This is a genomic window from Micrococcus sp. 2A (genome assembly GCF_039519235.1).
Classification (GTDB): Bacteria; Actinomycetota; Actinomycetes; order Actinomycetales; family Micrococcaceae; genus Micrococcus.
This window is the reverse complement of sequence record NZ_CP154351.1, coordinates 112366-222329: the sequence shown is the minus strand read 5'-3', so window position 1 is coordinate 222329 and position 109964 is coordinate 112366. Positions and strand designations below refer to the sequence as shown.

The window sequence follows — 109964 nt, the reverse complement described above, 5'->3', positions numbered from 1 at the left end:
GAACCGTTCCCAGCCAAACCACAGGCGGCTCCCCTGGATTACCCACCCTCGGCTCCTACGCTGAAGGCACCTCATCAAGGTGCGAGTGATGACGGTGCGAGTGATGACGGACCAAGGCCCCGAGGGCCGGCGCGATGCCGGGCCTCGGGGCCTTGGTTCCGTCCGGCGGTCCTCCGACCGCCCGTGCCGGGCGTGCACGGGAGGACCGCCGTCGTGGGTCAGCGACGCGCGGAGGTGAGCCCCGCCCAGACGCCGCCGATCAGGCCGCCCAGCGGAAGCAGCCAGAAGACGTGGAAGCCGATGGACTCGACCGCCGTGTTCGAGAAGACCATCAGGAGGAGCGCGGCGGCGATCAGGCCGCCGATCACGCCGCCGATCACGTAGCGGGCCGCGGAGCGGGCCGCGCCGCCCATCATGAGGACGATCCCGTAGCCGAACGCGGCGGTGAGGGCGCCGCCCACGAGGCCGAACATGACGGACTGCAGGGTGACGACCCACCCGCGGCCGGTCTCCCCGGTGGACGGGAGGAAGCCGTTCTGCTCCAGGTTCAGGTCCCGCACCGGGGCGGTGCCGGCCTCGGGGAAGAGCACCACGCGGGCGATCATGAAGGCGGTGGTCAGCACCGCCGCGGCGATCATCACGCGGTTGGCGAAGCCCCAGCCGTCCACGGGACGGGTCGGCTCGATCATGGTCTCGTCCACGGTGGCGTGGCGGACCGGGCGCACGGGCTCCGTGCGGCCGGCGCGGGCTTCGACGGCGGTGGCGCCGTGGGCGGGGTTCTGGGCGGTGTTCATGTGGATACTCCCGTTCCTCCCCGTCGCACGGGGCGCGTTCCGAGCGCCGGGGAGGCGCCCGCGTGGATGCACGTCTGAGCTGATTTTAGGCGTGCTCCCAGGCAAAGGGGTAACGCGGACCGTCAGAGGACGTCCGCGCGTCGATTGGCGAGCACAGGGAGGAACTGCCGCACCTGGTCGATCCGTTCGCGGGTCACATCGGCGGTGGCCACGGCCTCGGGCTCGTCGGTCAAGGCCGCCACGGTGAGCGCGAGCGGATCGATCACCGCCGAGTGGCCCACGGTGCCACCGCTCGCGGACGAGTCCGGGGCGCACGTGTCCGCCGCCGCCACCCACACCGTGTTCTCCACGGCACGCGCCTTCAGGAGCATCTGCCAGTGGTCCACCTTGTGCTCGCCGGAGAACCACGCGGCGGGGGTCGCGATCACGTCCGCTCCCGCGAGCGCGAGGGCCCGTGACACCTCGGGGAAGCGCAGGTCATAGCAGGTCTGCAGGCCCACCCGCAGGCCGGCCAGCTGGACGACGGCGGTTCCGCCGTCACCCGGGGTGATGCGGTCCGACTCGCGGTGCGCGAAGGCGTCGTAGAGGTGCAGCTTGCGGTAGGAGCCGGCCAAGGCACCCGCCGCGTCCACGGCGAGGAGGGTGTTGTACGGGCGGTCGGATCCGCTCGGCTCGTAGCCGCCCGCGATGACCGCCAGACCGTGCTCGCGGGCCAGCCCCGCCAGCCCCTCGGCGAAGGGCCCCCACGCAGCCGCGACGGCGCCGGGGAAGTCCGCCTCCGACGTCGCCCGGGCGGCGAGCATGGCCTCCTCCGGGAGCACGAGCAGCCCCGCGCCCTCCGCGGCGGCGCGCTCGGCGAGCCGTCCGGCGGCGGCCAGGTTCTGCTCGACCCGGGCCCCCGGCCCGAACTGTCCCACGCTGATCCTCATGCACCCAGCCTGCCATGACTGGTCAGCACCCACAGGGGGGGTCCACGCTAGGAGGGCAGACCTCGCCCGCGCGCAGCCGCGCGGGCCCGTCGACACGGAAGGCAACGATCATGACCTCGAAGCAGCCCCCCATTCCCGGCACCCCCGGGCCTCTCACACCCGAGCTGATGGAGCCGACGGCGCAGGCCTCGCCGGACGCCCCCGTCGCAGTCCCCGCCCCGGACCAGAAGGGCCCCGCCACGGTGTCCCCCACCGGCCAGGCCACCGGCGCCGATCCGGCCGCCGTCGCCCCGGGCGGCCAGTTCCTGACCACCGCGCACGGCGCCCGCCTGCAGGACTCTGACCACTCCCTCAAGGCAGGCCGCCGCGGCCCCACCCTCCTGCAGGACCACCACCTGCGCGAGAAGATCAGCCACTTCGACCACGAGCGCATCCCCGAGCGCGTGGTGCACGCCCGCGGCGCCGGCGCCCACGGCGTGTTCCGCGGCTACGGCACCGCCGCCAAGATCTCCCAGGCGGGTCTGTTCGCGAAGGACAAGGAGACCGAGGTCTTCGTCCGCTTCTCCACCGTGCTCGGCTCGCGCGGGTCCTCCGACCTGGCCCGCGACACCCGCGGCTTCGCCGTGAAGTTCTACACGGACGAGGGCACCTGGGACCTGGTGGGCAACAACATGCCTGTCTTCTTCATCCAGGACGCCATCAAGTTCCCGGACGTCGTCCACGCCGCCAAGCCCCACCCGGACCGGGAGATCCCCCAGGCCCAGTCCGCGCACGACACCTTCTGGGACTTCGTGTCCCTGCACACCGAGGCGCAGCACCACACCATCTGGAACATGTCCGACCGCGGCATCCCGCGCTCGTACCGCACCATGGAGGGCTTCGGCATCCACACCTTCCGCCTCATCGCGGCGGACGGCTCCACCGTGCTGGTGAAGTTCCACTGGAAGCCCAAGCTCGGCGCGCACTCCGTGACGTGGGAGGAGGCGCTCATCACCAACGGCACCGACCCGGACTACCACCGCCGCGACCTCGCCGACGCCATCGAGGCCGGCGCGTTCCCGGAGTGGGAGCTCGGCGTGCAGGTGTTCGAGGACAACGAGGAGCAGATGTTCGAGGGCATCGACCTGCTCGATCCCACGAAGATCGTGCCCGAGGAGCTCGTCCCGGTGCAGCCGCTGGGCCTGATGACCCTCAACGCGAACCCCTCGAACTACTTCGCGGAGACCGAACAGGTGGCCTTCAACCCGGCCAACCTGGTCCCGGGCATCGACGTCACCAACGACCCGCTGCTGCAGGGCCGCCTCTTCTCCTACCTGGACACCCAGATCACCCGCCTCGGCGGCCCGAACTGGACCCAGCTGCCCATCAACCGCCCGCACGCCGCGGTCAACGACATGCTGCGCGACGGCATGCACCAGAGCGCCGTGCACCGCGGCGTGGCCCCGTACCGCCCGAACACCCTCGACGGCGGCCTGCCGTTCGAGACCCCGGCGGACGAGCGCCCGTTCATCGACGCCCCGGCCCCGATCGAGGCCGGTGTGAAGGAGCGCGCGGTGGCCGCCTCGTTCGAGGACCACTTCTCGCAGGCCCGCCTGTTCTTCCTCTCCCTCTCGGAGGTGGAGCGCGAGCACGTGGCGCAGGCCTACACCTTCGAGCTGGGCAAGTGCTACGAGCAGACCATCCGCGAGCGCCAGCTGGCGCACCTGGGCGCGATCGACGAGCGCCTCGCGGCGCAGGTCGCCGCCGGCCTCGGCATGGAGGTCCCGGCCCCGACTCAGGCCCCCGCGGACGTCACGCCGTCGCCGGCGCTGTCGCAGGTGGGCAAGGAGTGGCCGCTGGACGGCCGCCAGGTGGGCATCGTGGTGGGCGCCGACGTCGACGCCAAGGAGCTCGACGCGCTCGTGCAGGGCGTGCACGGGGAGGGCATGACCCCACTGGTGATCGCCCCGACCGGCGGCCCCGTGGCCGGCGGCATCGTCGCGCAGCGCACCTACCTGACCGCGGCCTCGGTCGAGCTCGACGCCGTGGTGGTGGCCGGGCCCGTCCCGCCCGCCGCGGACGCGCAGCTCGGCCTGGACGCCAAGGCCGGTGCGGACGACGCCGCGCAGGTCGACCCGCGCGTCGCCAAGCTCCTGCAGGAGATGTGGCGCCACTCCAAGGCCGTCGTGGCCCTCGAGGCCGGCGCGCCCGTGCTCGAGACGACCGGCGTGGCCGGCAAGGGCGTGGAGACCGTCGCCGACGGCGCGTCCGCCGTCGCGAAGCTCCAGGAGCTCATGCCGGCGCACCGCGTCTGGGACCGCTTCCCGACGACGGGCCGCCTCGCCGACTGACCCCTCCCCCAGGGGAACTTTCGCTAGGGAAAACGTCGCCTCCATCCCAGAACGTTGGGATGGAGGCGACGTTTTCCCTAGCGAAAGTGTGGGGGTGGGCGAGTGGCCGCCCGCAGACCGGGCTCGCCCTGGCCGGGTGCGGCCCGGAGGCTCAGTCCTCGATGAGGTCCCGCACCTGGACCACCTGATCGCGGCCTGGGCCGACGCCGATCGCCGAGATGCGGCAGCCGGAGAGCTTCTCCAGGGCGAGCACATAGGCCCGAGCGTTCTCCGGCAGGTCCTCGAGCATCCGCGCGCTCGAGATGTCCTCGGTCCAGCCGTCGAAGTGCTCGAAGATCGGCTTCGCGTGGTGGAACTGGGTCTGCGTCATGGGCATGCGGTCGTGGCGCACGCCGTCGACGTCGTAGGCCACGCACACCGGGATCTTCTCGATGCCCGTGAGCACGTCCAGCTTGGTGAGGAAGTAGTCCGTGAACCCGTTGACGCGCGCGGCGTAGTGGGCCAGGACGGCGTCGTACCAGCCGGTGCGGCGCGGGCGCCCGGTGTTCACGCCGAACTCGCCGCCGGTGGTGCGCAGCTGCTCGCCCATCTCGTCGAAGAGCTCGGTGGGGAACGGGCCGGCGCCCACGCGCGTGGTGTACGCCTTCACGATCCCGATGGTCCGCGAGAAGCGGGTCGGCCCGATGCCCGCGCCCACGGACGCGCCGCCCGCCGTCGGGTTGGAGGAGGTGACGAACGGGTAGGTGCCGTGGTCCACGTCCAGGAAGGTGGCCTGGCCGCCCTCCATCAGCACGACCTTGCCCTCGTCCAGGGCGTCGTTGAGCAGGTTCACGGAGTCCACCACCATGGGGCGCAGGCGCTCCGCGTAGCCCAGGAAGTACTCGGCGATCTCGTCCACGGTCACGTCGCGGCGGTTGTAGAGCTTCACCAGGAGCTCGTTCTTCTGCCGCAGGGCGCCCTCGATCTTCTGGCGCAGGATGGACTCGTCGAAGATGTCCTGCACGCGGATGCCGAGGCGGGCCACCTTGTCCATATAGGCCGGGCCGATGCCGCGTCCCGTGGTGCCGATGGCGCGCTTGCCGAGGAAGCGCTCGGTGACCTTGTCCATCGTCTGGTGGTACGGCGCCACGAGGTGCGCGTTCGCCGAGATCAGCAGGTGGTCGCACGAGTGGCCGCGGGCCTCGAGCCCGTCGATCTCCTCGAACAGCGCTTCCAGGTTCACCACCACGCCGTTGCCGATCACGGGCACCGCGTTGGGCGAGAGGATGCCGGCGGGAAGGAGCTTGAGCTCGAACTTCTCGCCGTTCACCACCACCGTGTGGCCGGCGTTGTTGCCGCCGTTGGGCTTGACCACGTAGTCCACGCGGCCGCCCAGCAGATCCGTGGCCTTGCCCTTGCCCTCGTCGCCCCACTGGGCGCCGACGATCGCGATGGCTGGCATTTCTCACTCACTTCTGGCTCGCGGGCAGATACCCCCGGAGTCTAACAGTGGGCCAGGACACGGCCCCGGGGGCGACCGCGCCTCAGCGGCACCTCCGCTGAACGGCACCGCTGTCATGTCGCTGGAGCGCGGACGGTTCAGGCGTTCGCCGGGGCGTCCGTGCCTGCACCGCGGCGGCGCAGCTCGGGCTTGGGCGCGGCAGGGCCGCCCGCCGCCGGGTCCGCGATGTCCGGCGTCGGCTCGTCCGGGATCACGACGTCGGCGCCCGCCTCCGCGGTCGGCTCGCCCTCTCCTCCGCACCCGCCGGAGCCGCAGCAGCCGCCGGAGGAGGAGGCGGCGGCGTCGTCCGCCCCCGGGGCCGCGGCCGTGTCTGCGCCGAGCACGGTGTAGCCGGCGTCGGCGATCATGGCGAGGTCCGCCTCGGCGTCCTGGCCCTCGGAGGTGAGGTAGTCGCCGAGGAAGATCGAGTTCGCCACCTGCAGGCCGACCGGCTGCAGGGAACGCAGGTGCATCTCGCGGCCGCCGGCGATCCGCAGCTCCTTGTCCGGGCAGGCCAGGCGGACCATGGCCAGGATGCGGAGGCACTCGAGCGGCGTGAGCTGCTGGTGGCCCTGCAGCGGGGTGCCGTCGAAGGGCATGAGGAAGTTGACAGGGATGGAGTCGGAATCCAGGTCGCGGAGCGCGAGGACGGCCTCGACGAGCTGCTCGTGCGTCTCTCCCATGCCCGCGATCAGGCCGCTGCAGGAGGACAGGCCGGCGGCGCCGGCACGCTGCACGGTGTCCACGCGCTGCTCGTAGGTGTGGGAGGTGCAGATGGACTCGTAGTGGGACTCGGCCGTGTTGAGGTTGTGGTTGTAGGCGTCGACGCCGGCGGCCTTGAGCCTCTCGGCCTGGCCGTCCCTGAGGAAGCCCAGGCACGCGCACACCTCGACGTCCGGGTGCTGGGCCTTGAGGTCGCCGACCATGCCGGCCACGCGGTCGACGTCGCGGTCCGTGGGGCCGGTGCCGGAGGCGACCATGCACACGCGCGAGGCGCCGCCGGCGATGCCCAGGCCCGCCTGGCGGACGGCCTCCTCCGGCTTGAGCCACGTGTAGCGCAGGATCTCGGCCTCGGTGCCGAGCCGCTGGGAGCAGTAGGTGCAGTTCTCCGGGCAGAGGCCGGTCTTGAGGCTGACCAGGTAGTTGACCTTGACCGTGCGGCCGAAGTGCTTCTCGCGCAGGCGCGAGGCCGCCGCGACGATGCGGAACGTGTCCGCGTCCGGGGCGTCCAGCACAGCGACGGCCTCCTCCGCGGTGAGGCGGTGGCCGGCGTCGACGCGGGCGACGAGCGCGTCGTAGTCGAGCGGGGCGGCGGGAGCGGCGCCAGACGGGGAGCCGTGGATGGCCCCGGCGACGTCGGCGGCGGTGGGGGCGTCCTGCGTGGCGGTCATGCGGGCCTCATTCGATGGGCGGGGCGGGGCCCCGTCGGTGGGAGTGACGGCCAGCACTATAACAGTGTTCAGTGAACGGTGTTCAGTACCCACTCCTGCCCGCCCGGAACGGGCGCCGCCCGCGCGCCTTCCGGCGCGAGACGGGAGGGCGCTGAGAACGACGTCGCGACCAGGACGGGGCGATCGTCACCGCGCGCGGGCGTCGCGCACGGCCGCAGCCCGCTCGATCCTCGCCTGCTCCACCGCGTCCAGGGCGGCACGATAGGCCGCGCCCTTCTCGCAGCAGCCCCCGAGGCAGCAGTCCTCATCGAGGTCGAAGTCCGCCGGGTCCGGGAGCGCGGGCTCCGGAGGCAGGCCGTTGACGTCGGTGGGGTCCGGTGCGGCGGTCATGGGGCGGTCCTCACGGGGTTCGGTCGGGTCGGGCGCACCCGAGCAACGGCGGGTGCCACCGGAGGCGACGACGCCGCCGAGCTCAGCCTGCCATCAACGTGGCGGGTGCGGGGGCGGCGCCGGCACTCCACCCCGGGCGATGCGTCACCGCCCCTCCGTGAGCCCCCGCCGCCAGAGCTGCCTCCAGAGCGCCGGCCGCCTCCGCCAGGCGGCCCTCAGGAGACGAGTGCAGGATGACCACTCGAAGGATTCGCACGACACCGGCCGTCGACCGTCAGACGACGCGCGCCGTTCACGTTCCCACCCCGGCCCCTCTCTAAGCTGACCCCGTGTCGACCGACGTCGAGCTCCAGCGCCCCCGCCCTCCCGCTCCTCGGCGACCCTGGTGGAGGTGGCCCGAGCGCGCGGGCGAGCGTGTCTCGTACCCACCCGCGCCGCCGTCGTCCCCCACCGGCGCGCCCCGCCGCGGCCAGCTCCTCTCCCGCCCCTCCCAGCCCGGCCTGACCCTCTACTGGGCGGCCGTGCTCGGGCAGGAGTGGACGGGCGAGCGGATCGAGGCCATCCAGCGGGCGGTGCGCGAGGACTACCGGCCGCGGTGACGGGGTCGCCCGCCCCGCCAGGCTCCAACGTCAGCCCAGTCGGCCGCCCGACTCGTCCAGGTAGCACGCCGCGCACAGCGACTCGTAGGTGACCTCGACGCCGTCGATGGCCACCTGGTCCCCCTCGAACACGAAGCGCCCGGCGCCCGTGGCGGCGTCCACCACCTTGCGGGTGTTGAAGACGGCCTTGCGCCCGCAGCGGCAGATGGTCTTGAGCTCCTCGAGGGAGTGCGCCACCTCCAGCAGGCGGGCGGAGCCGGGGAACGAGTGCGTGCGGAAGTCCGTGCGGATGCCGTAGGCCATCACCGGCACGCCCTCCAGCACCGCGATGCGCAGGAGGTCGTCCACCTGGCGCGGCTCGAGGAACTGCGCCTCGTCCACGAGCAGGCACGCCACGGGCGCCGCGTCCACGTGGTCCAGGAGCGCGTCCGGGTCGTCGCCGGCGGCGTGCCGGCGGAACAGCTCCACGACGTCGGCGCCCGACGGGATCACGAAGTCCACCGGGCTCGAGACGCCCAGGCGGGAGAGGATCCGCGCGTCGCCCTTCGTGTCGACCGCCGGCTTCGCCAGCAGCACGCGCTGGCCGCGCTCCTGGTAGTTGAAGGCCGCCTGCAGCAGTCCCGTGGACTTGCCGGAGTTCATCGCCCCGTAGCGGAAGTAGAGCTTGGCCACGTCGTCGTCGGCGTCCCTGGAGTGCCTCGCGCCGGCCTCAGGCCCGCGCGGCCCCGCCCTGCTGGGAGGCCTCGATCTGCTCGGCGGCCGTGGGGTCCGAGTCGCGCAGGAAGGTGCGGATGCGCTCGACCTCCTCGGACTCGCCGATGCCGGCGGCCGCGCGGCCGAGGGAGTACAGGCTCAGGAGGAAGCCGCGGTTCGGCTCATGGCTCCACGGCACGGGGCCCGCGCCGCGCCAGCCGGCCTTGCGCAGAGCGTCCAGGCCGCGGTGGTAGCCCACGCGGGCATACGCGTAGGAGTCCACGGCACGGCCCTCGCTCCAGGCATCCTCGGCCATGAGCGCCCACACGAGGGAGGAGGTGGGGGCCACGGGCACGATGTCCTCCGGGAGGTCGCCCGCCTCGAGCCGGGCGAGCACCTCCGGCTCCTCCGGCAGCCGCGTGGCCGCGGGCTCCATCAGGTTGCGGCCGATCAGGGACTCGGACATGCGGTGCTCCTCTTCCTCGGGTGCCTCGGTCGTTCCGCGTGGGGTCACCGCGCGGAGCGGTCTCGCCCGCGAGTCTATCCAGCGGTCCGGTACCGTAGGGCGAGCATCCGGCCGGGAGGCATCTCTCCGCGCGCCCGGCCCGCGATGCCGTCGAAGGAGCCCACGCCATGTCCTACCCCGAGTCCCCGCGTCGCCGCGCCGCCGCGGCCGCCGGCACCGCCGCCCTCGCGCTCGTCCTGGCCGGCTGTGCCGCGGGCGGAGAGTCGGGCGGCACCACCCCGTCGCCCAGCCCCACGGCGTCCGCGTCCGCCACAGGCGCCGCCTCCACCGCGGACCCCACCCCCACGGACCCGGCCGCCGCCGCCGCGTCCCGCGTGGCCGCCGCCAGGGCTTCGGCCGCCGCGGAGGGGACGCGCCGCCCCGAGCCCCGCGAGGCCCTGCAGACCGTGGGCCCCGGCATCAAGGACGGCGCCGCCTCCGGCGGCTGGCAGTCTGTGGCCGCCGCGAAGAACAACACCGTCTCCGTCATGAACTGCACGCGGGACGTGCTGGACCAGCGGACCATGGACGCCGTCGCCACCCACATCCCGAATCCGTCGGCCATCGGCTTCGTGGACCAGTACGCCTCGCGCGACGCCACCCACGAGTTCCTGTCCTGCGTCTACCAGGGCGACTCGAAGCGCAGCACCGGCATGCCCGTGGTCACCGTGAGCTACCAGCACAACCTCGACGGCGAGCGCCTCGACTGGTGCCGGCCCGAGCCCGCCGCCGTGGCCGACGAGTACTCCTTCGACGAGGCCTCAGGCAAGGGCCTGCTCGCGCTGCTGCGCCCGGGCATGGTGGGCGGCCAGGACGGCGCACCCCTGCTTCCCCAGCGCACCGGGTGGGCCTGCACCGAGGACGGCACCGAGATGGTCTCCGTCATCTTCGGCGCCATGGAGGGCTACGGCGACGCCAACGACGGCCTCACCCAGGTGGAGGACTCCCCCGTCGCCCAGAGCACGACCGTGGTCACCCAGGCCCGCGACCACCTCGCGGACACCGTGCTGAAGGACCCCTCGCACTACCGCGAGATCATCCAGAAGAGCTCCCCGTTCTTCCTGGACGCGCAGATGGACGAGGAGTCCCTCCAGGCGGCCCGCGCGCTGCCCACCGGGCGGATCCCCGAGGACCAGCTCACGGACCAGTCCACGATCGACCGCCCCGAGGGCGCCCCGGGCCCCGTGGCCCCGGGCCAGCCGCCCCGCCCGTTCCAGGGTGCGGCGGCCGCCGCCGCGGCCTCCTCGAGTGCGGCCGCCGCCGCGGAGAGCGCCGCCTCGCCCTCGGCCACCCCCGCTGAGGGGACGGGGGATCCCTCCGCGGAGCCCGCCGCCTCCACGGCCGCCTCGCCGGCGCAGTCCCCCAGCATCCCGGACTGAGCCTGAGACCCGGGGGCACCCCGCCCCGGTTGCCCCGCCCTCACCGACGACGCCGGCCGACCGCCTCCTTCGGGAGGCGGCCGGCCGGCGTCGTCGGCGGCGGTGCGGGTCAGCCGATGGTGCGGCCCGCGGCGCCGAGGTTCTGCGCGGCCAGGGCCACGCGCTCGGCCATGGCGGTCTCGGCCTTGGCGCCCCACACGCGGGGGTCGTACATCTTCTTGTCGCCCACCTCGCCGTCCACCTTGAGCACGCCGGCGTAGTTCTCGAGCATGTGGCCCACCACGGGGCGGGTGAACGCGTACTGGGTGTCCGTGTCCACGTTCATCTTCACCACGCCGAAGGAGACGGCGTCCGCGATCTCCTGCTCGGAGGAGCCGGAGCCGCCGTGGAACACGAGGTCGAACGGGCGCTGCTTCCCGAACTTCTCGCCCACCGCGGTCTGGATCTCCTCGAGGATCTCCGGGCGCAGCTTCACGCCGCCCGGCTTGTACACGCCGTGCACGTTGCCGAAGGTCAGCGCGGTGAGGTAGCGGCCGTCCTCCCCGGTGCCGAGGGCCTCCACCGTCGCGATGCCGTCCTCGATGGTGGTGTAGAGCTTGTCGTTGATCTCATGGGCCACGCCGTCCTCCTCGCCGCCCACGACGCCGATCTCGACCTCGAGGATCTGACGGTTGGCGCGGGTGCGGGCCAGGAGCTCCTTCGCGATGCGCAGGTTCTCCTCGAGGGTCTCGGCGGAGCCGTCCCACATGTGGGAGTTGAAGAGCGGGTCCCGGCCGGCCTTGACCTCGGCCTCGGAGGCGTCCAGGAGCGGGCGGACGAAGCCGTCCAGCTTGTCCTTGGGGCAGTGGTCCGTGTGCAGCGCGATGTTCACGCTGTACTTCTTGGCAACCTCGCGGGCGAACGCGGCCATGGCGAGCGAGCCGGTGACCATGTCCTTCACGGAGGAGCCGGAGAAGTAGGCGGCGCCGCCGGTGGAGACCTGGATGATGCCGTCCGACTCGGCCTCGGCGAAGCCGCGGATGGCGGCGTTGAGGGTCTGGGAGCTGGTGACGTTGATGGCCGGGTAGGCGAAGGGGCCGTTCTTGGCGGCGTCGATCATCTCGGCGTACTTGTCCGGGGAGGCGATGGGCATGCTTCTCAAGCTCCTCATGTCGCGGGGCGGCGGATCGTTCTGCTCGTCATCGTAACGGGGCGGGTGCAGGCGCGGTCAGGGCTGGACGACGATGCCCTGCGCCCCGGTAGCGTCGGCGGCGGACCACCCGTCACCCCGCCGCCACGAAGGAGCCGCCATGCGCGCCGAACAGGTCACCGATCCCCTCTGCTACCACGGCGAGGGCCCCGTGTGGGCCGAGAGCTGGGGCACCGCCTCCGAGGGCCTGGCCGCCGGCGGTGGGCTGCGCTGGGTGGACATGCTCGCGGGGGACGTGCTGTCCCTGCGAGCGGACGGCGGCGTGGAGCGCACCCACGTGGGCGACGTCGCCGCGGCCCTGCGCCCGCGCGTCGGGGGCGGCGCCGTGATCGGCGTGGAGCGGGGCTTCGCCCTCATGTCTCCGGACGGGGAGCTGACCACGCTGCCCGAGCTGTGGCCCGAGGCCGACGGGATCCGCATGAACGAGGGCGGCTGCGATCCGGACGGCCGCTTCCACTGCGGCACCATGGCCTACGCCAAGACCCCCGGTGCCGCGACCCTCTACCGACTCTCCCCCGGCCCCGGGGGCGGCGCGGGCGACGTGGACGCGGTGCTCACCGGCGCGACGACGTCGAACGGCCTGGAGTGGAGCCCGGACGGCTCGCTCGCCTACTACGACGACACGCCCACCCGGCAGGTGGCGGTGTTCGACTACTCCCGCGAGGAAGGCCTGACGAACCGTCGCGTGCTCACCGACGTGCTGGACGGCGAGGGCAAGCCGGACGGTCTCACCGTGGACGCCGAGGGCGGGATCTGGGTGGCCGTGATCAGCCACGGGCAGATCCACCGCTACACGCCCGAGGGGAGGCTCGACGAGGTGGTGGAGGTGCCCGTGCAGAAGACCACGGCGTGCACCTTCGGCGGCGAGGACCTGGGCACCCTCTACATCACCACGTCGTGGGAGAACATGGAGCCGGGCGAGGACCCGCTCGCCGGTGCAGTGTTCGCGGTGCGCCCGGGCGTGAGCGGGCTGCCGGTCCGCCCCTTCGCCGGCTGACTCCCCCGCACCGCGCCGTCGTGCACGAGACGGGAGCCATTCGCCCCGCCGTCGTGCACGAGACGGGACGCGACCCCCATCACGGCGACGGCGCCGGGCCCCCGTGCTGGCGGATCCAGCCGTGCATCGCGATGCCGGCGGCCACGCCCGCGTTGATCGAGCGGGTGGAGCCGTACTGGGCGATCGAGAGGACCGCCTCGCTCGCCGCCCGCACCTCCTCCGAGAGCCCGGGGCCCTCCTGGCCGAACACGAGCACGCACGATCGCGGGAAGTCGAACGTCTCGAGCGGCACGGACTCCGGGAAGAGGTCCACCCCGATCACGGGCAGCCCCTGACCCGCGGCCCACCCCGTGAACTCCTCCACGGACGCGTGGTGGTGCACGTGGAGGTACCGGTCCGTCACCATGGCCCCGCGCCGGTTCCAGCGGCGCCGGCCGATGACGTGCACGCCCGCGGCGTTGAACGCGTTCGCGGTGCGCACCACCGTGCCGATGTTCAGGTCGTGCTGCCAGTTCTCGATGGCCACGTGGAACGGATGCCGCCGGGCATCCAGCTCGGCCACGATCGCCTCGAGCCGCCAGTACCGGTAGCGGTCCAGGACGTTGCGGCGGTCGCCGCCGGCCAGCAGCTCCGGGTCGAGGCGCGCGTCGTCGGGCCACGGCCCCTCCCACGGGGGCACGCCCACGGCGCGCTCGGCATCCGGTCCCTCTCCGTCCCGGCCCCCGTCCCCGGGAACGGCGGAGGAGACCGGCGCACCCGAGGAGACGGGCGCGCCGGGGCGAGCGCCGCCGTCGTCATGCTGCCGGGGCGCGCTCAGCGGCGGCCGGCCTTGCGGTCCACGAGGGCCCACGAGCCGAGCGCGGACGCTCCGGCCACGGAGAGCACCGCGGGCCACGCGCCGATCCTCTTCGCGAGCGGGTGGGAGGCGCCGAAGCCGCCGAGGTACAGCGCGGAGAGGGCGCCGGCGACGACGGGGCCGCCCTTGGCCAGCCAGGTGCGGCCCGCGTAGCCGCCGGCCGCGGCGAGCACCACGCCGCCGAGCGGTCGGATGCCGGTCTCGCGGGCGGTCAGGTAGCCGCCGACCAGCCCGAGGGCCGCGATCGGGGCGGTGGTGACGGCGTCGGCGGGGAGGAGGGTCTTGCCGTCGCGGACGACGGGACGGCTCTGCTGCTTGCTCATGGCTCCACCGTACGCCGCCGCGCCCCGCTCGCCGGGGCAGAATGTCCCGGTGACCACCATCGACAACGCCGTCTACGTGGACGGCAAGCGCGTCCACACGCCGACCAGCCTCGACGACACCTGGGAGTCCTGCGAGCGGGAGGGGGGCATGGCGTGGCTCGGGCTCTACCGGCCGAGCGAGGCCGAGCTGCAGGCGGTGGCGACCGAGCTGCACCTCCATGAGCTGGCGGTCGAGGACGCCGTCAACGGCGGCGAGCGGGCGAAGCTCGACCACTACGGGGACGGCTGGTTCATGGTCCTGCACCCCGCGCGCTACGACGACCAGAAGGAGCTCGTGGTCATCGGCGAGCTCTCGGTCTTCACCGGGGAGAACTTCGTGGTGACCGTCCGCCACTCGGACGAGCCCGACCTGGCGGGCATCCGCGCTGCCCTGGAGGAGCACCCGGACCGGCTGGCCCTCGGGCCCTGGCAGGTCTCCTTCGAGATCCTGGACCGCGTGGTGGACGACTACTTCCCGGTGATGGACGGCCTCGAGACGGACGTGGACCAGATCGAGGACCAGCTCTTCCGCCGGAACAGGGGCGTGTCACGGCGCATCTACAAGCTCTCGCGCCAGGTGATCCACGTGCAGCGCGCCATCAAGGAGCTGCCCGCCATGGTGCAGCAGATGCAGCGGTCCGTGGAGAGCGCCACGGGCGCGAAGCTGGACGGCTCCCACGCCGCCCACGTGGATGACGACGCGGCCGTGGAGACCCTGCGCCGCCTGCGCGACGTGCACGACCACGTGGTCCACCTCAACGACAAGGCCGCGTCCCTGCGCACCGTCCTGGAGAACGCGCTCGCCCTGGACTCGACCCTCGCGAGCAAACGGCTGGCGGAGCAGTCGATCGCGCAGAACGAGCAGACGAAGAAGATCTCCTCGTGGGCGGCCATCATCTTCGCCCCGCAGCTCATCGGGTCCATCTACGGCATGAACTTCGACCACATGCCGGAGCTGCACTGGTTCTGGGGCTACCCCTTCGCCCTCGCGCTCATGCTGGCGGTGGCGGTCACGCTCTACGTGCTGTTCAAGCGCAACGACTGGCTCTGACCCCCGCGTTTCGCTAGGGAAATCGTCGCCTCCAGGCCAACCTGCTGGGATGGAGGCGACGATTTCCCTCACGAAAGTGACGGGGTCAGTGGAGGCCGAGCTCGTCCTTGTCGAAGGCGTACAGGTAGGGGACCCCGGCTTCCTCGGCCACGCGCTCGGCGGCACCGGTGGCGCGGTCCACGATCACGGCCACGGCCTGCACGTCACCGCCGGCGCGGCGCACGCCCTCCACCGCGGTGAGCGCGGAGCCGCCGGTGGTGGAGGTGTCCTCCAGCACGACGACGCGGCGCCCGTCCACGCCCGGGCCCTCGACCTGGCGGCCCATGCCGTAGGACTTCTGCGCCTTGCGGACCACGAACGCGTCGAGCGCGCGGCCCTGGGCCCCGGCGGCGTGCATCATCGCGGTGGCCACGGGATCGGCGCCCATGGTGAGGCCGCCCATCGTCTCGTACTCGATCCCGGCGTCCTCGAGCAGGCGCAGCATCACGCGGCCGATCAGCGGGGCCGCCTCGTGGTGCAGCGTGACGCGGCGCAGGTCCACGTAGTAGTCCGCCTCCTTGCCGGAGGAGAGCGTCACCCGGCCGTGCACCACGGCGAGCTCGGTGATGAGCTGCTTGAGTCGCTCGCGATCCTGCTCGGGGGTGGGGTCGGCGGTCTGGGTCTGCGCGTCGGTCATGCGCCCAGCCTAATCGCGGCCGATCGCGCCCATCTCGGCCGACCGGCCCCGGCCGGGCACAGTTCTGCCAGGCAGCCCCCGTGGTTGCCTGGCAGAACTGTGCCCGGCCGCGGCAGGGGGCGCCGCCCCCTGCCGCTCCCGCGCCCCGCTGGCTACGCTCGGGGCCATGACGGACCAGGCGAACGACACGACCCACCAGCACCCCTCCGGCCTCCCCCTCTCCCACTGGCTCACGGTGACGGAGGCCCTGATCGCGGCCCAGGTGGCCCAGTCCCTCGAGGAGCACGGGCTCACCCGCGCGCAGTGGCAGGTCCTCAACGTCCTCTCCACCGCACCGCGGACCACTGCCGAGCTCACGGGTGGGTTCGAGGAGGAGCAGCGCGCCGCCGTCGCCGGCCAGCTCGAGGAGCTCGTGGAGTCCGGATGGGTGGTGTACGAGGGCGAGCTGTACTCCCTCACCCAGACCGGCCGGTCCGCGGGCGACCGGGTGGCGGCCGCCGTGACCGCCCTGCGCGAGCGCGCGACGGAGGGCCTGCCCGCCGAGCACTACGACGTCACCCTGCGCACGCTGCGGCAGGTGGCCCGCAACCTCGGCCACCCGGAGGCCTGAGCCGAGGCCTCCCCGGGGACGCCAGGGCCGGGACGCACCCGGGGACGCCGCCGTAGGGTGTCCCGCATGCGTGAACTCCAGCAGCAGATCATCGACGAGATGGGCGTGAAGCCCGCGATCGACCCGGCCGCCGAGGTCGAGGCCCGCGTGCAGTTCCTCGTGGACTACCTCGAGGCCACCGGCGCGTCCGGCTACGTGCTGGGCATCTCCGGCGGCGTGGACTCCACGGCCGCCGGCCGACTGGCCCAGCTCGCGGTGGAGCGCCGCCGCGCGCAGCTGGGCGTCGCGGACGCCGTCGTGGAGGGCCGCGAGCAGCCCGCCCTCGGGGCCCCGACCCGCGAGGCGCCCCAGTTCACCGGCGTGCGCCTGCCCCACAAGGTGCAGCACGACGAGGCCGACGCCCAGGCCGCCCTGGACTTCGTGGACGCCGACCGCGAGGTGACGATCAACATCGGCGACGCCACCGACGGCCTCGCGGCGGCCTTCGCCGCGGGCGTCGGCGAGGAGATCTCCGACTTCGACAAGGGCAACGTGAAGGCCCGCCTGCGCATGACCGCGCAGTACGCCGTGGCCGGCGCGCACGGGCAGCTGGTGATCGGCACGGACCAGGGCGCGGAGTCCACCACGGGCTTCTTCACCAAGTTCGGCGACGGCGGTGCGGACATCCTGCCGCTGTTCGGCCTCGACAAGCGCCAGGTGCGGGCCCTCGCGAAGGAGATGGGCGCCCCCGAGCACCTGTGGGACAAGGTCCCCACCGCGGACCTGCTGGACGGCAAACCGGGCCAGACGGACGAGACCGAGCTGGGCATGAGCTACGAGCACATCGACGACTACCTCGAGGGACGGGAGATCCCCGAGGAGGTCGCCGAGCGGCTCGAGGGCATCTGGCTGCGCTCCCGCCACAAGCGGACGACGCCGGTGACCATTCACGACGACTGGTGGCGCTGACCCCTTCGTTAGGCTGGCCGGGTGAAGATCGCGACCTGGAACGTCAACTCCCTCCGTGCCCGCGCCGACCGCGTCGAGGCCTTCCTCGAGCGCCAGGACATCGACGTCCTGGCGATCCAGGAGACCAAGTGCAAGGACGAGAACTTCCCGTGGGAGCTCTTCGAGCGTGCCGGCTACGAGGTGGCCCACAACGGGATCTCGCAGTGGAACGGCGTGGCCATCGCCTCCCGCGTGGGCCTCACGGACGTGCAGCGCGGCTTCCCCGGCCAGCCGCACTTCGGCAAGGGGGGCAAGGACCCGGCCGAGGAGTCCCGCGCGATCGGCGCGACGGTGGGCACCGAGGCGCGCGACGGCGTCGCACCCGTCCGCCTGTGGAGCCTCTACGTCCCCAACGGGCGCGGCCTGCAGGACGAGCACATGCCCTACAAGCTGGAGTGGCTGCGGGTGCTGCGCGAGCACGCCGCCGAGCGCCTCGCCGCGGACCCCCAGACGCGCCTGGCCCTCACCGGCGACTGGAACATCGCCCCGCAGGACGAGGACGTGTGGGACATCGACCTGTTCGTGGACGAGGGCTACACGCACGTCTCCCCGCCCGAGCGCGCCGCGTTCCACGCGTTCGAGGAGGCCGGCCTCCAGGACGTGGTGCGTCCGCGCCACCCCGGACCCGGGGTGTACACCTACTGGGACTACACGGGCCTGGCCTTCCCCAAGAAGAAGGGCATGCGCATCGACTTCCAGCTGTGCTCCCCCGCGCTCGCCGAGACGGTCACGGACGCCTTCATCGACCGTGAGGAGCGCAAGGGCAAGGGTGCCTCGGACCACGCGCCCGTCGTCGTCGAGCTGGGCTGAGCCGCCGGCATGCCGCACCGTGGCACCGCGCACCTGCGCGTCTTCCAGCCGCTCACCGCGTACCCGGACGCGGTGCAGGCACGGCTGATCGCCGGGACGCACCGCTCCCGCGTCGAGGTCGAGGCCGAGGCGGACGAGCGGGCGCGGCAGCGCCTGGTGCGCCGCGCCGCGGACCCGTTCCCCGAGCCCGGCGAGGACGAGCTCGTGCGCGTGGTGACGGACTCCCACGGCTCCGCGTTCTACTGCCCGGACGAGCTCGGACTGCGCGCGGAGATGGCGGCCGCCCTGCTCGAGGGCGCCATGACGCCGTCCGCGTTCGAGGCCGCGATCCCGGCGGCGGCCCGCGCCATGAACCGCGGCCGCGCGCTCGTGCAGCTCGAGGACGAGTGGGGGCTCTCCCCGGACCCGGACGAGCCGCACGGCGAGGGCGGCCACCACCGCGTGCAGACGCGCACCGCCACGTGGGGCGTGCCGCACGGCTGGCTCGCGGCGTTCGACCCGGAGGAGCCCGTGCAGCGGCTCGTGGACGGGGAGACGGTGGCCTGCCGGCGGGCGCGCGTGACGGTCGCCCGGGAGCGGTGCGCGCACGCGGCCGCGGTGCTCGCCCGGCACGCCCCGGAGTCCGAGCTCCTCGGCGAGCTGACGGTGATGGGCGAGTGGCTGGGCTCCTTCCACCCGGACTCCGTGCTCGAGCTGGACTACGGAGCACTCACGTCGCACGTCTGGCCGGACGACTCCGTGTACGACCTCTGGACGCTGCTCGACGCGCTCGAGGAGGGCGACGCCGCGACCGGCGGCGTGGCCCAGGAGCGGCTCAACCGGCGTTGGGCGGCCGTCGGGATGCTGGCCCGGGCGAACTGAGCACTCAGGGCCCTGGAACGAGGTGTCATGAATTGTTGGTATCCGGGCCGGATACCAACATTTCGTGACACCTCGACGGCGTGAGGGGGGCGGGCGTGGGTGTCGCGGCGGGCAGCTCAGCCCCGCGGCATGCGGGAGAGGAACGGCGCGGGGTCCAGCGGCGGGCGGTGCGAGGAGGCGAGCCTCGCCGCGAAGGCCGGGTCGACGTCCCCCACGTACAGCCAGCCCAGGAGCAGCTCGCCCTCGCCCAGGCCGTGCGCCGCGCGCACCTCGCCGGCGTTCGTGTGCGGGCCGGAGCGCCACATCACGCCCCACCCGGCCTGCCACAGCGCGAGCTCGAGCAGGTGCGCGGCGCCCGCGGCCGTGGCGTCCTGCTCCCACGGCGGCACCGCCGGGTGCTCCGTCCGGCTCGCGACGACGGCGATCAGCAGCTCCGCCCGGAACGGCTTGGGGTTCACCTCGCCCGTCGCGCGGGTGACGCCCGCGGCGGCGTCGAGGGCGTCGGCGAGCACGCGCCGGTCCTCCCCGCGCAGCAGGATCAGGCGCCAGGGCCGCAGCGCCTTGTGGTCCGCCACCGGGGTGACGGTGGCCAGCAGGCGGGCGACCTCCTCGTCGGACGGGGTCTGCGGGCCCACCTTGGAGACGGACCGGCGCGAGGCCATGGCCTGCAGGACGGGGTCGTCGAAGAGCTTCATCCGCCCATTGTGGCCGCTAGCGTGGACGCAGTGAGCACCACGGAGAGGATCTACTCGTGCCTGGTCACCCGCAGCCCCGAGGCCGAGGCGAGGCTCCCGGAGCAGGTCCGCCGCGACGTCCCGGCCAACGGCCTGCGCCTCGTGGGCGCGAACACCCTGCAGTCCTCGGGCGACCAGATCGTCAACGCCTCCACCGTCCTGCCGTGGCTGTTCGCGGCGCTCGGCGTCCCGCCCGCGCTCACGGGCCTGCTCAAGCCGATCCGCGAGTCCCTCTCCATGCTCCCGCAGGCGTTCCTCACCCCGCTCGTGCTGCGCGCGCGGCGGCGCAAGCGCGTCTTCGCCCTCGGCGCGCTCGTGCAGGCGGGATCCGTCGCCGCAATGGCCGCCACCGCCGCACTCGGGACGGGTCTGGCGGCCGGCGTGCTGATCCTGGCGGCCCTGGCCGTCTTCTCCCTGGGGCGCTGCCTGTGCTCGATCTCCTCCAAGGACGTGCAGGGCCGCGTGGTGCCCCCGGGCGAGCGCGGGCAGATCACCGGGCTGGCGACGACGGCGTCCGGGCTGGTGGCGATCACCCTCGGGCTGGGCATCCGCGGGCTCGGCGGAGGCTCCCTCGACGCCGGGGCCCTCGCGGGGCTCCTGACGGTCGGGGCGGCACTGTGGGTCGCGGTCGCGGGGGTCTCCCTGACCCTGCGCGAGCCCGCCGAGGATCCCGAGGAGGGTGGCAAGGAGGCCGACGACGACGGCGGGGATGACGGACCCCTCGCCCGCCGCTCCTGGGCCCTGCTGCGCGAGGACCGGGACTTCCGCCAGTTCGTCACCGTGCGCTCCCTGCTGCTGGTCTCCTCGCTGAGCCCGCCGTTCATCGTGATGCTGGCCCTCGACGCCGGCACGGACGCGCTCGCCGGCCTCGGCGGCTTCGTGATCGCCTCGGGGGTGGCCTCGCTGGTCGGCGGCCGCCTCTTCGGCCGGTTCGCGGACCGCTCCAGCCGGCTGCTCATGGCGGTGACGGCGGCGATAGCGTCGGCGGTGATCGTCGCCGTCGTGGTGCTGGCGGCCCTGCCGGCGTTCCGGGGCGGGAGCGGGGCGGGCGGCGTGCTGCTGGTGAGCGCCTACTTCCTGCTCACGCTCGCGCACACGGGCGTGCGCGTCGGCCGCAAGACGTACCTCATGGACATGGCCTCCGGGGACACGCGCACCGTCTACACGGCGGTGTCCAACACCGCGATGGGCGTGATCCTGCTGGTGGTGGGCGCCATCAGCGCCGCCCTGGCCGCCGCGAGCGCGACGTGGGCGCTCCTCCTCCTCGCCGCGCTCGGGGCCGCGGGCGTCGTCGCGGGCCTGCGCCTGCCGGAGGTCTCGAGGGGCTGAGACCGACCCGCCGACCGTCGCCGGCTCTAGGCTGGAGCCCATGACCACGCCATCCCCCGCCATGCGCCTGACCACCCCGCCGTCGGAAGCCCGCAACCGCCCGACCACGCCGTGGTGGGTGGACGCCGTGATCTACCAGGTGTACCCGCGCAGCTTCGCGGACGGCAACGGCGACGGCATGGGCGACCTGCCCGGCGTCACCGCGCGCATGGACTACCTGCAGACCCTGGGCGTGGACGCGATCTGGCTCTCGCCCTTCTACCTCTCCCCGCAGCACGACGCCGGCTACGACGTGGCGGACTACCGCGCCGTCGACCCGCGGTTCGGCACGCTGGAGGACGCGGATGCGATGATCGACGCCGCCCACGCGGCGGGGATCCGCGTGATCGTGGACCTCGTGCCCAATCACACCTCCTCCGAGCACGCGTGGTTCCAGGCGGCGTTGGCGACCCCGCCCGGCTCCCCCGAGCGCGCCCGCTACCACTTCGCCGAGGGCCGCGGCGAGCACGGGGAGCTGCCGCCCAGCAACTGGCTCTCGACCTTCGGCGGCGGCGCGTGGTCCCGCGTGACCGAGGCGGACGGGACGCCGGGCCAGTGGTACCTGCACCTCTTCGACACCACGCAGCCGGACCTGAACTGGGAGAACCCGGAGGTCCGCGAGGAGTTCGAGGGCATCCTGCGGTTCTGGCTGGACCGCGGCGTGGACGGCTTCCGCGTGGACGTGGCGCACGGGCTCATCAAGAAGCCCGGCTACCCCGACTCCGAGCACACCCGCATGGGCATGGTGGTGGACGCCGGCGAGGACGACGACCCCACGTTCGACCCGGACACCTTCGAGCCCCTCATGCCGTTCATCGACCAGGACCGCGTGCACGAGGTGTACCGGCAGTGGCGCCGGGTGCTGGACTCCTACGACCACGAGCCCATGATGGTGGCCGAGGCCTGGGTGGCCCCGCTCTCCCGCACGTTCCGCTACGTGCGCCCGGGGGAGATGCACCAGGCCTTCAACTTCACCTACCTCGTGGCCGGCTGGGACGCGCAGTCCCTGTCCTCCGCGATCGAGCGCTCCTTCACGGCGGCCGAGCGGGTGGGGGCGCCCAACACGTGGGTGCTCTCCAACCACGACACCGTGCGGCACACCTCCCGCTACGGCCTCACGGATCCGAGCTCCTACCCCGCCGGGATCACCGCCGACGACGAGCAGCCGGATGAGGAGCTGGGCCGCCGTCGCGCCCGAGCCGCCGCCCTGATCGAGCTGGGCCTGCCCGGCTCGGCGTACATCTACCAGGGCGACGAGCTAGGCCTGCCCGAGCACACCACGCTCGCGGCCGAGCACCGCCAGGACCCGTACTTCTTCCGCACGGACGGGGAGGAGCCCGGCCGGGACGGCTGCCGCATCCCGCTGCCCTGGGAGGCGGACGCCCCCGCGTACGGCTTCTCGGCCACCGCCGACGACGACGGCGCGTCCACCGCGCCCGCCTCCCCCTGGCTGCCCCAGCCGGACTCCTTCCGGGCGCTGGCCGCGGACCGCCAGGTCGGCGTCGAGGGGTCCGTGTTCGAGCTGTACCGCCGGCTGCTGGAGATCCGCGGCGAGCTGGACCTGGGCACCGGCACGTTCGCGTGGTCCGAGCACCACGACCCGGAGCGCGGCGTGCTCGCGTTCACCGTGACCAACGGCGGGGGCCACCACCTCGGCTCGGGCGAGCCGATCCCGGCCCGGACGGTGCTCGTGATCGCCAACCTCGGCGCCGAGCCCCTGGACCTGCCCGCCGGCCATGCGAAGGCCCTGTCCTCCCTCGAGGACCCGGACGCACTCGCCGACGGCCGCCTGGCCCCCGACTCGGCGGCCTGGCTGCTGCAGGCCTGACCAGCGCAGATCCGGGGGTTGCCGAGGAGTGGCAGACATTTGCCACTTCACTGTGGAGTGAGTCACCATGGCATGTCATCTCATTCACGCCCTGAGCGGAGACCCTTCTCGTGAACGCAACCCCCTCCGGCGTGCATGCCGCAGGCGCCGCCCCGGCCGGCGGCGGTGAGAGCCAGCTGCACCGCGGGCTGAGCCAGCGCCACATCATGTTCATCGCCCTCGGCACGGCGATCGGCACCGGGCTGTTCTACGGCTCGGCCGGCGGCATCCAGACCGCGGGCCCCGGCGTCATCCTTGCCTTCCTCATCGCGGGCTCCGCCGTGTACCTCGTGATGCGCGCTCTCGGCGAGATGACGCTGCGGGAGCCGGTCTCCGGCTCGTTCGCGGCGTACGCCTCCCGCTACCTCGGCCCCTTCGCGGGCTACGTGACCGGCTGGACCTTCGTGTTCGAGCTGGCCGTCGTGATCGTGGCGGACACCGCCGCCATCACCACGTACATGGCGTTCTGGTTCCCGGACGTGCCCGGCTGGGCGTGGGTCGCGGCCACCATCCTCGTGATCGGACTGGTCAACCTCACCCACGTCGGCAGCTTCGGCGAGACCGAGTTCTGGCTGACGCTCATCAAGGTCGGCGCCATCGTGGCGATGATCTTCGGCGGCCTCATCCTCATGTTCACGGGCGCCTCCTTCACGGACGGCACCCCGGCGGGCCTGAACAACCTCGTGGACCACGGCGGCTTCCTGCCGATGGGCTTCGGCGGCGTCCTGCTGGCGCTGACGATCGTGACCTTCTCCTTCGGCGGCATCGAGACCCTCGGCGTGGCCGCGGGCGAGGCGAAGAACCCGGAGAAGGTGCTCCCGAAGGCCATCAACACCGTGCCCGTCCGCATCCTGCTCTTCTACGTGCTGACCATGGTGGTCATCATGTCGCTCATGCCGTGGACCGCCGTGGACGGCAAGACCAGCCCGTTCGTGCAGATCTTCGAGGGGCTCGGCGTGCCGTTCGCCCCGCATCTGCTGAACTTCGTGGTCCTGACCGCCGCGATCTCCGCCATCAACGCGTGCATCTACGCCGCGGGCCGCCTGCTCTACGCGATGGCGCACGACGGCCAGGCGCCGCGGGCCTTCACCCGCGTCAACCGCGGCGGCGTGCCGTGGCTGAGCATCGTGGTGATGCTCGGGGTCATGGTGCTGGGCGCGATCCTCATCACCGTGAACCCGGACGCGTTCGTCCTCGTGGCCGGCGTCGCCTCCTTCGCCGTGGTCTTCACGTGGGCCATGATCTTCCTCTCGCACCGCGCCATGCAGGCCCGCGTGAAGGAGCAGGGCGCGGCCCCCTCGGTGTACCCGATGCCGCTCGGCGCCCTCGGCACATGGCTCGGCCTGGCCTTCGTGGCCACGGTGGTCATCACCATGGCCACCGTCCCGGAGTCCCGCCAGGCCCTGCTGATCGGCCTCGTGTGGGTCGCGTGCCTCACCGCCGCATGGTTCCTCACCGGCGTCCGCACGTCCGCCGCCGTGCACGACCGCACGGGCACCCTGCCGGTGGTCCGCCAGCACGACTGACCGCCGCGCGGAGCGGCACAGACACAGGAGCCGCACAGACACAGACGAGCCCTGCGCCGCCGTCCTCATTCCTTCCGGATGAGGGCGACGACGCAGGGCTCGCCTGCGTGCGGGGTCGGGTCTGCCGCGGGGTCAGCCCGCGGCGGTCGAGCCGCCGGGGGCGCCCGCCGAGGGTCCCCGTGACGGCGCCAACGGCGTGCTGCCGGCCGGCGTGCCGTCGGCGAGTCGGATCTCGTGGTCCGCACCCGGCGAGGCCACCTGCGCGATCCTGTGCTGGCGGTCGCGGCTCAGCGAGGCCCACCACTGCGAGGCGGCCACGGGGCCGCCGTCGACGACGTCCGGATCGTCCGTCTCGAGGCCGAGACGGTCCTTGATGGAGGCCAGCATGGCCGCGCGGCGCACGGCCTCCACGCGGGCCACGGAGTAGCTGAGGATGCGGAACGTGGACAGGCACATCACGAGCATCATGATGCTGAACGGCAGGCCGATCGTGATGGCGAGCGTCTGGATGGCGCTCAGGCCGCCGGCCATGAGCAGCGCGGCCGCCATGAACGCGGTGGCGATCGCGAAGAAGATCCGGATCATCACCTTGGGGTTCACGTCGCCGCCCGTGGCGAGCATGCCCATCACGAGCGAGCCGGAGTCCGAGGAGGTCACGAAGAACACGGCCGAGAGGAGGATGAAGCCGACCATCATGACGCTGCCGGCCGGCAGCTGCTCCACGACCTGGAACAGGGCGGTGTTCGCATCGATCGAGCCGTCCGCGCCGACCACGGACTCATAGCCCGCGGGGCGGACGGTCTCCATGTAGATGGCGGTGCCGCCGAGGATGCCGAACCACAGGATCGAGATCAGGGTGGGCACGAGCATCACGCCGGCGATGAACTCACGCACGGTGCGCCCGCGGGAGATGCGGGCGATGAAGATGCCGACGAAGGGGGTCCAGGACATCCACCAGCCCCAGTAGTAGGCCGTCCAGCCGGCCTGCCACGCATCGCCCTCCGCGCCGAAGAACGCGGAGACGTTGAGGGAGTTGGCGAAGTAGTTCTGCAGGTACGCGCCGGTGGACTGCACCATCTCCTTGAAGAGGAAGGAGGTGGGTCCCACGATCAGCAGGAAGAGGAGCAGGCCCGCGGCGAGGATGAGGTTGAAGTTGGAGAGCCACTTCATGCCGCGCTCCACTCCCGAGACCACCGTGTAGAGGACGACGCAGGTCACGAGAGCGATCATCACGTACTCGAGCCACGCGCTGTCCTCAGGGACGAACCCGAGGGCACGCAGCCCGGCGGCCATCTGGGTCACGCCGAGGCCGAGCGAGGTGGCGACGCCGAACACGGTGCCCACGAGGGCCAGGGTGTCGATGAGGTGGCCCCATCCGCCGCGGGTGCGCTTCTCGCCGAGGATCGACTCGAAGGCCCAGCGCAGGGAGAGGGGACGGCCGCGGCGGTGGATGGCAAGGCCCACGGCCACGCCCACGACGGCGTAGATCGCCCAGGGCTGCAGGCCCCAGTGCAGGAACGTGGTCGCCAGGGCGTTCTGCGAGGCCTGGCCCTGGGTGGGGTTGGTCGCCGCGATGTCCGGACGCGGCGAGACGAAGTGCATGAGCGGCTCGGTCATGCCGTAGAACACGAGGCCGATGCCCATGCCGGCGGCGAAGAGCAGGGAGAACCAGGACAGGGTGGAGAACTCGGGCTTCTCGTCCGGCTTGCCCATCGTGATGGCGCCCTTGCGGGAGAACGCGAGGTAGACGCAGAAGAGGACGAAGAACAGCGCGACGGCGGCGTACCACCACGAGAAGTTCGAGATGATGGCGCCCTGGACGGCCGAGATGGCGGTGGTCATCTGGTCCGGGAAGAACAGCGTGGCGAGCACGAATGCCAGGACGATGACAGCGGTGGGCCAGAAGACACCCGGCACGAGGGCGCGCCCCGCGCTGGTGGAGGCGTCGGCGGCGGTGGTGGGAACGGGGTCGTCGGATCGGGAGGCGGTGGGGGCGGACACGCCCGGCGGCGTGCCCCTGGTCGCGGGCGGAGTGTCGTCGATCATGCCGTCCACCCTACGGGGGAGCCGGCGGCTGGGCGCGGAGAGGGACGGAGGATCGTGTCCGCTCTCATGGCAGCTCGTGACGGCGCACACACGGCGGCGGGCCTCGCCCCTGGGCTCGAGCGGGCGCCGACCCTACGCTGGAGGGGAGGGAGTCCCGGAGCACCCGGGCCCCCTCGATCCGGCTCCGCACCGGGACCGGGGATCCCCTCACAGGAGGTCAGCCCATGAAGGCCATCGTCTACCACGGTCCCGGCAAGCGCGTGTGGGAAGAGGTCCCGGACGCCACGATCATCGACTCGACGGACGCATCCTCCGCCACGAGGGCGTCGGCGTCGTGACTGAGGCGGGCGCGGAGGTGAAGGACGTCAAGGTCGGCGACCGCGTCATCATCTCCTGCGTCTCCACGTGCATGGACTGCTCGTACTGCCGCGAGGGCCTGACCTCCCACTGCCAGGCCATGGGCGGCATCGGCTGGGTCTTCGGCCACCTGATCGACGGCACGCAGGCCGAGCTGGTCCGCGTCCCGTTCGCGGACAACGGCCTCATCCCGCTGCCCGAGGGCGACACCGTGCTCGTGGTGGGCGCCGGCCCCGTCGGCCTGTCCGCCATCATGACGGCGGCCGCGAAGGGCGCCTCGACGATCATCGCCGTGGACGGCAACGAGTTCCGCCTCGAGTCCGCGCGGAAGTTCGGCGCCACGCACATCTTCACCCCCGGGGAGGACACCACGGCGAAGGTCAAGGAGCTCACGGCGGACGGTCTCGGCGTGGACGTGGCCATGGAGGCCGTGGGCATCCCCGCGACGTTCTCCGCGTGCCTCGACGCGATCCGCCCGGGCGGCCACGTGGTCAACCTCGGCGTGCACGGCAAGCCGGTGGAGTTCCCCATCGACCGCGAGTGGATCAACAACATCACCATCACCACGGGCCTCGTGAACGCCACCACGGCCCCCGAGCTGCTGGGCCGCATCCAGGACGGCTCCATCAAGCCCGAGGAGTTCGTGACCCACCGCTTCACGTTCGACCAGTGGGACGAGGCCTATGAGATGTTCGCCCACGCGGCGGACGAGAAGGCGCTCAAGGTCATCGTCACCGCCCCGTGACGGGCACCGCCCTCAGACCCCCGAGAGAAGGAGAGCACCATGACCACGGATCCGAACGAGATCGAGCTGGAGGCCGACCTCCTGGCCGATCCCAACGCCGCCGGCGACCCCGACCCGCTGGACGGCCGCGACGGTCAGCCGGCCCCGGGCAGCTCGGACGACCCGCAGGACTGGCCCCTGGACGGCCGCACGCCGGACGACCTCCGCGGCGCCGAGTCCGAGGCGATGCACGTCCTGGACCCGGCCGAGGAGGCCGAGGACCTCTCCTGAGGCCCGTTCAGCCGGTGGAGGCCCCCGCCACGGCGGGGGCCTCCGTCATGTCTCGGCCCTCTCGGATGCCGGCGTGGTGCTGATGGGCGAACGCCTGGATGGCGGTCTGCACGACGCAGAAGGCCCCCCGCTGCTGCGGGGGGCCTTCTCCACGTGGTGGCTCCGACCGGCGTCGATCCGGTGACCTTACGATTTTCAGTCGTACGCTCTACCAACTGAGCTACAGAGCCCGGCGGGGGTTCCACCGCCTGGACCATGTGTCACCGGACTCCGTTGCCGAATACCGGTGATCGGATGATCCGAGCGACCCTGACGAGACTTGAACTCGCGACCTCCGCCGTGACAGGGCGGCGCGCTAACCAACTGCGCTACAGGGCCTTGCTGTGCTGCTTTCCTTCTCTGCAACGAGTTGAAACTCTATCAGAGCCTCGCGTCGCCGCGCAAATCGGGTGGAGCGTGAGCCTGAGCACACGCCGCGTGGCCGATCCTGCGTACCCCCAACGGGATTCGAACCCGTGTCGCCGCCGTGAAAGGGCGGTGTCCTAGGCCACTAGACGATGGGGGCAGGTCCGGGTCGAGATTCCCGAGGTGGACCCACGAAGTCTAGAGTGGCCCCACACCGCCCGGCAAATTCCTCCCAGGAGCCTCCGTGACCGAGCAGGACCCCGCTGACTGGATGTCCGAGGACGAGTTCGACGCCGCCGTGTCCGCCGCGCTCACCCGTGTCCCGGACGAGCTGGCGCGCCTGCTGACCAACGTCGTCGTGGTGGTGGAGGAGGAGTACGAGCCCCAGCACTGGGAGGACCCGGACACCGAGCTCTTCGGCCTCTACGAGGGCGTGCCCCTCGGGGAGCGGGCCGAGGTGGCGTGGCAGATGCCGGACCGGATCGTGGTGTTCCGCGGCCCCCTCATGCGGCACTGCCGGGACCGCGCCGAGCTCGAGGAGCAGATCACCGTGACGGTCCTCCACGAGGTGGGGCACTTCTTCGGGATCAGCGAGGAGCGGCTCCACGAGCTCGGCTGGGGCTGAGCGGGGACCGGCGGCTCAGGCCTGCGGCTGCTCCCGCACCGGGCCGTGGTCCGCGCGGCGGCTCAGCCGGACGTCCTCCCGGAACGGGACCACCATGACCGGTCCGCGCGCGTGGTGGGCCACGCCCTGGCTCGTGGAGCCGAGGAGGGAGCCGGCGAACCCGCCGAGACCGCGCGTGCCGAGGACCGTCAGGCGCGCCGTGCCGGTCTGCTCCACCATGACGTCCACGGGGCTGCCGTCCACGAGCTCGCCCGTGACCTCGAGGCCCGGGTACTCGGAGGAGAGCCAGCGGGCGCCGGCGTCCACGAGCTCCTGCATGTCCTTGGCCCGTGCCTCCTCGTCCAGGCTCACGGCGAGCCACGCCGCGTTGGCGCTCACGGGCGGCACGGCGACCACGAGATTCAGGGGCGCGCCGCGCAGGCGGGCCTCCTCGGCAGCCACGAGGGCGGCGGCGCGGCCCTGCTCGGAGCCGTCCACGCCCACGACGACGGGTACCCCCGCCGCGGCGCGGGAGGCCTCCACCCCGGCGGGGATGATGGCCACGGGGCAGTGCGCGTGGCCCGGCAGCGCCGAGGACACGGAGCCCAGCAGGCGGCCGAGGAAGCCCCCGCGGCCGCGGCTGCCCGAGACGAGCAGGGACGCCTGCTTCGAGAGGTCCACCAGCACCCCGGCGGCGTCCCCGACCTCGACCCGCAGGGTGGGCTGCACGCCGTCGGCGTCCAGCTGGCCCGCCACGTCCCGCAGGAGGGCTTCGACGCCCTCGCGCAGGCGGTCGTCGTCGGGGTAGGCCGCACCCGCCTCCGCCCCGTACCCCCAGAAGGTGGGCATGGTGTAGGCCGTGACGAGGGTCAGGGGCTCGCCGCGCAGGGACGCCTCGCGCTGGGCCCAGCGGGCGGCGGAGACGGACTGCTCCGAGCCGTCCACGCCCACCAGGACGCCGAGCGGGGCGGCACCCGTGCCGGGATCGGTGTGCTGGGATGCGGTGGGCATGCGAACCTCCTGGAGTCGCTCCCCGACCCCCGGACGGGGCCGGTTCGATGCCACCAGTCTAGTCCTCGGGGGTCGCCCGGAGCGGGGTCCGGCCGGCGGGGAGCCCGGCGGTGAAGGCCTGCGGATCCTCGGCGAGGCGCGCCGGGAAGGCGTCCATCCGGAGGTCCCGGGCGAGGCCGTCCCGGGGATCGGCGCCGGCATGGGCGGCCGCGGCGGGGCGGGCGATCGGGGCGTCCGAGGCCGCCACGATCACGTTGCCGCGCCGGCGTCCCTTGAGCATGGGCGGGTCCGCGATCACCTCGACGTGGTCGAAGGCCCCGACGACGGCGGCCACCTCTGCGCGCACGGCGGCCAGGTCCGGGCCTCCGCCCACGTTGAGCACGTACAGCCCGCCCGGGGCGAGCACGCGCGCGGCGGCCTCCGCGGACGCGGCGCCGGTGAGATTCGGCGGCGTGATGTGGCGGGCGCCCGTGGGGTCGTCCGGGTCCGGGGCGAAGACGTCGCGGATGAGGAGGTCGCGGGAGGCCGGGTGGGCCTCGGCGAGGACGTCGGCGGCGTCGGCCACGCGGATCTTCAGCGCGGGGGCGCGCGGCAGGCCGAAGTGCTCGCGGGCGAGGGTGGCGAGGCCGGCGTCGATCTCCACCGCGGTCTGGTGCGAGCCGGGGAAGGCGCGGTCCACCCAGCGGGCGAGCGCGCAGCCGGCGCCGCCGAGGTGCAGGGCGCGCAGCGGGACGGGATCGGGCCAGTGCGCCTCGACGGCCGCGGCCGCCCAGCGCATGTACTCGAAGCCCATCCGCTCCGGATGCTCGGGGTCCAGCGGCGAGGACTCCACCCCGTTGACGAGCAGGGTGAACGCACCCGGCGCGAAGGGGTCCTCGACGATCTCGGCCGTCCCCGAGGAGATCGCGTGGACGCCCGGGACGACGCCGGCGTCGACGGCGGCCGTGGCGGGTCCGCGGCGTCGCGGCGCCTGCCCGCGCCTAGCCACGGCGCACCATCAGCTGCTCGTGCAGCCCGGCCCACGCGCCCTCCATGGGCTGGGGGGCGCCGTCCTCCACGTAGCCGTGCTTGCGGTAGAACGCGATCGCGCGGGGGTTCTCCGCCAGGACGCGCAGGACGGCCGGGCCGTCACCGGCAGCGGCGCGCATCAGGCGCGCGCCCACACCGGTGCCGTACGTCTCGGCGAGGATGTAGAGGACCATGAGCTCGCGTCCAGGCATGCTCGGGCTCGCGGAGCCGTCGTCGGGGGCGTCCGAGGCGTCGGAGGCGTGCGAGGCCTCCGGTTCCCCGCACGCCGGACGCTCGATGCGCGACGGCCCGGCGAGGGCGACGCCCACGAGCCGGCCGCCGTCGGCCTCGGCGACCCACAGGTCCTTGTCGGATCCGATGAGCGCGGCCCAGGCGGGGACGTCCTCGGGCACGCGCGCGTCCACGCGGTCGAACACCTCGGCGGCCAGGAGCGAGCCGTACGCCTCGCGCCAGGACCGCGCCTTGACGCGCAGGAGCGCCTCGACGTCCTCGGGGCGGGCGGGGCGGATCACGGCGGCCACGGCGGGCCTCCTCTCGGGGTCGTCGGTTCCCGCTTCGTCCACGAGAGCGGTGGGGGGAGCGCCCGTCTCGTCCACGGAACCGGGGGTCAGCGGCCGTCGTCGTCCGCGGTGGCGCGGGCCGAGGCCGCGGTGCCGAGCCCGAGGTCGCCCGCGGCCGCGCCCTCCGGCCCGCCCTGCTCGGCGAGGGCGGCCTCGAGGCGATCGAGCTTGCCGTCCAGCTCGCCGACGTGGCCCGGGCGGATGTCCGCCTTGAGCACCAGCGAGACGCGGGAGCCGTACGGCTCGACCGCCTCGACCGCGGCCTTCACCACGGCCATGACCTCGTCCCACTCCCCCTCGACCTCGGTGAACATCGAGGAGGTGCGGTGCGGCAGCCCGGAGGCCCGCACCACGGCGACGGCGGCCGCGACGGCGCGGTGCACGGAGGCGGTGTCCCCCTCACCGGGGACGTGGGCGGCGTCGGCGGGCTGGCCGGAGGGGGCGACGGAGAAGGCGACGATCATGGCACCAGTGTGCCGTGCCGTCGCCCTCTCGGGCACCGGCCCGCCGGGTCAGCCGAACAGCGGCTGCAGCGCCTTGACCAGCTCGTTGACGCCGATCGCCACGAACACCAGCGCCGTCAGGCCGAGCAGCGCGTTGCGCAGCCACCCGTTGCGGAACTGCGGGGGCACGTGACGCGCGTTGTTGAGGAACAGCAGCGTGATGGCCAGGAAGGGCATGAAGAGGGCACCGAGCGTGCCGTAGAGCAGGATCAGGAAGATCGGGCGGTCCAGGAACAGCAGGGACATGGGCAGGATGGTCAGCCACAGCAGGAAGAAGCGGCCGGGCTTCGAGGCGAGCGACGGCGCGTCGTCCTGGTCGATCTCGGCCGCGGGGCGGCGGAAGTTGGTCCAGAAGTCCGCGAACATCAGCGACACGCCGTGCCACACGCCCAGGAGCGAGGAGAAGGACGCCGCGAAGAAGCCCACGAGGAACACCACCGAGTACGTCTCGCCGTAGCGCTCGGCCAGGACGTTGCCCACGTCGAGCAGGCCCGCGTCGCCCTTGGAGATGGCCAGGCCGGCCGAGTGCAGCAGCTCGACGCCCATGATCATCGTGGCGATCACGAAGATGCCGGTGAGGATGTAGGAGGTGGCGTTGTCGAACTTCATGACCCGCATGTACCTGGGGACGTTCCAGCCCTTCTCGCGCAGCCAGTAGCCGTACGCGCCGAGGGTGATGGTGCCGCCCACGCCGCCGGCCAGGCCGAGCACGTAGAACATGGCGTCCGGGTCGTTGCCGGGCAGGCGCGGCACGAGGCCGGAGAGGATCTCGCCGAGGTTCGGGGCGGTCAGGGCGGCGGAGAGCAGCACGGTGACGAACATGATGCCGATCAGCACGGTCATGATCGTCTCGATGAGGCGGTACTTGTTCAGCCACACGAGGCCCAGGCCCACGAGCCCCGCCCCGATCGCGAAGACCTTGCTGTCCACGCCCGGGAAGAGCGCGGCGAGCGGCAGCGCGGTGGAGGACATCGCCGTCGCGCCGTAGACGAAGCCCCAGATGAGGATGTACGGGCCGAAGTACCAGGACGTCCACGAGCCGAGCGAGCGCCAGCCCTGGAAGATCGTCTTGCCGGTGGAGAGGTAGTAGCGGCCCACTCCCTCCACGAGCACGATCTTGAAGATCACGCCGAGGACCACGGCCCACAGCAGCATGTAGCCGTAGCGCGAGCCGGCGGTCAGGGTGGCCACGAGGTCGGCGGCGCCCACGCCCGTCGCGGCGGCCACGATGCCCGGGCCGAGGGAGTTCCACTTGGGACGGATCGGCGTCTCGTTGAGCTCGGCCTCCGTGAAGCCGACCACCGCCGGGTTGTGCACGGGATGGCGGGGATCCGGGGCGTGCCCGGCGGCGGCGGTGGTGTGGGACATGGTGCCTCATCGGGGGTCGGCGCGCGGGAGGCGACGGCGACGGCCGCCCCGGGTGCACGGGCTTCGGTGCAGTGTGAGTGCGCTCACTATAGCGCGGAGGCCCCCGCCTGCCGCCGCCCAGACCGCGCCGTGGACGGGACGCATCGGTACGGTGGAGGGGACCGCTTGCACGCACGCGAACCGCCACGCGAAAGGGCCCCATGCCGCAGGGAATCTTCGTCTCCACCACCTCGACGGGCGCGGGCAAGTCGCTCGTCAGCCTCGGCCTCGCCGACTCCCTCTACAAGCGCTCCGGCGCCGTGGGCTACTACCGGCCCATCGTCCCGGGGAACGACGTCGAGACCGACCCGATGGTGCTGCTGATGCGGGAGCAGTTCGGCCTGGGCCCCGAGCAGGCCCGCGGCGGCCTCACGGCGGCCGAGGCGCGCACGCTCATGGCCGAGGGCCGCGGCGACGAGGTGCAGGAGCGCTGCGTCGAGCACTTCGACGCGATGTCGCAGGACGCCGTCGTGGTGGTGGAGGGGACCGACCTGATCAGCGCGGACCCGTCCGTGGACCTCGACCTGAACGCCCACCTGGCCCGCAACCTGGGCACCCCCGTGATCGCGGTGGCCTCGGGCGCGGGCCTGACCCCGGCCCAGGCCGCGGACGCCGTGGACCTGGCCCGCCGCTCCCTGGACGAGTCCGGCGTCGACCTGCTGGCCGTCATCGTCAACCGGGCCGGCGCGGGCCTCGCCGAGCAGATCCGTGCCGCGGTGCGCCCGGGCCGCCACGCGTGGCCGGTCTACGTGATCCCGGAGCTCCCCGAGCTCACGCACCCCTCCGTGGCGGAGGTGGCGGACCTGCTCGGGCTGGAGCAGGTGGCCGGCGCCCAGACCCTGGACCGCGACGTCGCCGAGGTCAAGGCCGTCTCCATGGAGGGCGGCAACTTCCTCGAGATCCTCGAGGAGGGGGCCCTCGTGATCGTCTCGGGGGACCGCTCCGACGCGATCCTGGCCACCGTGGCCTCCTCGCTCACCCCGGACTTCCCCACGCCGTCGGGCATGATCCTCACGAACGGGATCCTGCCGAACCGCCAGCTGCAGCGCCTCTACCTGGACGCCTCCTTCCCCGTGCTCGCCACCCACGACGACACGTTCACCACCGCGGCCAAGGTCTCCCGCGTGCGCGGCGAGCTCTCCAGCGCGCAGCCCCGCAAGACCGCCGCGGCGCTCGGCGCCTGGCACCAGAGGGTGGACGGCGACGAGCTGCTGCAGCGCTTCGACCTCCCCCGCTCCTCCACGGTGACGCCCCTGCGCTTCCTGCACGAGCTGATCTCGCGCGCCCGCGCCGACCGGCAGCGGATCGTCCTCCCCGAGGGCGAGGACGCCCGCGTGCTGCGGGCCGCCGAGATCCTGCACCGCCGCGACGTGTGCGACCTCGTGGTCCTCGGCCCCTCCGCCGCGGTGAGGGAGCTCGCCTCCCGCGAGGGCATCGACCTCACGGGCATCGAGCTCGTGGACCCCGCCGAGTCCCCCGACCTGGAGCGCTACGCCGAGGAGTACGCGCGGCTGCGCGCCCACAAGGGCGTGGACGTGGAGCGGGCCCGCGAGGTCATGCAGGAGGGCGCGTACTTCGGCACGATGATGGTCCACCTCGGCGACGTGGACGGCATGGTCTCCGGCGCCGCGCACACCACGGCCAACACCATCCGCCCCGCGCTCGAGTTCGTGAAGACCAAGCCGGGCGTGTCCATCGTGTCCTCCGTGTTCTTCATGCTCCTGCCGGACCGCGCGCTCGTGTACGGCGACTGCGCCGTGAACCCCGAGCCGAACGCCGAGCAGCTCGCGGATATCGCCGTGGCCTCGGCGGCGACGGCGGCCCAGTTCGGCGTGGACCCGCGCGTCGCGATGCTCTCCTACTCCACGGGCGCCTCCGGCTCCGGCGAGGCCGTGGACAAGGTGCGGACGGCCACCGGGCTGGTCCGCGAGCGCGCACCCGAGCTGAAGGTGGAGGGCCCGCTGCAGTACGACGCCGCCGTGAACGCCGCCGTGGCCGCGTCCAAGATGCCGGGATCCGAGGTGGCCGGCCAGGCCACGGTGTTCGTGTTCCCGGACCTGAACACCGGCAACAACACGTACAAGGCGGTGCAGCAGTCCTCGGGCGCGGTCGCCGTCGGGCCGGTGCTGCAGGGCCTGAACAAGCCCGTGAACGACCTCTCCCGCGGCACCACGGTGGAGGACATCGTCAACACGGTGGCCATCACCGCCATCCAGGCGCAGGGCTGAAAGGAATCCCCATGACCGACGCGATGAGCTCCGCTCCCGTCACCACCGCGATCCCCACCGTCTCCGCCCGCGAGCTGCCCGAGGAGACCCTCCTGGTGCTCGTGGTGAACTCGGGCTCCTCGTCCCTGAAGTACCAGGTGCGCGAGCTCACCCTCGACGGCGAGGACGCCCCCGATCCCGTGGTGACGAAGGGCCTCGTCGAGCGCATCGGCGTGCCGGGCTCGGGCGTCGCGGACCACGCGGCCGCCCTCGCCCAGGTGGAGGAGGAGATCGCCGCGGTGATCGGGGACCGCCGCCTGGCCGCGGCCGGGCACCGCGTGGTGCACGGCGGGGAGCGCTTCCACGCGCCGGCCCTCGTGACCAACGAGGTCATCCGCGCGATCGAGCGCCTGGCTCCCCTGGCTCCGCTGCACAACCCGGCCGCGGCGCAGGGGCTGCGCGCCGTCGCCCAGCGCTGGCCGGACCTGCCGCAGGTGGTGGTGTTCGACACCTCGTTCCACCAGTCGATGCCGCGGGAGGCCTGGCAGTACGCCCTCCCGGACGAGCTCTACACGGAGCACGGCATCCGCCGGTACGGCTTCCACGGCACCTCGCACGACCTGGTCACGGGGCTCGCGGCGCGGCACCTGGGCATGGAGCGCCGGGCGTTTGACGGCGTCATCCTCCACCTGGGCAACGGCGCGTCGGCGACGGCGATCCGGCACGGCCGCTCGATCGACACGTCCATGGGCTACACGCCGCTGGCCGGGCTCGTGATGGGCACCCGCTCGGGCGACGTCGACCCCTCGATCATCACCCATCTGATCACCACCCACGGCTACACGGCCGAGCAGGTGGACACCCTCCTCAACAAGGAGTCCGGCCTGCTGGGGCTCTCCGGCAACGCGGACATGCGCCAGGTGCTCGAGGCCGCGGAGGCGGGCCACCGCGCGTCCCGGCAGGCTCTGAAGATCGCGTCCTACCGCCTGGCCAAGTACATCGGCGCCTACCACGTGGCCGTGGGCGGGGCGAAGGCGATCGTGTTCACCGCCGGCATCGGGGAGAACGCGGCGCCGTTCCGCGCCCGCGTGCTGGACCGCCTCGAGCCGCTCGGCGTGACGTACGACCCCGCGCGGAACATGGAGCGCGGCGACGACCCCCGGGTGATCTCCGCCGACGCCTCCGCGATCCCCGTGCTCGTGGTCCCCACGGACGAGGAGATGGCGATCGCCCAGCTGGCCCACACCGTGGTGGAGCGCGAGCAGGCCTGGCCGCTGCAGGACTGACCCGGAGCGCGGCAGGTCAGGCGACGTCGCCGATCTGCAGCTCGTTGCCGGGGATCGAGGCCAGCAGCCTCCGCGTGTACGGATGGCGCGCGTTGGTGAAGACCTCCTCGGAGGAGGCGGCCTCGACCAGCTCGCCGTCCTTCATCACGCACACGTAGTCCGAGATGAGCCGCACCACCGCGAGGTCGTGGGAGATGAAGAGGTAGCTCAGCCCCAGCTCCGCCTGCAGGTCCTTGAGCAGGTCCAGGATCTGCGCCTGCACGAGGACGTCGAGGGCGGAGACCGGCTCGTCGCACACGATCAGGTCCGGGTTCAGCGCGAGCGCACGGGCGATCGCCACCCGCTGACGCTGACCGCCCGAGAGCTCCGCGGGGTAGCGTCGGTGGAAGTGCGCCGGCAGGGCCACCTGCTCCATGAGCTCCAGGGTGCGCGCCCGCCGCTGCTTCGCCCCGCCGCGGCGGTAGGCCTGCAGCGGCTCCTCGATGATCCGCCCCACCGTGAAGGAGGGGTTGAGGGAGGAGAAGGGGTCCTGGAAGACGGCCTGCACCCGCTGACGGAAGTCCTTCAGGTCGGCGCCCTTGAGGGTCAGGACGTCCTTGCCCTCGAAGGTGATGGATCCCGACGTCGGCTCGATGAGCTTGAGCAGCATGCGTGCCGTGGTCGTCTTGCCGGAGCCGGACTCGCCCACGACGGAGACCGTCTTGCCCCGCGGGATCTTGAGCGAGACCTCCTTGGCGGCGTAGAAGTCGTCCTGGCCACGGCTCGCGTACACCTTGGTCAGGTCGGTGATCTCGACCAGCGGGGTGAGGGCGGACTTGTCCAGGGCCACGGTGGTCAGGGCACCGGTGGCGTCCTCGGCCAGGGGCGCCGGCGCGGCCGCGTAGGACTCGGGGAGGAGGCGTGCGGCGGCCACCGACGGCGCCGCCTGCACGAGCGAGCGCGTGTAGGCGTGCTGGGGGTCCTCGAGGATCCGCTGGGCGTCCCCGTGCTCCACCACCGTGCCGCGGTGCATGACCACGAGGTGCTGGGCGCGCTCGGCGGCGAGCCCCAGGTCGTGCGTGATGAGCAGGACGGAGCTTCCCACCTCCCGGGTCATCTCGTCGATCTGGTCCAGGATCACCTGCTGCACGGTCACATCCAGGGCCGAGGTGGGCTCGTCCGCGATCAACAGCTGCGGCCGGCAGGCCAGGCCGATCGCGATCAGCACGCGCTGGCGCAGCCCGCCCGAGAGCTCGTGGGGGTACTGCCTCGCCCGCTTGCGCGGGTCCGGGATCCCCGCCCGCTCCATCACCGCGAGGACCTTCTCCTCCACGTCCTTGCGCGTGGCCAGCCCGTGGGTCAGGAGGGTCTCCCCGATCTGCTGCCCCACGCGCGTCACCGGGTTCAGGTTGGACATCGGGTCCTGCGGCACCAGGCCGATGCTGCGGCCCCGGATGCGGCGCATCTTCGCGTCCGGCATGCCCACCAGCTCCTGGCCCGCGAAGCGGATGGAGCCGCCGGTCACGCGTCCGTTCTGCGGCAGCAGGCCGATGGCCGCCATCGCGGTGGTGGACTTGCCCGAGCCGGACTCGCCCACGATGGCCAGCGTGCCGCCGGCGGGCAGGGTGAACGAGGCGCCCTCCACGGCCTTCACCGTGCCCTGCTGCGTGGAGAACTCCACGTCCAGGCCGCGGATCTCGAGCAGCGGCCCGCCGACGGCGGGCGCGGGCGAAGGTGCCGCGGGCGCGGCAGAGGGTGCCGAGGCCGCGGGGACGGGGCCCTCCGCTCCGGCCACGTGGGAGCCGGAGCCGCGGGCGACGTCGTCGTGCTGGGGGTCCATGGTCAGCGCCTCCGGGAGGTGGGGTCGAGGGCCTCGCGCAGGGACTCTCCCAGCAGGGTGAACCCGAGCGCGGTGACGGCGATGCACAGGCCCGGCAGGAAGGCGAGCCACGGGTTGATGCCCAGCTCGGCCTGGGCGTAGGTGAGCATGCGGCCCCACTCGGCGGTCTCGGGCCGGCCGCCGCCGAGGCCCAGGAAGGAGAGGGCGGCGGCGTCGATCACGGCGGTGGCCAGGGTGAGGGTGGCCTGCACGATCACGGGGCCCAGCGAGTTGGGCAGGATGTGGGACATGGTGATGGTGCGCCGCGAGAGCCCGAGGGTCTGCGCGGCCAGCACGTAGTCCGAGCCCTTCTGCGAGAGCATCGAGGAGCGCAGCAGGCGGGCGAACACGGGGACCTGGGCCACGCCGATCGCGATCATCACGGCGGAGGGCGTCTGTCCCAGGATGGCCGCGATGGACACCGCCAGCAGCAGGTGCGGCACGGAGAGCAGGATGTCCACGAGGCGCATCACCACGCTGTCCACCCAGCCGCCGAACCCTCCCGCGAGCAGGCCGAGGATCATGCCGCCCGCGAGGCCGAGCGCGGTGGAGACCACGCCGATCAGCAGGGACGCCTGGGCGCCCCACAGCAGCTTGGAGAGCACGTCGCCGCCGAAGCGGTCCAGGCCGAGCGGGTAGCCGGCCACCTCGCCGGGCCCGGGCACGCTCGTCGGGCGGATCTCCCGCATGCCCGGCGTCTCCGTGCCCCCGTACGGGGCCAGGAGCGGGGCGAGGACCGCCACGAGCAGGAAGAGCGCCACGATCACGGCGCCCGCGATGGCCGCGGGGTTGCGGCGCAGCCGCTGGAAGGCGGCCCCCCACACGGAGGTGCCGCGCGCCTCCGCGCCCGGCTCGGTGGTGGCCTGTGTCGGGCCGGGGGCGACGCCGACGGCCTCGACCCCGGGGGTGTCGACGGCCAGCGGGGTGACCGCTCCGTCCGTGGCCGGGTACAGCTCGTCCTCGGCGCCGCGCGCCGCGGGGCCGCCGGAGGCGGGGGGCAGGTTCGCCGTCACTGGACACGCACCCTCGGGTCGATGAGGCCGTAGGAGACGTCCACGACCAGGTTGATGAGCGAATACAACAGTGCGATGAGGATGATGAAGCCCTGCAGCACCGGGAAGTCGAGGTTGAAGATCGCGTCGCGCAGGAACCGGCCGATGCCGTTGAAGGCGAACACCGTCTCGGTGAGCACCGCCCCCGAGATCAGCAGGCCCAGCTGCAGGCCCAGCGTGGTGAGCACGGGGAGCATCGCGTTGCGGAGGATGAAGCGGTTCCGGATGAGCCCCGGGGCCAGACCCTTGGCGCGCGCGGTGCGCACGTAGTCGGCGTTCTGCACGTCCAGGACGGCCGCCCGCGTGATGCGGGCGATGATGGCCAGCGGGATGGTGCCCAGGGCGATGCCGGGCAGCACGAGGTGCGTCAGCGCATTCAGGGCGGCGTCCCACTCCCCCGTGCTGATGCCGTCCCACACGTAGAGGTTCGTGTAGTGCGTCGCGTCGATCCGCGGGTCCTGGCGGCCGTCCGTGGGGAGCCAGCCGAGCCGCACGGCGAAGACCCACTTCAGCAGGAAGGCCAGGAAGAACACCGGCACCACCACGCCCAGCAGGGAGAGCACGACGGCGAGGTTGTCCTGCCACCGGCCCACGTTGCGGGCCGCCCAGTAGCCCAGCGGGATGCCGAGCACGACCGCGAAGAGGATGGCGAACACGGACAGCTCGATCGTGGCGGGGAAGCGCTCGGCGAACTCCTCCAGGACGGGCCGGTTGGTCATGAGCGAGTTGCCGAAGTCACCCCGGACCAGCCGCCCCATGTAGGTGAGGTACTGCTCCAGGATCGGCTTGTCGAAGCCGTACGCGGCGTTCACGCGGGCCACCGCCTCGGGGGTGGCACGGTCGCCGAGCAGGGCCGTGGCCGGCCCGCCGGGGAGGCTGCGCACCCACGCGAAGAGCAGGATCGAGAGGCCGAGCAGGGTGGGGATCAGCAGCAGCAGGCGCTTGCCGATGAGTCTGAGCACGGGGAGTCCTTCATCCCAGGCCCGTGGGCCCGTCAGGTCAGGGGACGGCGGCGGCGCAGCGGGTGCGCCGCCGCCGTCGGGTCAGCGAGGGGGCCGGTCAGCCGCGGGGGCGCCGGTTCACTCCGTGAGGTCGACCTGGTTGAAGACCTCGTCGTTGACCGGGCTGGCCGGGTAGGAGGCCACGCGCTTGTCGAAGGCGAGCGACGGCGCCGGGTGCGCCAGCGGGACGGCCGGGACGAACTCGGAGATCTGCTGGTTGATCGCCTCGTACTCGGGCGTCTGCTCCTCGATCGTGGGGATCTGGCGCGCCTTCTCGAGGGCGGTGAAGAGCTCCTCGTTCTCGAAGCCGAACTCGGGCTTCTCCTGGCCGAAGAACACGCCCACGAAGTTGTCGGTGTCGTTGTAGTCGCCGGTCCAGCCGAGCAGGTGGATGCCGTGGTCGGCGGTGCCCTGCACCTGGTTCAGGTAGTCCGGGCTCCACTTGGCGGGCTTGGCGTTGACCTTGATGCCCACCTCCGCGAGCTGGTTGGAGATGTTGGAGAAGGCCTGCTCCGGGGTCGGCATGTAGGGGCGGGAGACGCCCGTCGGGTAGTTGAAGTCGATCGTGAAGCCGTCGGGGTAGCCCGCCTCGGTCAGCAGCTGCTTCGCCTTCTCCGGGTCGTAGTCGTAGGTGGTGACGTCGTCGCTGTAGCCGTTGACCGAGTCCGGGATGAACTGGGTCGCGGCCTTGGTGCCCTCCGGCAGGGTCTGCTGGATGAGCGCGTCCTTGTCGATCGCGTGGGCGATCGCCTGGCGGACCTTCACGTCCTTGAGCTCCTCCTGCTCCTGGTTCATGCCCAGGTAGAGGATGGTGAACGGATCGCGCTGGATCACGTTGAACCCGGCGTCGGCGAGGGCCTTGGTGTCCGCGGGGGCCACGAGGTCGTAGCCGTCCACGTCCCCGGCCTCAAGGGCCTGGCGGCGGGCCACCGGGTCGTCGATCACGCGGAAGGTCACGTCCGTGACCTCGCCCTTGTCCCCCCAGTAGTCCTCGAAGGCGGAGAGCTTGATGTCCGAGCCGACGCTCCACGAGTCGAACTTGTACGGGCCCGTGCCCGTGGGGTGCTCGCGGGCGTACTCGGACATCTCCGGGGATTCGGCGGTGCCGCCGATCTCGTCCGCCTTGTACTCCTCCATGGCCGTGGGGGACTGCATGCCGAAGGCGGGAAGCGAGAGGGAGGGGATGAACCCGGCGAAGGGCTGGGCCAGGGTGACGGTGGCCTTGAGGTCCTCGGTGGCGTCGCACGACTTGTACACGGCCTTCTCCGGGGAGTCCGCGAAGCCGCGGAACAGCTTGCCGTAGTAGTAGGAGACGGTCTCGGCCTGCTGAATGCCCTCGAAGTTGTACCAGCGGTCGAAGTTGGCGCACACGGCCTCGGCGTTGAACTCCGTGCCGTCGTGGAACTTCACCCCGTCCTTGAGCTGGAACGTGTGGGTCAGCCCGTCCTCACTCGACTCCCACGACTCGGCCAGGAGGGGGGCCGGGTCCGCCGTGCCGGGCTTGGTGCCCACGAGGCCCTCGAAGATCTGCCGGGACACCCGGAAGGACTCGCCGTCCGAGGCGAAGGCCGGGTCGAGGGTCTTCGGGTCCGAGGAGGCGGCGAAGATGAACGAGCCGTCCACCTGCTGCGCGTCGGAGCCGGCCGCGGAGCTGTCCGCGCCGGTGTCCGAGCGCTGGCTCTGGGCGCATCCGCTGATCAGGAGGGCGCCTGCTGCGGTGAGGGCGGCCGCGGACAGGAAGCGTCGCTGAAGGGGGGAAGCCATGGGGTCCTCCTGGGGAGAGATCGAGGAAGGTCTCACGTGCGAGTGAGGCACCTCACAGGGGAGGCGTTGATCGGGAGTGTAACCCTGATCACAGACGGATGCGGCATCGACACGGCGTCCCGTCATCTCCGGGACGCCGGCGGCCTCAGACCCCCGCGCGGTCCCGCCGACTCCGCCGCTCGACGACGGCGTCGGCCGCCCAGCGCAGCACGTCCTCCGGCCGGTTGGTGGTCAGCTCCTGCACACCCTGGGCCAGGAGGAATTCGACGTCCGCGCGCGCGTCCACGGTCCACACGCGCAGCCGGCGCCCGGCCGCGAGCCACGCCTTCACGTCAGCGAGGTGGGTGCGCACGTACTCCACGGACGGGCCGGCAAGGCTCGCCCGGCCGCGCCACACCATGGCCTCGGAGTTCGCGAGGGTCTGGCGCACCGTGGCGCGCACGGCGGCCCGGGAGAGCGGACCGCGGGCGATGCGGGAGGGGATCTCGGCCGGCATCACGTCCACGAGCGGGCACAGCGCGTCCGGGCCCGTCAGCGGCGCCACGTACTGCAGCGCTCCGGGGTGGAAGCTCATGAGGGAGACGCTCACCTGCCCGAGCAGGCCCGTCTCCGGGTCCCAGCCAGAGGTGAGCAGCTCGCGCAGCACGCGCTCCTCGAGCTCGTGGCCGTACGGCGAGGGGTGCTTGAGCTCCACCGCGAGGCGCAGCGGACGGTCCGCCGCCGTCGCGATCTCGAAGAGCTCCCGCAGGGTGAGCACCTGGTCCTCCGGCGCGCCGTACACCGGGGGGATCTGGCCCGCCTGCGCTCCCGGCCGCGCCCCGTCGCCCGCGCGAGGCCCGCGCGTCGCGTGCCACGAGGTGACGTCGAGGCCGCGCAGCCGCTCCAGGGTGTGGTCCGCGAGCGCGCCGGAGCCGTTCGAGGTGCGGTCCACGGTGGGGTCGTGCCAGCAGACGACCTCGCGGTCCTTCGTGAGCTGCACGTCGCACTCCAGGCCGTCCGCGCCCACGGCGAGGGCGTGCAGCATGGCGGCGCGGGTGTGTTCGGGGAAGGCGGCGGACGCACCGCGGTGGGCGATCACGAGGGGGAGCACGCCCAGAGCGTAGGAGCGGCGGGTGCCCGGAGCCCCGACGCCAGGCGGCGGACTGGTTAACTGGAGGGGACCATTCGGTTCACCCCGGCGTCCTCTCCGCCCGGTCCTCCGTTCCGCCCGCTCCAGGAGCCGCACGTGTCCCTCTCCGCCGCCTCGGACCAGCAGGTCCTCAGCGCCGCCTCCCTCGAGCGCGCCGCCGGGCTGCGCCGCATGAAGTCGGTGGCCACCGGCCTGCTCGTGGCGCTGGCCGTCGTGTTCGTCATCGCGTTCCCACTCCAGGAGGTCCATCCCGCGTGGGGCTTCGTGCGCGCCGCGGCGGAGGGCGGCATGGTGGGCGCGCTCGCCGACTGGTTTGCCGTCACCGCGCTGTTCCGCCACCCCGCCGGCATCCCCGTGCCCCACACCGCCCTGATCCCTCGGAAGAAGGACCAGCTCGGGGCGGCGCTGCGCGAGTTCGTGCAGGAGAACTTCCTGGACTCGGACGTCGCGCGGGAGAAGGTGGCCGGGCTGCAGGTCGCGCACGCGGCCGGCGGCTGGCTGCGCCAGGACGCGAACGCCCGGCGCGTGGCCGGGGAGGTCGCGACGGCGGCACGGCACACCATGGCCGCCACCGACGATGAGGCCGTGCAGCGCCTGCTGCAGCAGCTGATGCAGAAGCACATGGTGGAGCCGGACTGGTCCCCCACGCTCGCCGGCGTGCTGGACTCCGTGCTGGCCGGCCGGCACCACGACAAGGTGGTCGAGCTCGTGGTGAACCACACGGGCGACTGGGTGGCCGCCCACCCGGAGATGTTCATCGAGACGGTGCGCCGCCGCTCCCCCGAGTGGAGCCCGGACATGGTGGACCGCCTCCTGGCGGAGCGCCTCCACGCCGAGACCCTGAAGTACCTCGCCGGCATCCGCTCCGACCCGGACCACGAGGCCCGCCGCTCGGTGGATGACTGGCTGGACCGCCTCGTCCGTGACATGCGCGAGGACCCGGACACGCGCGCCTCCGTGGAGCGCTTCAAGGCGAGCCTCTTCGCGGACGAGCGCCTGCGCGGCTGGGCCTCCCGCGCCTGGACCACCCTGCGCGACTCCCTGCTGGACGCCCTCGCCGACCCCGCCTCCGACCTGCACCGCGCCCTCGTGGCCGCCCTGCAGGACCTCGGCGGGCGCCTCCAGGACGACGCCGAGGTGCGCGAGCGCGTGGACGGCTACGCGCAGCGCGCCGCCGCCTACGCACTCAGCTCCTACGGCCCGCAGCTGACCGGCGTGATCGAGGAGACCGTGGAGCGGTGGGACGGCGAGCAGACCTCCCGCACCCTCGAGCTCCTCGTGGGCCGGGACCTGCAGTTCATCCGCATCAACGGCTCCGTGGTCGGTGCGCTCGCCGGCCTGGCCATCCACACGCTGGCCACACTGCTGTTCTGATCTCCCCCGCCCACGACGACGGCGACGCACCCCGCGTGGGGGAGCGTCGCCGCCGCGGGCCGGCAGGAGAGGACGTCAGGACCTCGTCGAGTCCTTGTCCTTGCCGCCCGGAAGGGCGCGCAGCAGGCCGCCGAGGAAGCCGCCGTCGTCGTCCTTCTCCGCCTGCACGGACTCGCCGCGCAGCTCGCCGGGAATCACGGCGGGCAGCGGGCCGAAGAGCTGACGCGCGTTCTCTACCACGGCCTTGCCCATGGCGCGGTTGCCCACGCCGCCGATCACGGCTCCGATGCCGAACGGCACGGCACGGCCGATCATGCCCGCGCCCTGACGCACGAGGAGGCGATTGAAGAAGCGCCGCTTGAGCTGGTCCATCATCATCGCGCCCACCCCGGCGCCACCGGCCGCGCTCGAGGTTCCCATCAGGGCGTTCAGGCCCGCCATGGAGTCCTGCTTCGCCCCGGCCTTGCCGGCGGCCTCGCGCAGCAGCTCCTTGGCGTCGTCGCCGAGCATGAGCGTCATCACGACGGCCCGGGAGCGCTGGGGGTCCGCGGTGCTGATGCCGTGCAGCTCGGCGAGGGACTGCCCGTAGAGCGCGGTGGCCTCGAGGAAGCCCACGACGGCGGCGGCCGACAGGCCCAGCGCGGCCACGGTGCCGACGCCCGGGATGATCGCGGTGCCGCCGACGGCGGCGCCAGCGCCGGTCACGGCGTTGAGGTACTGCTCGCTCAGGCGCTCCGCGAGCTGGTCCGGGGTGTCGCCGGGGTGCTTCTCCCGGAGACGCTGGATGTTCTTCAGCACCAGCGGACGCTGGATGTCCAGCGTCTTGAAGACCACCTTCTCGAACGCCTCAGTGGGGTTGCCGTCCTCGTCGAGCGCGGACTTGAGGGCCAGGTTCGTCGCCTTGTCCGACGCGAAGCGGCCGATCGTCGAGTTCTTTGCCATGCGGACCACCGTAGTGGCTGCGCACGGTGTGCGTCAGGATCCCGGCGGCGCGGCGGCGAGGGTGTAATCGAGGAAGATCCGCACGTCCCGCACCTCGTCCGGGTGGGTGGCGTGCAGCATGCCGGGGTAGGAGCGCACAGTGAGCAGGGTGTGCGCCTCGGCCCACCCGCGGGTGTGCGCAACGGCGTCCGGGTTGATCACGGGGTCCTCGACGTCCCGGCCCCAGAAGAAGGGGCGGGGGCCGGGGCCTTCGACGGGCGAGTCGAGCATCGCCAGCAGCTCGTTGTCCACGGCGAAGCCACTGAGGCCCACCCCGCACGTGAAGGCCTCGGGGCGCAGCCGGATGACCGTCGTCGCCATGGCCATGCCCTGGGAGAAGCCGAGCACGGAGACGGAGCGGAAGCCCGCGTCGGCCACCTCGGGCGAGCCGAGGACGTCGAAGACGCGGTGGGCGGCGGCGAGCACCTGGGCGAAGTCGGACTGCAGCAGCAGGTCCAGCAGGAACCAGCCGTGCGCGCCCGGGTCTCCCTCGCCCTCCGTGGCGGACGCGTCGATCTCGAAGCCGCCGCGCACGGCCAGGCCGGTGCAGCGCTCCGGGAGCATGGGGAAGAAGGTGCGGGCGGCCCGGCGCTCGTTGGAGCCGTAGCCGTGCAGCACGAGGACGAGGTCCGTGCCGGAGCGCTCGCCCACCGGACGGGACCACGCCACGGCATTTCCTGAGCTGAGCGTCTCGATGTCTGGCGTGGAGGCGGAGGCCATGGTTCCATCCTAGGTGGGAAGCCCGTCTCCCCGCCGCCGGCGCCCCCGTTCGAGCGCTACGCCGCCGCGCTCGCCGCCCTGCCGGCGGACGAGCGCTCCCGACCCCTGGGCCTCCTGGACCTCGACGCCTTCCGGGCCAACGCCGCCGCTCTGCACGCCCGCGCAGGCGCCGTGCCCGTCCGCGTGGCCACCAAGTCCGTGCGCATCCGCCGCGCGATCACCGAGGCGCTCGACCAGCCCGGCTTCACGGGGATCATGGCGTACTCGCTCACGGAGGCCCTGTGGTGGGTCGAGTCCGGGCGGACGGACGTCCTGGTCGCCTACCCCACCACGGACGAGGCGGCGCTCACCGCGTGGCTGCCGCTGCGCCGCCTGCGCGTGGGGGCCCTGCGCTCGGCCGTGCGCACCCCGGAGCAGGCGCGCGCGCTCGCCGAGCGGATCACGCGCACCCCGGGGCTGCGCCTCTCCGGCCTCCTGGCGTACGAGGGACAGGTGGCCGGCGTGCCCGGAGGGAGCGGCCCGCGCGCCGCCGCGATCCGCCTGGTCAAGTCCCGCTCCATCCGGGACCTCTCGTCCCGCCGACCGGCCATCGTGGCGGCCGTGCGCGCGGCGGCCCGTGCCGCGGGCGCGGACCTGGACTTCGTCAACGGCGGCGGCACCGGCTCCGTGGAGTCCACGGTGGCCGAGGGTGCGGTCACGGAGATCGGGGCGGGCTCCGGGCTCATGGGGCCGGCCAGCTTCGACGGGTTCCGCGGCCTCGGGCTGCGGCCGGCGAGCTGCTTCACGCGCCCCGTGGTGCGACGCCCCGCGGCCGATGTGGTCACGGTGGCCGGCGGCGGCTGGATCGCCTCGGGCGTGCCCGGCGCGGACCGCTCCCCCATGGTCGCGTGGCCGGCCGGGCTCTCCTACTCCAGCCAGGAGGGCGCCGGCGAGGTGCAGACGCCCCTGCGCGGACGCGCCGCCGCGGGCCTGCGCCTCGGCGACCCCGTGTTCTTCCGCCATGCCAAGGCCGGGGAGCCCGCCGAGCACCTGCACGCCGTCGCGGTGTACTCGCGGGGTGAGGACGCCATCGTGGACCTCTGGCTCACGTACCGGGGCGAGGGCAGGATGTTGTCATGACGCGCCCCCTCGCCCTCCGCCGCCCCCGCTCGGGGCGCCCGGGCCTCCCCGCCCGCCGCACGTGGTCCGGCGGCCACGCCTGGAGCCCCGCGCGCGAGGCGCGCCCGGAGTCCGTGCCGGAGCTGGCCGACGTCGTGGGCGCCGCCGCGCAGGCGGGCCTGCGAGTCAAGCCGATCGGGGCGGGGCACTCCTTCTCTCCCATCGCCGCCACCGACGGCGTCCAGCTGGACCTCTCCGCGCTGTCCGGGCTGAGCGCCGTGGATCGGGAGGGCGGACGGGTGCGCGTGCTCGCCGGCACGCCGCTGCACCAGCTCGGCCCCCTGCTGGGTGCGCACGGGCTGGCCCTGGCCAACATGGGCGACATCGACCGGCAGAGCGTGGGCGGGGCCTTGAGCACCGCGACCCACGGGACGGGGCTGGGCTTCACGGGCTACGGGGGCATGGTCAGGGGACTGCGCCTCGTGACGGCCGACGGCGCCGTCCGCTGGGCCGACGCCGACCACGAGCCCGACCTGTTCCAGGCCGCCCGGGTGGGCCTCGGCGCCCTGGGCATCATCACGGAGGTGGAGCTGCGGACGGTCCCGGCGTTCCTCCTGCACGCCCGGGAGCGCAGCGAGCCGCTGGACGCCGTCGTCGAGTCCTTCGTGGAGCGCTCCCGCGCCGCGGAGCACCTGGAGTTCTCCTGGTTCCCCGGCACGGACCTCGCGCTCACCAAGGAGAACACCCGGCTGCCGCTCACGGCAGGGATCGACCCTGTGGACCCCGTGCGCACCGCGGTGATGGACGAGTTCCTCTCCCACGGGGTCTTCGGGGGGATGTGCCGCCTCGGGGCGCGCGCTCCCCGTCTTGTGCCCCTGCTGAACCAGGTGTCCGCGCGCGGCGTGGATCAGCGCACCTACACGGACGTCTCCTACCGGGTGTTCGTGGCCGAGCGCGCCGTGCGGTTCCGCGAGATGGAGTACGCGGTGCCGCTCGAGCGGTTCGAGGAGGCCTTCGCGGGCCTGCGGCGCATCGCGGCCGAGCGGGCCGCGGCCGGGGACGCCGTCTCCTTCCCCGTGGAGGTCCGCACCGTGGCCGCCGACGACGTCTGGCTCTCCACCGCGCACGGGCGCGAGTCTGCGTACCTCGCGGTGCACCGCTACCACCGGGAGGACCCCACCGCGTACTTCGCGGCGGCGGAGGAGCTCCTCGTCTCCCTGGGCGGGCGCCCCCACTGGGGCAAAGAGCACGACCGGCACGCGGAGTGGGCCGCCCGCGCTTACCCGCGGTTCGCGGACTTCACCGCCCAGCGCGACGCCGTGGACCCGGGACGCGTGTTCGCCAACCCCTACCTGGAGCGCGTGCTGGGGGCGTGAGGAGGGCCCGGACCCTCCACGGACGCGCCGGGCCCCGTAGACTCGCCCCGCACGCCCACCCGCACGCGCGACGCACCAGCATGGAGGACGCCCCATGGCCATCATCATCTCCGGAGGTCGAGGACGCCGCAGCGGCTGTGGCTGCCTCGGCTGCCTCGGCCTGATCGGCCTCGCGCTCTTCCTCCTGTCCGTGCTCGGCGTGTTCGCCGGCGGCATCAGCACCGTCCCGGCGAACACCCCGCCGGACCCGTCGCCCCGCTCGCAGAGCGGTCCGCCGAACCCGTTCACCGCCACGCCGACGCCGAGCGCCACGCCCACCGCCCAGCCGGGCTCCGGGTCCGCGGCGCCGACATCGGGTGCCGGGTCCGCGGCACCGACGTCGGGCTCCCCGGCGTCGGGCTCCCCGGCCTCCTCCTCGGCCTCCGCCACCTCCGGCCCGGCCACGTTCGACCCGTTCCCCACCGAGACGGCGGGCTCCCCCACCCCGTCGGGCACACGGTCCTGGAGCCTGTCCACGCCGTGATCCGCGGGGGCCCGCACCCCTAGACTGACGGCATGAAGCGCCTGCCCCCCACGCTCGTCGCTCGTGTCCGCACCGCCTCCAACCGCGTCCGCAGCCGCGCCACCGGCGCGGACATCCACCCCACGGCCTGGGTGAAGGCCGGCGCATGGATCGAGAAGGGCGCGGTCATCGGCGCCTACACGTTCGTCAACCGCCGCGTGGAGATCGACAACGGGACGACCGTCGGCGAGCACGTGGCCATCGCGCCGGGCGTGCGGATCGTCACGGCCTCGCACGAGCTCGGGCCGGCCCGCCAGCGGGCGGGGAAGTTCAGCATGACGCCCGTGACCATCGGCGACGGCTGCTGGCTCGGCGCGGGCTGCACGATCCTGCCCGGCGTGGACGTGGCCCCCGGCTGTGTGGTGGCCGCGGGCGCCGTGGTCACCAAGAGCACCGAGCCGAATGGCGTGTACGCGGGCATCCCCGCCCAGCGCATCCGCGACCTGGGCTGACGGGCTCCGCTGCCCTGAGGGGTCACGGCACGCCGCGTCCCGTGACGGCGAGACGGCGTGCCGTGACCACCCCGGGCGAAGCGAGGCGGGACTGCGCGTCCGGTGGGCCCCGCGGGGATCGAACCCGCGACCGGCGGATTAAAAGTCCGATGCTCTGCCAGCTGAGCTAGAGGCCCTCACCCGCTCGTCCCCTGGGCGGCACACGGCCGTCGTCGGCGACCCTCGCGGGTGCCCTGCCATGGTAGCCGAGGCCTCGCGGGTCTACCGTGGCGTGCGTCCCGCCGCCGTCTGCACCGGAAGGAGCAGCACACCCATGCCCCATCACCGCTCCCCTGCCGGACGCGGCGCCAGCTCGAGCGCCTCCGGCCTCACGCGGCACCATCGCCCCCGCGTGTCCCGGCCCGACGAGCTCGCGCACTTCGCCGGGGGCGAGGACCCGCAGGAGGTGGCCGCCGCGGCCTCGCGCCTGGCCCACGCCCTCGTGACGGGCGGGCGGGCGGAGGAGGACCCCGCCGTCGTCGGCCGCCTCGTGGGGCTCGTGGGCGAGCTGGGCGTGGAGACCCTCGCCGAGCTCTGGTCGGACGCGCCCGCCGTCTCCCTGGCCGGGGCCCTGTGGCGCCTCTACGCGCTCCAGGAGGCCACGGCCCGCGACGGCGAGCGCTGGGCGGCCTGGTACCGCGCCGGGCACGGGGCCCACGCCGCGCGCGCCGTGGCCGGCGCCGTGGAGCCGCCCGGGCCGGAGGAGCTGCGGCGCCTCACCGACACCATCCTCACGGGGGCCTACCGCTCCGATCTGGATGTGGCGTTCGAGCGGGCGGCCGCCTACGCGCGGGTGGCGGCTCTGGGTCAGGTCAACCACGCGGAGGCCGCCGAGGCGGCGGACCCCGCGCACGCGGCGCGGCTCACGGCGCGTGCCGCCCGCCTGGTGTCCACCGCCGATGCCCTGGAGGCGGCCGCTCGAGGCTGGCGCGACGGCTCGTTAGACTAGGAGGCGACGGCGTCGGGCCGCTGGTAACCCCGGGCTCCAACACATAGCCGCCACGAGCGGCCTTCCGCCGAGAGGCGTTCCCGGTCCGGCGTCGTCGTGACACCTCCCCCGACCTCCGATCCCGGCGGCCGCGCCGCCCGCCACACCGCCGGACCGCCGCTCCCGCGCGCAGAAAGCACGGTGCCCGATGTCCCCCCGCCTGCCCTGGCTCACGACCCGGGACACCCCCGCCCTGCGCCACATGGCGGACCTCACCCTCGCGCTCGGCAAGGCCGTGCAGACCGTGGCCCAGGTGCCGGGGGCGAAGGGCGAGGAGCTGGACCGCATGGAGCGGGACCTCATGGAGCTCGACGCGTCCTCCTCCGCCTCGCTCATGGCCTTCCTCACCGCCCTGCGCAGCGCGTACGTGACCCCGCTCCCCCGCCAGGACCTGTACCTGCTCGCCGGCGGCGTGCACACGGCGATCCAGCGCGTGGTGGGCGCCGGCCTGCTCATCCAGCGCGCCGGCCTCGACGAGCTGCCGCCCCACGCCCTGGACGTCCTGGAGACCGTGGGGCGCCACTCGGACCTGCTGCGGCGCGCCACGGGCGAGCTGCGCGACCTGGATGCCCTCGAGGACACGTGGATGCAGCTGCTGCGCGCCTCCCGTCGCACCGACCGGATCATGGTCAGCTGGCTCGCCGACCTCGGCCGCGACCTCCTGCAGCGCGACTTCCACCGCCAGCGCGAGGTGGCCTGGGCGCTGCAGTCCGCCCTGGAGGCCCTTGCCCGCGTCAACACCGACCTCGGCGTGGTGCTCGTCCGTGAGTCCTGAGGCGGGAGCGGCCCGATGACGGCGGGTCTCGGCTTCGTCTTCGCCCTCCTCTGCCTCCTCGGCGTGGTCATGGGCTTCCGCGACGCACCCAACTCCGTGGCCCTGCCCGTGCGATTCCGCGCCCTGACGCCGCGACTGGCCCTCGTCATGGCCGCCCTGCTGAACGGGATCGGCGTGGTGCTGGGCATGGGCCTGATCACCCTCAGCGTCTCCTTCTTCACCCCCCACGTGATGTCCGGGGTTGTGGGGCACATCACCGTGGCCACGGCTGTCCTCGTGGCGGTCGCGTGGGGACTGCTGCTGTGGTGGCGGCGCATTCCCGGCTCCACCACCCATGCCCTGCTCGCCGCGCTGGCCGGGGCCCACCTCGCCGCCCACCTCGAGCTGGGGCACGAGCTCGAGCCGGTGGTCATGGACCGGGTGGGATGGGAGGTCGCCGTGGGTCTGCTCCTCTCACCCCTCCTGGCGTGGGGGCTCGCCCGCGTCCTCACCCCGCCGCTCGTGCGGCTCGGCACCACGGGCTCCACGGTGAACGTGCAGCACCGCGCCCGGATCGCCCTCGCCGTCTCCGGGGGCGCGACGGCGGTGGGCCACGGCGTGCAGGGCGGGCAGCGCCTGGGGCTGCTCTGGGCCATCTGCCTCATGGGCGCAGGCGTGCCGCCGGGCGCCCCCGCGGCGTCCTGGGTGTTCGGGCTGAGCGCCGCGGTCTTCGCCCTCGCGATGGCCGTGGGGACGCTGGGCGGGGCATGGCGGATCGCCTGGACCCTCACGGAGCGCCTCGTGGCCCTGGACCCGCTGCGCGCGGCCGTGGCGGCCGCCGTGCCCGCGGGCCTGCTCTTCGTGGGCTCCCTCGTCCTCCACCTGCCGCTGTCCTCCACCCACACCCTCACCGCCGGCATCGTCGGCGCCAGGCAGACGCAGACCTACGCGTCCGTGCGCTGGCCCCAGGTGCTGCGCGTGGTCGCGTGGTGGCTGCTCACGCCGCTGGCATGCCTCGGCGCCGCTCTGCTTCTCGGCCTGGCACTCCTCCTGCTGGTCTGAGACCGCACACGGAGACGACGAGACCCCGCCCGGGTGGCCCGGGCGGGGTCTCGACGCAGCGGGAGCGACTCAGCCGAAGCGGCCGGAGACGTAGTCCTCGGTCTGCTGGTTCGAGGGGCTGTTGAAGATGACGTTCGTGTCGTCGTACTCGATCAGCTTGCCGGGCTTGCCGATGCCCTGGATGTTGAAGAACGCGGTCTTGTCCGCCACGCGAGCGGCCTGCTGCATGTTGTGCGTGACGATGATGACCGTGTACTGCTCCTTCATCTCGTTGATGAGGTCCTCCACCGCGAGGGTGGAGATCGGGTCGAGCGCGGAGCAGGGCTCGTCCATGAGGATCACGTCCGGGGACACGGCCACGGAGCGGGCGATGCACAGGCGCTGCTGCTGGCCGCCGGAGAGGCCCGAGCCCGGCTTGTCCAGGCGGTCCTTCACCTCGTTCCAGAGGTTGGCGCCGCGCAGGGACTTCTCCACGATGGCGTCCGAGTCGGCGCGGTTGAGCTTGGTGCCGTTGAGCTTGTAGCCGGCCAGCACGTTGTCGCGGATGGACATCGTGGGGAACGGGTTCGGGCGCTGGAACACCATTCCGATCTGCGAGCGGATGGACACGGGGTCCACGCCGGAGCCGTACACGTTCTCGCCGTCGAGGAGCAGCTCGCCCTCGACGTGGGCGCCGGGGAGCACCTCGTGCATGCGGTTGATGGCGCGCAGGAACGTGGTCTTGCCGCAGCCGGAGGGACCGATGAACGCCGTCACCGTGCGGGGGGCGATGTCGATGTTGACCTCCTCCACCGCCTTGAACTTGCCGTAGTAGACGTCGACGTCTTTGGCCTGGATGCGCTTGGACATGAGAGCTGGTCTTCCTTTACGAGGATCGCTGGGGAGCGGAGGTCTGGGTGGGCCGTTCGGCCGCCCCGGCACGGATGTCCGGGGCGGCCGAGGTTCAGCGGCCCGTCTTGGGGGCGAACGCCTTGGCGATCATGCGCGCGATGAGGTTCAGCGCCATCACGATGATGATCAGGACCAGGGCCGCGGCCCAGGCACGGTCGGTGGACACGTCGTACGCGGTCGGCGACGTCGGCGAGACGAGCTGGCGGTAGATGTACACCGGCAGGGCCGTCATCCAGTTGTCCATCGGGTTCCAGTTCATGGTGGTCGCGAAGCCGGCCGTCACGAGGATCGGCGCGGTCTCACCCGTGACGCGGGCGATGGCCAGGGTGATGCCCGAGAGGATGCCCGAGATCGCGGTGGGGATGACCACCTTGGAGATGGTGCGCCACTTGCGCACGCCCAGGGCGTAGGAGCCCTCGCGCAGCTCGTTCGGGACGACGCGGAGCATCTCCTCGGTGGAACGGACCACCACGGGGATCATCAGCACAGTGAGGGCGACGGCGGCCGTGAGGCCCATCTTCACCGACTGCAGCGCCTTGGGGCCCTCGCCCATCACCAGCTCGAGGAGCAGGGACATGGCCGCGAAGGCGAAGAGGCCGGCCACGATCGAGGGGATGCCGGTCATCACGTCCACGAAGAAGATGATGGACCGCGAGAGCCAGCCGTCCCGCCCGTACTCCACGAGGTAGATGGAGGTCAGGAGGCCGATCGGCACCGCGATCAGGGTCGCAATGAGCGTGATCATCAGCGTTCCGACGAGGGCGTGGGCGAAGCCGCCGGGCAGGCCGCCGAGGGGCTGGCCGTCGTTGAGGTAGGCGGCGTCCGTGGTGCCCGTGACGCCGTCCATGTCGTTCCACAGCACCTGCGGGTTGCCGAACAGCGTCGGAGCGCCGTCCGAGATCACCGACCAGATGACGGAGACCAGCGGAACGAGGGCGATGAGGAACGCCGCCCACACGAGGTTGCGCCACAGGCCGTCCGTGGCCTTGCGGCCGTTCTCCAGCAGACGCGTCACGATGTACATGCCCACCACGTACGAGATGAGGGTCATCACGGCGAGGCGGGCGACCCGGAACTCCTCGCCCTTGATGAGGAGCTCGAGGCCCAGGGCCACGAGAAGGGCGGCTGCGGCCACCACTGCCCACACCCAGCGGGGCATCTGCCCGGCGGTGAGGGAGTTCTGCGTGTGCTTCGACGACGGGATGTTCTCCCGCGTCGGCGAGTCGTTGAGTGCGGTGCTCATCAGTTGGCTCCCGAGAATTCCTTGTGCTTGTTCACGATCCACCGGGCGACCATGTTGACCACCAGCGTGATGATGAACAGCATGAGGCCGGCGGCGATCAGTTCGTTCAGTCGGATGCCGTAGGCCTCCGGGAAGTTCAGGGCGATCTCCGAGGGGATCGTCTTGTTGCGACCCTCCTCGATCAGGGACGAGCTGAACTTGCCGGGCGAGAGCACCATGGTCACGGCCATGGTCTCACCCAGCGCGCGGCCGAGGCCGAGCATGATGGAGGAGATGATGCCGGCGCGGGCGAACGGGAAGACGGTCATCTTGATCATCTCCCAGCGCGTGGCGCCGAGCCCGAGCGCCGCCTCCTCGTGGAGCTTCGGCGTCTGGGTGAAGATCTCGCGGCACAGGGCCGTGATGATGGGGAGCACCATGACGGCCAGGACCACGCCCGAGGTCATGATGACGCGGCCCGTGCCGGTCACCGGACCGCCGAAGAAGGGCAGCCAGCCCAGGTACTGGTTCAGCCACTCGTAGATCGGCACCATGAGCGGGGCGAGCGTGAGCCAGCCCCAGATGCCGTAGATCACGGAGGGGATGGCGGCCAGGAGGTCGATGACGTAGGCCACCGGCTGGGCGATCCTCGGCGGGGCGTAGTGGGAGATGAAGAGGGCGACGCCCACGGCGACCGGCGTGGCCAGGATCAGCGCGACGATCGCCGCCATGAGGGTGCCGGCCATGAGCGGCCCGACGTACCCGAAGAAGGAGTCGGCCGACTTGAGCTCTTCGCCGTAGGCCTCAGGGAAGAGCGCCGGGAGAGACTCCGTCACCAGGAAGATCGCCACGAAGGCCAGGATGAGCAGGATCAGGATGCCTGCGGCCAGGGAGAGGCCGGAGAAGACCTTGTCTCCGGCGGCGCCGCCCCGGGCGGACTTCTTGACGGAGGTGCTGGGCGCAGCCTCGGTTGCGGATGTTGACACGATGCCTTCCCTCAGGACTGGGGTGATGGTGGCCGGGTTCACCGCCCGGCCGGGATGCCGTCATGGGCACACACACCGGCCGCCGCCCCCGTGGGAGCCAGCGGCCGGTGTGCGGATGACTGCTCACGCGTCAGTGGACGGTGATCAGCCCGCCACAGTGATGGCGTCGATGCGCTCCTTGGCGGAGGTCGCCATCTCGGCGTCGATCGGGGCGGAGCCGGCGGCGTCCTGGGCGGCCTTCTGGCCGTCCTCGGAGATCACGTACGAAGCGAAGGACTTCACCTGGTCGACGGTGTCCTGATCGGGGTACTGGTTGCAGTAGATGTGGTAGGAGACCAGCACGATCGGGTAGGTGTTCTCGCCGGTCTTGGTCCGGTCCAGCTTGACGGAGCCGTCCTCGTTCTGCTCGGACTCGGCCACGATCTTGGCGGCGGCCTCCGGGGAGAGCTCGGAGAACGCGCCGTCCGCGCCGATCTTGGCGGTCTTCAGCGAGCCGACGCCGGAGGCATCGGTGTAGGTGATCGCGCCGTCGGTCTGAGCGGCCTGGGAGACGACGCCCTTGGTGCCCTGAGCGGACTCGGCGGTGATCTCGGAGGGCCACTTCTTGTCGGCCTCCCAGGTCCAGGACTCAGGAGCGGCCTCGGCGAGGTAGTCGGTGAAGTTCTCGGTGGTGCCGGACTCGTCCGAGCGGTGCACCACGGTGATCGCGGTGTCGGGCAGCTCGGCACCCTCGTTGAGGGCGGCGATGGCGGGGTCGTTCCAGGTGGTGATCTCCTTGGAGAAGATCTTGGCGACCGTGTCGGCGTCCAGGTTCAGCTCGTCGATGCCCTCGACGTTGTAGGCCACGGCGACCGGGGAGACGTAGGCCGGGACGTGGAAGGCGCCCTTGTCGCCGCAGACCTCCTTGGCCTGCTCCTTCTCGTCGTCCTTGAGGGCGGCGTCGGAGCCGGCGAAGCTGGAGGAGCCGGCCAGGAAGGCCTCGCGACCCGCGCCGGAGCCGTCCGGGGAGTACTGGACCTGGAGGTCCGGGGAGACGGTCTTGACGCCATCAGTCCAGGAGGTCATGGCGGCCTCCTGCGAGGAGGCGCCGGAGCCGATCAGGGTGCCGGAGGCGGTGGGGACGTCGATGGCGGCCGGGGCGGCAGCGGCCGAGGAGGACTCGGAGGCGGAGCCGGAGGCCGACGTCGAGGTGGAGGCCGACGTCGAGGTGGAGGCCGACGCAGAGGTGGAGGCGGCAGCCGAGGTGGTCGCGGCGGCGGAGGTGGCGGAGGTGGCGGAGGACGCGGCGCTGTCGCCGCCGTTGCCACAGGCGGTCAGGGCCAGGGCGGCCACGGAGAGGACGGCGGCGGGGCGGCCGATGCGGAGAGCCTTCATGGAAGTGCCTCTTTCATTCTGGATGACGATGCCGGCAGGAGCCGGAGTTCCGGGACCTGCACCGTCGCTGACGTTAGGGGCCCGAAGTGAATCCACAGCCCGCCGGAGGTGAACACGGGGTGAACGCATGCGTCCGAGCGCGCCCCGGGGCGTGTCGTCGGTCACTCCGCGACCCGCGCGGCCCCCCTGCGGGTCGCGCGGCATAGGGTGTGCGGCATGACGGAGCGCTTCGCCACCGCGACGGGAACCCTGCCCGCCGTGCCTCCGGCGACCCGGCGGGGACGGGTCGGGGTGTTCGTGCGCCGCCGCGCCCGGTCGGGCTGGGCCCGCGTGCGCTCCTCGGCCTCGCACGCCGCTCTCATCGCGCTGTGCGCCGTGGGCGCGTACGCGTTCGCCGAGACCGTGCTCGGCCATGACCAGCCCCTCTTCGCCTCCACCGCCCTGCTCATCGCGCTCGGCTTCAACCGCGAGCCGAAGGTGCGGAAGGTGGCCGAGGTGGCGGTCGGCTGCACGCTGGGCATCCTCATCGGGGACCTCCTCATGCTCGGGCTGGGCCGCGGGCTGTGGCAGGCCGCCGTCGTGGTGTTCGTCTCCGTGATGGTGGCCCGCTTCCTCGACTCCGGCTCCACCTTCACCATGCAGATGTCCCTGCAGTCCGTCCTGGTGGTGCTCCTGCCCATCGGCGAGGGCGGCCCCTTCGCCCGCAGCGGGGACGCACTCGTGGGCGGCGCGCTGGCGCTCGTGGTCACGTTCCTCTCCCCGCAGGACGCGCGCCGCGGCACCGTGCATCAGCTCCAGGGGCTCTTCGACGCCGTGGCCACGGTGCTGCGCGACCTCTCGAGGAGCCTGCGGGAGGAGGACTCCCGGGCGGCGTGGATGGCGCTCGTGGCATGCCGCGGCACGCACTCCACCCTGGAGGAGGTCCGCAAGGAGCTGAAGGTGGCCGAGGAGCAGGCCACCTTCAATCCCCTGCAGCGCTCCTCCCGCTCGTTCGTGGAGGACGTCTCCAACGCCGCGGACCGCTCCGACCTCGCGGTGCGCTCCCTGCGGATCGTCGCGCGGCGCGTGGTGACCGCGCTGGACTCGGGCTCGTTCGACGACGAGCACCGCGAGCGGCTGGCGGCGTGGTTCGACGAGGCGGCGGACGCCGTCGACGTGCTGCACCGCTCCCTCGTGGAGCCGCAGGAAGAGGGCCGCCATCGCTCTCTCTCGGGCGCCCGGGACGCGCTCGGTGCCGCGGCCGCCCGCCTCGACCCGGCGCAGCTCGGCGGGGGCTCGATCCACGGCGAGGCCCTCGTGATGCTGCTGCGCCCGATGATGGTGGACCTCATCGAGGCCACGGGGGCGTCGCACCAGGCGGCCGTGGGGTACCTGCCCCGGGTCTGAGCGCCGGCGGGGCCAAGCGCGTCCGGGGGCCGTCCTAGAGTGATCGGCATGGCCACGAAGACCCCCGCCAAGCGCGCCCCCGGATACCGCTGCACCGAGTGCGGCTGGACCAGCGTGACGTGGGTGGGCCGCTGCGGGGAGTGCCAGGCGTGGGGCACGGTCGAGGAGGCCGGGGGCGCCTCGACGACGGGCCGCACCCGCGCGTCCACGGTCGCCTCCCCCGCCCCGCGGATCGCAGAGGTGGACGCCTCCGCGGCGTCGTTCCGCTCCACCGGGGTGCGCGAACTGGACCGCGTGCTCGGCGGCGGGCTCGTGCCGGGTGCGGTGATCCTCCTGGCCGGCGAGCCGGGGATCGGCAAGTCCACGCTCCTGCTGGACGTGGCGGCGCAGACGGCCCGGGGTGCGGACGCGGGCGGCGAGGGGGGCGGTGCGGCCGAGCCCCGCACCGTGCTGTACCTGACGGGCGAGGAGTCCGCGGCGCAGGTGCGCATGCGGGGAGACCGGATCGGGGCCCTCGCCGAGACCCTGCACCTCGCCGCGGAGACCGACCTCGGCCGCGCGCTCGGGCAGATCGAGCGGATCAGGCCCTCCCTCGTGATCGTGGACTCGGTGCAGACCCTGCAGTCCGCGGAGGTGGACGGCGTGGCCGGCGGCGTCACCCAGGTGCGGGAGGTGGCCGCGAGCCTCATCCGCACGGCCAAGGAGGAGGGCATCACCACCATCCTCGTGGGGCATGTGACCAAGGACGGCACGATCGCCGGGCCCCGCCTCCTGGAGCACCTCGTGGACGTGGTGTGCCAGTTCGAGGGGGACCGCCACTCGCGGCTGCGGCTGGTGCGCGCCGTGAAGAACCGCTTCGGCCCCACGGACGAGGTGGGCTGCTTCGACCTGCGCGAGGACGGGATCGAGTCCCTCGACGACCCCTCGGGCCTCTTCCTCTCGGGCGTCTCTGACCCCGTGGAGGGCACGTGCGTCACGGTCACCCTCGAGGGGAGGCGCCCACTCGTGGCCGAGGTGCAGTCCCTCCTCACCCCCTCGGCCGGCGGGAGCCCCCGGCGCACCGTGTCCGGCGTGGACGCCGCACGCGTGAACATGCTCCTGGCCGTGCTGCAGCGCCGGGCCCGCTTCGCCCTCGCCCAGGACGACTGCTACGTGGCGACCGTGGGCGGCGTGCGCCTCTCCGAGCCGGCCTCGGACCTCGCGGTGGCCGTGGCCGTGGCCTCGGCCAAGCTGGGAGCACCCGTGCCCCAGGGGATGATCGCCGTCGGCGAGCTCGGCCTCGCCGGCGAGGTCCGTCCCGTGCCCGGCGTGGGCCGGCGCGTGCGCGAGGCCGCCCGCCTCGGCTTCACCCGCGCGCTCGTGCCCCGCTCACCCGAGCCGCTCGGGGAGATCCCCGCCGGGTTCACGGTGGCCGAGGTCAGCTCCCTCAGCGAGGCCCTCGGCACCATCCCCTCGTGGACGGGCGGGGCCCCCGCGCGGCAGGACTGAGCCGGACCGCGCGGCTCGGGACTCAGCGCGACGGCGTGGCGGTCGCCGAGGACGTGGCTCCCGCCGAGGACGCGGCCGGGCGCCCCGAGGCCGGCGGCGAAGGAGGACGCGTGGTCGGCGTCGGGCGCGCCGACGTCGTGGGCGAGCTCGCCGGAGCCCGGCCGGACGGGGAGGAGACCGTGCCGGAGGGTGCCGCGGACGGCGCCGGGAGCGGAGTGCTCGAGTCCGACGGGGAGGGCGAGGCCGAGGCGGAGGTGCTTGGCCGCACCTGGAACGAGACCGGTCGGGACGTCAGGTCGCCCAGCGCCACCGTGAGGAAGTGCTCCCCCGGGGCGGAGTCCGCGCCGGGCGTCCCGCAGGCCGACGGCGAGCGCCGCACGTCCCAGCGGTACACCGCCGACTGCTCCTCGTGGGGGTCGAGCAGCATGTCCTGATGCGTCGGCTCCTGCTGGCACACGCGCGTGCTGAAGACGTCCGCTCCTGCGGCGTCGCGCACCGTGAACTCCTGCTGGGCCGTGCCCACGTCCAGCTTGCAGGGCGTGGAGGAGAGGTTGGTGATGCCCAGGCGCAGCTGCGCCTCGTCGCCGGGGTGGTAGCGCCCCTCGTCCACCGCCGCCGCGAGCCGCAGGTCCGAGGGCTCGCAGGCGGTGGCGCTCGCGAGGGCCGGATCGGGCGTGGGGGACGCGCTCGCAGCGTCGGACGGCGGTGCCGAGCTCGCCTCCGTGGGCGAGGCGGCGGCGGAGCTGGACTCGGCCGGCGCGGACGACGACGGCGCCGGGCTCTGCGACGAGGATGCGGCGTCCGACGCGGCGGGCTCGCCGCCTCCCTCCCCGGAGCCGCGTCCGATCAGCGCGCCCACGGCCACCGCCGCCATCAGGAGGGTGAGCAGCAGGGCCGCCCCCACCACGAGGCGCCGGCGGCGGTACACGGCGGCGGACGGCTTCGGTCGCGGGGCGTCGGAGGGGTGGGAGGGCATGCGTTCCAGGGTAGGCCGCGGCGCCGTCCTAGAGTGGACGCCATGCCCAGCCACACCCCGCAGACCGCGCCGGTCGCCGACCCGGCAGGGCTCCATGCGGCCGTGCTGGACTGGTTCGCGCAGCATGCCCGGGACCTGCCGTGGCGGGACCCGGACTGCCCGCCGTGGGGCGTGCTCGTCTCCGAGATCATGCTCCAGCAGACACCCGTGGTGCGCGTGCTCCCGCGGTGGCGGGCGTGGATGGAGCGCTGGCCCACGCCGGCAGACCTCGCCGCCGCCCCCACCGCGGACGTGCTCACCGCGTGGGACCGGCTCGGCTACCCGCGGCGGGCGCTGCGGCTGCAGGAGGCGGCGCGCGCCGTCGTCGAGCGCCACGGCGGCGGCGTGCCCGCGGACCCCGTCGCGCTCCGGGCCCTGCCCGGTGTGGGCGAGTACACGGCCGCGGCGGTCTCCAGCTTCGCGTTCGGCATCCCGGAGACCGTGGTGGACACCAACGTGCGGCGGGTGTTCGCCCGCGCGGTGGGCGGCACCGCCCTGCCGCCGAAGGCCCTGACCCGCGCCGAGATGCGCCTGGCAGGCGCCCTCATGCCCGCCGATCCCGACGACGCGAACCGGTGGAACGCCGCCGTCATGGAGCTGGGCGCCCTCGTGTGCACGGCCCGCTCGCCCGCATGTGAGCGCTGCCCACTGCTGGAGCGGTGCGCGTGGGTGACCGCCGGCTCGCCCGCGCCGCAGATCGCGCCGAAGGGGCAGGCGTGGGCGGGCACGGACCGCCAGGTGCGGGGCGCCGTGATGGCCGCCCTGCGCGCCGACGGGCGGCTCCCCCGGGACGCGGTGCGCGAGCGGGCCGCCGCCGTCGGACGCCTGGGCGCACACGCGCCCACGGACGAGCAGTGGGAGCGGTGCGTCGCCGGGCTCGTGCGGGACGGGCTCGCCGTGGCGGACGACGACGGCGCCCTCCGGTTCCCCTAGGGCGCCCGCCCGGGCCGAGACCCCTCAGAGCGCGCGGATCATGCGCGTGTTGCCGAGCGTGTTCGGCTTCACGCGGGCCAGGTCGAGGAACTCGGCCACGCCCTCGTCCGTGGAGCGCAGCAGCTCGGCGTACACCTCGGGGTCCACCGCGCTCTGGTCAGCCATGACCTCGAAGCCGTGCCGAAGGAAGAACTCCACCTCGAAGGTGAGGCAGAAGACCCGGGACACGCCGATCCCCCGCGCCCGCTCGAGGAGGGCGCCGAGCAGGCGGTGGCCCACGCCCGCGCCGCGGAAGCCGTCCGCGACCGCGAGGGTGCGCACCTCGGCCAGGTCCTGCCACATCACGTGCAGGGCCCCGAACCCGGCGAGGGCTCCCGCCTCGTCCTCGACCACCAGGAACTCCTGGATGGCCTCGTAGTACGCCACCGCCTCCTTCTGCAGGAGGACGCGCTCCTCCGCGAGGGGCTGCACCAGGGCCTGGATGGCGGGCACGTCCTGCGTGCGCGCGGGGCGCAGGGTCAGCTGGGGGTCTGCGGGCATGGGGTCCAGTCTAGGACGCACGTCGGCCCCCGCCCGGGAGTCCCGGGTGGAGGCCGACGCGGAGCGGAGGAGCTCAGGCGGGGGTGCCGCCGGACTGCTCCTCGGAGTCGTTCAGGAACTTCTCCTGGGCGCCGTCGACGCCCTTGTTCACCAGGCCCGCGTGCTCGCCGAGCTTGTCGGCGTGCTGCTCCTGGGCGCCGTCCACGGCGCTGTTGACCTTGTCGGAGTGCTGGTTGGCGAGGTCGCCGATCTTGTTCATGTCCATGGTGTTCTCCTTCGGGGATGAGCCCGACGGGCGAGTGCCCGTCAGTGATCTGTCGTGGCCGAGTCAGAGGTCGCCGTCGGTCTGCACGGTGGCGGCGCCCTGGCTCAGCACCTGCTCCTGCACGGCGTCGATCGTCGAATCGGTGTCGGAGTGCGGCGCGGACAGGCTGACCGCCGGATCGCGTCAGCGACCGTCGGTCAGGCCGTCCTTGATGCCCTGGGCGGCACCCTTGAGCTTGTCGCCCGCATCCTGCACGGCACCCTTGGCGTCGGCGGCGGTGGACTGCGTGGTGCCCTCGGCGCGCATCTCGTCGTCACCGGAGACCTTGCCGAGGCCCTCCTTGGCCTTGCCCGCCACCTTGTCCATCGAGTTCTGGATGTCAGCCATGTGTCTGCTCCTCCTGGTCATCCTGCCGGCCGCCTCATGCGACGCGCCCTGTGATCAGCCAGTCAACGGGGTGGCACAGAACGGGTCAAGAGGTCCCGACCGACTCTCCGGAAGCCCACAGGAAGGACCGCCGCGGTCCGAGGCGGCGCCGGCGGCCCCGTCCGAGCCCCCGCACGACGACGGCCGCTCCCGCGCGTGCGAGGGCGGCCGTCGTCGTGGCGCCCGCGGACGGCGCCGGAGGACCGGGTCAGTCCGTGCCGGTGGAGCCGAGGCCGGCCTCGAGCGCGGCCAGCTCCTCGCCGTCGAGCGCGGCGCGGCCGCCGGTGAACTCGAAGGTCAGCTCGGCGGACTCCCCCTCGCCGGTCACCCCCACGTGGATCGTGGAGCCGGCCGGGATCTCGCCGAAGAGGATCTTCTCCGAGAGCTGGTCCTCCACCATCTGCTGGATGGTGCGGCGCAGCGGGCGGGCACCCATGGCCGGGTCGTAGCCTCGCTCGGCGAGCAGGTCCTTCGCCGCCTGGGAGAGCTCCACGGTGAGGCCCTTCTCGTCCAGGCGCTTCTGCAGCCGGGCCACGAAGAGGTCCACGATCTGGACGATCTCCTCCTTCTTCAGCTGCGGGAAGACGATGACGTCGTCCACCCGGTTGAGGAACTCGGGGCGGAAGTGCTGGCGCAGCTCCTCGCGGACCTTGCCCTTCATCCGCTCGTAGCCGGTGGAGGTGTCCGCGCTGGACTGGAAGCCCGTCATGACGCCCTTGGAGATGTCCCGGGTGCCCAGGTTGGTGGTCATGATGATCACGGTGTTCTTGAAGTCCACCACACGGCCCTGCGAGTCGGTCAGGCGGCCGTCCTCGAGGATCTGCAGCAGCGAGTTGAAGAGGTCCGCGTGGGCCTTCTCCACCTCGTCGAACAGCACCACGGAGAACGGACGGCGCCGCACCTTCTCGGTCAGCTGGCCGCCCTCCTCGTAGCCCACGTAGCCGGGAGGGGCGCCGAAGAGGCGCGAGACGGTGTGCTTCTCCTGGAACTCGGACATGTCCAGGGTGATGAGCGCGTCCTCGTCCCCGAAGAGGAACTCGGCGAGGGACTTGGCCAGCTCCGTCTTGCCCACGCCCGTGGGGCCGGCGAAGATGAACGACCCCGAGGGGCGGTTCGGGTCCTTCAGGCCGGCGCGGGTACGGCGGATCGCGCGGGACAGGGACTTGATGGCCTCGTCCTGGCCGATGACGCGCTGGTGGAGCTCGGCCTCCATGTTCTTGAGGCGGTCGGTCTCCTCCTCGGTCAGCTTGAACACGGGGATGCCGGTGGACTTGGAGAGCACCTCGGCGATGAGGTCCTCGTCCACCGTGGCGACGTCGGCGTCGGCGCCGGTGCGCCACGCCTCCTCCTTCTGCCTCCGCTCGTCCTCGAGCTGCTGCTCCTGGTCCCGCAGGCGGGCCGCGCCCTCGAAGTCCTGGCCGTCGATGGCGGCCTCCTTCTGGGTGCGCACCTCCGCGATCCGGGACTCGTAGGCCTTGATCTCCGGCGGCACGGTCATGCGGCGGATGCGCAGGCGCGCGCCGGCCTCGTCGATCAGGTCGATCGCCTTGTCCGGCAGATGGCGGTCCGAGACGTAGCGGTCCGCGAGGGTGGCGGCGGCCGAGAGCGCGCCGTCGGTGATCGAGACCTTGTGGTGCGCCTCGTAGCGGTCCCGCAGTCCGCGCAGGATCTCGGTGGCGTCCGCGACGGACGGCTCGGGGACCTGGATGGGCTGGAAGCGGCGCTCGAGCGCGGCGTCCTTCTCGATGTGCTTGCGGTACTCGTCCAGCGTGGTGGCGCCGATGGTCTGCAGCTCGCCGCGGGCCAGCATCGGCTTGAGGATGCTGGCGGCGTCGATCGCGCCCTCCGCGGCGCCCGCGCCGACGAGGGTGTGGATCTCGTCGATGAACAGGATGATGTCGCCGCGGGTGCGGATCTCCTTGAGCACCTTCTTGAGGCGCTCCTCGAAGTCGCCGCGGTAGCGCGAGCCCGCCACGAGGGAGCCGAGGTCCAGCGAGTAGAGCTGCTTGCCCTTGAGGGTCTCCGGGACGTCGCCGCGCTCGATCGCCTGGGCCAGGCCCTCGACGACGGCGGTCTTGCCGACGCCGGGCTCGCCGATCAGCACCGGGTTGTTCTTGGTGCGGCGGGAGAGCACCTGCATGACCCGCTCCATCTCGCCGGCGCGGCCGATCACCGGGTCCAGCTTGCCGTCGTGCGCGGCGGCGGTGAGGTTGCGGCCGAACTGGTCCAGCACGACGGAGCCGGCGTTCTGGCCGGCGTCGCTGCCCGCGCCCACGCCGGCGCCCGCGGTCTCCTTGCCGCCCTGGGCGCCGCCCTGGTAGCCGGAGAGGAGCTGGATGACGGTCTGGCGCACGCGGTTGAGGTCCGCGCCGAGCTTCACGAGGACCTGGGCGGCGACGCCCTCGCCCTCGCGGATCAGGCCGAGCAGGATGTGCTCCGTGCCGATGTAGTTGTGGCCCAGCTGCAGGGCCTCGCGCAGCGACAGCTCGAGCACCTTCTTGGCGCGCGGGGTGAAGGGGATGTGGCCGGGCGGGTTCTGCTGCCCCTGGCCGATGTCCTCCTGGACCTTCTCGCGGACGGCGCCCAGGGAGATGTCCATGGACTCCAGCGCCTTGGCGGCGACGCCCTCACCCTCGTGGATGAGCCCGAGCAGGATGTGCTCGGTGCCGATGTAGCTGTGGTTCAGCATGCGCGCCTCTTCCTGGGCGAGCACCACGACGCGCCGGGCGCGGTCGGTGAATCTCTCGAACATGGGGCACACTCCTCGTCTGGTCGAGCACGACACTACGCACCGCGGGAACGCCGACGGGCGGCTGTTCGCCCCTGGGAGAAGCGAGACGGCCGCCCGTCGTCGTCGGGTCCGGCGCCGCGTGCGCGGGGCCGGGTCGCGGTTCACCGCGGGATGCGGATCACTTGCGCTTCGAGTTGCGGTAGGCCTCCACGACGTCGCGGTGGAGGCGACCGCGGCTGGAGACCTCGTAGCCGTTGTCCGCAGCCCACTTGCGGATCTCCGCGGCCTCGACCTTGGGCGACGGCGGGGCCACCGCCCGGCCCTTCTTCATGTAGGGCTTCAGGAAGTCGCGCAGCTCGCGAGCGTGCTCCTCCGAGAGGTCCACCTCGTAGTTGCGCCCGTCCAGGGCGAAGTTCACGGTCTCCACTGCGGCCGAACCATCGAGATCATCCACGAGAACTACTTCTACCTTCTGTGCCATTGTCGATTCCCACTTCCTGATCGCTTGCTCTCGTGCATCCGACACCGGATTCAGCCATCCGCCGGGATGTTCCGCCGACGATGGGGACACGCCTCCGGGCACGCGAGATGGCAATAACAATAGCCCAAGCCGACGGGTCGGCCTCGCCCATTGTCCGGATTCATGGCGGACGCCCAGGGAGTGGGATTCTCGGGCAGGAAATGCCGATGCGCGGTGGTGGGAGCCACGGCCGGCGCCGCGCTCAGCGCGGCGGGTCGGAGCGCCGGTGGGCGGCCCACTCGGCGGCCTCCTGCTCCTCGCGCGCCGCACGGGCGTCACGTCCGGTCACACGCCGGGCCATGGTCTCGCGCTCCGCGGAGTCGGCCCGCAGGAGCGAGCGCATGACGAGCCAGAAGATGAGCGCGAGCCCCACCGACGGGGCGAGGACCGAGAAATACTCCCAGAAGACCTCCACGGGTCAGGCCTCCGGCTTCAGCAGCGGGAAGAGGATGGTCTCCCGGATTCCCGCGTCCGTGAAGAGCATCACCAGACGGTCGATTCCCAGACCGATTCCGCCCATCGGCGGAGCGCCGTATTCGAGGGCCCGGAGGAAGTCCTCGTCCAGCTGCATGGCCTCGTCGTCGCCGGCGGCGGCCTTGAGGGACTGCGCGGTGAGGCGCTCCCGCTGGACCACGGGGTCGATCAGCTCGGAGAACGCGGTGCCGCGCTCCATGCCGCCGATGATCAGGTCCCACGCCTCGATCACACGGTCGTCGTCCCGGTGGGGCCGGGCCAGCGGCTGGGCTGCCGGCGGATAGTCGTACACGAACGTGGGGTTCATCAGGGTGGGCTCCACGATCTCGCCGAAGAGCTCGATCACCAGCTTCTGGGCGTCCCACTTCGGGTCCACCTTGACCGCGTGCTCCGCGGCGATCGCGCGCAGGGTCTCGGCGTCGGTCTCCGGGGTGACCTCCCGGCCCACGGCCTCGGACAGGCCCGGGTACACGGAGACCCACGCCCACTCGCCGTCGAGGTCGATGACGCCCTTGGCGGTCTCGAGGCGCCGACCGGCGCCCACGGCGTCCGCGGCGTTGAGGATGATCTCCTGCATGCGCTCGGCCATCACGTGCATGTCCGCCCACGCCTCATAGGACTCGAGGGTGGTGAACTCAGGGGAGTGCGTGGAGTCCACGCCCTCGTTGCGGAACACCCGGCCGATCTCGTAGACGCGCTCGATCCCGCCGACCACGGCGCGCTTGAGGTAGAGCTCGGTGGCGATGCGCAGCGTCATCGGCTGGTCGAACGCGTTGAGGTGCGTCTCGAACGGGCGGGCCTGGGCGCCGCCGTGGACGAGCTGGAGCATGGGGGTCTCCACCTCCACGTAGCCGTGGCCCTCGAGCGTGCGGCGCACGGCGGCCGTGACCTTGGCGCGCCGGTAGACCATCTCGCGGGCCTCGTCGCGCACGATCAGGTCCGCGTAGCGCTGGCGCACGCGGGTCTCCTCGTTGAGGTCGGCGTGCAGCACGGGCAGCGGACGCAGCGCCTTCGAGGCCATCTCCCATGCGGTGGCCTGGATGGACAGCTCGCCGCGGCGCGAGACGATCACGCGCCCGGTGACGGAGAGGAAGTCGCCGAGGTCCACGGCCTTCTTCCACTCGGCCAGGGACTCCTCGCCCACCTCGGCCAGGGACACCATGACCTGCAGGCGCACGGCCGCGCCGGTCTCCCCGGCCTCCTGCAGCGTGGCGAAGCACAGCTTGCCCGTGTTGCGCAGGAACACCACGCGGCCGGTGACGGAGACCTCGGGTCCCTCCTCCCACCCGGCCTCGTGCTTGCCGTCGAACTCGGCCCGGACGGCGGCGAGGGAGTGCGTGCGGGGCACCTGGACCGGGTAGGCCTCGCGGCCCGCGGCCAGCAGCTGCTCGCGCTTGGCGGCGCGGACGGCCTGCTGGTCGTGGTGGTCGACGGCGGCGGGCTGCGAGGGCGTGGAGTTCTGGGAGGTCACAGTCGTCCAGTCTACTGTCGCTCAGCGGCGCGCCTCCGGGTTCACGAGCGCCGGGATCTCACCGCCCGTGGCCATGCCGATGGCGTTGCGCGCGGTCAGCTCCGCCATCGCGGCGCGCGTGCCCCGCGTGGCGGACCCCAGGTGGGGCAGGAGCATGACGTTGCTCAGGTCCGCGAGGCCCTCGGCCATGGCCGGCTCCTCCTCGTACACGTCGAACCCGGCGCCGAAGAGCCGGCCCTCGCGCAGGGCCGCCACGAGCGCCGCCTCGTCCACCACGGGGCCGCGGGCGGTGTTGATCAGCACCGCGTCGTCCTTCATCCGCCGCAGCACGTCCGCGTCCACGAGGTGCCGGGTGTCCTCGGTCAGGGGGACGTGCAGGGAGAGGTAGTCGGAGCGCTCCACGAGCTCCTCCCAGCGGACCTGCTCCACCTTCCCGGCGAACTCCCCGAGCTCGGCGAAGGAGACCTCGCGATGAGCCGGGGGGCGCGGCGCGAAGACCACGTCCATGCCGAGGGCCAGGCCGCGGCGCGCGACGGCGCGGCCGATCCGGCCGAAGCCGGCCAGGCCGAGGGTCGCTCCGGCCACGTCCTTGCCCACGAGCAGGTCGGCACGCCAGCCCTCGAACCGGCCGCCGCGCATCATGGCCTCACCCTCCACGGCGCGGCGGGCCACGCCCAGGAGCAGGAGCAGGGCGATGTCCGCCGTCGCCTCGGTGAGCACATCCGGGGTGTTCCCGACGGCGATCCCCGCCTCGGTGGCGGCGGCGACGTCGATGTTGTTGTGCCCGACGGCGTAGTTGGCGATGCCCTTGACCTTCGCGTCGGCGAGCACCTCCGCCGTGAACTTCTGGTCGAGCGCGGCCACGACCACGTCGTAGTCCCCGGAGGCGCACAGCCGGGCGAGGGCCTCGTCCCCGCCGACGTCGGCGCCGTCCACCACCTCGCCGACGTCGCGGAGCATGCCCAGTCCGGGCTCGGGCAGGGCGGTCATCATCAGGAAGCGGGGGCTCATGGGGTGCTCACTCTCGACTCGGGGGACGTGACCAGGCTAACCCCGCGAGGAGGCCCGCGCCCGGCGCCCGGTCTCTATAGTTGACACAAGTCAATCATTGTCATCGGTCAACCATCGAAGGATCCCATGACCTCCACCTCCGTCTCGTCCCCCGAGGCCGCGCCGACCACGGGTGGCCCCTCCCTGGGCCAGGCCGCGGCCGACGCCGCCCGGCACCGCGTCGTCCTGCGGGCCCTCACCGGCCTGCTCCTCGGCATGTTCGTCTCCATGATCGCCAACACGGTGGTCTCCACGTCGATGCCGGTGATCATCAGCGACATCGGCGGCGACCAGAACGCCTACACGTGGGTGATCACCTCGGCCCTGCTGGCCACCGCGATCGCCACCCCCATCTGGGGCAAGCTCGCCGACCTCGTGAACCGCAAGGTCCTCTTCCAGCTCGCCCTCGTCATCTTCGTCGCCGCCTCCGCGGCGGCGGGCTTCACCACCGACCCCGCGTTCCTGATCGCCTGCCGCGTGGTCCAGGGCCTGGGCGGCGGCGGCCTGGCCGCCCTCAGCCACGTCATCATGGCGGACATCATCAGCCCGCGTGAGCGCGGCAAGTACATGGGCCTGTTCGGCGCGGTGATGGCCGTGGCCACCGTCGGCGGCCCGCTCGCCGGCGGCCTCATCACCGATGCGTGGGGCTGGCGCTGGAACTTCTTCGTGGCCGTGCCCTTCGCCGTCCTCGCGCTCGTCATGGTCCAGCGCACCCTGCACCTGCCGCCCCGCGAGCGGCGCACGGTCTCGATCGACTACCTGGGCATCGTGTTCCTCTCCGTCGCCACCGCGCTGCTGCTGATCTGGGTCACCAACGCGGGCCACCAGTTCGAATGGGCGAGCGCCACCACCGCGTGGATGCTGGCCGGCGCCGCCGTCGCCACGGCCCTGTTCGTGGCGACAGAGCTGAAGGTGTCCGAGCCGCTCATCCCGCTCACGCTCTTCCGCGACCGCACCTTCACCCTCGCGACGGTCGCCTCGATCGCCACGGGCCTCGCCATGTTCGGGGCCTCGGTCTACCTGGCGCAGTACATGCAGCTGGCCCGCGGCGCCACCCCCACGCAGGCCGGCCTCATGACGATCCCCATGATCGCGGGCCTGCTGGTCTCCTCGACCGTCATCGGCGGCCTCATCACCCGCACCGGCGTGTGGAAGCGCTGGCTCATCGTCGGCGCGGTCCTGCTCATCGCCGGCACCGCGCTGCTGGGCACGCTCCACTACGACACCCCGTTCTGGCTGGTGTCGGTCTACATGTTCCTGCTCGGCGCCGGCGTCGGCATGACGATGCAGAACCTGGTGCTCGTCGTGCAGAACACCACCGACCCCCGCCAGATGGGCGTCGCCAGCTCCGGCGTCACCTTCTTCCGCTCCCTGGGCGGCAGCATCGGCGTCGCCGTCATGGGCGCCGTGGTGGCCAACGTGGTGCCCACGCAGCTCGACGAGCGCCGCGCGGACATCGGCGCGGCCCTGCAGGGCCTCGGTCCGGCGGGCGCCGAGTGGGCCCAGCGCCTGCAGTCCGGCGGCCTGCCGCGAGTTGCGGAGATGCCGGACGCGCTGCGCGTCATCGTCGAGGACGTCTACGCCACCGGCATCTCCCAGGCCTTCCTCGTGGGCGTGCCGCTCGCGGTGGTGGCGCTGGCCGCGATCCTGTTCCTCCCCGACATCCCGCTGGGCCGCATGACGACGACGGAGCGCCTCGACGCCTCCCGCGCCGACCTGGCCACCGTCAGCACCGCCACGGGCATGCAGGATCTCCCCGCCACCGGCGGCATCCCCGTGGTGCCCGCGGCGCCCGCCACGACGCCGTCCGCCGCGGCCCCGGAGCGGGGCGTCACCGCTGCGGCACCGACCGCACGTCGACACGCGGCGAGGAGCTCCCGGCGCCCCGCCGCCTCCGCGCGCCGGGTGTGGCAGACGGCCGGCGGCGCGATCGCCGCGGCGGTCCTGACCGGCCTCGGCATGGCCGCGGCCCGGCGGGTCCGCCGTGGCTGAGCCCCACGCGCCCGCCGACCAGGGGCCCGAGGGCTTCGAGGACGCCGTCCAGGAGCTGGAGGGGGCGTTCACCCACCTCGTCCGGCAGCACCGCAGGATCCTGGCCCGACAGGCCGAGGCCCTCAGCCCCGGCATGTCGCCGGGGGCGATGAAGGCGTTCGCGGCCATCTGCCACACGGGTCCGCTGACGCCGTCGGCGCTGGCCGAGCACATGCTCCTGGACCGCGCACAGGTCTCTCGCCTCACGCGAGAGCTGGAGGCGGAGGGGCTCGTGCGGCGCGAACCGGATCCGCAGGACCGGCGATCGGCCCTGCTGAGCGCCACGGACGAGGGACGCGCCCGCCTCGACGAGGTCCGCGGCGGGCCGGCCGGGGGCGGGATCCGGCAGGACCTGCGGCGGTGGGACCTCGAGGAGATCCACACCCTCACCTCCCTGCTCCTGCGCTTCGTGGACGAGCGCGAGACCCGCTGAACGGCGCGGCGCCCCCCCGCCCCCCCGAGCAGGGGGGCGGAGGGCGCCGTCATGAGTGGGCGGCCCCGACACGCGGGGCCGGGCCTCACCAGATGAGGACGCGGTCCTCCGGGTCCAGCCACATGGGATCGCCCTCCCGTGTGCCGAAGGCCGCGTGGAACGCGTCGATGTTCCGGGCCACCTGGTTGCAGCGGAACTCGTTGGGCGAATGCGGGTCCGAGGCGATGCGGGTGACCATGGTCTCCGGTCGGGTGAGCTGGCGCCACACGGCGGCCCACGCCGCGAAGAACTCCCGGTCGCCCGCCGCGGCGTCCTGGGAGGCGCCGTCCCGTTCATCGCGCCAGATCTCCAGCGCCCGGTGGGCGATGCCCAGCCCGCCGAGGTCGCCGATGTTCTCCCCGAGGGTGAACTCGCCGTTCACGGAGCGGTCCGGCGCCTCAGCAGGGCTGAGGGCGCTGTACTGCTGCACGAGCCGGGCGGTGAGGTCCGCGAAGGCCTCGCGGTCCTCGGGCGTCCACCAGTCGTGCAGGCGCCCGGCGCCGTCGTACTGCGATCCCTGGTCGTCGAAGCCGTGGCCGATCTCGTGCCCGATCACGGCGCCGATCGCGCCGAGATTGGCGGCCATCGAGCGCTCGGGGTCGAAGAACGGGGGCTGCAGGATGGCGGCCGGGAAGACGATCGCGTTCTCGAGAGGCGAGTAGTACGCGTTCACGGTCTGCGGGGTCATGTGCCACTCGCGGGGATCGGGCCCCTCCTCGATCTTGGCGAGGTCGTGCTCCCAGCCGAACGCGGCGAGGGCGCGGCTGTTGCCCACCAGGTCCCCCGCGTCGACCTCGAGGGCGGAGTAGTCCACCCACGTCTCCGGGAAGCCCACCATGGGCCGGAACATCGCGAGCTTCTCGAGGGCCCGCTGGCGGGTCTCCTCCCCCATCCACTCCAGCCCGGAGATGGAGCGACGGTACGCCTCCATCAGCAGCTCCACGAGCTCGTCCATGGCCTCGCGGTGGCCGGCGGGGAAGTGACGCGCCACGTAGAGGCGGCCGACGTCGTCGCCGACACCCCCGTTGACGAAGGCCACGGCGCGCTTCCAGCGGGGGCGGACCTCCTCGCTGCCCGCCAGCCGCCGGCCGTAGAAGGCGAAGCTCTCCTGCACGAACGGGTCCGGCAGGACGGCCGCGAAGGATCGCAGCACCTGCAGCTCCAGCCAGTGCTTCCAGTCCTCCAGGTCCGCGGCGTCCTCACCCGCCAGGAGGCCCTGGACGCCGGAGAGGAAGTCCGGCTGCCACACCACCACCTCGTCCGCGCGGACACCGTGGGCGCCCACGCCCTCGAGCCACGCGGCGCCGAGCGGGAAGAGCTCCAGGAGCTGCTCGCGGGTCATGAGGTTGTAGCGGGCCACCGCGTCCCGGCTGCGCACCACGTCCCAGTGCAGGGCGGCGATGCGCGCCTCGAGGGCCACCACGCGCTCGCCCACGGCCACCGCCTCGGCCTCGTCGCCGCCGATGCCCGCGAGCGCGAACAGGGTGCCGACGTGCGCCGTGTACTGGGCGAGGATCTCCGCGTAGGCCTCCTCACGGTAGTAGGACTCGTCCGGCAGGCCGAGCCCACCCTGCAGCAGGTGCAGGAGCATGCGCTCCGGCGCGCCCGCGTCGTTCAGGGCGCCGGTGTTCACGAGCCCGGAGACGCCCTGACGCTGCAGCAGGCCGGAGAGGGTGAGGAGCTCCTCCGCGGTGGAGACCGTCTCGATGGCGGCCAGGTCTCCCACGATCGGCTCGAGGCCCCGCGCCTCCACGGTCTCCTCGTCCATGAACGAGGCGTAGAGCGCCGCGATCCGGCGCCTGCGGGGGGCGTCCTCCTCGGAACCGGACGAGGTGGGGCCATCCGCCCCCGTCTCCCGCACGGCGTCCTCGCACAGATGGCGCACCGCGAGCTCGGCGGCCTCCCGCAGCTCCAGGAACGCGCCGAACGCGCCCTGGTCGGCGGGGATCTCGTGGGTGGCCAGCCACTCCCCGTTCACATGGCGGTAGAGGTCCTCGCGCGGCGAGGGGGCGGTGGCGGGGTCTGCGGTCACGGCGGCGTCTCCTGGGTCCAGAACGAGCAGCGGCCCGGGCGGGCAGCTGGCGGATCTGCTCCGCACTCTAGCCGCCGGCCCGGGCCGCACGTCGGGGAAGGGGGTCTCAGGCGACGACCGAGGCCAGCTTCGCGAGGGACTCCTCCAGCTGCTCCTCGGAGACCATCGGGAAGAGGTTCTTCTCCAGCAGCTCCGGGTCGGTCACGGCGGTCCAGTCGTAGGTGAGGGACACGTCCGTGCTGCCGGAGCCGTTGTCCTCGAGCCGGTAGACCCACTGCCAGCCCTTGGGCTCGGTGCCGGCGGGGGCGGTCTTCCAGCCCACGAGCTTGTTCTGGTCGTAGGCCACCACGTGGTTGTCGGTCTGGTAGTCCCCGCCCATGTGCTCGGCGTGCATGTTCATGGTGAACACGTCGCCCACCTTCTGGATGCGCTGGGACTTGTCATCCGCGCGCACCATGCCGGAGCCGTCGAACGTCGAGTGGTTCGACGGCAGCGTCAGCACGTCGAAGATGTCCTTGGCGGAGGCGTCGATGGTGCGGGTGACGGTGATCTGCTTCTCGCCCTGGGGCGTCTCGTTCTTGTTCATGCCCTCACCGTAGGCGCTGACGCGGGGCGGGCGGCAAGGCCTGCCCGCCCCGCGTCAGTTCCCCGCCCCCCGTCAGTTCCCCGCGGACGGCGCGGACGGCGCGGACGGCCCGGCGGGCGGCACGTTCCGGCCGGCCCGGTAGGCCGACACGCTGGCCTCGCCCGCGAGGTGGAAGCGCCACGGGAAGCGCACGGACCCGCCCTCCCCGGACACCCCGACGCGCGGACCGCGCCGCACCTCGGCGCGGCTCTGCCCCGGCGGCGGGGGCGCGAGGAGGAAGCGGGCCGGACGCACGGCGTCGGCGGGCGCGCCCGGGGCCGCGATCGTCTGGTCTGCGGCCGGTCCCTCGGCGAGGGAGACCGAGTCGGCGGGCGGGGCGTCGTCGACAAGCTCCACGGGCGCGTGGCCCATCGCGAGCGTGATGCCCAGCCCCTGGCCCAGGTTGCCGGGGCCGGAGAGGAGCTTCACGGCGGTGTCCCGGCCGCGGCGTCCGACGGCGAGCCCCCGCCCGTCCACGACCTCCCCGGCACGCAGCAGGACGCCGCCGGCCTGGTCCGCGGGGTGGCCCACCAAGTTCAGGCACTTGTGGATGCCGTAGTTCAGGTACACGTAGGTGTGACGCACGGGCCCGAACAGCGCCGCGTTGCGCTCGGTGCGCCCGCGGAACGAGTGGGCGCCCGGGTCGACGCCGGCGTCCCCGTAGGCCTCCGTCTCCGTGAGGCGCACGGTCACCGCGCCGTCCGCTGCGGCCACGGTGAGGCGGCAGCCGAGCAGGCCCTCGGCCAGCGCGGTGGGGTGGGCCTCGAACAGGGCGGACAGCTCGGCGCGGTTCATGCGGCCGGCGAGGCGCCCGGGGCGGACAGCACCATGTTGTCGATCAGGCGCACGGGGCCCACCTGCGCGGCCACGAGCGCGAGGGCGTCCCGGCGCAGCGGCTGGCACAGCAGCTCCGCACCGAGCTCCTCGAGGGTCCCCCGGTCCACCACCACGAGGTGGTCGAGGGTGACTCCGGGCTCGTCCCGGACCATCTGGCGCGCCGCCTCCACGTCGATCACCGTCTCCTCGTCCGCAGCCTCCGCGAGGGAGCGCAGCGCCCGGCTGAGCACGAGGGCGGAGACGCGCTCCTCGTCCGAGAGGCGGGCGTTGCGGCTCGAGAGCGCCAGCCCCTCCGCGGAGCGGACGATCGGGACGGCCCGCACCTCCACGGGGACGTCGAGGTCGTGGGCGAGACGCCGCAGCACGGCGACCTGCTGGGCGTCCTTCTGGCCGAAGTAGCTGCGCAGCACGCCCCCACGCGGCGGGCGGGCGAGGTTCCAGAGCGTGGCCACCACGGTGCACACGCCGTCGAAGTGCCCCGGGCGGGACGCGCCCTCGAGGACGGTCCCCATCCGGCCCGCCGTCACCCGGACGAGGGGGGCGTCCGGGAAGCCGGGGTACATCTCCGCCGTGCTGGGCGCGAAGACCACGTCCGCTCCAGCCTCGGCGAGCAGCTCCAGGTCCGCCTCGAGCGTGCGGGGGTAGTGCTCCAGGTCCGCCGGGTCCCCGAACTGCAGGGGGTTCACGAAGATGCTGACGGCGACCACGTCGTTCTCGGCGCGGGCGCGGCGCACGAGGGCGGCGTGCCCGTCGTGGAGGGCGCCCATCGTGGGCACCAGACCCACGGTCGCCGCGGCGGCTCCGGCGTCCTCGGCGCGATCGACGGCGGCGGCCAGCCCGGCGCGGAAGGCGTGCTTCGTCGTCGTGAGCGCGGAGGCGCCGGACGGTGCAGAGGCGGGCAGCGCGGAGGCGGTCGGTGCGGAGGGGCGAGACGCGGCGTTCACGCAGGCGAGTCTAGGGGCGCGAGCGGCGGGGCTGGAGGCCGGACAGCCCGCCCGCCCGGCGCGGACGCGCAGAGGCCCCCGCCGACATGTGGTCGACGGAGGCCTCTGCGCGGGGTGGTGTGGAACGCGACTCAGGCGTTCTTGGCGGTCCCCTTGACCTGCTGGGCAGCGTCGGCGGTCTCCGCCTTCAGGCCCTGGGCCTTGTCGGCGCCCTCGGCCTTCACGTGGTCGGCGGCGTCGGCGGCGGCATCCTTGACGGACTGCGCGGCGTCCTGGGCCAGGGGCTTGAGGTCCTCGCCCATCTCCTGCGCGACGTGCTTGGCCTGGTCCACCAGCGGGGCGGCATGGTCCTTCACGCGCTCGGCGGCGCGCTGCTCGACCTCGGAGGCCGGGATGAGCGCGCTGACCAGCATGCCGGCGCCGAAGGCGATCAGGCCGGCGGCGAGGGGGTTGCCGGCGGTGCGGCCGCGCACCTGGGCCGGAGCCTGGCGGACGGCGTGCTGGGCGTCGTCTGCCCAGTCACGGGCCTGATCCGCCACGTCGTGGGCAGTGCCACGAGCCTGGTCGGCCACGTCATGGGCGGTGCCGCGCGCGTCCGCGGCCGCGTAGCGGGCTCGGTCCGTGGCGGACGGGGAGGTGTGGTGGTCGGGCGTGCCCATGATGTTCTCCTTGACGGACTGCAGGCCGTCCTTCACGCCGTGCTTCACGCGCTCGGTCTGGCGGCTCACGGCCTTGGTGGGGCTGACCTTCTCGGCCAGCGCGTCGACGTCCTGGCCCAGCTCGTAGCGGGTGCGCTCGATCTCGGCGCGGATCTCATCGGGGTTGTTGCTCGTGGTCATCGCGTCTCCTTCGCGGGGTTCAGGGTCTCGGGGATCTCCTGAAGCGTCTGCTGGGTCTGGGGAAGACCCTTGATCTTGTCGAGGTGCTTCTTGCCCATGGAGGCCAGCACAGCGGCGGCGATGCCCCACAGGACGGCCACGATCAGCGCCGCCCAGCCGAGGGGCATGAGCGCGCCGAGCCCGTACATCAGGGCCATCGAGAGGAACATCAGCACGAAGAAGCCGGCGACGGCAGCGCCCGCCAGCATTCCGGCGCCCTTGCCCGCCTTCTTGGCCGAGTCGGTGGCCTCGGCCTTGGCCAGCGCGATCTCCTGGCTCACCAGCGTGGAGAGCTTCGCGGAGAACGAGGTGAACATCTCGCCGAGCGACTCGTGCTCGGCGCGGGCCTCCGCCTGCGTCGGCGCGGGGGTGTGGGCCCCGGCGATGTGTCCCGTGGTGGTGCTGCCGGCCGCGGGAGCGGGTCCGTGCGTCTCGTGGGCCGTGCTCATGCGCGGCCCCCGGGAAGGGTCTGGTCGAACGGATCCGTGGCGGAGACGGGCATCCCGGTCACCGGGTCGACCTGCGGCACGGGCATGGTGCCGCGGGGCAGGTCCGAGTCGCGGGGGGCGTCGTCGCCGGTGTGGGCCGGGATGCTGGAGGAGATGTGGTGGGGGGCGACATCGCCCTGCACGCCCGTGGGCTCCATCTCGCGACGGTGCTGGGGGGCACGGTCGTCGCGGCCTGAGGTCAGCTCGGGCTGCTCGGCGTCGCGCATGCCGCGGGTCAGGCGGCCGGCCACCACGCCGAGGCCCAGGGCGACGGCGAGGAAGGTGCCGGGCTTGCGGGCGGCGAAGCCGCGCACGTCCCGCAGGAGGTCCTGGGGCTGGGAGGTCTCGAGGCGCTGGGTCAGGGACTCGGCGCGGTCGGCGACGGCGGTGACGGCCTGGCGGACCACGTCCGACTCGGGCTGCTGGCCCGAGAGGACGCGGTGCAGGTCGTCCGTGACGGAGCGGGCCTGGGTGGCGAGGCGCTCGTGCTGGGTGCCGACCTGGCCGGTCACCTGCTCCTGCACGGTGCCCGCGAGGGACTTGACCTGCTGCACGGCGGCGTCCTTGACCTCGCCGGCCTCATGCTGAGCGGTCTGCGCCAGGTCCTGCGCGGCGCCCTTGGCGTCCTGCGCGACGTTCTTCGCCTGGCCCTTGGCCTCGGCGGCGGTCTCCTCGGCCCTGCCCTTGGCGGCCGAGTCCTCGCCCTGCGGCGCGTGGGCGCCGTTCTGGGCGTTGTGCGACGTGTTGTTCTTGTTCGCCATGACTTCCCTTCCTTTGTTCTGCTCACGTCGTGCCCGCCCATTGACGCGGATGCGACGACTTGCGGTCAGCCTAGGGGGTCCCGAAGGAAGCGGGAAGGGCTCCCCGACGCGGAATCATCCTCCGCTGACGGCGAGGGGCGGCACGCCGCGTCTGCCGCGCGCCGCCCCCTGGCCTGAAGGGAGTCAGCGCCCGCGGCGGATGCCGTGGCCCCTGCCCTGGCCCGGGTGCTCCTCCTTCTCGGCCATCTGGGCGTGAGCGGCGTGGGCCGGGGCCTGGGAGGAGGGAGCGGCGACGGGCGGGGCGGCCAGCGGGGCGCTCACGGCGACGGCGGCCGCGAGGGCCACGGCGCCGCGGGCGAGGTCATGCCGCCCGTTCCATCCGGCCAGGTGTGACCGGGGCAACGCGGGCCCCTCATCGGGAGGCAGGCATACACGCCGCTACGACATGGGGAAGCGGCGTGTGTGCCTGCCTCCGCGAGCGGCACAGGGGGCCGGGCGGGGAGGAGGGGATCCGGGAGGTCATGGGGTTCCTCCTTCTGCGCGGAGGGAGCGGACCCTCCCATTCCCCTGCCCGCGTGACGCCGGCCCGGCCACCGGCCGCCCAGCGCGACGAATCCGGGACGCCGGCCCGGCCTCCGGCTGAGCAGGGTCAGCCCGCCGTCGGCCGCCCCAGCCCCAGCACATCGGGCACCGCCGGCGCGTCCTCGCCGCGCACGTGCTGCCCGAGGAAGCCGAGCACCACCTCGTACCAGACCTTCGCGTGCTGCGGCGCGAGGATCCAGTGGTTCTCCTGCGGGAAGTAGAGGAAGCGGTGAACGGTGGAGCCGTCCTCCGCCGCGGGCAGCCCGGACTTCGCGAGCAGCTCGGACCACAGGCGCAGCCCCTCCCCGATCGGCACGCGGTAGTCCTTGTCCCCGTGGATCACGAGCATCGGCGTGACGATGTCCCCCACGAACCGATGCGGCGAGTTCTCCTCCTGCATCTCCGGACTCATCTCGCGCGCCCAGTAGAAGGCGGCGTCCGTCGTCGGGCCGAAGCCGTCCAGCGCCCACAGCGACGCGTGGGTGACGATCGCCCGGAAGCGGTCCGTGTGCCCGGCGACCCAGTTGGCCATGTAGCCGCCGAAGGAGCCGCCCATCGCGGCGGTGCGGGTCGCGTCGATGTCCGCGCGCGCCTCGACGGCGTCCGTGATGGCCATGAGATCCGTGAACGGCTCGGCACCCCAGCGGCCCCAGCCGCGCTGGACGAACTCCTGGCCGTAGCCCGTGGAGAGCGCGGGGTCCGGCATGAGCACCGCGTAGCCCTGGGCCACCGCGATCCACGGCGTCCAGCGCCAGCTCCACGCGTTCCACGAGCCGAGCGGGCCGCCGTGGATCCACAGCAGCAGCGGGTGGCCGCCGTCGGGGGCCGCACCCTCGGGCAGGGCGAGCCAGCCGCGCACGCGCGCGCCGTCGTCGGCGGTGGCCTCGACGTCCTCGAGGCGGCCCGGGATCTCCGGGCGCTCCGCGGGGTTCCGCAGGCGCTCGGCCTCGCCCGTGACGAGGTCCAGGCGCGCCACCTCAGGCGGGAAGAGGTAGGAGGAGCGCACGCCGTACGCCGTGGTCCCGTCCGGGGAGAGCACGATGTCGGACCACGCCTCGTCCGCGTGGGTCACCTGGGTGACCTCGCCGGTGGCGACGTCGATGCGGAAGACCGGGCGGCGGCCGTCGGAGTCCGCGAGCGCGATGACGGCGGAGTCGTCCGGCAGCCACGCGACGACGTCGGCCCAGCGATCCCAGCCGTGGGCGAGCGGGGTGGTCTCGCCGGTGGCCGTGTCCAGGAGGAAGAGCTGGGGCGCCACGGCCGAGTCCGGCGTGGAGTCCGGGGTGCGGGTCAGGATCGCGCGGGTGCCGTCGTGGCTGACGGGCCCGACGTGGGCGTCCTCGCCGGGGACGTCGTGCAGGTGTCGAGATGCAGCGAAGAGTTCACACGACGCGCGGTGAACTCTTCGCATATCAGGCGGGATCCGGTCGGCGTGAAATCTGGGTGTCCCGGTGGGCGCTCCCGCGCGCCCCAGGGCCCGCCAGAAACGTACGGGCGGCTGCCGCTCTGGCGGGTCGGTTGTGGCGAGTCATGTGGCGGGCGGACAGGGTCGGATGTGGCGCGCACGGCGCATGGCGGGGTCCCTCGCCACAAACGACCGTTTGGGCGGGCTCAACGCGAGCAAGTCGTCCGCACGGCACATATGAGCTGCTCGGTCTGACTGAGGTCGTCGACGACCACGACAGAGCGCAGCCCCTCAGTGGTGCTCATGTCGATGTGGGCCTGGCCTCCGTTGTTGATCCGCAGCCCGTCTGGGGAGGTGGCCAGCCCGGTGACGAACCAGTTGAGCAGGCCATGGTTCATGCCGTCGTCGGGTCCGCAGGTGATCGTGGCGATCTGATGGACAGGGATGGCGCGAGAGTAGAACGGCGCGTGCACGTGCAGCTCGGGGTTGGCCCCCTCAGTGAGCTCGAGAGTGATTCTCGCTCCGAGACTGGCCAGGCGGTTGCCGTACGAAGCTGCCTCCGCCCCCAGCTCTTTCAGGCCGGGCCGCGCGATGTGAGGACGGCATCGACGGCGTCGGCCTCCTTTCCCGTGGACTGGTCCACGATGCGCAGGGATTCTGCGATGCCCGGTGACTGAAAGAGGTGGTGGGAGATCTTCGTCTCCACCGCCTCGAGCTTCTGGCGGAGGTCTTGGTGTGAGTCTCTGCGGGGCATGGGGATCCCTTCGTCTGGAAGGCGGAGATTCCCGGTGTCGGAGGCGGACTTCTTGGGGACAGGATCCCACGAGGTGAACAGCGCCGGGTAAGGCCCGGGCTGGTGTCGCCTATCACGGCGTCTTCCGATCCGCCCAGGAATTACGGTGAGCGTTCTCGGGGGTGGGGTGGAATTTGACGTCCACTTTATAAGGGAATACGTTCATCAGGAAAGAATCCATTTCGTGAAAGGAAAGACAATGGCGATCATCTCCACCGTGGCCGATGACTTCGACGGCTCGACCCCTGCTGAGGCGGTGCGTTTCTCCGTGGCGGGGCGTGATTACGAGATCGACCTGTCCAAGGAGCACCGGGCCGAGCTGGACGCGATCATGGCCGAGTTCCAGGACCGGCTGAAGAAGTTCACCGACGTCGCCCGGCCGGCCGGCCGCGCCGCGTCCACCGGGCGGACCCCGGCTCGCCGTTCCTCGGGTTCCGGCGTGGATGCCTCTACCGTGCGGCTGTGGGCCGTGGAGAACGGGTTCGACGTCAAGGACCGCGGACGCATCCCGGTCGAGGTCATGGACGCCTACCGCAACCGCGGCAAGAAGGGTTGAGCCCGCAACTCGCTTGGACGCCGGTCCGCGTCCTGTGTGAGCGTAGGGCCGGCGCCCCAAGAGTTCAGCTATATTAAATCTTATGCCTGCATCGTCACGCGAGCTCCGGATGGCCGTCGGATCGGATCGGCCAAGTCGTCAGGGAGTGCGGCTGTTGGGACCAGCCTTCGTGGCGGCGGTGGCCTATGTGGACCCCGGCAATGTCGCGGCGAACCTGACGGCCGGGGCCCAGTACGGATATCTGCTGGTCTGGGTGCTGGTCGCAGCGAACCTGATGGCCATGCTTGTGCAGTACCTCTCAGCGAAGCTCGGGCTCGTCACCGGCCGCTCGCTGCCCGAGCTGCTGGGACACCGGATGCCGCGCGGGCGGCGTCTGGCGTACTGGGTGCAGGCGGAGATCGTGGCCGCCGCCACGGATCTGGCCGAGGTGATCGGAGGGGCCATCGCTCTGCACATCCTCTTCGGCATCCCCCTGCTGGCCGGCGGGGTGATCGTCGGGGTGGTCTCGATGATCCTGCTGGGTGTGCAGTCCCGGCGCGGGCAGCGGCCCTTCGAGTTCGTCGTCGTGGGCCTGCTGGCCGTGATCACCCTCGGGTTCGTCTCGGGGCTGTTCTACGGGCCCATCTCCTGGGGTGAGGCCGTGGCGGGCATGGCCCCCCGGTTCGAGGGAACCCAGACCGTGCTCTTGGCGGCCGGCATGTTGGGGGCCACAGTGATGCCCCACGCGATCTATGTGCACTCAGCTCTGGCGCGCGACCGCCACCAGGGAGCCCACACCAATCCGGCCACGCTTGGCGGGCTGCTGCGGGCCACCCGGTGGGATGTGGGACTGTCCCTTCTGGTGGCAGGGTCGGTGAACATCGCGATGCTGTTGCTGGCGGCGGCCAACCTCTCCGGGGTCTCCGGGACGGACAGCATCGAAGGTGCCCATGCGGCGATTACGGCCGCGCTGGGCCCCACGGTGGGTGTCCTTTTCGGCGTCGGCCTGCTGGCCTCCGGGCTGGCCTCCACCGCGGTGGGCTCCTATGCGGGGTCGGAGATCATGGGCGGGCTGCTGCACTGGCGCATCCCTCAGATGGTGCGACGGGTGCTCACGCTGATCCCCGCGCTGTTGGTCATCGCCTCCGGGGTGGATCCCACCTGGGCGCTCGTCCTCTCCCAGGTGCTGCTCAGTGTCGGCATCCCCTTCGCCATGATCCCCCTAGTCCGCCTGACCGGCGCCCGGGCCGTGATGGGCCGACACGTGAACTCCGCGCCCCTGCAGACGGCGGCATGGGTGGTCGTGGCTCTGATCGTGGCCCTGAACGCCGTGCTGCTGTGGCTGACGTTGACCGGGCAGGAGTGAAGGAGGCCCCGCTATCGTGCAGGCCATGAGCCTTGACGAGATCACTCCGGTGGCCCAGGACTACCTCAAGGCAATCTGGTCTGCCACGGAGTGGGGAGACGCGCCGCTGAGCACGAATAGCCTGGCCGCACGAATGGGCACCACCGCGCCCAACGTCACCGAGACGGTCAAGCGCCTGGCAGCTCAGGGCCTGGTCGAGTACCAGCCCTACAAGCCCGTGACCCTCACCGGGAAGGGACGCGAGCACGCGATCGCGATGGTGCGCCGACACCGGCTGCTGGAAAGCTTCCTCGCCGCGACCCTGGGCTACTCCTGGGACGAAGTCCACGCGGAAGCCGAACGACTCGAGCACGCCGCCTCCGACGAGCTGATCGAGCGGATCGACCAGATGCTGGGCCGCCCCACGCGCGATCCCCACGGCGACCCCATTCCCACTCCCGAAGGGCAGCGGGCACAGCCAGCCCACGCGGTCCGCCTGGACGTGGCCGAGCCGGGGTTCTACCGGGTCCTACGCATCTCCGACGCCGACCCGCAGCGTCTGGTCCGCTTCCAGCAGGCCGGACTCGTTCCCGGCACTGTCGTCGAGGTGACCGAGGCGGGCCACTCCCGACTGCGCGTGGTCGCAGTCGGGCCCGTGGAACTCATCGAGACGGATGCGGCTGCCATCTGGCTGGTGCCGAGCGCGACTCGAGGATGAATCGTCCTCACCTTCATTGCGCATCGGTGCCGCCCCCGTCGAGAAGCAGGCTGTCCAAGGGGGTATACCCCTTTACACGCCCCCCGCCCCCACGAGAGGATCACGTCAGAGTGGGTTCAGTTCGGTGTGAGCAGCTTCGCTCTGTGTCGCGGTTTTCGCTGCGTTCCGTGTCGGGTTAGGTGGTGCCGATGACGAGGGTGCTGCGGGCGGCTTCGACGACGTCGTTGGTGATGACGTCGAGCTCGTTGATCTTCAGGACACGTTGAATCTGTGGGAGGAGACGTTCGAGGAGACGGAAGTTGCCGCGGGTGATGCGTTCGACGGCGGCGATGGCTTGCGCGTCAGTGAAGTCGTCGGGGTCGAGGGTCTTGCCGAGCTTGCGCCATTGACGTTCGAGGACGAACAGCAGCTCGTCGTGGCCGAGGGGGCGGTACTGGTGGGCGAACCCGAGTCGGCTGTAGAGCTGTGGGTAGTGAGTGAACTGCTTCTCGATGCCGGGCATGCCGATCAGGATCATCGCGATGCCTGTTCGGTCGTACTGGTCGCGGAGCCACTCGATGGCGTTGCCGGTGAGGCGTTCGGACTCATCGATGATGATCAGCTCGAGCAGTGACGGGTTGGGGCCGTGCGCGTGGTCGACGTGGCCGCCGTGGAGGACGAGGTGTTCCTCGATGCAGCGTTCGGTGCGGATCATGTCGTGCTGGAGGTCCTCTTGCAGGGCGCGCATCGTCGCGGAGACCTCGGGCGTGTAGAAGACGGTCCGGGCGCGGTGGGCCGCGGCATAGATCTTGGTGACGTTCACCTCGTCGGGCGTCGGTTCGTGGTTTGTGAGCTCGTTCCCGGTGCCGGCGCGGCCGGCCCACCAGGTGTTCGAGAGAATCTGGCCCGGGTTAAGAACCGGGATGGGGCGTTCGTAGCGCTTGACGAGGTAGGGCGCGAGGAGCCGGTCGGAGTCGTCGGGGATGACTATGGGCGGATTAAAGGTGACGGTGATGTCTCGCGCGGGGGTCGGTCCGAGGTTGGTGATGATGAAGTCGATGGAGGAGTCGCTATCGACCGCGGGGCGGAACTCGGCGGCGATCATCGGCTGGGATCGGGCTTTGCTGTCCAGGGCGGCGGAGATGAGCGCGATGATCGCGACGAGCGCGGCGACAACGCCGGCGACGGCGCCGATCGCGCTGCCGTACTCGTTGATCCAGGTCCAGGCCTCGAGCACGCTCATCCGGGTCATGAGGTGAGCGTAGCTGCGAGGCGGAACTGGCTAGAGAGACGGGGCGCGTCGTCTGGACATCGTGCCGCCGCAGGCTCTGAGGCGCCGGCGGCCGCGGATCGCGCCTGAGATGGATCGGCGGCCACCGGCGCGGGGGTCAGTGCGCGGCTCCGAGCTCGATCATGAGCACCCCGACGATGATCAGGCCGATACCGGCCGCCATCACCTTGGTCAGCGGTTCCTTGAAGAGGATGCGGCTGAGGACCGCGGTGAGCGCGACACCGGACGCGGCCCAGATGCCGTAGGCGACTCCGAGGGCCAGGCCCTCCACGAGGGCCATGGTGATGCCGAAGAACGCGATGCCGTAGCCGCCGAGGACGGCGAGCAGCCACAGGCCCTTCTTCTTGGAGCCGGAGGTCGCCATGCGCAGCGAGAGGGCGCCGGCGACCTCGAAGATGATCGCGATGATGAGGAACAGGTAGGCCATCAGACGGTCCCTTCACGCTTCTTCGTCGCGGCCTGCGAGCCGAGCTCGACGCACAGGACCCCGCCGATGACGACGGCGATGCCGAGGGTCATCAGCGCGGTCAGCGGCTCTCCGAAGATGACTGCGGAGAGGATCGCGGTCAGGGCCACTCCGGCGGCTCCCCAGATGCCGTACCCGACGCCGAGGGGCATGCCCTGCTTGAGCGCGCCGGCCAGGAGCGTGAACGCTCCGATGTAGCCGACCGCGACGAGCGCGAAGAATCCGGGGGCGTCGACGGCAGCTTTCAGTGACAGGGAGCCTGTCACCTCGAGCGCGATCGCCCCGGCGAGGAACACCCACTTCATTTCTGTACTCCTTCATCGATCAGTCGTTGGGCGATGCCGCGCACGAGTGCACGCTGCTCACCGGTCATGCTCAGAAGTCCGAGCGCCTGGTCGGTCCAGGCGCCGTCAGCGATCAGACGCGCCGACTGCAACGCGGCTTTCTGGCCAGCGTCGCCGGGTGCGTCCTCCCCGAACCAGGGCCGCAGGCGCTCCCGCCACTGGGCGGCGAGAGTGTCGCGCAGCTTCACATCCGCGAGCAGCGCGAGATCGCCCCCGTCGAAATCGGAGAGCACCTCGAAGTCCACATACGCGCGCAGCCGCTCGACCGGATCGGTGACCTCCCCGATCGTCGCGGCGAGCTGTCCCTCCCAGAGGTCCATCACCCGATTGACGACGCCGACCATCAGCGCCTCCTTCGAGGAGAAGTGATGCACCACCCCCGCCTTACTCATGCCTGCTTCGGAGGCGACGGAATCGATCGTCACCACGCCACCGCGCCGCAGCACGGCGATCGCATCATCGAGCAGCTGCTCGGTCGTCTTTGCCATGCCCCGAGAGTACCGACCAAACGTTTGGTCGGTCAAGTGACATAGCGCTATGGGTAGCAGGCGTCCCGTAAGGGGATCGCTTACCGGCACACACAGATACGACGCCGAGCGCCGCGAAAATCCGCGGCGCCGAGTGTCCCGTGTGAGCAGCTTCGCTCTGTGTCGCGGTTTTCGCTGCGTTCCGTGTCGGGTTAGGTGGTGCCGATGACGAGGGTGCTGCGGGCGGCTTCGACGACGTCGTTGGTGATGACGTCGAGCTCGTTGATCTTCAGGACACGTTGAATCTGTGGGAGGAGACGTTCGAGGAGACGGAAGTTGCCGCGGGTGATGCGTTCGACGGCGGCGATGGCTTGCGCGTCAGTGAAGTCGTCGGGGTCGAGGGTCTTGCCGAGCTTGCGCCATTGACGTTCGAGGACGAACAGCAGCTCGTCGTGGCCGAGGGGGCGGTACTGGTGGGCGAACCCGAGTCGGCTGTAGAGCTGTGGGTAGTGAGTGAACTGCTTCTCGATGCCGGGCATGCCGATCAGGATCATCGCGATGCCTGTTCGGTCGTACTGGTCGCGGAGCCACTCGATGGCGTTGCCGGTGAGGCGTTCGGACTCATCGATGATGATCAGCTCGAGCAGTGACGGGTTGGGGCCGTGCGCGTGGTCGACGTGGCCGCCGTGGAGGACGAGGTGTTCCTCGATGCAGCGTTCGGTGCGGATCATGTCGTGCCGGAGGTCCTCTTGCAGGGCGCGCATCGTCGCGGAGACCTCGGGCGTGTAGAAGACGGTCCGGGCGCGGTGGGCCGCGGCATAGATCTTGGTGTCGTCTTCACTGCGTGCGGCCCACCTGGCGATGAACGGGCCGATGCTGTCCCAGTGCGCGTAGCGGCGCGCTGAGAGGGTCTTGCCGACGCCGGCGGGCCCGAAGCAGACGCCGATGGTGTTCTGCTTCCGGACCGCGTCGGCAAACTCTGCGAACCGGCGGTGCTCCTTGGTGACGATGAACTGGCTCGTCATGACCGGTCCTCCTCGTAGGTCTTCAGTCGCGGCCGATCCGTCTCGACGGCTGCCGGTGTGGTGGTGTCGTCGAGTTTGGGATTGACGATCGCGATGCGTTCGTGGATCTGCCCGCGTAAAGCCCGGCGGTGAGCGTTCCTGGCGGCTTGGATCTGCTTGAGGCTGATCGTCTCGGTCTGGTGCTCGGTGCTGATCGCGGTGCAGAGGAACACGTCGCGGTGGAAGACGCGGATCTCGGTGACGTCGCGTGGGTCGTACCGGACACTCACGGTGCTACCGACGAACGGCGCGAGAGTGGCCGCGGTGTAGCGGAGGCCCTCGAAGTGGATGCCATCGCGCTGCACGACCCGCGTCGTGGGGACGGTGAGCAGGAACCCGTCGAGCTGTTCAAGGGACTCCGGGAGCCGTGGCAGCCACCCGTCTGCAATCCACGCGTGCAGTGGGCTCGTCCGGAGCTCGCGGTGGGTGCGGGCGTTGTAGCTGCGGATGAACGTGCTGATGGCACTGTCGACGCCGCCGAGATCCAGCGCCGGCGTCGGCGCCGAGGATCCGGCTGCGAAATGGCCGGGGAGCGTTGGGAGCAGTTCGGTGTTGATCGTGCCGAAGAACCGCTCGATCTTCCCGCGCCCCTGGGGCCGGGCGACCTGCGAGTGGATGATGCGGAGGTGCAGCACAGCGGCGGTGTCGCCGAGACGATGGCTGGTGAAGTCGGACCCGTGGTCCGTGTAGAGCACGTCCGGGATCCCGCAGACGGGCCAGTCCGGTTCCGGCTTGTGCCAGATCGCTTGGCGCAGCGCGAGCGCGGTGTTCGCCGCTGACGGGGCACCGAGGAACACCATGTACCCGCAGATCGCGCGGGAGTAGTCGTCGAGGATCACCGTCAACCACGGCCGTGCGGGCTTGCCGTTGGGCCCGACGATGAGCAGGTCAAGCATCGTGTGGTCCGCCTGCCAGATCGCGTTCGGGCGGTCCGCGCGACGTCGGAGCAGCAGCTCGTGTTTGTCACGGTATGACGCTGGCCCCTCGAGTGCGAGCGTCACCATTCCGGGATCGAGCCCGTTCACGATCGACCGCACGGCGGAGTACGACGGCGACGGCAGTCCCCGTTCAGCGCAGTGGACGCCAACCTGACGGTGAATGGTGGCGATCGACGGCCGCGGCTTGGTGAGCGCAAGCCCTTCGACCAGGCGGACGAGTTCCGGTGCTGTGCGTCGGACGCCATGGTCGGCGCGAGCGTCGTCGGCGAGGGCGGCGTATCCGCCTGTCCGGTAGCGGGCGAGCCAGCGTTGCAGGGTGCGCTCGGTGACGCCCGTGCTGCGGGCCAGAGTGGCAAGCGGGATTGCGTCCTCGACGTGCAGTCGAAGGATTCGCCACCGCTCGCTCGCGTCCATGACCGGCTACATCGTCGGTGAGGGCTTTGCGCGTCGGCGGGCGACGGGTTCGGCGTGCTTCGCGAGCGTCCGGTAGATGGTGGTGCGGCTGACGCCGAGGACATCGCCGATCTGCGCGACGGTCATGTCCTGCTGTTCGTAGAGCCGGCGTGCGGTGCGCACCTGGTCCGCGGAGAGCCGAGATGGTCGGCCGCCGGTTCTGCCGCGGGCTCGGGCGGCGGCGAGGCCGGCGTTGGTGCGTTCCTTGATGAGGTCCCGTTCGAACTCCGCCAGCGCAGCGAAGACGTGGAACACAAGCCGGCCACCGGGTGAGGTGGTGTCAATGGTCTCCTGCAGCGACCGGAACCCGATGCCGCGTTCGGCGAGTGCGTGCAGCTGGTCGATGAGGTGCCGGATGGATCGACCGAGCCGGTCGAGTCGCCAGACGACGAGAGTGTCGCCGGGGCGGAGCTGGTCGAGGAGCTTGTCGAGCTCGGGCCGGTGTTGCAGCGACCCGGACATGGTGTCGACGAACACGCGGTAGCAGCCGGCGGCGCCCAGCGCGTCGATCTGTAGCGACGCGTCCTGGTCGGTGGTGGACACGCGCGCGTACCCGAGGAGGTGACCCATGGAGAGAACGTAGCGAAACTCGACCAGGAGGGGTAGTGGCGGCACGTAGATTCCGGGATTGGGTTCCGTTACAAGACACGCCGCCTCACACGCTGCCGAACCGTCGGCACGGGCAGTTGTAGCGGAGTCGTTCGTATTTGCTACAGCCGGTGAGTCAGCGCCGCGAGCCGGAGCGCTTGGACGGAACGTCGTTGTTGTTCCGCGCGATGGCGGCCGTTGGCCGGAGAGGGGTGTGGTGCCGCGATGACGGGTACGAGTCGGGGGTGCTCGTCCAGGGTGAGGTGCCGCATGACTCCGTTGAGGGCGGCGGTACCGTACGTGACGATGGCATCGAGCACGGGGAGCACCTTGAGCAGAGTTTCGAGGGCGTGTCGCCCCTCGTCGATGTCCACAGGTCGGACGCGGCCGAGAATCTCCCACGGGATGAGGTTCCAGCGGAGGTAGTCGTTGCGTGCGAGTCCGGACTCGATGCGGGCTGCGCGGAACGCGGCCGCGGTCGGGCCCGGGTTGTCCTCGCTGCAGATCGCCGTGTGCGCTGCGGCGATCGTCTGGGGGCCGGGCGACTGCATGAGGACCAGGACGCGGCTGGATGTGCCGCCGGATCTCGGGTCGAAGTTCGGGACGAACCGCCGTGAACCGTCGGGTGCGGTGCGCCATGCCTCGGCGAGGGCGTTCAGGGATCGAACGTCCGCGACCTCGTCCGCGAGTTCGTCGGGGGTGCTCATGCCGGCTGTGGTGGTGCGAGGAGTGTGCCGCGGATGACGGAGCCGTGGAAGGTGCGGACGGCAACGGTGATCCACGCGGCGACGAGGCCCACGTAGTAGACGACTGCGAGGACGGCGACGACGGTGAGTCCGGAGTGCAGGGCCAGGCCGTTCAGGCCGGTGACGCAGGTGCCGACGGGGAACGTGAATGACCACCAGGTCAGGCTGAACAGCAGGTGTTCGCGGGCGGTGCGGATGGTGATGGCGAGGGCGATGACGGTCCACAGCAGCGCGAAGCCGAGCATCGCGAACCCGTACACCAGCGCCACGACCAGCAGTGCGTGGGCGGTCGACGCGTCGACGACGGCGGGGGCGTTCGATGCGAGGAGGTTTACCGCGGTGATGGACTGTCCGACCGGTCCGAGGACGATCCACAGGGTCGGCACCATACCGGCGGCACCGACCTTGTGTTGCGCGAGACGGTTCCAGATCAGCGTAATGACGACCAGGGACGTGATGAGGCTGAGGCCGAAGAAGCCGTAGCAGGACCACAGCAGGGTCTCCCGTGCCTGCCCGGCGGGGGCATACGGCAGGAGGAGCGCACCGGTCGAGGCGGACACCATCGGCGGGACGATCGGCATCAGCCAGCCGCCGAACGCGGATTCGGGCGTGTTCTCGTGGCGGGTGAACGCCAGGTACGGCACCAGGACCGCGGTGAGCAGGCCGCCGATGGTGCCGATGGTCCAGAGGACCCAGTCGACGGTGACGGCGGCGGGGAGGCCGATCCAGTCCTTGCCGAGGAGGATCGTGCCGGCGCCGACGGTGAGGAACGCCATGGGCGGTGCGCCGTAGAAGTGGGAAATCACCGGGTTGAGGTGGTGCTTCGCTGCGGTGCTCCGGTAGCGGACCCAGTGCAGGACCGTCGCGATGGTGAGGGCGACGAGCAGGACCGCCGCGATCGCCCAGACGACCGTCGCCGCCGTGCGCAGACCGGGGAACTGCAGCGGTAACGACGCGGCCGCGACGGCGACGATCCCGGTCCCCATGATCGACGCGAACCAGTTCGGGGTCAGGTTCGACACGATCAGGCCGGGCCGCTCCAGCTCCCGGAACAGCCGCCGGTCGCGCACACCGTGCTCAGAGGCTGCGGGTGCGTGGGCGAGGTGAGCGGACATGCACCCATCGTGCGCGTGTGCCCCGTGGTTCGGGAACGGCGGACTCGTTGGCAGGGCACAATGGTTGCTTGTGGCACTGCGGCGGTTGACGGACCGGATCCTGGACCTCGACACCCTCGAGGTCCTCGTCCGCGTCGCGGAGACCGGGTCGTTGACCCGCGCGGCCGAGGTGTTGGGGGTGACACAGCAGGCGGTGTCTGCGCGCTTGCGTGCCGCGGAGCAGGCGACCGGTCAGCCGCTGGCGCACCGGACGGCATCCGGGACCGCGCTGACCGACGCCGGCCGGGTGGTGCTCGGTCTCGCCGTCCCGGTGTTGGAGGCCTCCCGGCGGCTTGAAGCAGGCGTCGCCGCGCTGCGGGAACCGGCGGGATCCCTCGTGATCGCAGCGTCGCAGACGATCGCCGAACTCCTGCTGCCCGGATGGCTGCTCACCCACCGTGCTGCCACGCCGGATGCGTCGGTGCGTTTGATCGCGGGGAACTCCGCCGACGTGACCGACCTCGTCCGTTCCGGCGCTGCCGACGTCGGGTTCACGGAGACTCCTGCTGCGCCGATTGGCCTCTCATCGTTGGTGGTCGATGAGGACGAACTCGTGGTCGTCGTCGCCCCGCACCATCCTTGGGCAAGCGCTTCGGCCATCACCTCGGATGACCTCGCGGAGACACCCCTGCTGCTCCGTGAGGAAGGGTCCGGCACCCGCTCCACGGTCGAAGCGTGGCTCGACGACGCGGGTCTGACCCTGGTCCCGCCGGCTGCAGTGCTGGAAACGACTGGCATCATCCGCGCCAACGCTCGAGCGGGCATCGCGCCCGCGGTGATGAGTCTCCGCACCGTCGACACTGACCTCGAAGACGGTGCCCTCGTCCGGGCGCTACTGCTCGGCCCGCCACTGATCCGGCCGCTGCGAGCGATCTGGTCAGGCCGCCCGGGGCCCGCTGTGACGGCGTTCCTGGACACTGCTCGCAGCTCGAGTACCGGTGGTCAGATCAGTCCGTAGGGCAGCTCCGGGTGCTGCTCGGCGATCTCGGTGAGCCGGTTGTACTTCGCGACGCGTTCCCCGCGGCCGGGTGCGCCGGACTTGATCTGCCCGGTGCCGGTCCCGACAACGAGGTCCGCGATGAACGTGTCCGTGGTCTCCCCAGAACGGTGGGAGACCATGCTGGCCATCCCGATGCTCTTGGCGGTGGCGATCGCGCCGAGGGTCTGGGAGACGGTCCCGATCTGGTTCGGCTTGATCAGTGCCGCGTTCGTCAGCTGCTGCTCGCCGCCGTCGCGGATCCGCTGTGGGTCGGTGACGTAGAGGTCGTCGCCGACGATCTGGATCCGGTCGCCGAGCGCCGCTTGCATGCGGCGGAACCCCTCATGGTCGTCTTCCGCGAACGCGTCTTCGATGCTCCGGATCGGATACGTGTCGATGAGGTGCCGGTAGTAGTCGACCAGCCCGTCCCGGTCGAGGCTGTCGTTGAGCACCCGGTAGGAGCCGTCGCCCTGGGAGAACTCGTTCGCGGCCGGATCGAGCGCGATCGCCACCTGATCGACGCCCGGCTCGTAGCCGGCGGTACGGATCGCGTCGACGAGCAGGTCGAGCGCTTCCTCGGGCGCAGCGATCGACGGTGCGAAACCGCCCTCGTCGCCGAGGCCGAGGCTGCCGAACCGGTCCCGAACCAGCGCCGCGAGAGCGTGGTACACGTCTGCGCCGATTCGGACGGCGTCTGCCATCGAGCCTGCGTTGACGGGAGCGATCATGAACTCCTGGAAGTCCAGCTCGTTCGCTGCGTGCGCGCCGCCGTTGAGGACGTTGAAGTGCGGGACCGGCATCCGCGGCGTCGAGCCGGTGATCTCAGCGATCCACTGCCAGAGCGGGAGGTCCGCGGCATGGGCGAGGGCCCTGGATGCGGCGATCGAGGTGGCGACAACGCTGTTCGCGCCGAGCCGGCGGTACCCGGTGGTGCCGTCGAGTTCGGCAAGGGCGGCGTCGATCTGCCCGATCGCCGACCACGACCGGCCGGTGAGGAGCCCTGAGATGTCGGTGTCGATCAGGTGGAGCGCCTGGGTGACGTCGCGGCCGCCGAACGCGGAACCGCCGTCGCGGAGCTCGACGGCTTCGTGGGCGCCGGTGGATGCGCCCGCGGGGGCGTCCCCGGTGACGGTGCGGCCGTCGTCGAGCTCGAGGGACACGCGGACGGTCGGGTAGCCGCGGGAGTCGAGGATGCGGGCGCCGTGGACGGCGTCGATGGTGACGGGGTGGTCGTGGTGGGTGACGTACTCACCCTGATGGGCTCCGTGGTGGTGGATGCCGCTGATGTAGTCGTTCATGGTGACGCTCCTTCGGTTCGGTTCGGGTCATGCGTCGAGCTGGTCTGTGGTTGGAAGGGGAAGCCGCGGGGAGGCGGAGGGACGACCTGCTGGCGATCACTCAGCGCCAGTGCCTCCCCGCGGCAGTCTGTGGACCCGTGGGTCACGGGTGTCGGGTGTGGGCGTTCTGTGCGGTGCGGATGACGGCTTCGGCAGCAGCACGGTCGGCCCACCCGTTGGTGGTGACGTGCTTGCCGTGCTCGATCTCCTTGTAGTGGGCGAAGAAGTGCTCGATCTCCGCCAGCGTGTGTTCCGGCACATCGGTGATGTCCCGCAGCTGCGCGAAGCGGTCGTCGCCAGCGGGAACGGTGAGGATCTTGTCGTCGCCGCCGTTCTCGTCGACCATGCGCAGCATCCCGACCGGCCGGACCGTGATGACGACGCCGGGGAACGTGGGACGGGGCAGGAGCACCAGGGCGTCGAGGGGGTCGCCGTCATCGCCGAGGGTGTTGTCGATGGAGCCGTAGTCCTGGGGGAACACCATGCTGGTGAACACCGCCCGGTCGAGCCGGATCCGGCCGGTGGTGTGGTCGACCTCGTACTTGTTGCCGCTGCCGCGGGGAATCTCGATCGTGACGTCGAACAGCATGGGTACCTCCGGTGCTGGAGCGGGTGGGTGGTCAGTGAGTGGGGTGGTCACAGGGTGCCGCCGAGGAGGATGCCGGCGGTCGCGGCGGCGACGGAGACGACGAGCATTCCGAGACCGTTGATCGCGGCGGCGGTGATCCGTCCGCTGCGGGCGAGGCGGACGGTTTCGAAGCTGGCGGTGCTGAACGTGGTGTAGCCGCCCATCACCCCGGTGCCGAGGACCGCGACCGGCACCGCGCCGAGGTGCGTGGCGGCGCCGACGATGATCCCCAGCAGCAGCGACCCGGTGATGTTGATCGTCAGCGTGCCGACGGGGAGCCGGAACTCCCGGCCGGTGTTGATCAGCCCGTCGAGGAGGAACCGACCGGCAGCGCCGGCACCGCCACCGAGGGCGACGACGACGATGAGGGCGGCGTTCATGCTTCCTCCGTTCGGGGACGGAACCAGCCGGCGACGACGAGACCGCAGGCGGTCGCGATCGCGCCGGATAGGACAGTGAGGAGCGCGTAGCCGGTGCCAGCGAGGCCGTGGCCGTCGAGGAACAGGGCGGCGGTGGACTCGGCGAGGGTGCTGTAGGTGGTGAACCCGCCGAGGACCCCTGTCCCGAGGAGCAGCCGCAGCACCCTCCGGCGACCGGCATCGGGCCCACGGTGCGCGAGCGCTTCCAACAGCACACCGAGGGCCAGCGCCCCGGTGATGTTGATCCAGAAGATCGACCAACTCACCCCGCCATCGGCAGGGAGCACGCTACTGATGACGTCGCGGAGGGCAGTACCGCCGGCCCCACCGACGGCGACGAGGCCGACGTACCGCCACCGCAGATGCACCGGCCGCATGGTCGTTGCCGGGTCGGAGACGTCGACGTCCGGGTCGGGAGGGAGCTGGTCGTCGGGCATCGGGGTGTCCGTTCGGGTGGTCATGTTCCGCCTTCTGCCGCGACCAGCGCCGCGGCGTGCTGTGCTGCTACCGGATCCAGGAACGCCCCACCCCGCGGGACGAGAGCACCCGTCGGGGCGAGGTGGTACTGCACGGGTTGCCCGGTCGGCAGGTTGAGCTGCTCGAGCTCCGGGTCGGTGAGGTCGTCGATGCATGCGCAGAGTGCGCGGAGCGAGTTCCCGTGCGCGACGACGAGGACGCTCCGCCCTGACCGCACCATCGGCAGGAGCCGGTCGTGCAAGACGGGGCGGACCCGCTTGATGACGTCCGAGAGTGCCTCGGTGCGTCGGAGGGCGCCGTCGGGCAGGCCGCGCAGCGCGGAGCTCGACCGCAGTTCCTCCCACAGGTGCAGCGACATCGGTGGCGGTGTGCCGGTACGGGACCTGCGGAGCCGCACGTACTCGTCGTCACCGAGCATCCGACGGGCGTCGGTCTTCGTCATCCCGGTCAGGGCACCGTAGTTGCGTTCGTTGAGCTGCCACACCGCTTCCGTGGGCAGCTGTGTCCCGAGGGCGTCGCAGACCAGTTCGGCGGTGCGGACGGCACGGCGCAATGTGGAGGTGACCACGACGTCCGGCGTGATGTGGTTCGACCGGAGGAGCTGTCCGGCTGCGGATGCTTGCCGTTCGCCGCGGTGCGTGAGCGGGACGTCGAGGAGCCCGGTGAAGGTGCCGGCTTCGTTCGCGGTGCTCTCCCCATGCCGCAGGAGCGTCAGCATGCCCGTCACGGGGCTTCCGACGGGAGGAGGACGGTGGCGCCGACCGGGTCGTGCGGGACGACCAGTATCGGCCGGTGCTGCTGATGCGTCAGGTGCGCGGCGACGGACCCGGTGAGCAGTTCCGCTATCCGGCGTCGGCCAGCCTGGGATCCGACGACGATCATCACCGCGTCACGTTCCTCAGCCACCGCAGCGAGTGCGTGACTCGGGTCCCCGACGCGGGAGACGAAGTCCACGTCGACCGATCGCGCCGCAGCAAGATCTCTGATGACCCGCATGTCTTCGTCGGGGAGCTGCTGCGGGTCGCTGTCCGCCGTGTCCGGGTCGATCGGTTCGATGATCTCCGACCCGTCCGCACGCACCCCCGCTGACAGCAGCGCCGGATCGACGACCACACACACCAGGCGGGCGCTGAAGCGTTCAGCGACGGCAGCCGCGACACCGACGACGTCGTGCCCCTGCCCGGACTGCACACCGACCACGACAACACCGGCAGTGTTCGACTCGACCATGACATCTCCCTACCTCAGGCGCACAGAAGCGCAACCAGCTGAGATAGGGACTGTTGTCGACGAGTGTCGAGGTTGGGTCCGGCAAGCCCCACTGCCGGGTCCGAAGACACCACCAGTATGCACCCACCACCCCATGCCCGCACCGACGATCTTCCGCACCTCGAGAACCGGTCCGCTTCGTGACGCGGGACGACAGGGAGAGAAGCTTGAAGGACGACACAGAGCGAAGCTGTTCACAAGTTCGGACCCGTTGGACATACCTGACGGAGGGTCTTAAACGTGGTTGGACAGACGGTGGCCTATGTGCGGGTCAGCTCGGCGGAGCAGAACCTGGACCGCCAACTCGAAGCGGTGGGGGAGTGCGACCGGATCTTCGAAGACAAGATCTCCGGCAGCTCCCGCGCCAAGCGCACCGGATTGGCGGAGCTGATGCGGTACGTGCGGGAGGGGGACCTGGTGAAGGTCGCCTCCATGGACCGGCTGGGCCGGGATACCCGGGACCTGTACGCGATCGTGGACGAGCTGACCGACAAGGGGTGCGCGGTGCAGTTCATGTCCGAGCGGATCACCGTGGACAAGTCCGGCACCTCCCCGGTGGATGGGCTGATGCTGGGCGTCCTGGCAGCGTTCGCTGAGTTCGAGCGTCGAAGGATTAAGGAGCGCCAGGCTGAGGGCATCGCGTTGGCCAAGGCCCGCGGTAAGTACGTGCAGGCCCCGAAGCTCTCGGACACCGACGTGGAGCAGGCGCGCGTGATGATCGACATGGGGATTCCGAAGGCCGAGGTGGCGCGCACATTCGGGGTAAGCCGGCAGACGCTGTACACCTCGCTGTCTCGTAGTGCTGGGGCGGAGGGGTGAGCTTGGCCGCCAGGAGGGTTGCGAGTTTTTCGTTTCGTAACTCATACCAGGTGCAGGCGGCGGCCACCTGCAATCCGCCTCTCACTGTCGCCGGCATCTTAGGAGCCTGCAACGGTGTGGGGTCTCCACGTTCGCCGACGCCGCCCGGGGCCAGGCCTGGCGGCTGTAGCGATGCAGAAGGCGCTCACTGGGTGTTCGGAAGGGGCAGGACGGAGCGAGACTGATGCGGGAATGGGTGTCAGCCTGACCTGACCTATGGGTCGGTTTCCAGTTGACGTCGCTAGCCGATGGTCTTCATGGAAGGCTCATCCCATGCCCCGCCCGTACCCTCCAGAGTTCCGTGCCCGGGCCATCGCTCTGGTCCGCGAAGGCCGACAGGTCAAGCAGACCGCGCAGGCCCTCGGTATCCACGAGGTCACCCTCCACACCTGGCTCCGACAGGACGACATCGACCACGGCCGCCGGTCTGGACTCAGCAGTCGCGAGTCTGCCGAACTCCGCGCGGCTCGCGGTCGCGTCCGGCAGCTCGAGCAGGAGATCGCGATCCTCCGCCGCGCTGCGACATGGCTCGACGAGGAGGGAGGAGTGGACCCAAAAGGGCGCACCCGGTGATCGACAGACTCGTCGACGCCGGAGCTCCAGTGCACACCTGCTGCCGCCTTCTGGGCGTCTCTCGCCAGGGCTACTACCGCTACCGGAAGCGTCCCACCAGCGCCACCGAGCTCCGCCGACGCTGGCTGACTGGACTGATCCGCGAGATCCACATCGCCTCTCGTGGCACCTACGGCTACCGCCGGATCCACGCAGAGCTCACCATGGGCATGAACATTCCCTGCTCGAGCCGACTCGTCTGGGTCCTCATGACCCGCGCGGGGATCGGAGGACTCCCTGGGCCGGCCCGCATCAAGCGCCTCAAGGGAGTCGCCACCGCAGACGACCTGGTGAACCGGAAATTCCATCGCCTCGAACTCAACGAACTGTGGGTCACCGACATCACCGAGCATCCCACCCGCGAAGGCAAGGTCTACTGCGCCGCGGTCCTGGACGCTTGCAGCCGCAAGATCATTGGCTGGGCCATCGACTCCAAGCAGGACTCCACCCTGGTCGTCAACGCCCTGGACATGGCCATTCGAGCACGCCAGCCAGATCCTGGAGGGATCGTGCACGCAGACCACGGAGTCCAGTTCACCTCCTGGGTCTTCACGCAGAAGATCCGCTCCGCGGGCCTGCTGCCCTCGTTCGGGACCGTGGGAGACGGCCTGGACAATGCGATGATGGAATCGTTCTGGTCGAGCATGCAGATCGAGCTACTGAACCGGAAGAAGTGGAAGACCCGGATCGAACTCGCGAACGCGATCTTCGAGTACATCGAGGTGTTCTACAACCGCCACCGCCGACACTCCTCACTCGAGTACGCGACACCGAACGACTACGACCTCGCCCGCACCCCGCAGGCACTCGCAACCACCGGAAGCTAGTGATCGAGAGTGGAAACCAGGCCATAGGTCAGGTCAGCCGAGGTGACTAGCCCAACATGGCTGGGTGGAGGGCCGGTTGTGCTACATGAAAATCTGTGTGAAAATTTCAGACATGAGTTCATGTCACCTGGGGGTCCCGGTTTCTCCGATGCGGCCGAGTGAGTTCAGCGACGACGCCAAGGCCGCCCTGCAGTATCTGGCCGGCGTCCTCCACATCGCCTTCGAGGAGGCCCAAATCGCGCTCCGGCGTTTCCCGCCCTCGCGTGCGGAGAAGTGGGTCGTGCGCACCCAGCTGAAGGACATGTGTCACCCGCTCCGCAACCCAGACACCGCACGACGGCTTGCCGACCACGGGATCAGGGTCGACTACAGCACCCAAGGCGACCTCTTCTGGTTCCGCGTCGTGGGTTGCGAGTACAACATCCGACTGGTCACTCGACCAAAGAATAGTCCTGATATTCCCGCGTCCGGGGTTTTTCGCCAGGAGGCGTTGGATATGGACGGCGACGAGTTCGGAGACGACACGCGCCTTTACTTGATGATGCACGCGCCGCAACGCGATCTTGTGGCCGTTACCTTGGCGCTGGCCTCAAACAAGCAAAGAACTTGGGTCTACCGGGGCCCCAATATCCTGGACGAGGTGTTAGTATTCAACGCTGGCTCCGCCGTCGTGGCACCTTTGCCTCGCGAGGATGAATCCTTCTTCCGCAATCAGATGGCCCGGCGCCCGGAGCAGCCGATAGCAGAGAACGCAGAGACTTTTGCAGATGAAGGGGAAACAGGCGATGTGCAGCACGGAGGCGAGAACGCCGGCGGCTTCTGAGCCGCTGATTTTCGGCGCTCGTCTGCGTTCGGCCCGGGCAATGCGGCATATGGCCGCCAAGGACCTCGCCGAGAAGCTGGGTATTAGTTCCGCCACCCTGTCCCGCTGGGAGAGATCGGATACCTGCATCGTGGAGCCAGCGCTCCTCGAGAATCTCGCATTCTCGTTGGGGTTTCCCCGATCTTGGTTCCAGGAGGAGCCCCGCGCCTTTGCCTCGAATGCGCAGCCGCACTTCCGGGCTAATTCCAGGATGACGAAGCGCTCAGAGGAAGCGGTCAAGGTCTGGTGGCAGGGATTGGCCGAGATGGTCGCGACTCTGGACCGTACCGTGAACTTAATGCCGTCCCACCTTCCGACCCACCGCGAACCCGCCGCCGCGGCAGCACTGTTGCGCGAGCAGATGGGCTTTAGTCCGTCCGCGCCGATCCCTCATCTGATCCGGGCAGCGGAAGCCCTCGGGGTCTACGTCGGGACCTGCGGTTTTGACGAGGATCTTCATCTGAAGAACCACGATGCGTCCTCGGACTGGGCAAATCTCGAAAACCGACCCAGCGTTCCGGTGGTGTTGTGTCGCGAGCACTCCTCTTGGGAGCGGACCCGATTCTCCTTCGCGCACGAACTCGGCCACTTGGTGATGCACCGCTACGGAGGCGGCCCTGAAAAGGAGAAGGAAGCGACCGAGTTTGCTGGTGAGTTGCTGGTTCCGACCGCGTCGCTGGCCGTCGAGTGGCCCGGGCACGCCACGATCCTGAATCTGCTGCCGTTGAAGCGGAAGTGGGGGATCTCCATCGCCGCGCTGGTGATGCGAGGGGCTGCGATTGGGCTGATCTCCGATGCGAAGAAGACGAGCTTGTTCAAGCAGCTCTCTAACGGTAGGAACCAAGGCAGCAAGAAGCGTTGGCGACAAGACGAACCCGGCTCGGCCGACCGGTCGATCGAGCGTCCGCTGCTGATCGCAAACGCTATCGAAGTCGGCTACGGGGTCCCCCCAAACTTGGCTGCTTTCTACCGCGACCTGCCCGCCACTCTGGGCAACGAGATCTACAGGGACTTTCTACCCAACTTCGAGTGCGGTTGGTCTCGGCAAATGAAGCACGAGGCGTCTCGCCCCGCAGTGGACAGACGCGTCCATGACGACACTGCCGGCAGCGGCACTGTGGTCACAGCGGACTTTGCCAACCGCCGAGTCCACGTGTCGTTGTGAGCAGGAGAGGGGTCGGCCGCTAATGAGGATGCAGAAAGGCCCGCTGGGCACCCATCAGACTGCCACCCTCCTCGGCCAACACGGCCTTCCGCTCTGAATCGCCCCGGGTTTGGTGGAGGCTCTGATCCAACGGAAGGATGCAGAGCATGCCCGCACCACGGAAGTACCCCGACGAGCTCCGCGAACGCGCCACGCGGATGACGCTGGAAGCCCGTCAAGACCCCGCCACGAGGACCGGAGCATTCCGCGGCGTAGGAGAACAGCTCGGGATCAACCCTGAGACGCTGCGCAACTGGGTCCGCCAAACCGAGATCGACGGTGGCCACCGCCCCAGGATCACCTCCAGCGAAGCCTCCCGGGTGGCCGAGCTGGAGAAGGAGAACCGTGAGTTGCGGCGGGCGAACGCGATCCTGCGCTCGGCCTTGCTCGCGGCAAGTACGTGCAGGCCCCGAAGATGTCTGATCAGGACGTGGAGCACGCGCGCGTGATGATCGAGATGGGGATCCCGAAGGCCGAAGTGGCGCGCACATTCGGGGTGAGCCGGCAGACCCTGTACACCTCGTTGCGCCGGCAAGCCTCAGACTGAACCCCATCCTCGGCCGTCGGCGTCCCTTGAGTTTCTGCTTCAGTACGCGGGCGCGGCCTTGTACAGGGATTGGGCGTCTTGGGCTGCGTGGACGCCGGCCCGGACGACGTCGTTCTTCAAGTCCAGCACCCGCAGCTGCCCCTCGATCTGCGCGACGGCCTCGATCCGGCCGAAGGCGTCCCCGTGGGCCTGGGCGTAGTCGGCCAGGCCCCGCAGCTTGGGTAAGGCGTCAGCCAGGTGCGTGCCGTGGGGGTCCACGATGTCCGCGCGGATCGTGCCGTCCTGGTTGGTATGGAAGAAGAGGAAGTCCGGTCGCAGCGCCTGCCACTGGCCGGTGCCGTCCTGGAACGGGATCGCCAACGACTGCTTGGAGGCCCGGGAGGGGTTGCGGTACCAGCCCCGGAAGGAGGGCTGGGCTGCCTCGGAGTCCAGTACCTGCCGCTCCCAGGTGTTCAAGTCCACAGGCATGGTGCCGTCCTCGGCGACCATCAAATGCAGGGTGCGTCTCGGCAGAGGACGCTCGCTGCCATCAGGGAGGCGCTCCTGCTGGTCGGTCTGGGTCAGCTTCGGGCGGGCCAGGTCCACGCGTTCAGGTTGACGGGCCATCTCCCGCACCCGGTCGTACACCGCCTGGCGCTCATCGGACAGACCGTTGATCTGCACCCGGTACTGGCTCAGCCAGTCCTGCACGAGCTTGTCGGCCTTGGCCTCCAGGTCGGCGAGGACCTCGGGGGTGCGGGCCAGGGAGGCGATGATGATGTCCCCCTCGCGCAGGTCCAGCTCCTCTTCGTCCTCGGGGACGATGTGATCGATGTAGGCCCCGGCGATCCAGCCGGTGAGGGTGCGGGCCGCCGCGGCGGCGGCCTCCTCGATGGCCCGGTCATCGGCCAGCAGCTCCAGGCTGGTGGTGCTCAGCTTTGCGGTGCCCAGCCGGCCGGTCAGCCGCTGGGCCGTCAGGGTGAGCACATCCTGGCGGGCCGCGGCGATCTGCTCGGAATACTGGACCCTGCATCCGTCCAGGAGCTTGCACATCGACTGTTTGGCGGTCTTGACCGCCCCGGGCAGCAGCCCGTCGTGGGAGAGAGCGTTGGCCAGGATGTCCAGGCGCTTGAGCGGTTTGGTGGCGCCCTGGGGGATGTTCATCGAGGGCAGGGCGTCGAACACCGCCCACACCTCTTCTGCCACCGCCGGGTTCGGTGTCAGGGTGACCGGGTCGAACAGCACCCGCCGGGCGGCCTGCTTGCCGGGGTCGGAAGTGGTGTCGTCCATGTCGGACTGTCCGCGCATCAAGGTCTGGGCGATGGCGGTGGAGGTGGTCTTGTCGAAGTGGGGCAGGAAGCAGTCGATGGAGTTGAGCACCTCGTTGCCCGGGATGCGTCGGGCCAGGGGGGTGCGCACCATCCGGCCCAGCAGCTGGTGGACGTAGGTGGCGTCCTTGTAGGTGCGGAAGGACATCAGCACCTCCGCCCTGGGACAGTCCCAGCCGGTGGAGATCGCCTCCATGGCCAGCAGCACCCGGATGTGCGTGGCTTCCTGCACCCGTTGCGGGGCGATGTAGTTGACGATCTGGCCGGGCAGGTGCCGGTCGGTGTGGGTGCCGAAGACGTGGTTGATGTCCTGGGGTCGCAGCTGGGGCCACTCCTGGTGGATGACATCCAGGATCCGTGAGAGGTGCTCGTCGCTGGGCTTGTCGGCGACCTGCACGACCAGTAGCGGCACCACCGGGTCCGCCTCGCCCTGCTCGGCGGCGTAGGCGGCCCAGGCCCTGGTGGAAGCCTTCGTGCGGGCCACGGCCTCGCGCAGCAGCGTGGTGTCGAAGGCGCCGGCTTCCTCGGGGATGGTGAGGACCACATCGTCCTTGAGCAGCCCAGAGGCCTGCACGAGCGCGGGGTCGACCTGCACGGGGGAGAGCGCGTCCCGGTCGGTGGCATGGGCCATGGCCTGGGTGAAGCGTTCCACGGTGGCGGAGATCCCGAGCACGATCGGCATAGCCGGGGCCAGGGCGGTGCCGTTGATCAGGCGCTGGACGATGGTGGCCCGTTCCTGGTCGTTCTTCTTGGTGGTCTTCATGCCCCGGTGGGCCTCGTCCAGGATGAAGTACAGGGTTCGTCCGGGGGTGGCCACGGTGTTGGCGATGACGTCGTAGATGGTCCGCTGGGCCATGTCGGGGGCGGCCATCACCGGGGTGGCAGCGTTGGCGGGGTCCTGGGCCCCGCGCACCAGGCGGGCTCCTTCGCGCAGCTTCTGGGCGTTGAGGAAGTACACCTGGCCGGGAGCGAAGGTGGTCTCGGCGAAGGAGTTCTCCACGGTGCGCAGCCGACCGTCGAGCTCGGAGGAGGCGGCATGGATCCGGGCGCGGGACTGATCGTTCAGGTCCGGGTCGTCGGAGAACCAGAGCACGGTGGCCCCAGGATCGGGGGCGATGTCCTCGGTGTACTGGTCGGAACCGAAGAACAGGGCCTCGATGATGGCCGCGGCCATCACCGTCTTGCCGGCTCCGGTGGCCGCGGCCAGGGAGAACTGGGACAGGACGCCGTCGTCCTGGTAGTTCTTCCTGGCCCGATGCAGCCGGTTCAGGACCTGCTCGACAGCCTGGGCCTGGTAGTCCTTGAGGGTGTAACGCATGGGGGTCAGGCCCTCCGGTTGATCTGGAAGTTGTGCAGGTAGGACTCGTACAGGCGCACCGGCGTGGTGTGTTCAGGCAGCTGCCGGGCCACGGACTGGAAGGCCGCCTCGGAGTCGGTCACGATGAACGCCACCCCCACCTGGGGGTCAGCCTCCAGGACGGCCAAGAACTCGGGCGCATGGTCCATGTCCTCGAGCACCCCGTACGCCTGAGCCACATCCCAGCCCCGTTCCGGAAGGCTGGAGATAATCCGGCCGCGCGAGCCGGCCTTGAACCAGAGCATCGGCGCGACCCGGGCGAAGGCACGGTTGCGACGCACCTGCCGGGGCGCCTCATAGGTCAGGGTGAAGAACGCCGCGTTCTCCTCGAAGCCATCGGCCATGGGGAACTCGTCAGTGAACTTGTAGTTCCCCTTGATCGGGTCCCCGGCCGGAGTCCTACCGGTGATCGCAGCGGTCACGCGGGGCTTCGTGACGTAGTCGCAGATGCCCCACTGCTCCCACTCCGGGTCCCCTGGACGAAGCCCCTTCTTCCGCAGGCCCTTCTGCTCATCGGCGGAGACCTCGTTGTTAGTGACCGAGATGCACTGTCGACGACCCCCATCCTGCCTGTTCAGGCGCATGACGGCATGGGCCGTAGTCCCGGACCCAGAGAAGAAATCGAGGATGGTGGCCTCTGGCTTGTTCTTGACAAAGAATCGAAGTGTGTCTTCAACGGCGAAAAGAGACTTCGGGAAATCGAACTTATGCCCTGGAATAAGCGCGCGGATTACGCTGGAGCCGTGATGACCCGCATCGTGGCTCTTGATTCGCCACACGTCCGTCGGCAGGAACGTAGCGACATAGTCCCCGGCCTCGGTTATGACCGATCCGTCACTCCGATGGCCGGTGACCTCGAACAGACCGCCAGTCAGTTTCTGGCGCTCACCGCGCTTCAAGTAGTACACGGTCGTGCTGTCGGAGCGCCATTTACCCAGGCGAGCGTGTCCGGCCTCGATGAGGCCACGCATGACGGGTGGGCTCACCTGCCATCGCCCTTCATCGCCATTCTGGCGAATCGGCCAAATGGCAACACACCCTTCCGGCACATGAACGGTGTCCCTGTCCGCCCCTAGGAAGGCATCGCCGACTGAATCGAACACGGGACCAGCATCTGTCTGGCGAACGAACAGCGGGAAGAAAAGACCGGGACTGTCCTTCCGAAGCACCCCAGTTCCAGTGCGAATCAACGGATTCCAGAGGAGGTCGTACTTGCTCTTGCGTCCGACGGGATTCCACTCATCGGACAGCGGGAGAGGGACAGCCCGCCCGTCGCCAAAGCGAAGGAAGTAGAGATACTCTGCGGCGCGCCCGAAAGTACCTGCACGAGACGCGCCAGCATTGTTGATGGAGGAGGTCACCATCGTCATTTGCGCTTCGGGAAACGTCTGTTCGAGGAGCATTCCGAGTCGGAGGTACTCCTTCTCGTCGATAGTCACGATCAGGACGGAGTCCTCAGGATTGAGCAGTTCCTTGGCGATGAGGAGGCGTCGCTCCATGAAGGACAGCCACTTGGAGTGGCGGTAGTCGTCGTCGCCTTCGACGTAGTCGTTGTTGTACTTCCAGTCCTTGGCGCCGGTGTTGTAAGGCGGGTCGATGTAGATGCAGTCCACCTTGTGACGGTGGGTGTATGTGAGCATTTCGAGGGCGTGGAAGTTCTCGGCGTTGATGACTGTGTGGAACGGTTTGTCCCCACCGTTCTCGACGCGGCCTGTCTCGACTAGGCCCGGGTAGATCGGGTCCTCGAAGCGGGCGACGACCACCAGGTCCTCGAGTGCTGCTGTTGAGGTGGCCGGCTCGCGGACCTCGGGGTCGACGTCTGCTTCGGTCAGGTGGGCTTGCTTGCCGTCTGGGGTGCGTTCGAGGTCGGTGACGACCCAGTGTCGGGTGTCCCCGATGGTGAGGCTTCCGCGCGGGGGCAGCACCCGGACGGTGTCTCCGCGGCGCACGGGTCGGCCGGGCAGCTCCACAGCTTCGGGCTGATGGCGCTCAAACACGAGCCCGAACTGGCTGCGCTGGGTGAGCTGGCGGAACTCAGCCTCCAGGTCTGCGGCCAGCTGTGGGTCGGTCTTGCGGGCCTGGGCGAGCAGGTCAGTCAGTCGAGACACGGGTGTTCTTTCTTTGGGCCGAGTGGCATGTGGCGCTGTCCGCGCTAATCCTGCCCATCCTAGGGACCGAGATCTCGTGCCGAGCATGGGCTTCACGCGAGCTTAGGATCAGCTGCAATGCGACTTCGCATCGCGTCATCCACTCGAGCAAGGAACTCGCCCATGTCACGACGCTCTCTGGCTTCTCTGGCCACTGCTGCTGCTTTCGTCGCCACCGCTGTCCTCGGGGGTGCGGGACCGGCGGCAGCCGGCACCACGTACTCGGCCCCGCTGCGCACGGCTGTGGCGTCGTTGCCGGTGGCGGCGGAGAACAATGCCGGTTATGACCGGGCCGCCCAGTTCGGGGACTGGAAGGATGCGAACAGGGACTGCCAGAACACGCGGGCAGAGGTGTTGATCGCAGAGTCCAAGACCACCCCGAAGTTCACGACGGCCCGTAAGTGCACGGTGGCCACGGGCAAGTGGGTGAGCAGCTGGGATCTGCGTACGCACACGTCTGCTTCGACGGTGCAGATCGATCACATGGTGCCCGTGCATGAGGCGTGGGGCTCGGGAGCCCGGTACTGGACCAAGGCCAAGCGGGTGGCGTTCTACAACGACTTGGGGGATGCCCGGTCGCTGAACGTGCAGACCTCGGCGTTGAACTCGGCCAAGCAGGCCCGCGGTCCGGAGCAGTGGCTGCCGCCGAAGAACCAGTGCCAGTACATCGCTGACTGGACCGCGGTGAAGATCCGCTGGGGGTTGAAGGCTGACGCCACGGAGAAGGCGTTTCTGGTGAAGAAGGCCGCCTCCTGCGCGAACACCACCCTTAAGGTGACCCGGTACTGAGGCTGCACGGCCGCAATGGTGCCCATCCCCTAGATGTTGTGGGTCATGAGGTTCTTGGCGCGAGTCAGCGCCGACGATGGCTTCCAGGCGCGACCAGCGGGACTTCGCTGCCGTGGCCGCGTCCTCCTCGACGGTCTCAGTGATCTCGTCCGCCAGCTCGTCGAGCGCGGCAAGGTCGTCGTCGGACAGATCGATCTTCGCCAGACGCGATTCGTAGAAGATCTTGACGGTCGCACCGTCCTCGACCGCGCGAGTGAGGTCGTAGACGTCGATGCAGTCACCGAACACTGAGCGCGTGGACTTGTCGTTCGATTCGATCGGTGTACCGGTGAAGCCGAGATAGGTGGCACCGGGCAGGGCGTCGCGCATGTGCTTCGCCAAGCCCGAGCGCAAGCGTCCGTGACGATCCAGCGTCTCTCCGAAGCCATACTGGCTTCGATGCGCTTCGTCGGCCACGACGACGACGTTGCGCCGGTCGGTCAGCACCGGGTTGGCATCGCCATCCTCACCGGGAGCGAACTTCTGCAGCGTCCGGGTCTTCTCCATGAGTCGGCTCAGGTTCAGAGCGACGTCCGTGGCCCAGGGCGTTTTCATAGGGGTCATCCTGCACCCTTTGGTGGCATGGGCGTGCAGCGGTGCGCCCGTCACCGGCCGGTTCAGTTCGTGAACCCGTAAGCCGTGTCCATCGGGAGCGAGCGGTCGCGAAGGCCTGCAAGGACGATCCGTTCATAGGCCGGCACAAGATCGGGCAGGTCGGTGAGCGGGAACCATCTCAGATCGGAGGTCTTCTCCGGCTCGCAGATCCGCGGCTCCCCCATCCACTCTTTGCAGGTCCAGAACCAGTCCACACGCTGCTCACGCGTCAACCCGACGCCGTCCGTGCGCTGCATGACCGTGACCAGCTCGAGGCCAGCGGAGGCAATGTCCGCGCCTAGCTCCTCCCGTGCTTCCCGGACCGCGGCATGCCGGGCAGTCTCCCCCGGCTCGACATGGCCAGCTGCACCCGCAACCCAGAACCCGTCCATGTACCCGGTGTTTTGGCGACGTTGCAGGAGCACCTCGGGCCCCCGAAGCAGGAGGACGTAGGACGCCGGCACGAGCGCGAAGGAATGGTCAGCCATATAACCCATCCTCGCGCTCTTCACCGGCAGGCTGCGCACAGCTGATGGACTCGCTCCTCTGGAAGCGCCAGCAAGCCGGGGGGGGCGCCGCTCAGGGTGAGCGGCTGTCGAGATGTAGCGAAGAATCCACACGGCTCGCGGTGAACTCGGCGCAGAGTGGGCGGATCTCGGTCATCGTGAAACCGGGCCCCTTAGCCGCTGGTGGGGCTGAGGGCGGCGCGCAGGGCGGTTTCCTCCTGGTCGGTCAGCCCCACGGGGCGCTCCGTCGTGCGCGCCTCCTCGGTGGCCAGGGCGGCCGCGAGGGTTTCGCGCAGCGGGCGGCGGACCAGCCCGTGGGCCAGGGCCGCCGAGGAGTCGACGCTGCCGACGTGACGGAACCCCGGCAGCGGAATCCAGAGGGGCAGCGAGTTCGGCCCCGCCCACGGGGCGATGCCCTGGGACAGTAGGACGTCGTCGGGGATCACGTGTGGCTGAGCAGTCGACCCGGTGACCTCGATGCTCGCCCGGTAGAGGTCTGCCAAGGTGTGGGTCTGACCGGCGGCGTTGAACGTGCCGGTGACCGTGTGTTCCATGCAATGCAGAATCCACGCGGCCAGGTCTGCCACGTCGATGACGGAGACGGGGAACGTCGCATCGGGCACCAGCACGTCGGTCCCCGTCGGGTGTGCGAATCGCCAGGGGTAGTAGCCGGAGCGTCCGGTGTCGTCGCCGGCTCCGCCGATCAGCCCGGGGCGGATCACGGTGACCTGCCCATCCGCGCCTCGGTAGATGTCTTCGCAGCGGCGCTTGGCTCCGGGGTACTGGTTCATCTCGGTCATCCGGTCGATGCCTGCGGGCGGTGCCAGGGGGGCGTTCTCCGACTGGTTGGGGGTGTCGAACGCGGCGTACACGCTGGTGGTGGACACGAGAAGGCGATGGCGGGCGGTGAGCTGGTGCACGGCGTCGTGGGCGTGGGCCGGGTGGGAAGCCAGATCGACGACGGCGTCCCACGCCTGGGTGACGACGGGAGCGAGGGCATCGGGGTCGTCCCGATCGGCGCGGACGAAGTTGGCACCGGATGCGGCGGGAGCCGACCCGCAGGCGAGACAGGTCACGGCGTGGCCGCCGTCGAGTGCGGCGCGGGCGAGCTCACGGCCGAGGAAGCCGGTACCGCCGAGAAGGAGGATCTGCATGTCTTCAGTGTGTCTGGCGGACACATCGACGTGGGGCTGATCCGCTGTGAGCGGCGTCAGGCTGCGATTGCCAGGACCGTGGGGCCGAGGCAGGCCGTCCCGTCGAGTACGGACGCAGCGCGGCGGGCAATCTCGTGGACAGGAGTTTCGAGGGCGTCAGAGACCGCGTGAAGCATCTCGGAGGACGGATCTTTGAGGCCGCGCTCGAGTTCAGAGAGGTACTGCGGAGCGATACCGGCCCGCTCGCCCACGTCTGTGAGCCGCTCTCGTCGCGTGTGCCGCTCCTGCCGAACGACATGGCCGATCGCTTCCCGCCACAG

Annotated in this window: 110 protein-coding genes, 4 tRNA genes and 3 pseudogenes (2 of these 117 only partly in view); 43 read left to right on the top strand and 74 right to left on the bottom strand. The window is 71.3% G+C overall.

Annotated features, from left to right (window positions below):
- Positions 1–2, top strand: partial view of a helix-turn-helix domain-containing protein gene (locus AAG742_RS01125; protein WP_298710530.1) — a 2-nt sliver only. Its footprint begins 649 nt before the window's first position; only 2 of the gene's 651 nt are visible here; its start codon lies off the left edge, out of view; only part of the stop codon is in view: it crosses the left edge, with 2 bases visible at positions 1–2.
- Between the two features lie 216 nt (positions 3–218).
- On the opposite strand, the gene AAG742_RS01120 is transcribed toward AAG742_RS01125, so the two are convergent.
- Positions 219–794 carry a hypothetical protein gene (locus AAG742_RS01120; RefSeq protein WP_343282196.1) on the bottom strand — a complete coding sequence of 192 codons (576 nt, stop codon included), beginning with the start codon at positions 792–794 and terminating at the stop codon, positions 219–221.
- A 122-nt stretch (positions 795–916) separates the two neighbouring features.
- Entirely contained in the window at positions 917–1723 is an 807-nt protein-coding gene (locus tag AAG742_RS01115) for a carbon-nitrogen hydrolase family protein (protein WP_343282195.1), read from the bottom strand.
- A 110-nt stretch (positions 1724–1833) separates the two neighbouring features.
- Between AAG742_RS01115 and AAG742_RS01110 the strand changes: the two genes are divergently transcribed.
- A complete protein-coding gene (locus AAG742_RS01110; protein ID WP_343282194.1) occupies positions 1834–4053 on the top strand; it encodes a catalase in 2220 nt (739 codons plus the stop codon).
- A gap of 151 nt (positions 4054–4204) precedes the next feature.
- Here AAG742_RS01110 and AAG742_RS01105 read toward each other — a convergent pair whose 3' ends face one another.
- The 3 genes from AAG742_RS01105 to AAG742_RS01095 form a co-directional block, all read right to left on the bottom strand.
- Positions 4205–5494 carry an adenylosuccinate synthase gene (locus tag AAG742_RS01105; protein WP_343282193.1) on the bottom strand — a complete coding sequence of 430 codons (1290 nt, stop codon included), beginning with the start codon at positions 5492–5494 and terminating at the stop codon, positions 4205–4207.
- 137 nt (positions 5495–5631) lie between these two features.
- Positions 5632–6924 carry a biotin synthase BioB gene (bioB, locus tag AAG742_RS01100; protein ID WP_343282192.1) on the bottom strand — a complete coding sequence of 431 codons (1293 nt, stop codon included), beginning with the start codon at positions 6922–6924 and terminating at the stop codon, positions 5632–5634.
- A gap of 186 nt (positions 6925–7110) precedes the next feature.
- A complete protein-coding gene (locus AAG742_RS01095) occupies positions 7111–7314 on the bottom strand; it encodes a hypothetical protein (RefSeq protein ID WP_248116428.1) in 204 nt (67 codons plus the stop codon).
- Between the two features lie 329 nt (positions 7315–7643).
- On the opposite strand from AAG742_RS01095, the gene AAG742_RS01090 reads away from it, so the two are divergent.
- Positions 7644–7913 (top strand): hypothetical protein, encoded by a 270-nt coding sequence (locus AAG742_RS01090; protein ID WP_298710539.1) that lies wholly within the window; start codon positions 7644–7646, stop codon positions 7911–7913.
- A gap of 30 nt (positions 7914–7943) precedes the next feature.
- On the opposite strand, the gene AAG742_RS01085 is transcribed toward AAG742_RS01090, so the two are convergent.
- Together AAG742_RS01085 and AAG742_RS01080 are read right to left on the bottom strand one after the other, a co-directional pair.
- Positions 7944–8585, bottom strand: a complete 642-nt coding sequence (locus AAG742_RS01085; RefSeq protein ID WP_248116424.1) for a thymidine kinase — start codon at positions 8583–8585, stop codon at positions 7944–7946.
- 37 nt (positions 8586–8622) lie between these two features.
- The gene (locus AAG742_RS01080; protein ID WP_248116422.1) at positions 8623–9072 is read right to left on the bottom strand and encodes a DUF3151 domain-containing protein; all 450 of its coding nucleotides are present in this window, start codon (positions 9070–9072) and stop codon (positions 8623–8625) included.
- 167 nt (positions 9073–9239) lie between these two features.
- Between AAG742_RS01080 and AAG742_RS01075 the strand changes: the two genes are divergently transcribed.
- Positions 9240–10490: a hypothetical protein gene (locus AAG742_RS01075; protein WP_298710541.1), complete on the top strand. Its 1251-nt coding sequence runs from the start codon at positions 9240–9242 to the stop codon at positions 10488–10490.
- A 109-nt stretch (positions 10491–10599) separates the two neighbouring features.
- Here AAG742_RS01075 and fbaA read toward each other — a convergent pair whose 3' ends face one another.
- Positions 10600–11622, bottom strand: coding sequence for a class II fructose-bisphosphate aldolase (gene fbaA / locus AAG742_RS01070; protein ID WP_298710543.1), 1023 nt, complete (start codon positions 11620–11622; stop codon positions 10600–10602).
- A gap of 157 nt (positions 11623–11779) precedes the next feature.
- Between fbaA and AAG742_RS01065 the strand changes: the two genes are divergently transcribed.
- Entirely contained in the window at positions 11780–12676 is an 897-nt protein-coding gene (locus tag AAG742_RS01065) for an SMP-30/gluconolactonase/LRE family protein (protein ID WP_298710546.1), read from the top strand.
- Between the two features lie 79 nt (positions 12677–12755).
- Here AAG742_RS01065 and AAG742_RS01060 read toward each other — a convergent pair whose 3' ends face one another.
- Together AAG742_RS01060 and AAG742_RS01055 are read right to left on the bottom strand one after the other, a co-directional pair.
- Positions 12756–13361 carry an RNA methyltransferase gene (locus AAG742_RS01060; RefSeq protein ID WP_248116409.1) on the bottom strand — a complete coding sequence of 202 codons (606 nt, stop codon included), beginning with the start codon at positions 13359–13361 and terminating at the stop codon, positions 12756–12758.
- 128 nt (positions 13362–13489) lie between these two features.
- Positions 13490–13855 (bottom strand): hypothetical protein, encoded by a 366-nt coding sequence (locus tag AAG742_RS01055; RefSeq protein WP_298710548.1) that lies wholly within the window; start codon positions 13853–13855, stop codon positions 13490–13492.
- Between the two features lie 49 nt (positions 13856–13904).
- Here AAG742_RS01055 and AAG742_RS01050 point away from each other — a divergent pair, with 49 nt between their 5' ends.
- Positions 13905–14945: a magnesium and cobalt transport protein CorA gene (locus AAG742_RS01050; RefSeq protein WP_298710550.1), complete on the top strand. Its 1041-nt coding sequence runs from the start codon at positions 13905–13907 to the stop codon at positions 14943–14945.
- 85 nt (positions 14946–15030) lie between these two features.
- On the opposite strand, the gene pyrE is transcribed toward AAG742_RS01050, so the two are convergent.
- A complete protein-coding gene (gene pyrE, locus AAG742_RS01045) occupies positions 15031–15621 on the bottom strand; it encodes an orotate phosphoribosyltransferase (RefSeq protein ID WP_298710554.1) in 591 nt (196 codons plus the stop codon).
- A 166-nt stretch (positions 15622–15787) separates the two neighbouring features.
- On the opposite strand from pyrE, the gene AAG742_RS01040 reads away from it, so the two are divergent.
- The 4 genes from AAG742_RS01040 to AAG742_RS01025 all read left to right on the top strand — a co-directional run bounded on the left by AAG742_RS01040 (position 15788) and on the right by AAG742_RS01025 (position 18889).
- Entirely contained in the window at positions 15788–16231 is a 444-nt protein-coding gene (locus tag AAG742_RS01040) for a MarR family winged helix-turn-helix transcriptional regulator (RefSeq protein WP_248117912.1), read from the top strand.
- A 66-nt stretch (positions 16232–16297) separates the two neighbouring features.
- Positions 16298–17179 (top strand): ammonia-dependent NAD(+) synthetase, encoded by an 882-nt coding sequence (gene nadE, locus AAG742_RS01035; protein WP_298710557.1) that lies wholly within the window; start codon positions 16298–16300, stop codon positions 17177–17179.
- Positions 17180–17200: 21 nt separating this feature from the next.
- Positions 17201–18028 carry an exodeoxyribonuclease III gene (locus tag AAG742_RS01030; RefSeq protein ID WP_298986398.1) on the top strand — a complete coding sequence of 276 codons (828 nt, stop codon included), beginning with the start codon at positions 17201–17203 and terminating at the stop codon, positions 18026–18028.
- A 9-nt stretch (positions 18029–18037) separates the two neighbouring features.
- Complete coding sequence (locus AAG742_RS01025) at positions 18038–18889, top strand: hypothetical protein (protein ID WP_298986395.1); 852 nt, start codon at positions 18038–18040, stop codon at positions 18887–18889.
- Between the two features lie 116 nt (positions 18890–19005).
- Here the strand turns inward: AAG742_RS01025 and AAG742_RS01020 are convergent, their stop codons facing one another.
- The gene (locus AAG742_RS01020; protein ID WP_298710569.1) at positions 19006–19584 is read right to left on the bottom strand and encodes a nitroreductase family protein; all 579 of its coding nucleotides are present in this window, start codon (positions 19582–19584) and stop codon (positions 19006–19008) included.
- Between the two features lie 30 nt (positions 19585–19614).
- Here AAG742_RS01020 and AAG742_RS01015 point away from each other — a divergent pair, with 30 nt between their 5' ends.
- The 3 genes from AAG742_RS01015 to AAG742_RS01005 all read left to right on the top strand — a co-directional run bounded on the left by AAG742_RS01015 (position 19615) and on the right by AAG742_RS01005 (position 24384).
- Positions 19615–20952: an MFS transporter gene (locus AAG742_RS01015; protein ID WP_298710572.1), complete on the top strand. Its 1338-nt coding sequence runs from the start codon at positions 19615–19617 to the stop codon at positions 20950–20952.
- 61 nt (positions 20953–21013) lie between these two features.
- Positions 21014–22819 (top strand): glycoside hydrolase family 13 protein, encoded by a 1806-nt coding sequence (locus tag AAG742_RS01010; protein ID WP_298710866.1) that lies wholly within the window; start codon positions 21014–21016, stop codon positions 22817–22819.
- A gap of 110 nt (positions 22820–22929) precedes the next feature.
- Positions 22930–24384, top strand: coding sequence for an amino acid permease (locus AAG742_RS01005; protein WP_343282191.1), 1455 nt, complete (start codon positions 22930–22932; stop codon positions 24382–24384).
- 132 nt (positions 24385–24516) lie between these two features.
- On the opposite strand, the gene AAG742_RS01000 is transcribed toward AAG742_RS01005, so the two are convergent.
- Positions 24517–26430 (bottom strand): BCCT family transporter, encoded by a 1914-nt coding sequence (locus AAG742_RS01000; protein ID WP_343282190.1) that lies wholly within the window; start codon positions 26428–26430, stop codon positions 24517–24519.
- Between the two features lie 334 nt (positions 26431–26764).
- Between AAG742_RS01000 and AAG742_RS00995 the strand changes: the two genes are divergently transcribed.
- On the top strand, positions 26765–27532 hold the full coding sequence (locus tag AAG742_RS00995) for a zinc-binding dehydrogenase (RefSeq protein ID WP_343282189.1): 768 nt from the start codon (positions 26765–26767) through the stop codon (positions 27530–27532).
- 39 nt (positions 27533–27571) lie between these two features.
- On the top strand, positions 27572–27802 hold the full coding sequence (locus AAG742_RS00990) for a hypothetical protein (RefSeq protein WP_248117894.1): 231 nt from the start codon (positions 27572–27574) through the stop codon (positions 27800–27802).
- Between the two features lie 154 nt (positions 27803–27956).
- On the opposite strand, the gene AAG742_RS00985 is transcribed toward AAG742_RS00990, so the two are convergent.
- The 3 genes from AAG742_RS00985 to AAG742_RS00975 all read right to left on the bottom strand — a co-directional run bounded on the left by AAG742_RS00985 (position 27957) and on the right by AAG742_RS00975 (position 28367).
- A tRNA-Phe gene (locus AAG742_RS00985) sits at positions 27957–28032 on the bottom strand.
- 74 nt (positions 28033–28106) lie between these two features.
- Positions 28107–28180 (bottom strand) — tRNA-Asp (locus AAG742_RS00980).
- Between the two features lie 114 nt (positions 28181–28294).
- Positions 28295–28367 (bottom strand) — tRNA-Glu (locus AAG742_RS00975).
- 84 nt (positions 28368–28451) lie between these two features.
- Here AAG742_RS00975 and AAG742_RS00970 point away from each other — a divergent pair.
- On the top strand, positions 28452–28832 hold the full coding sequence (locus tag AAG742_RS00970) for a metallopeptidase family protein (protein WP_298986640.1): 381 nt from the start codon (positions 28452–28454) through the stop codon (positions 28830–28832).
- 15 nt (positions 28833–28847) lie between these two features.
- On the opposite strand, the gene AAG742_RS00965 is transcribed toward AAG742_RS00970, so the two are convergent.
- The 5 genes from AAG742_RS00965 to AAG742_RS00945 form a co-directional block, all read right to left on the bottom strand.
- The gene (locus tag AAG742_RS00965; RefSeq protein WP_298710584.1) at positions 28848–29822 is read right to left on the bottom strand and encodes a universal stress protein; all 975 of its coding nucleotides are present in this window, start codon (positions 29820–29822) and stop codon (positions 28848–28850) included.
- A gap of 58 nt (positions 29823–29880) precedes the next feature.
- A complete protein-coding gene (locus tag AAG742_RS00960; protein WP_298986643.1) occupies positions 29881–30810 on the bottom strand; it encodes a fused MFS/spermidine synthase in 930 nt (309 codons plus the stop codon).
- The gene (locus AAG742_RS00955) at positions 30803–31372 is read right to left on the bottom strand and encodes a GNAT family N-acetyltransferase (RefSeq protein WP_298710590.1); all 570 of its coding nucleotides are present in this window, start codon (positions 31370–31372) and stop codon (positions 30803–30805) included. The genes AAG742_RS00960 and AAG742_RS00955 overlap by 8 nt, the downstream gene beginning before the upstream one ends.
- Positions 31373–31458: 86 nt before the next feature.
- On the bottom strand, positions 31459–31875 hold the full coding sequence (locus AAG742_RS00950; protein ID WP_298710595.1) for a thiamine-binding protein: 417 nt from the start codon (positions 31873–31875) through the stop codon (positions 31459–31461).
- A gap of 48 nt (positions 31876–31923) precedes the next feature.
- A complete protein-coding gene (locus AAG742_RS00945) occupies positions 31924–33282 on the bottom strand; it encodes an Nramp family divalent metal transporter (protein WP_298710598.1) in 1359 nt (452 codons plus the stop codon).
- 200 nt (positions 33283–33482) lie between these two features.
- On the opposite strand from AAG742_RS00945, the gene pta reads away from it, so the two are divergent.
- Together pta and AAG742_RS00935 are read left to right on the top strand one after the other, a co-directional pair.
- On the top strand, positions 33483–35549 hold the full coding sequence (gene pta / locus AAG742_RS00940; RefSeq protein ID WP_298986648.1) for a phosphate acetyltransferase: 2067 nt from the start codon (positions 33483–33485) through the stop codon (positions 35547–35549).
- 11 nt (positions 35550–35560) lie between these two features.
- Entirely contained in the window at positions 35561–36814 is a 1254-nt protein-coding gene (locus tag AAG742_RS00935) for an acetate kinase (protein ID WP_298986651.1), read from the top strand.
- A 16-nt stretch (positions 36815–36830) separates the two neighbouring features.
- Here AAG742_RS00935 and AAG742_RS00930 read toward each other — a convergent pair whose 3' ends face one another.
- The 5 genes from AAG742_RS00930 to AAG742_RS00910 form a co-directional block, all read right to left on the bottom strand.
- A complete protein-coding gene (locus AAG742_RS00930) occupies positions 36831–38633 on the bottom strand; it encodes an ABC transporter ATP-binding protein (protein ID WP_343282188.1) in 1803 nt (600 codons plus the stop codon).
- Positions 38634–38635: 2 nt separating this feature from the next.
- Positions 38636–39592, bottom strand: a complete 957-nt coding sequence (locus tag AAG742_RS00925) for an ABC transporter permease (protein WP_298710871.1) — start codon at positions 39590–39592, stop codon at positions 38636–38638.
- Between the two features lie 89 nt (positions 39593–39681).
- On the bottom strand, positions 39682–40686 hold the full coding sequence (locus AAG742_RS00920) for an ABC transporter permease (protein ID WP_248117872.1): 1005 nt from the start codon (positions 40684–40686) through the stop codon (positions 39682–39684).
- A gap of 117 nt (positions 40687–40803) precedes the next feature.
- On the bottom strand, positions 40804–42489 hold the full coding sequence (locus AAG742_RS00915; protein ID WP_298710610.1) for an ABC transporter substrate-binding protein: 1686 nt from the start codon (positions 42487–42489) through the stop codon (positions 40804–40806).
- Positions 42490–42634: 145 nt separating this feature from the next.
- Positions 42635–43579: a glycerophosphodiester phosphodiesterase family protein gene (locus AAG742_RS00910; protein WP_298710613.1), complete on the bottom strand. Its 945-nt coding sequence runs from the start codon at positions 43577–43579 to the stop codon at positions 42635–42637.
- Between the two features lie 135 nt (positions 43580–43714).
- On the opposite strand from AAG742_RS00910, the gene AAG742_RS00905 reads away from it, so the two are divergent.
- Complete coding sequence (locus tag AAG742_RS00905) at positions 43715–44992, top strand: DUF445 domain-containing protein (RefSeq protein ID WP_248117866.1); 1278 nt, start codon at positions 43715–43717, stop codon at positions 44990–44992.
- Positions 44993–45067: 75 nt separating this feature from the next.
- Here the strand turns inward: AAG742_RS00905 and AAG742_RS00900 are convergent, their stop codons facing one another.
- Complete coding sequence (locus tag AAG742_RS00900; protein ID WP_298710616.1) at positions 45068–45934, bottom strand: hypothetical protein; 867 nt, start codon at positions 45932–45934, stop codon at positions 45068–45070.
- A 33-nt stretch (positions 45935–45967) separates the two neighbouring features.
- Positions 45968–46693 carry an esterase gene (locus tag AAG742_RS00895; protein ID WP_298986665.1) on the bottom strand — a complete coding sequence of 242 codons (726 nt, stop codon included), beginning with the start codon at positions 46691–46693 and terminating at the stop codon, positions 45968–45970.
- A gap of 171 nt (positions 46694–46864) precedes the next feature.
- Here AAG742_RS00895 and AAG742_RS00890 point away from each other — a divergent pair, with 171 nt between their 5' ends.
- From AAG742_RS00890 to AAG742_RS00875, 4 genes are all read left to right on the top strand, one after another.
- Positions 46865–47812 carry an amino acid deaminase/aldolase gene (locus tag AAG742_RS00890; RefSeq protein ID WP_298986667.1) on the top strand — a complete coding sequence of 316 codons (948 nt, stop codon included), beginning with the start codon at positions 46865–46867 and terminating at the stop codon, positions 47810–47812.
- The gene (locus tag AAG742_RS00885) at positions 47809–49167 is read left to right on the top strand and encodes a D-arabinono-1,4-lactone oxidase (protein ID WP_298710622.1); all 1359 of its coding nucleotides are present in this window, start codon (positions 47809–47811) and stop codon (positions 49165–49167) included. Before AAG742_RS00890 ends, AAG742_RS00885 begins: the two co-directional genes overlap by 4 nt.
- Before the next feature lie 94 nt (positions 49168–49261).
- Positions 49262–49690 (top strand): hypothetical protein, encoded by a 429-nt coding sequence (locus AAG742_RS00880; protein ID WP_298710625.1) that lies wholly within the window; start codon positions 49262–49264, stop codon positions 49688–49690.
- Positions 49691–49722: 32 nt separating this feature from the next.
- Positions 49723–50181 (top strand): acyltransferase, encoded by a 459-nt coding sequence (locus AAG742_RS00875; RefSeq protein WP_248117854.1) that lies wholly within the window; start codon positions 49723–49725, stop codon positions 50179–50181.
- 103 nt (positions 50182–50284) lie between these two features.
- Here the strand turns inward: AAG742_RS00875 and AAG742_RS00870 are convergent.
- Positions 50285–50357 (bottom strand) — tRNA-Lys (locus AAG742_RS00870).
- Between the two features lie 137 nt (positions 50358–50494).
- Here AAG742_RS00870 and AAG742_RS00865 point away from each other — a divergent pair.
- The 3 genes from AAG742_RS00865 to AAG742_RS00855 all read left to right on the top strand — a co-directional run bounded on the left by AAG742_RS00865 (position 50495) and on the right by AAG742_RS00855 (position 53024).
- Positions 50495–51169 (top strand): hypothetical protein, encoded by a 675-nt coding sequence (locus tag AAG742_RS00865; protein WP_298710627.1) that lies wholly within the window; start codon positions 50495–50497, stop codon positions 51167–51169.
- 187 nt (positions 51170–51356) lie between these two features.
- Positions 51357–51983, top strand: a complete 627-nt coding sequence (locus AAG742_RS00860) for a hypothetical protein (RefSeq protein WP_248117850.1) — start codon at positions 51357–51359, stop codon at positions 51981–51983.
- A gap of 15 nt (positions 51984–51998) precedes the next feature.
- Positions 51999–53024 (top strand): inorganic phosphate transporter, encoded by a 1026-nt coding sequence (locus AAG742_RS00855; protein ID WP_298710630.1) that lies wholly within the window; start codon positions 51999–52001, stop codon positions 53022–53024.
- 69 nt (positions 53025–53093) lie between these two features.
- Here the strand turns inward: AAG742_RS00855 and pstB are convergent, their stop codons facing one another.
- The 4 genes from pstB to pstS all read right to left on the bottom strand — a co-directional run bounded on the left by pstB (position 53094) and on the right by pstS (position 57497).
- Entirely contained in the window at positions 53094–53873 is a 780-nt protein-coding gene (gene pstB / locus AAG742_RS00850) for a phosphate ABC transporter ATP-binding protein PstB (protein ID WP_298710633.1), read from the bottom strand.
- A 94-nt stretch (positions 53874–53967) separates the two neighbouring features.
- Positions 53968–55158 (bottom strand): phosphate ABC transporter permease PstA, encoded by a 1191-nt coding sequence (gene pstA, locus AAG742_RS00845; protein WP_298710636.1) that lies wholly within the window; start codon positions 55156–55158, stop codon positions 53968–53970.
- Entirely contained in the window at positions 55158–56123 is a 966-nt protein-coding gene (pstC, locus tag AAG742_RS00840; RefSeq protein ID WP_298710639.1) for a phosphate ABC transporter permease subunit PstC, read from the bottom strand. The genes pstA and pstC overlap by 1 nt, the downstream gene beginning before the upstream one ends.
- A gap of 144 nt (positions 56124–56267) precedes the next feature.
- On the bottom strand, positions 56268–57497 hold the full coding sequence (gene pstS, locus AAG742_RS00835) for a phosphate ABC transporter substrate-binding protein PstS (protein ID WP_298710642.1): 1230 nt from the start codon (positions 57495–57497) through the stop codon (positions 56268–56270).
- Between the two features lie 216 nt (positions 57498–57713).
- Between pstS and AAG742_RS00830 the strand changes: the two genes are divergently transcribed.
- Positions 57714–58883 (top strand): FUSC family protein, encoded by a 1170-nt coding sequence (locus tag AAG742_RS00830; RefSeq protein WP_248117838.1) that lies wholly within the window; start codon positions 57714–57716, stop codon positions 58881–58883.
- A 48-nt stretch (positions 58884–58931) separates the two neighbouring features.
- Entirely contained in the window at positions 58932–60371 is a 1440-nt protein-coding gene (radA, locus tag AAG742_RS00825; RefSeq protein WP_248117836.1) for a DNA repair protein RadA, read from the top strand.
- Positions 60372–60393: 22 nt separating this feature from the next.
- On the opposite strand, the gene AAG742_RS00820 is transcribed toward radA, so the two are convergent.
- Complete coding sequence (locus AAG742_RS00820; protein WP_343282187.1) at positions 60394–61347, bottom strand: hypothetical protein; 954 nt, start codon at positions 61345–61347, stop codon at positions 60394–60396.
- 42 nt (positions 61348–61389) lie between these two features.
- On the opposite strand from AAG742_RS00820, the gene AAG742_RS00815 reads away from it, so the two are divergent.
- A complete protein-coding gene (locus AAG742_RS00815; RefSeq protein ID WP_298710650.1) occupies positions 61390–62319 on the top strand; it encodes an A/G-specific adenine glycosylase in 930 nt (309 codons plus the stop codon).
- A 24-nt stretch (positions 62320–62343) separates the two neighbouring features.
- On the opposite strand, the gene AAG742_RS00810 is transcribed toward AAG742_RS00815, so the two are convergent.
- The 8 genes from AAG742_RS00810 to AAG742_RS00775 form a co-directional block, all read right to left on the bottom strand.
- Entirely contained in the window at positions 62344–62859 is a 516-nt protein-coding gene (locus AAG742_RS00810; protein WP_298710653.1) for an amino-acid N-acetyltransferase, read from the bottom strand.
- A gap of 73 nt (positions 62860–62932) precedes the next feature.
- On the bottom strand, positions 62933–63124 hold the full coding sequence (locus AAG742_RS00805; RefSeq protein WP_298710655.1) for an antitoxin: 192 nt from the start codon (positions 63122–63124) through the stop codon (positions 62933–62935).
- Positions 63125–63307: 183 nt separating this feature from the next.
- Complete coding sequence (locus AAG742_RS00800) at positions 63308–63511, bottom strand: CsbD family protein (RefSeq protein ID WP_298710658.1); 204 nt, start codon at positions 63509–63511, stop codon at positions 63308–63310.
- A 247-nt stretch (positions 63512–63758) separates the two neighbouring features.
- The gene (locus tag AAG742_RS00795; protein ID WP_298710661.1) at positions 63759–66302 is read right to left on the bottom strand and encodes an ATP-dependent Clp protease ATP-binding subunit; all 2544 of its coding nucleotides are present in this window, start codon (positions 66300–66302) and stop codon (positions 63759–63761) included.
- A 157-nt stretch (positions 66303–66459) separates the two neighbouring features.
- Positions 66460–66762 carry an Lsr2 family protein gene (locus AAG742_RS00790; protein ID WP_248117822.1) on the bottom strand — a complete coding sequence of 101 codons (303 nt, stop codon included), beginning with the start codon at positions 66760–66762 and terminating at the stop codon, positions 66460–66462.
- A gap of 241 nt (positions 66763–67003) precedes the next feature.
- Positions 67004–67216, bottom strand: a complete 213-nt coding sequence (locus AAG742_RS00785) for a hypothetical protein (RefSeq protein ID WP_298710663.1) — start codon at positions 67214–67216, stop codon at positions 67004–67006.
- Between the two features lie 3 nt (positions 67217–67219).
- Complete coding sequence (gene lysS / locus AAG742_RS00780) at positions 67220–68746, bottom strand: lysine--tRNA ligase (RefSeq protein ID WP_298710667.1); 1527 nt, start codon at positions 68744–68746, stop codon at positions 67220–67222.
- Between the two features lie 21 nt (positions 68747–68767).
- Positions 68768–69757, bottom strand: a complete 990-nt coding sequence (locus AAG742_RS00775) for a D-glycerate dehydrogenase (RefSeq protein WP_298710670.1) — start codon at positions 69755–69757, stop codon at positions 68768–68770.
- A 126-nt stretch (positions 69758–69883) separates the two neighbouring features.
- Here AAG742_RS00775 and AAG742_RS00770 point away from each other — a divergent pair, with 126 nt between their 5' ends.
- Both AAG742_RS00770 and AAG742_RS00765 read left to right on the top strand, forming a co-directional pair.
- Positions 69884–71788 (top strand): MDR family MFS transporter, encoded by a 1905-nt coding sequence (locus tag AAG742_RS00770; RefSeq protein ID WP_343282186.1) that lies wholly within the window; start codon positions 69884–69886, stop codon positions 71786–71788.
- The gene (locus AAG742_RS00765) at positions 71781–72260 is read left to right on the top strand and encodes a MarR family transcriptional regulator (protein WP_298710678.1); all 480 of its coding nucleotides are present in this window, start codon (positions 71781–71783) and stop codon (positions 72258–72260) included. The genes AAG742_RS00770 and AAG742_RS00765 overlap by 8 nt, the downstream gene beginning before the upstream one ends.
- 85 nt (positions 72261–72345) lie before the next feature.
- Here AAG742_RS00765 and AAG742_RS00760 read toward each other — a convergent pair whose 3' ends face one another.
- The 11 genes and pseudogenes from AAG742_RS00760 to AAG742_RS00710 all read right to left on the bottom strand — a co-directional run bounded on the left by AAG742_RS00760 (position 72346) and on the right by AAG742_RS00710 (position 81605).
- Positions 72346–74331: a M13-type metalloendopeptidase gene (locus tag AAG742_RS00760; RefSeq protein WP_298710681.1), complete on the bottom strand. Its 1986-nt coding sequence runs from the start codon at positions 74329–74331 to the stop codon at positions 72346–72348.
- A 106-nt stretch (positions 74332–74437) separates the two neighbouring features.
- Complete coding sequence (locus AAG742_RS00755; RefSeq protein ID WP_298710686.1) at positions 74438–74917, bottom strand: SRPBCC family protein; 480 nt, start codon at positions 74915–74917, stop codon at positions 74438–74440.
- 72 nt (positions 74918–74989) lie between these two features.
- Positions 74990–75751, bottom strand: a complete 762-nt coding sequence (locus tag AAG742_RS00750) for a DNA-3-methyladenine glycosylase (protein WP_298710690.1) — start codon at positions 75749–75751, stop codon at positions 74990–74992.
- On the bottom strand, positions 75748–76629 hold the full coding sequence (gene panC / locus AAG742_RS00745) for a pantoate--beta-alanine ligase (protein ID WP_298710874.1): 882 nt from the start codon (positions 76627–76629) through the stop codon (positions 75748–75750). Before panC ends, AAG742_RS00750 begins: the two co-directional genes overlap by 4 nt.
- 239 nt (positions 76630–76868) lie before the next feature.
- Positions 76869–77576, bottom strand: a complete 708-nt coding sequence (locus AAG742_RS00740; RefSeq protein ID WP_343282185.1) for a DUF3618 domain-containing protein — start codon at positions 77574–77576, stop codon at positions 76869–76871.
- Positions 77573–78064: a phage holin family protein gene (locus AAG742_RS00735; protein WP_298710696.1), complete on the bottom strand. Its 492-nt coding sequence runs from the start codon at positions 78062–78064 to the stop codon at positions 77573–77575. The genes AAG742_RS00740 and AAG742_RS00735 overlap by 4 nt, the downstream gene beginning before the upstream one ends.
- Positions 78061–78864: a hypothetical protein gene (locus AAG742_RS00730; RefSeq protein ID WP_298710698.1), complete on the bottom strand. Its 804-nt coding sequence runs from the start codon at positions 78862–78864 to the stop codon at positions 78061–78063. Before AAG742_RS00730 ends, AAG742_RS00735 begins: the two co-directional genes overlap by 4 nt.
- A gap of 183 nt (positions 78865–79047) precedes the next feature.
- On the bottom strand, positions 79048–79266 hold the full coding sequence (locus AAG742_RS00725; protein ID WP_298710700.1) for a hypothetical protein: 219 nt from the start codon (positions 79264–79266) through the stop codon (positions 79048–79050).
- Between the two features lie 247 nt (positions 79267–79513).
- Positions 79514–80806, bottom strand: a pseudogene (locus tag AAG742_RS00720) (alpha/beta fold hydrolase); the annotation flags it as partial.
- Between the two features lie 251 nt (positions 80807–81057).
- Positions 81058–81324, bottom strand: coding sequence for a hypothetical protein (locus tag AAG742_RS00715; RefSeq protein WP_003038478.1), 267 nt, complete (start codon positions 81322–81324; stop codon positions 81058–81060).
- Positions 81325–81425: 101 nt separating this feature from the next.
- A complete protein-coding gene (locus tag AAG742_RS00710) occupies positions 81426–81605 on the bottom strand; it encodes a hypothetical protein (RefSeq protein ID WP_164971935.1) in 180 nt (59 codons plus the stop codon).
- Between the two features lie 238 nt (positions 81606–81843).
- On the opposite strand from AAG742_RS00710, the gene AAG742_RS00705 reads away from it, so the two are divergent.
- The 3 genes from AAG742_RS00705 to AAG742_RS00695 all read left to right on the top strand — a co-directional run bounded on the left by AAG742_RS00705 (position 81844) and on the right by AAG742_RS00695 (position 84242).
- On the top strand, positions 81844–82200 hold the full coding sequence (locus tag AAG742_RS00705) for an Lsr2 family protein (protein WP_104318905.1): 357 nt from the start codon (positions 81844–81846) through the stop codon (positions 82198–82200).
- A gap of 109 nt (positions 82201–82309) precedes the next feature.
- On the top strand, positions 82310–83545 hold the full coding sequence (locus tag AAG742_RS00700; protein ID WP_104318904.1) for an Nramp family divalent metal transporter: 1236 nt from the start codon (positions 82310–82312) through the stop codon (positions 83543–83545).
- Between the two features lie 25 nt (positions 83546–83570).
- Positions 83571–84242 (top strand): metal-dependent transcriptional regulator, encoded by a 672-nt coding sequence (locus AAG742_RS00695; RefSeq protein WP_049147408.1) that lies wholly within the window; start codon positions 83571–83573, stop codon positions 84240–84242.
- A gap of 175 nt (positions 84243–84417) precedes the next feature.
- Here AAG742_RS00695 and AAG742_RS00690 read toward each other — a convergent pair.
- The 9 genes and pseudogenes from AAG742_RS00690 to AAG742_RS00650 form a co-directional block, all read right to left on the bottom strand.
- Positions 84418–85032: pseudogene (locus AAG742_RS00690) on the bottom strand (AAA family ATPase); the annotation flags it as partial.
- Between the two features lie 577 nt (positions 85033–85609).
- Complete coding sequence (locus AAG742_RS00685) at positions 85610–85939, bottom strand: SMR family transporter (protein WP_020628217.1); 330 nt, start codon at positions 85937–85939, stop codon at positions 85610–85612.
- A complete protein-coding gene (locus AAG742_RS00680) occupies positions 85939–86283 on the bottom strand; it encodes an SMR family transporter (protein ID WP_031943843.1) in 345 nt (114 codons plus the stop codon). The genes AAG742_RS00685 and AAG742_RS00680 overlap by 1 nt, the downstream gene beginning before the upstream one ends.
- Entirely contained in the window at positions 86280–86810 is a 531-nt protein-coding gene (locus tag AAG742_RS00675) for a TetR family transcriptional regulator (RefSeq protein WP_002857203.1), read from the bottom strand. The genes AAG742_RS00680 and AAG742_RS00675 overlap by 4 nt, the downstream gene beginning before the upstream one ends.
- A 191-nt stretch (positions 86811–87001) precedes the next feature.
- The gene (locus AAG742_RS00670) at positions 87002–87814 is read right to left on the bottom strand and encodes an AAA family ATPase (RefSeq protein WP_002857202.1); all 813 of its coding nucleotides are present in this window, start codon (positions 87812–87814) and stop codon (positions 87002–87004) included.
- Positions 87811–89205 (bottom strand): Mu transposase C-terminal domain-containing protein, encoded by a 1395-nt coding sequence (locus tag AAG742_RS00665; protein WP_002857201.1) that lies wholly within the window; start codon positions 89203–89205, stop codon positions 87811–87813. Before AAG742_RS00665 ends, AAG742_RS00670 begins: the two co-directional genes overlap by 4 nt.
- A 6-nt stretch (positions 89206–89211) precedes the next feature.
- Positions 89212–89814 (bottom strand): recombinase family protein, encoded by a 603-nt coding sequence (locus tag AAG742_RS00660; protein ID WP_002857200.1) that lies wholly within the window; start codon positions 89812–89814, stop codon positions 89212–89214.
- 140 nt (positions 89815–89954) lie between these two features.
- On the bottom strand, positions 89955–90539 hold the full coding sequence (locus AAG742_RS00655; protein ID WP_002854173.1) for a uracil-DNA glycosylase family protein: 585 nt from the start codon (positions 90537–90539) through the stop codon (positions 89955–89957).
- On the bottom strand, positions 90536–91693 hold the full coding sequence (locus AAG742_RS00650; RefSeq protein ID WP_002854171.1) for a TDT family transporter: 1158 nt from the start codon (positions 91691–91693) through the stop codon (positions 90536–90538). The genes AAG742_RS00655 and AAG742_RS00650 overlap by 4 nt, the downstream gene beginning before the upstream one ends.
- Positions 91694–91763: 70 nt before the next feature.
- Between AAG742_RS00650 and AAG742_RS00645 the strand changes: the two genes are divergently transcribed.
- Entirely contained in the window at positions 91764–92690 is a 927-nt protein-coding gene (locus tag AAG742_RS00645; RefSeq protein ID WP_002854169.1) for a LysR family transcriptional regulator, read from the top strand.
- On the opposite strand, the gene eno is transcribed toward AAG742_RS00645, so the two are convergent.
- The 6 genes from eno to AAG742_RS00615 all read right to left on the bottom strand — a co-directional run bounded on the left by eno (position 92675) and on the right by AAG742_RS00615 (position 96802).
- Entirely contained in the window at positions 92675–94009 is a 1335-nt protein-coding gene (gene eno / locus AAG742_RS00640) for a phosphopyruvate hydratase (RefSeq protein ID WP_002854168.1), read from the bottom strand. The genes AAG742_RS00645 and eno overlap by 16 nt on opposite strands.
- Before the next feature lie 142 nt (positions 94010–94151).
- Positions 94152–94637 carry an inorganic diphosphatase gene (locus AAG742_RS00635; protein ID WP_002854167.1) on the bottom strand — a complete coding sequence of 162 codons (486 nt, stop codon included), beginning with the start codon at positions 94635–94637 and terminating at the stop codon, positions 94152–94154.
- A 47-nt stretch (positions 94638–94684) separates the two neighbouring features.
- Positions 94685–95056, bottom strand: coding sequence for a CrcB family protein (locus AAG742_RS00630; protein WP_002854166.1), 372 nt, complete (start codon positions 95054–95056; stop codon positions 94685–94687).
- Positions 95053–95556: a CrcB family protein gene (locus AAG742_RS00625; RefSeq protein ID WP_002854165.1), complete on the bottom strand. Its 504-nt coding sequence runs from the start codon at positions 95554–95556 to the stop codon at positions 95053–95055. Before AAG742_RS00625 ends, AAG742_RS00630 begins: the two co-directional genes overlap by 4 nt.
- Entirely contained in the window at positions 95553–96290 is a 738-nt protein-coding gene (locus tag AAG742_RS00620) for a 2,3-diphosphoglycerate-dependent phosphoglycerate mutase (RefSeq protein WP_063718739.1), read from the bottom strand. Before AAG742_RS00620 ends, AAG742_RS00625 begins: the two co-directional genes overlap by 4 nt.
- Before the next feature lie 5 nt (positions 96291–96295).
- Positions 96296–96802 (bottom strand): universal stress protein, encoded by a 507-nt coding sequence (locus AAG742_RS00615; protein ID WP_002854163.1) that lies wholly within the window; start codon positions 96800–96802, stop codon positions 96296–96298.
- 279 nt (positions 96803–97081) lie between these two features.
- On the opposite strand from AAG742_RS00615, the gene AAG742_RS00610 reads away from it, so the two are divergent.
- The 6 genes from AAG742_RS00610 (at position 97082) to AAG742_RS00585 (ending at position 101751) form a co-directional block, all read left to right on the top strand.
- Positions 97082–97660 (top strand): recombinase family protein, encoded by a 579-nt coding sequence (locus tag AAG742_RS00610; protein WP_225348733.1) that lies wholly within the window; start codon positions 97082–97084, stop codon positions 97658–97660.
- 312 nt (positions 97661–97972) lie between these two features.
- Positions 97973–99138, top strand: a protein-coding gene (locus tag AAG742_RS00605; RefSeq protein ID WP_225348732.1) for an IS3 family transposase whose coding sequence is annotated in 2 segments (ribosomal slippage) — positions 97973–98249 and positions 98249–99138 — 1167 coding nt in all. Because the reading frame shifts where the segments join, the coding sequence is not laid out codon by codon here.
- Between the two features lie 85 nt (positions 99139–99223).
- Entirely contained in the window at positions 99224–99961 is a 738-nt protein-coding gene (locus AAG742_RS00600) for a hypothetical protein (protein WP_225348731.1), read from the top strand.
- A complete protein-coding gene (locus AAG742_RS00595) occupies positions 99906–101165 on the top strand; it encodes an ImmA/IrrE family metallo-endopeptidase (RefSeq protein ID WP_225348730.1) in 1260 nt (419 codons plus the stop codon). The genes AAG742_RS00600 and AAG742_RS00595 overlap by 56 nt, the downstream gene beginning before the upstream one ends.
- Positions 101166–101311: 146 nt before the next feature.
- Positions 101312–101653, top strand: a complete 342-nt coding sequence (locus AAG742_RS00590) for a transposase (RefSeq protein WP_225348729.1) — start codon at positions 101312–101314, stop codon at positions 101651–101653.
- A complete protein-coding gene (locus tag AAG742_RS00585) occupies positions 101620–101751 on the top strand; it encodes a helix-turn-helix domain-containing protein (protein WP_225348728.1) in 132 nt (43 codons plus the stop codon). Before AAG742_RS00590 ends, AAG742_RS00585 begins: the two co-directional genes overlap by 34 nt.
- Before the next feature lie 39 nt (positions 101752–101790).
- Here the strand turns inward: AAG742_RS00585 and AAG742_RS00580 are convergent, their stop codons facing one another.
- On the bottom strand, positions 101791–104376 hold the full coding sequence (locus AAG742_RS00580) for a DEAD/DEAH box helicase family protein (RefSeq protein WP_225348727.1): 2586 nt from the start codon (positions 104374–104376) through the stop codon (positions 101791–101793).
- 5 nt (positions 104377–104381) lie between these two features.
- Positions 104382–106523: a DNA methyltransferase gene (locus tag AAG742_RS00575; RefSeq protein ID WP_225348726.1), complete on the bottom strand. Its 2142-nt coding sequence runs from the start codon at positions 106521–106523 to the stop codon at positions 104382–104384.
- A gap of 162 nt (positions 106524–106685) precedes the next feature.
- Here AAG742_RS00575 and AAG742_RS00570 point away from each other — a divergent pair, with 162 nt between their 5' ends.
- Both AAG742_RS00570 and AAG742_RS00565 read left to right on the top strand, forming a co-directional pair.
- Positions 106686–107351: an HNH endonuclease family protein gene (locus tag AAG742_RS00570; RefSeq protein ID WP_225348725.1), complete on the top strand. Its 666-nt coding sequence runs from the start codon at positions 106686–106688 to the stop codon at positions 107349–107351.
- Positions 107352–107396: 45 nt separating this feature from the next.
- Positions 107397–107642 carry a hypothetical protein gene (locus AAG742_RS00565; protein ID WP_343282184.1) on the top strand — a complete coding sequence of 82 codons (246 nt, stop codon included), beginning with the start codon at positions 107397–107399 and terminating at the stop codon, positions 107640–107642.
- Here the strand turns inward: AAG742_RS00565 and AAG742_RS00560 are convergent.
- From AAG742_RS00560 to AAG742_RS00545, 4 genes and pseudogenes are all read right to left on the bottom strand, one after another.
- Positions 107532–107897: pseudogene (locus AAG742_RS00560) on the bottom strand (type I restriction endonuclease subunit R); the annotation flags it as partial. The gene AAG742_RS00565 and the pseudogene AAG742_RS00560 sit on opposite strands and share 111 nt — an antisense overlap.
- A 110-nt stretch (positions 107898–108007) precedes the next feature.
- Entirely contained in the window at positions 108008–108472 is a 465-nt protein-coding gene (locus AAG742_RS00555) for an NUDIX domain-containing protein (protein WP_136941140.1), read from the bottom strand.
- A 191-nt stretch (positions 108473–108663) separates the two neighbouring features.
- The gene (locus tag AAG742_RS00550; protein WP_343282183.1) at positions 108664–109644 is read right to left on the bottom strand and encodes an NAD-dependent epimerase/dehydratase family protein; all 981 of its coding nucleotides are present in this window, start codon (positions 109642–109644) and stop codon (positions 108664–108666) included.
- Positions 109645–109700: 56 nt separating this feature from the next.
- Positions 109701–109964: the 3' portion of a helix-turn-helix transcriptional regulator gene (locus AAG742_RS00545; protein WP_136941142.1), read on the bottom strand. The gene runs 51 nt beyond the window's last position; the window shows 264 of its 315 coding nt (coding positions 52–315); its start codon lies off the right edge, out of view; it ends in the stop codon at positions 109701–109703.

Bases quoted from the DNA above. Each gene is read 5' to 3' on its own strand.
- AAG742_RS00665 (WP_002857201.1), bottom strand. From the start codon at position 89,205: ATGGACGCGAGCGAGCGGTGGCGAATCCTTCGACTGCACGTCGAGGAC.
- AAG742_RS01120 (WP_343282196.1), bottom strand. From the start codon at position 794: ATGAACACCGCCCAGAACCCCGCCCACGGCGCCACCGCCGTCGAAGCC.
- AAG742_RS00805 (WP_298710655.1), bottom strand. From the start codon at position 63,124: ATGGACATGAACAAGATCGGCGACCTCGCCAACCAGCACTCCGACAAG.
- pta (WP_298986648.1), top strand. From the start codon at position 33,483: ATGCCGCAGGGAATCTTCGTCTCCACCACCTCGACGGGCGCGGGCAAG.
- AAG742_RS00710 (WP_164971935.1), bottom strand. From the start codon at position 81,605: ATGCCCCGCAGAGACTCACACCAAGACCTCCGCCAGAAGCTCGAGGCG.
- AAG742_RS00915 (WP_298710610.1), bottom strand. From the start codon at position 42,489: ATGGCTTCCCCCCTTCAGCGACGCTTCCTGTCCGCGGCCGCCCTCACC.
- AAG742_RS00880 (WP_298710625.1), top strand. From the start codon at position 49,262: ATGGCCATCATCATCTCCGGAGGTCGAGGACGCCGCAGCGGCTGTGGC.
- AAG742_RS01115 (WP_343282195.1), bottom strand. From the start codon at position 1,723: ATGAGGATCAGCGTGGGACAGTTCGGGCCGGGGGCCCGGGTCGAGCAG.
- AAG742_RS01095 (WP_248116428.1), bottom strand. From the start codon at position 7,314: ATGACCGCCGCACCGGACCCCACCGACGTCAACGGCCTGCCTCCGGAG.
- AAG742_RS00590 (WP_225348729.1), top strand. From the start codon at position 101,312: ATGCCCGCACCACGGAAGTACCCCGACGAGCTCCGCGAACGCGCCACG.
- AAG742_RS00790 (WP_248117822.1), bottom strand. From the start codon at position 66,762: ATGGCACAGAAGGTAGAAGTAGTTCTCGTGGATGATCTCGATGGTTCG.
- AAG742_RS00550 (WP_343282183.1), bottom strand. From the start codon at position 109,644: ATGCAGATCCTCCTTCTCGGCGGTACCGGCTTCCTCGGCCGTGAGCTC.
- AAG742_RS00775 (WP_298710670.1), bottom strand. From the start codon at position 69,757: ATGAGCCCCCGCTTCCTGATGATGACCGCCCTGCCCGAGCCCGGACTG.
- AAG742_RS00935 (WP_298986651.1), top strand. From the start codon at position 35,561: ATGACCGACGCGATGAGCTCCGCTCCCGTCACCACCGCGATCCCCACC.
- AAG742_RS01000 (WP_343282190.1), bottom strand. From the start codon at position 26,430: ATGATCGACGACACTCCGCCCGCGACCAGGGGCACGCCGCCGGGCGTG.
- eno (WP_002854168.1), bottom strand. From the start codon at position 94,009: ATGAACGACTACATCAGCGGCATCCACCACCACGGAGCCCATCAGGGT.
- AAG742_RS00600 (WP_225348731.1), top strand. From the start codon at position 99,224: ATGAAAATCTGTGTGAAAATTTCAGACATGAGTTCATGTCACCTGGGG.
- fbaA (WP_298710543.1), bottom strand. From the start codon at position 11,622: ATGCCCATCGCCTCCCCGGACAAGTACGCCGAGATGATCGACGCCGCC.
- AAG742_RS00750 (WP_298710690.1), bottom strand. From the start codon at position 75,751: ATGAACCGCGCCGAGCTGTCCGCCCTGTTCGAGGCCCACCCCACCGCG.
- AAG742_RS01110 (WP_343282194.1), top strand. From the start codon at position 1,834: ATGACCTCGAAGCAGCCCCCCATTCCCGGCACCCCCGGGCCTCTCACA.
- AAG742_RS00885 (WP_298710622.1), top strand. From the start codon at position 47,809: ATGACGCGCCCCCTCGCCCTCCGCCGCCCCCGCTCGGGGCGCCCGGGC.
- AAG742_RS01065 (WP_298710546.1), top strand. From the start codon at position 11,780: ATGCGCGCCGAACAGGTCACCGATCCCCTCTGCTACCACGGCGAGGGC.
- AAG742_RS00660 (WP_002857200.1), bottom strand. From the start codon at position 89,814: ATGGGTCACCTCCTCGGGTACGCGCGCGTGTCCACCACCGACCAGGAC.
- AAG742_RS00820 (WP_343282187.1), bottom strand. From the start codon at position 61,347: ATGCCCTCCCACCCCTCCGACGCCCCGCGACCGAAGCCGTCCGCCGCC.
- AAG742_RS00685 (WP_020628217.1), bottom strand. From the start codon at position 85,939: ATGGCCTACCTGTTCCTCATCATCGCGATCATCTTCGAGGTCGCCGGC.
- nadE (WP_298710557.1), top strand. From the start codon at position 16,298: ATGCGTGAACTCCAGCAGCAGATCATCGACGAGATGGGCGTGAAGCCC.
- pstS (WP_298710642.1), bottom strand. From the start codon at position 57,497: ATGAAGGCTCTCCGCATCGGCCGCCCCGCCGCCGTCCTCTCCGTGGCC.
- AAG742_RS00620 (WP_063718739.1), bottom strand. From the start codon at position 96,290: ATGCTGACGCTCCTGCGGCATGGGGAGAGCACCGCGAACGAAGCCGGC.
- AAG742_RS00895 (WP_298986665.1), bottom strand. From the start codon at position 46,693: ATGGCCTCCGCCTCCACGCCAGACATCGAGACGCTCAGCTCAGGAAAT.
- AAG742_RS00695 (WP_049147408.1), top strand. From the start codon at position 83,571: ATGAGCCTTGACGAGATCACTCCGGTGGCCCAGGACTACCTCAAGGCA.
- pstA (WP_298710636.1), bottom strand. From the start codon at position 55,158: ATGAGCACCGCACTCAACGACTCGCCGACGCGGGAGAACATCCCGTCG.
- AAG742_RS01055 (WP_298710548.1), bottom strand. From the start codon at position 13,855: ATGAGCAAGCAGCAGAGCCGTCCCGTCGTCCGCGACGGCAAGACCCTC.
- bioB (WP_343282192.1), bottom strand. From the start codon at position 6,924: ATGACCGCCACGCAGGACGCCCCCACCGCCGCCGACGTCGCCGGGGCC.
- AAG742_RS00930 (WP_343282188.1), bottom strand. From the start codon at position 38,633: ATGGACCCCCAGCACGACGACGTCGCCCGCGGCTCCGGCTCCCACGTG.
- AAG742_RS00830 (WP_248117838.1), top strand. From the start codon at position 57,714: ATGACGGAGCGCTTCGCCACCGCGACGGGAACCCTGCCCGCCGTGCCT.
- AAG742_RS01105 (WP_343282193.1), bottom strand. From the start codon at position 5,494: ATGCCAGCCATCGCGATCGTCGGCGCCCAGTGGGGCGACGAGGGCAAG.
- AAG742_RS00770 (WP_343282186.1), top strand. From the start codon at position 69,884: ATGACCTCCACCTCCGTCTCGTCCCCCGAGGCCGCGCCGACCACGGGT.
- AAG742_RS00740 (WP_343282185.1), bottom strand. From the start codon at position 77,576: ATGACCACGAGCAACAACCCCGATGAGATCCGCGCCGAGATCGAGCGC.
- AAG742_RS00570 (WP_225348725.1), top strand. From the start codon at position 106,686: ATGTCACGACGCTCTCTGGCTTCTCTGGCCACTGCTGCTGCTTTCGTC.
- AAG742_RS00875 (WP_248117854.1), top strand. From the start codon at position 49,723: ATGAAGCGCCTGCCCCCCACGCTCGTCGCTCGTGTCCGCACCGCCTCC.
- AAG742_RS00755 (WP_298710686.1), bottom strand. From the start codon at position 74,917: ATGAACAAGAACGAGACGCCCCAGGGCGAGAAGCAGATCACCGTCACC.
- pstB (WP_298710633.1), bottom strand. From the start codon at position 53,873: ATGTCCAAGCGCATCCAGGCCAAAGACGTCGACGTCTACTACGGCAAG.
- AAG742_RS00655 (WP_002854173.1), bottom strand. From the start codon at position 90,539: ATGAGCACCCCCGACGAACTCGCGGACGAGGTCGCGGACGTTCGATCC.
- AAG742_RS00555 (WP_136941140.1), bottom strand. From the start codon at position 108,472: ATGGCTGACCATTCCTTCGCGCTCGTGCCGGCGTCCTACGTCCTCCTG.
- AAG742_RS01025 (WP_298986395.1), top strand. From the start codon at position 18,038: ATGCCGCACCGTGGCACCGCGCACCTGCGCGTCTTCCAGCCGCTCACC.
- AAG742_RS01020 (WP_298710569.1), bottom strand. From the start codon at position 19,584: ATGAAGCTCTTCGACGACCCCGTCCTGCAGGCCATGGCCTCGCGCCGG.
- AAG742_RS00810 (WP_298710653.1), bottom strand. From the start codon at position 62,859: ATGCCCGCAGACCCCCAGCTGACCCTGCGCCCCGCGCGCACGCAGGAC.
- pyrE (WP_298710554.1), bottom strand. From the start codon at position 15,621: ATGACCGACGCGCAGACCCAGACCGCCGACCCCACCCCCGAGCAGGAT.
- AAG742_RS00855 (WP_298710630.1), top strand. From the start codon at position 51,999: ATGACGGCGGGTCTCGGCTTCGTCTTCGCCCTCCTCTGCCTCCTCGGC.
- AAG742_RS00595 (WP_225348730.1), top strand. From the start codon at position 99,906: ATGAAGGGGAAACAGGCGATGTGCAGCACGGAGGCGAGAACGCCGGCG.
- AAG742_RS00680 (WP_031943843.1), bottom strand. From the start codon at position 86,283: ATGAAGTGGGTGTTCCTCGCCGGGGCGATCGCGCTCGAGGTGACAGGC.
- AAG742_RS00730 (WP_298710698.1), bottom strand. From the start codon at position 78,864: ATGGCGAACAAGAACAACACGTCGCACAACGCCCAGAACGGCGCCCAC.
- AAG742_RS00900 (WP_298710616.1), bottom strand. From the start codon at position 45,934: ATGGCAAAGAACTCGACGATCGGCCGCTTCGCGTCGGACAAGGCGACG.
- AAG742_RS00565 (WP_343282184.1), top strand. From the start codon at position 107,397: ATGAGGTTCTTGGCGCGAGTCAGCGCCGACGATGGCTTCCAGGCGCGA.
- AAG742_RS00795 (WP_298710661.1), bottom strand. From the start codon at position 66,302: ATGTTCGAGAGATTCACCGACCGCGCCCGGCGCGTCGTGGTGCTCGCC.
- AAG742_RS00965 (WP_298710584.1), bottom strand. From the start codon at position 29,822: ATGCCCACCGCATCCCAGCACACCGATCCCGGCACGGGTGCCGCCCCG.
- AAG742_RS00800 (WP_298710658.1), bottom strand. From the start codon at position 63,511: ATGGCTGACATCCAGAACTCGATGGACAAGGTGGCGGGCAAGGCCAAG.
- AAG742_RS00630 (WP_002854166.1), bottom strand. From the start codon at position 95,056: ATGAACGCCGCCCTCATCGTCGTCGTCGCCCTCGGTGGCGGTGCCGGC.
- AAG742_RS01080 (WP_248116422.1), bottom strand. From the start codon at position 9,072: ATGTCCGAGTCCCTGATCGGCCGCAACCTGATGGAGCCCGCGGCCACG.
- AAG742_RS00650 (WP_002854171.1), bottom strand. From the start codon at position 91,693: ATGTCCGCTCACCTCGCCCACGCACCCGCAGCCTCTGAGCACGGTGTG.
- AAG742_RS01010 (WP_298710866.1), top strand. From the start codon at position 21,014: ATGCGCCTGACCACCCCGCCGTCGGAAGCCCGCAACCGCCCGACCACG.
- AAG742_RS00990 (WP_248117894.1), top strand. From the start codon at position 27,572: ATGACCACGGATCCGAACGAGATCGAGCTGGAGGCCGACCTCCTGGCC.
- AAG742_RS00670 (WP_002857202.1), bottom strand. From the start codon at position 87,814: ATGACGAGCCAGTTCATCGTCACCAAGGAGCACCGCCGGTTCGCAGAG.
- AAG742_RS00815 (WP_298710650.1), top strand. From the start codon at position 61,390: ATGCCCAGCCACACCCCGCAGACCGCGCCGGTCGCCGACCCGGCAGGG.
- AAG742_RS00950 (WP_298710595.1), bottom strand. From the start codon at position 31,875: ATGATCGTCGCCTTCTCCGTCGCCCCCTCCGGCCAGCCCGCCGACGCC.
- AAG742_RS00735 (WP_298710696.1), bottom strand. From the start codon at position 78,064: ATGAGCACGGCCCACGAGACGCACGGACCCGCTCCCGCGGCCGGCAGC.
- AAG742_RS01040 (WP_248117912.1), top strand. From the start codon at position 15,788: ATGACGGACCAGGCGAACGACACGACCCACCAGCACCCCTCCGGCCTC.
- AAG742_RS00580 (WP_225348727.1), bottom strand. From the start codon at position 104,376: ATGCGTTACACCCTCAAGGACTACCAGGCCCAGGCTGTCGAGCAGGTC.
- radA (WP_248117836.1), top strand. From the start codon at position 58,932: ATGGCCACGAAGACCCCCGCCAAGCGCGCCCCCGGATACCGCTGCACC.
- AAG742_RS00700 (WP_104318904.1), top strand. From the start codon at position 82,310: ATGGCCGTCGGATCGGATCGGCCAAGTCGTCAGGGAGTGCGGCTGTTG.
- AAG742_RS01075 (WP_298710541.1), top strand. From the start codon at position 9,240: ATGTCCTACCCCGAGTCCCCGCGTCGCCGCGCCGCCGCGGCCGCCGGC.
- AAG742_RS00585 (WP_225348728.1), top strand. From the start codon at position 101,620: ATGTCTGATCAGGACGTGGAGCACGCGCGCGTGATGATCGAGATGGGG.
- AAG742_RS00625 (WP_002854165.1), bottom strand. From the start codon at position 95,556: ATGACCACCCGAACGGACACCCCGATGCCCGACGACCAGCTCCCTCCC.
- AAG742_RS00635 (WP_002854167.1), bottom strand. From the start codon at position 94,637: ATGCTGTTCGACGTCACGATCGAGATTCCCCGCGGCAGCGGCAACAAG.
- AAG742_RS00860 (WP_248117850.1), top strand. From the start codon at position 51,357: ATGTCCCCCCGCCTGCCCTGGCTCACGACCCGGGACACCCCCGCCCTG.
- AAG742_RS00615 (WP_002854163.1), bottom strand. From the start codon at position 96,802: ATGGTCGAGTCGAACACTGCCGGTGTTGTCGTGGTCGGTGTGCAGTCC.
- AAG742_RS00945 (WP_298710598.1), bottom strand. From the start codon at position 33,282: ATGTCCCACACCACCGCCGCCGCCGGGCACGCCCCGGATCCCCGCCAT.
- AAG742_RS00705 (WP_104318905.1), top strand. From the start codon at position 81,844: ATGGCGATCATCTCCACCGTGGCCGATGACTTCGACGGCTCGACCCCT.
- AAG742_RS00865 (WP_298710627.1), top strand. From the start codon at position 50,495: ATGCCCCATCACCGCTCCCCTGCCGGACGCGGCGCCAGCTCGAGCGCC.
- AAG742_RS00675 (WP_002857203.1), bottom strand. From the start codon at position 86,810: ATGGCAAAGACGACCGAGCAGCTGCTCGATGATGCGATCGCCGTGCTG.